The following is a 115,343-nucleotide window of genomic DNA, read 5'->3' as shown; positions in this document are numbered from 1 at the left end:
CGTTGGCAGTTTAGCCATTTCACAAACATTAATTGCGCTATTCCCTGACCCAAGCGGTAGCCATTTTCATTGGAACTTACTAGGTGTTGTTGTGTGTAGTGTGCTGGTGGGCTTTGTGCTTAATAAGTACCGTAATCATGATTACATGACTGAAATTGTCTACGTGTGGGAGCTTAAAAAAGCCCTTAATAAAATCACCCGTAAAATGCCAAAGTTAAAAGCAGCAGGGCGCGAGGGCAATGCAGATGCTTTATTAGCCATTCATTACAGCTATGCCGGTTCGCGTTTGTTATGGCAGCTTGATGACAACACTATTACCATGGATGAGTTGGCAATTAAGCAGGCTGAGCTTGATAGTGTGGCAGATAAATACAATCTCTCGCTTGATGCAGAACGTTATGATGAGACAATCTTAAAGCAATTTTAAGGACGAATAATGAAAAAGGTGTTGATTGTTTGTTTAGGCAATATTTGCCGCTCACCCACAGCTGAAGCGGTTCTTCGTAGCCGTGCCAAGGCGCTGGGGGTCAATGTCAAAGTTGACTCTGCGGGCACCATTGGTTATCACCAAGGTAATCCACCAGATCCGCGCTCAAAAGCAGCAGCCGAAAAGCGCGGCTATAGTTTTAAAGGCATCTATTCGCGACCAGTTACTCAAGCTGATTTTTATGAGTTTGATTTAATTCTTGCGGCCGACAAGCAAAACCTTGCTGATTTACAAGCTCAGTGCCCTGAGCACCTGCAATATAAGCTGTCGTTGTTTTTAAGTCATGGTGATGCAGGGGAGAGCGAGATCCCAGATCCCTATTACGGTGGCGATCAAGGTTTTGAAAAGGTACTCGATTTAATTGAAGACGCAGCAGATAACCTGCTTAATACGTTGTGATAGGGTCGCACTGCGACCCTTTTTATTTATTTGTTGATTTTAAAGTCTAATTGCACCTTAGAAATCGCTGCAACGGCTTGACCGTTTTCAAATTTAGGGGCATAACGCCATTGTTCTACAGCCCTTTTGGCTTCTGTCTCAAAAGCGCCCCCGCCTTTAGATTCAATAACCGTTATTTTATCAACAAAGCCTGATGGGGTTACTTCAAATTCCATGACAACACTGCCGCTTTGACCTCGTTGCGCTTTTATCAATGGGTATTTAGGGTTAACACGGTACAGGGGTTCTTGTTCTTGGCTGTCTTTCCATGGCACCATTTTGGCAATGGCAACACAATGCTTAGTGGCTTCCTCTCGTTTGCCCACTTTTTCGTAAAGATATACAAGTTTAGAGTGAGCATCCAGCTCTGCTTTATGATCAAAACTCAGTGCTTCATCAAAAACAGTGACGACATGGGTCAAACGCTCTATCGCTTGCTCGTAGTTCTTTTTATGTTCTGCAAACGCGGCAACTAAAAAGTCAGCTTCAATACGCTCAACAGAGTTTTCAGGGATATTATTTCTATAATATTCGTCGGCTTCCTCTAGGTAAGCTTTTGCTGTGAAGTAACGACCACCACTTGGTTTGTAAGCTAGGATACGCGCTGCTTTGAGTTTGCTATCAGCAACTAGTTTGTGATCTTTTTTTATCGTGGCGATTTCAATCGCGTCTTCAAGGTAGTCAAAAGCAAGTCTTGGCGATTTGGTTGAATGAGCTAAACCAAATAATGAGTCGTAAACCTCGTTGCTCAGCTTACCATGATTTTTTGCTAGAGTATCGTAAGCATATTTGAATAGCTCAAAGCGCTCTTGTTGCTTGTTTTCAGGTAGAGTATTGGCATAGTTGATTGCTAAATTCGCTGTATTCTCAGCATCTTCACCATATACCTTTTGACCAAGCGCATAGGCTTTTTTGGCAAGCTCGGTGGCGTCTTCATGTTTCTCTATAGCGGCTAGGTAAGCACGATAAGTGTTATTAAATTCTGAGTTTATATCTTGGCTCGCCAAACTGGGTTGGCTCAATAGCAGGGTGGCACATAATGCGAGAGACATTTTTTTCATAATAATCCTTATTATTATTTTCCTGTGTAGGTACGTGAATAAGATTGTTGGAAGTTGAGTAAATGAGAATTAATCTTATCCTCGGCGATGGTAGCAAACGGCGTGAGTGTTGTCACTTGTTTAGAAACTTTCCAACTAAAAGTTGCATGCCAGTATTTCAATTTTAGCCGCAATACACAGTGCAAAGCTCGTATCTTTAAGTGCTTTGAGTGTATAATACTTGAATTGCTGGTAACTGCCTCAATATTAGTTATCACTCGTCGTATGTTGCATTCTTACAACCTTCAAGCTGTTGTAATCACATTTGCAGTATCGCATTTATTTTTTAATTTGGATTTGTCGTGGCGCAAGTAAGAGCAAGAGTCCAGCTAAATGTTGGCAAAAACAGTGATATTCCTGCAGAAATCGTATCTTTTAGTGGCTTAAATGATGGCCAAGAGCATGTTGCTTTAGTGTTTAATCAAGCCGACACTGAGCAAGACGTACCTTTAATTCGTATGCATTCAGAGTGTTTAACTGGCGATGTATTTCATTCGTCACGTTGTGATTGTGGTGAGCAGTTAAATGAGTGCATTGAAATGATGCACGAGCAAGGTGGTATTTTACTGTATTTACGCCAAGAAGGGCGTGGCATTGGCTTATACAACAAGATTGATGCTTACGTATTGCAGTCGCAAGGTATGAATACTTACGAAGCGAATAACCACTTGGGGTTTGCTGATGATTTACGTGACTTTTCAGATGCAGTATTAATGCTCGAAGCTCTTAATCAAAAGCATGTTAAGTTAATGACAAATAACCCGAATAAGCTTAAAGCACTGCGTGATGCTGGCATTGAGGTTGATTCAGTGGTTGGTACCCATGCACACATTAAAGCCGGTGTAGTGGGTAACCGCGCTTACCTTGAAACGAAAATCAAACATGGCTCGCACATGCTTGATATTAAGAAAATTAAAAAGCCTGAATAAATTTCACAACAGGTGACTATAAACCCGTGGCGCACCCAGTTATACTCGGTGCGTTTTGCCGTTATTGAATGAGAAACTATGTCGATCGAAGTTCGTGTTTTTAAAGCCGATGCAGGCGTAAAATGGTTTAAAGCAGGGTGGGAAATCTTCAAGCTGCAACCGGTTACGTTTATTTTAATGCACCTGTTAATAGGTGTTGTTGGCTTTTTATCGTTAGTGCTACCGCTATTACAAGTCGTCGGTGCATTTGTTGCGCCATTTTTAATGGCTGGTTTTTATCAAGCAGTGTTGACAAAACAACAAGGCGGTACGGTTAGCCAAGTTGATATTTTTAAACCCTTTAGTAATAAAGGTAATCGTATTGGTTTAGTGCGTGTTGCTGTGTACCAGATGGCGGCGGGTATTTTATTAGCCCTGTTATCGAATTTTATTTTTGCCGATGCTTATGCGGTTATTTCAAGCCAAACGTTTGACCCACAAAATCAAACACATATTGCTGATTTACTGGCCACTATTTCCATGGGGCAAGTGGCGGTATTTCTACTGGCAATCTGTGTGTATATGACTGCGTTTGCTTATGCTATTCCATTGGTTTATTTTCAAAAGCAAAGCAATATGTTGCAGGTTCTAAAAACCTCATTCATGGTGTTTTACCATAATATGGCGCCACTGAGTGTTTATGGCCTCATTTGCGCCGTTTTAATAGTGATCTGTATTCCTTTATCGTTTATTCCTCTATTGGTTTTAATGCCAATTTGTTACATTAGCTTCTTCGTGTCTTTTCAGGCTATTTTTATGCCGGTTGTACCAAAGGGTGATGACCAACCAAAAGCACCACAGACGCAGTCACAATCAGGGCGCTTTGACGCGTAATGGATGATAAAGAACAAAAGTTAAAGAATTACGTACTTTGGTTACTGTCTCGACAAGATTATTCGCGTCGCGATCTAACACGAAAGTTACAGCAAAAAGAGGCGATGCCCGAGTTTACAGAGCGTTTGTTAGATTGGTGTGAGTCACACAACTTTATTAACGAACAGCGCTACTGCGAAGGGTTTGTACGCCGCCATTTAGCAAAGTATCATGGTGCTAAACGCATTCAGAGCGAAGCAATGGCAAAAGGGATAGACCGAGCATTATTAGACAAAACGCTCGAGGAGTTCGAAATCGATTGGTTTGAACTCGCACAGGACGCATATTTAAAGAAGTTTTCAAATTCAGGTAAAGAACTCGACCAGAAAGAAAGAGCGAAACGTGTACGCTACTTGATGTATCGAGGCTTTAATTACGAACAAATTGATTTTGCAATGCAAGCACAGCAATAAACGGGTGAGATTTTCACATGCAGCATATGACTACCGCACAGATCAGGCAACAGTTCTTAGACTTTTTTGCCTCTAAACAACACCAAATTGTTCCTTCAAGCTCGCTGATCCCGGGTAACGATGCCACGTTATTATTCAATAACGCCGGTATGGTGCAATTTAAAGATGTATTTTTAGGTGCGGAAAGCCGCCCTTATTCGCGTGCAACCAGCTCACAACGTTGTGTGCGTGCAGGTGGTAAACATAACGACCTTGAAAACGTAGGTTACACAGCGCGTCACCATACATTTTTCGAAATGTTAGGTAACTTCAGCTTTGGCGATTACTTTAAGCAAGACGCAATCAAGTTTGCGTGGCAGTTTTTAACTGAAGTAGTGAAACTACCGCAAGAAAAGCTACTTGTTACCATTTATCATGATGATGAAGAAGCGTTTAACATCTGGCATAAAGAAGTAGGCCTAAGTGAAGATCGCATTATTCGCATTGCAACCAGCGATAACTTCTGGTCAATGGGTGATACGGGTCCGTGTGGTCCATGTTCTGAAATCTTTTACGATCACGGTGAAGAAATTTGGGGTGGTCCTCCTGGTTCACCTGAAGAAGACGGTGACCGTTTCATCGAGATCTGGAACCTAGTATTCATGCAGTATAACCGCCATGCCGACGGTACAATGGAGCCGCTTCCTAAGCAGTCTGTTGACACAGGTATGGGTCTTGAGCGTATCTCTGCAATTTTACAAGGCGTTCACTCAAACTACGAAATCGATTTATTCCAAGCGCTTATTGCAGCGGCGGCTAAAGTAACCAACGCACAAGATTTAGGTGATAAATCGTTACGCGTTGTGGCTGACCATATTCGTTCGTGTGCGTTCTTAGTATCTGACGGTGTTATGCCATCAAACGAAGGCCGTGGTTATGTACTACGTCGTATTATTCGTCGTGCTGTTCGTCATGGTAACAAGTTAGGCGCTAAAGGTGCATTCTTCTACAAGCTAGTTGCTGCGCTCATTGAGCAAATGGGTCAAGCGTACCCTGAACTTGCTAAGCAACAAGAAATTATTGAAAAAGTACTGCGTATTGAAGAAGAGCAGTTTGGTAAAACACTTGAGCGTGGTCTGGCTATTTTAGAAGAAAGCCTAGCTGACATCGAAGGTGATGTGATCCCAGGTGACTTAGTATTCAAACTTTACGACACTTACGGTTTCCCAGCTGACTTAACGGCAGACGTGGCCCGTGAGCGTTTCATGACGATTGATGAGCACGGCTTCCAAGAATGTATGGCTGTTCAGCGCAAGCAAGCACAGCAAGCAGGTAAGTTTGGTGCTGATTACAACCAACAACTTAAGTCTGAAAAACACACAGACTTTAAAGGTTACGATGCGGAGCATTACACAGGTACTGTGGTCGAACTTTTCTGTGAAGGTCAATCGGTTTCTGTACTTGAAGATGGTCAAGAAGGTATCGCAATCTTAGACCGCACACCATTTTATGCTGAATCAGGTGGTCAGGTTGGTGACACCGGTGTGTTAAAAGTAGCGGGTGGTGAGTTTGTCGTTACTAACACTACGAAGCTTGGTAATGCATTTGCACACCATGGTCGTGTTCAAGGCCGTATTGGTACAAACGATAAAGCAGAGGCAACAATTGATGCAGCACGTCGCGATAGCATCAAGAAAAACCACACTGCAACGCATATTCTGCATGAAACGTTACGTCAAATTTTAGGTGAGCACGTAAATCAAAAAGGTTCACTTGTTGACCCTGAGCGTTTACGTTTTGACTTCTCTCACTTTGAAGCAGTAACAAAAGACGAATTACGTCAAATCGAGCGTGCAGTGAACGATGAAATCCGTCGTAACTTTGCACTTGAAACTGAGCTAATGGCTATCGAAGATGCTAAAGCAAAAGGTGCAATGGCATTATTCGGTGAAAAATACGACGACGAAGTTCGCGTAGTAACCATTGGTGATTATTCAATTGAGCTATGTGGTGGTACTCACGTTAAGCGTGCAGGTGATATTGGTTTATTTAAAATCGTATCAGAAAGCGGTATTGCTGCCGGTATCCGCCGTATTGAAGCGGTAACGGGTGCTGAAGCAGTTGCTTATGTAAGTGAGCAAGAGCAACAGTTAAATGATGTTGCAGCACTAGTAAAAGGTGATAGCAGCACAGTACTTGAAAAAGTAACCGCATTACTTGAGAAATCAAAAGGCCTTGAGAAGCAAATTGCACAGCTTAACGACAAGCTTGCAAGTGCAGCAGGTGCATCGTTACTTGATTCTGTTGTTGAAGTGAACGGGATTAAGCTACTGGTTGCTGATGTTGCAGGTACTGAGTCTAAAGCACTACGTGGCATGGTTGATGACCTGAAAACGAAGATTGGTTCAGGTGTTATCGCCCTTGGCGTAGCCAATGGCGACAAAGTAAGCCTGATTGCCGGTGTTACTAAAGACCTAACAGGTAAAGTGAAAGCTGGTGAGCTGGTAAATCACATGGCTGCACAAGTAGGCGGTAAGGGCGGTGGTCGTCCTGATATGGCACAAGCTGGTGGTACTCAGCCAGAGAACCTTGCTACTGCCTTAGAAAGTGTAACTGGTTGGTTATCTGAGCGTTCTTAACTACTAGTGGCACTTATCGTCCAAAAATTCGGTGGCACCTCAGTTGGCTCAATAGAGCGAATTGAGGCCGTCGCCGACCTTGTTGTAAAAACCAAGCAACAGGGCCATCAAGTTGTGGTGGTGCTCTCGGCTATGTCGGGAGAAACTAACCGTCTTATTGAACTCGCTAAACAAATAGATTCTCGACCAAGTGCTCGTGAGCTTGATGTATTGCTAACCACTGGTGAGCAAGTGTCAGTCTCTTTACTCGCAATGGCGATTATTAAACGGGGCCATTCTGCGGTAAGCTTACTTGCCGATCAGGTCAATATTCGTACCGACAATATGTTTGGCAAAGCGCGCATTGAAGAAATTGCGGCGACTCGTCTTAAGCATGAACTTGAGCATAATCGGATTGCTATTATTGCGGGCTTTCAGGGTCGTGATATTGAAGGTAATATCACAACCCTTGGTCGTGGCGGTACTGATACCTCTGCGGTTGAGATTGCGGGTGCTATCAATGCCGACGAATGCCAAATTTACACTGATGTTGATGGGGTATACACCACCGACCCGCGCATTGAACCAAATGCGCGACGTATGAGCCATGTTACCTTTGAAGAAATGCTCGAAATGGCAAGCTTGGGCGCAAAAGTTTTACACATACGTAGTGTTGAAGCAGCCGGTAAATACAATATACCGCTTAGAGTATTATCGAGTTTTAACCCGGATCAAGGGACCTTGATCAGTTTTGAGGAGCCGGATGTGCAAACCAATATTGTGTCGGGTATTGCTTTTAATCGAGATGAAAGCTTAATTTATGTCAATGGTGTGCAGCAAGGGGTAGAAAACCTTGCAAAAATTTTGCAACTTTTTGCAGAATTCGGTATCGAAATAGATATGATTAATCAAGTTAATCATAACTTTGAAAAAATAGACTATGCTTTTACTGTGCACACAAATGATTTTGAGCAAGCACTTGAAATTCTAACTTTAAACCAAAGTAATATAAAAGCGGAGTCTGTTAAAGGAGTAAGCAATGTTGCCAAGGTGTCAGCTGTAGGTGTAGGAATGAAATCGCACTCAGGTGTAGCAAGTTTATTTTTTAATGCCCTTGCAGAGGAAAACATCAAAGTAGTGCTTGTGTCGACATCAGAAATAAAGATTTCAGTTTTAATTGACGAAAAATATTTAGAGCTGGCTGTGCGTGCACTTCATAAGGTTTTTTTAACTGAAAATGAATAAGATTTAGAGTTTTTACTTACTTTTAAGTCAAGTTTTCATTAAAATGTTTTTGACGCGGAATCTTTTAATTTTTTGGAACATGGGAGCAAGAGAATGCTAATACTAACTCGAAGAGTAGGTGAGACCCTGATGATCGGTGACGAAGTAACTGTTACTGTTCTTGGTGTTAAAGGAAATCAAGTTCGCATTGGTGTAAACGCACCGAAAGATGTATCAGTACATCGTGAAGAAATCTATATGCGAATCCAAGCAGAGAAATCTAACCCAAATCCGGGCAATGTTTAATCAGCGAAAAATTCTTAAGAGCCACTCATTGAGTGGCTCTTTTATTTAACTCAACAACTATTTCATCGCTAAGTGCTTGTTTAGAGATGTATTGCATACCGCGCTGTGCTTTTAATATATAACCTCGTTCAGTCTCAATAATCTCGCTTACCTGCTGCCAGCTTAATTGGTAACTCTTATAAGGGTTTTCAGCCTTAATCCCTTCATCGTCAAACAAAATGGTCACCTCGCTACCTGATGCACGGCTCATCATTTGTCTTGCTACCCACCACGGACGTTTGTAATAAAACGAAAGGCACTCAACGACAGCAAGCATAATCATAAAGCTGCCTAAATAATGATTATCTAATTGATAAAAAGCTAATAAGCCCAGAGTTATTAATAATGCCAGTAGCGGGTATTTAGGCTTGGCTTGTGATGAGTAGGGCAGTGACTCATCAAAGCATTCGTAGTAATACGGTTTATCTAGTGTGTAAGTTGTACTTAATGTCATTCGGGGGCCTACTTAATTTACTGGCAGCAGTTTAGCACCGATAGAAAAAATCTGCCGCAGTTGGTTTTCATTTTGTTGTCATTATGAGAACTTACTATGATTGTATTTTTAGGTGTAAATAGCATGTTTATTAGTTCAGCCTCATTCGCTCTCGCAATGGCTAGTAATACCTTTTTGGTTATGGGTGATATGCCATACACACCAATAGATGAAATTAATCTCGCTCAGCCAAACGGCAAGCTCGCACGTGCAGTCGCATCCACGCCTCATAGCTTTTTGATGCATTTAGGTGATATGAAATCAGGGTCTTTACCTTGTACAAACAAGTTACTGCAGGCAAATAAGCAGCTTTTAACAGCTATTACCGATAAGCCTTTTATCTATACTTTGGGAGATAATGAATGGACTGATTGCGATCGTGACAGCCTAAACCCTCAGTTTGACGAGCTTGAGCGATTAGAATATGTAAAAGGGTTAATGTATGACGATGATTACTATAAAAAAGCAAACTTATTACAAGGTTTTACTCATCAGCTCGATATGAACGAGAATGCGCGTTGGCAATTTAATAATATTGAGTTTATGACTCTGCATATCGCGGGCACGCATAATGGGCGCGCGCAGATACTGAAAAGTGATAAAAATGATGCTTTGGATGCAGCAGATAAACGCGACAGGCTAAACTTAGAGTGGTTGCAGCGGGGCTTAAATAACCAAAGCGTTAAAGCGTATGTCATTGGCTTTCAAGCTGATATTTACAATGCAACGAATAAATCAGCATGCACTGCGACACTGCGCTCAAACTGTGATGCATTTAAAGTCTACCGCGATGCTTTTTCCCAATTTGCTAAATTTGCAAAAAAACCTGTGCTCATTATGCATGGAGATACAGGGCCATTTTGTTATCAACAGCTCACAGAAAATTTAACGCGATTAAACGTGCCTGGTGATTATGTAGTTAGTGATATCGCAAGTGTGAAACTAGAAGATGGGGAATGGCAAATAACCAGTGTTGCAACGGATAAAGCGTTAACAGCGACATGTAAATAAAATGAGCGGCCGTTAGGCCGCTCTTAGAAAGTTAAAATTTGAGTTTAATACCCATTTTAAATTGACGACCAAGTACGTCATAGTTACTTGGAAATGTGTTACCAGAGTTTGAACTAGTATCACCTGCTTCATTACCAACCACAGGTGGCTCTTTTTCAAACATGTTATCAATACCGAATGTAACATTCATGTAGTCAGTAACATGGTAGCTGGCGAATAAGTCAAAATAATCATAGCTTTCGATGCTTCTGAATTCTTCAAAAACATTTGGCGCTTCGATTGGCTCGATATCTACACCATCAATGTGACGCCATTGTAGTGACACGGTTAGATCTTCCCAAATCCAGCTAGTACGTTGTACCCAGCGTAATTCAGAGACAGGGTCGCAACTTGTGCTGTAAAAACCTTTACAGTCAATAATGCGTGCAGTATCAGAGCTTTGCGACTCTTGCGTTAGGTATTTATTAATATTACCTGAGAATTGCAACTCTCCCATGTCATCAAGCAAAATACCAAAGTTGAAACCAAGTTCGATACCTTCGGCACGTTGATTTTTTAAGTTGGTGGTAAATTGCTCAATACCCGCACCCGCGATAGTTAAGTCGCCACCGATACGGTTGATCTTCGCACACTCGTTAGCATCACCTAGTACGTAACAGGCATCAAGAATTTCTTGAGCTGAGAACTCACCAATGATGTCATCGATATCAATATCATAGTAATCCAGTGTAATTGTGAAGTTTTCAACAGCACTGAATTCAGGTGTCCAAACAATACCCGCAGTGAATGTTTCTGCTTCTTCAGCACCTGGTGGGTTAGCAGGATCACTACCACTAATGACTTGTACTTGGCCAGAGATTACATCTTGTACGTTACCAACTTGGGCGTCAGTCATACCTGTTGAGATACAAAGCTGTCTTAGCGAGGCATCAATGTTAGCGGCGTTAGCAACTGAACATGGATCTTGTAGCGCGTTGTCTAAGCCTGTTACAACAGGTGAAGCGATTTCACCAACGTTAGGTGCACGCGTTGCTTGTTGTTGCATAACACGGATAAGTACATCGCTAACTGGACGCCAGTTGAAGCCAAGTTTCCATGTTTCGTTGCTACCTACTGTATCGTAGTCAGCCCAGCGGAAACCAAACTCTACATCAAGAGTTTCAGCACCCGGTAGGCCGTCTAACACAGGTAAGTAACCTTCTAAGAAGAACTCATCAACTTTAAAGCCACCCGTGATAGGCAGTTGGTTACCACCTGCACCACCTTGACAACTAGCAGGGGCAAGTTTTAAACATTCATCAGGCTCAAATAAGCCTTTTTCGCGACGATTTTCATAACCAAAACTCATCGAAAGTGGCGCACCAGCACCTGGGATTTCGATAAACTCGATTGCACCATTAACGGTTGCGGTGAAAATTTCTTGGCTGTACTTTTGTTGTTGAAGGGCAATTGCTTGTGCATAGCCTGCCATTTCTTCAGTGATGGTACCAAAGCCACCAAATAGATTAATTGGCACACAGCTGGAATCACCATTTTTACAGGTTACACCATCCGTTGTGTCTAATGCGTTTTGAATATTGGTTAGGTTTGTATAACCACCACGTACAGTTGTTCGGTTAGATTCACCATACTGATAGCTAACATCATATTCCCAGTCATCTAGGAAGAAACCTGTTACACCAGTCACAATTTGGAACTGAGTACTGTCAAATCGTTCTGTACGAGCACCTAATTCTAATGTTCTACGACGTAATTGCACTTTTAGATAGTCTTCACTATCTACAATGCCGTTACCGTTAACATCTTGCCAGTTACTATCATTTAAGCTACCAGCAGCCAATGCTGCGGAAGCTCCATCGATCATAAATTGCCTCGCTTGATCGCCAATTAACGGGTTTGCTAAAGGTAAATTAAAGCTTGAGCCAAATGTACCTGATGGTGCTACTTGTGTATCAACACTGGTATTGGTGTAGTTAAAGCTTGAGTATACTTTATGATCATCAGTTAAGTTATATTTAGCGATTGCGGTTGCTGAATAACGCTCTGAAGGTGTTTGATAAAAGTTATATGGATTGAAGTTAAATACACTACATGTATCTGGTTGCAATGTACCATCATTTCTAAACTGACCTGAGCCTGTTGTACCTGCGCCAACGATTGCAAATCGTGTAGGAAATGCAGTTGTTGAGCCACCACTTTCAACCGAGTTAGGGCCACTACAATCTGCTGGAGCTGGAACCGGTGGTTCACCGTTTAAGAATTGTTCATAGTTAGCACCGGTAGCCGTTTCAATACCAAGTAAACCTAAAGGACGGTCACCAAGTAGTATTTGGTCACGTTGACTCCAGCCAAGGGAGAGTACAACGTTACCTTTATCATCTTCTAGGTTAGAACCTATTGTTAAGGCTATACTGTTTTTGTCACCATCATTGTCACCGGTTTGAGAGTGTTTAAGATCTAAATCAACACCTTGAAAGTCTTCTTTTAATACAACATTCACTGCACCTGCAATCGCATCAGAACCATATACAGCTGACGCACCACCAGTGATAATATCAATTCGTTCAATCAGTGCTGTTGGAATTGTCGAACTGTCAACTGAGCCATTGTAGTTGTATGGGATCATCCGACGTCCATTCATTAGAACAAGTGAACGTTGCGATCCTAAACCTCTTAAGTTAATGGTGGCTGCACCGCCAGAGCCATTATTTACGTTACTTCCATCACCAGGTATTGTTGAAGGTAAAGTTCTTAGTATTTGTTCTACTTCAGGCTCTTGTTGGTAACCTAATTCTTTTTCTCCGATTGAGACAATTGGACTTGCAGAAACAGCGCCCGGTTGTCTAATACGACTACCCGTAATTGAAATTACTTCGAGATCTTTTTTTGCGTCGCTTGTCTCTTCTGCTGCACTCATTGGTGCGTATATAAGAGCTGTAGAAACAACCCCTGTACTAATCGCCAGCTTTACAGCATTTGATAGTTTGTTTTTTAACATTGTTATCTCCCAATATTTAATTATAGTTGGCTAGAAAACAATGGATTACTACTCGATATCCATTCTTAGCATGTTTAGATTAGTACACAACCTAGGTAAATGTGTAGTTTTTGATAAGAAAATGTATAAATATTGAAATTTTATTGTTTTTGGTGAGAGAGTAGAATAAAAATCATAAAAAAAAGCGGCTCTTAGGCCGCTTTTCTGGTTGGTAATGTGTATAGAAGGATTAGCAGTTAGTTTCTTTTGCGTTTACGCCTTCTTTAACTTCTTCACAAGCATCTTCTACAGCATTCTGTGTATCAGTAATTGCTTCATCAATGCGCTCGCCTGCATCTTCAGCTGTGTTATCCTCACAACCCATGATGAAAAGACCTGAAAATAGGGCGATAGTAGCGGCTTTTAAAGTTGAACTTTTCATAATTAAATTCCTTATAATAGTGTAAATTAATCTATAAACGTTGTTCGGTTGTTATCTGGGGGTGTTGCCTCTAAGCGCACCTGATACCAGCGAAATAACAAGTAGAACAAGAAATATAAAAAAGATAATTTTAGCAATTCCTGCTGCGGCTCCTGCAATACCGCCAAAACCTAACACTGCAGCGATTAACGCGATTACTAAAAAAGTGATTGTCCAGCGTAACATAGTGATCTCCTTGGCTAATAATTTTTCGTTTCGGTTGGTATGATTAAAGCTAGTTCTATGCCACTATTAAATGTTAAGTAATTTCAACGGCTTACTGTTTTTTTTGATGTTGTAGAATTTTTTCTTTTGGTAACTTTTACGAATTAGCCTGTAACTTATTCATAGTGATTATTTTTCAACTTAAATGAGTAAAATAACACCCCTTATAAATCTTTCTTTGGTAAGACCAATTTATCTTGTCGGTGTTTTTATACACCCAAGAGCCTGTGTTAGCGTGGTTTTATTTAAAATCGACCATATCACCTTTATAACTTATGACTATATCGAGTATTTTTATCATCTATATTCGGCTGTTAATGTGCTCCCTTTATGGTTGTTAATTTTGTGTTTTACATGTTATTTTAAATTAAATTGGTTTTACCAATTTACAAGGTGCTATACAAATTGAATGTGTTTGTTATTATGTTGAATATTTATTTAACTATATTGATTTTTTATTTATAACAGTGCGAGGGGGCAGTATGGATATAGGTGGGTTACTCTCAACCGCGGCCAGCTTGATGATTACGGGCATGATCGGTGTATTTATATTTTTAACTATTTTGATTTCAGCCGTGACCTTAATGTCTAGGCTGATGAATCGTTTTGATGAACCTAACAGCAATGAGCCCGTGCGAGCTGCAAAAATACACTCACAGCAGGGGGTGCCGCAAGCACACATCGCAGCTATTAGCGCTGCAATCGCTCAATTCAGAAATAAACAAAAATAATGGGGCAGCTGAAAATGGCTAAATTAAAATTAACCGAACTAGTTTTACGTGATGCACATCAATCATTGTTAGCAACACGCATGCGCTTAGATGACATGTTACCTATGGCTGAGAAACTCGATAACGCGGGTTATTGGTCTATAGAGTCATGGGGGGGCGCAACGTTTGATTCTTGTATTCGCTATTTGGGCGAAGATCCTTGGCAGCGTATTCGTGAACTTAAAGCGGCGATGCCAAACACCAAGCAACAAATGCTGCTGCGTGGACAAAATTTATTAGGTTATCGCCACTACGCTGATGATGTAGTAGAAAAGTTTGTCGAGCGTGCACATAAAAATGGTGTTGATGTATTTCGTATTTTTGATGCAATGAATGATGTACGTAATCTTGAAACAGCCATAAAGGCTGCGGTTAGAGTGGGCGCACATGCGCAAGGAACGATCTCATATACGGTGAGCCCTGTGCATACTCTCGATATGTGGCTTAAGCTTGCTAAACAGCTTGAAGAGCTGGGTTGTCATTCTATTTGTATTAAAGATATGGCGGGATTATTAAAACCTTACGATTGTGAACAGCTGATCAAAGGTCTAAAAGAGACGGTGTCTATTCCTATCGCGATGCAATGTCATGCTACAACGGGTTTAAGTACAGCAACTTACCAAAAAGCGATTGATGCAGGCATTGATATGTTGGATACGGCTATCTCATCAATGAGTATGACCTATGGCCACAGTGCAACAGAAACAATAGTATCGATTGTTGAAGGAACCGAGCGAGATACTGGTCTTAACCTTAATCAGTTAGAAGAAATTGCCGCTTATTTTCGTGATGTGCGTAAAAAGTATGCCGCTTTCGAAGGCAGCCTAAAAGGGGTTGATGGCCGTATCTTATTAGCACAAGTACCAGGCGGCATGTTAACTAACATGGAAAACCAGCTGAAAGAACAAGGTGCTGCGGATAAACTCGATCAAGTGCTTTTAGAGATCCCGCGTGTACGTGAAGATTTAGGGTATATTCCACTGGTAACACCAACCTCACAAATAGTTGGTACGCAAGCCGTTCTAAATGTATTAACGGGTGAGCGTTATAAAACGATTACTAAAGAAACCGCAGGTGTACTTAAAGGTGAGTATGGTGCAACCCCAGCGCCGATGAATAAAGAACTTCAAGAGCGTGTTTTAGACGGAAGCGAAGCAATTACGTGTCGCCCTGCTGATAAACTTGAACCCGAACTCGAAAAACTTGAAGCTGAATTATTAAAAGAAGCTAAAGAGCAGGGTTTAGAGTTGGCTGATGACGTGATTGATGACGTGCTTACCTATGCTTTATTCCCACAAATAGGCTTGAAATTTCTTAAAAATCGTCATAATCCTGATGCCTTCGAACCTGTGCCGACTGGTGAAAAAGCTAAATCTGAACAATCAACAACACCTTCTTCAAATGGTGAGGTTCAAGCTGAGCAATACAGTGTGAAAGTAGATGGTAAAGTTTACGATGTTGTTGTTGCAAAAGGTGGCGAGCTTAAAGAAGTTGCACTTAAAGACAGTGAGTTAATACCACAATCTGCATCAGCGTCAGCTGGCGAAACACTCAATGCGCCACTGGCAGGTAATATTTTTAAAATCAAAGTAAAACCTGGGCAAACTGTAAATCAAGGTGATGTCGTTATCATTATGGAAGCAATGAAAATGGAAACCGAAGTACGTGCCGCTCATGACGGCACTGTGGCTGATATTTTAGTTGCGGAAGGTGACTCAGTTGCTACCGGCGACGCCATGATTGCACTTGCTTAGGAGGCTAGGGATGGATGGATTATTAAACCTCTGGCATGCAACGGGGATTGCAAACTTTACTTTCCCTGCACTGATCATGATTGCAGTTGGCTGCTTGCTACTGTATTTAGCGATTGCTCGTAGTTTTGAGCCATTGCTTTTACTGCCTATTGGCTTCGGCGCTATTTTAACAAACATTCCAGTGGCTGGTTTATCAGACCCCGGTGGCTTATTGTACTATGTGTATCACATAGGTATTGATTCTGGCGTGTTCCCATTGCTGATTTTTATGGGGGTGGGTGCACTAACGGATTTTAGCGCGCTTATTGCAAATCCACGTATGTTGTTACTGGGAGCAGCGGCACAATTTGGTATTTTTGCGACGTTATTTGGCGCCATTTTACTAAACTTTATTCCAGGCTTTGAATTTTCACTGCAAGATGCATCGGCGATTGCCATTATTGGTGGTGCTGATGGACCAACCGCTATTTTCTTAGCCTCGAAACTTGCGCCTGATTTACTGGGAGCAATCGCTGTTGCCGCGTATTCATATATGGCATTGGTGCCTATTATCCAACCGCCAATTATGCGCGCGTTAACAACAAAAGAAGAGCGTGAAATTCAAATGCCGCAGCTACGTGCAGTATCAAAAAAAGAAAAAATCATTTTTCCATTGATGGTACTCAGTCTGACGATTTTATTTTTACCTGCAGCGACGCCACTTGTTGGTATGTTTTGTTTAGGTAATTTAATGCGTGAATCAGGTGTAGTTGATCGTTTAAGTAATAGTGCACAAAACGAGATCATTAATATCACTACGATTTTCTTAGGTCTTGCTGTTGGTTCTAAACTTGCTGCAGATAAGTTCTTAACTGTAGAAACTATTGGTATCTTGGTATTAGGTGCTTTGGCCTTTGCTATTGGTACAGCATCAGGCGTGTTTATGGCAAAAGGTCTGAATAAGTTTTCTAAATCGCCGATTAACCCTCTGGTGGGGGCTGCGGGTGTATCCGCAGTGCCAATGGCTGCGCGGGTGGTAAATAAGGTAGGTCTTGAAAGCAATCCACATAACTTCTTGTTAATGCATGCAATGGGTCCGAATGTAGCGGGTGTATTAGGAAGTGCCGTAGCTGCAGGTATTTTGTTAGCGATTGTTGGCTAAGTCGTTTACTTCCAACCGACTGGCGCAGTATTTTACTGCGCTTTTTTTTGTCTATAGACTAGAGCCTGAACTGATCTATTGTGTAAGGAAGCCACAATGAATGTATTTGTTATTTTATTATGCCTGTTTATCGCACTGGCTATTCTTATACCACTACTTGAAAAGTATCATTCAAAAATGGGACTAGATGGTGCAACCAAATATGCTAAGTATATATGGCCGTTAGTGATGATCTCGATGGTGATCCAGTTGATTTACTTGTTACTGAGGTAACAATAAGGAGCTCGCCAAAATAAGTTGGCGAGCTTTTTGTTTTAGTGCGTTGCTAAAGGATAGTCGGTATAGCCTTTTGCACCGCCACCAAACAAGGTATCAGGATCGTGCTGTGCAAGTGCAATCCCTTTTTCAATACGCTCAGGCAGATCTGGGTTTGCAACAAACGGACGACCAAAGCCAATTAAATCAGCCCAGCCTTCATTTAATGCTTGTTCTGCTTTATGGCCAGTGTACTTGCCTGCATAAATCATTAACCCAGAAAAGTTTTCACGTAGCGCTTGTTTAAAATTTTGCTCCATTAATGGCGCATCGTCCCAGTCAGCTTCGGCAATATGCAGGTAAGCAACGTTTAGAGCATTAAGTACCTTCGCTGCACCAATATAGGTTTCAAACGGGTTATCATCAACCGTACCATTGAGTGTAGTGAGCGGAGCTAGGCGAACGCCTACACGGTTAGCGCCAATTTCATCACACACCGCTTTTGTCACTTGTTGTAAAAAACGTAAGCGGTTCTCTAAACTGCCGCCGTATTCATCAGTGCGTTGGTTTGACTCTGAATCAATAAATTGATTAATTAAGTAACCATTAGCAGCATGAATTTCAATACCATCAAACCCTGCATCAACTGCATTACGGGCAGCTTGACGGTATTCGTTTATAACGCGTTTGATGTCATCAAGGCTCATTGCGCGGGGCAGGGCAGTGGCAACAAAATCGGGTTTATCATCTTCATCAATAAATACTTTAACGCCCTTGGCTGCAATAGCTGAGGGCGCAATTGGTTGCTTGCCACCTGTGTTACTAGGGTGAGACACTCTGCCAACATGCCAAAGCTGAGCGAACATGATGCCGCCTGCTTGATGAACTTTGTCGGTTACTTTCTTCCAGCCAGCGATTTGCTCGGGAGTATAAATACCCGGTGTCCAAGCATAGCCCTTACCTAGGGCTGATATTTGTGTGCCTTCGCTAATAATTAAGCCGGCACTGGCACGTTGTGCATAGTAGTCGGCCATTAACTGATGGGCGATATCACCTGGTTGTGATGAGCGAGAGCGGGTCATCGGTGGCATGACAATGCGGTTTTTTAATGTGTGACCGGCAAGTTGTACGGTATCGAATAATTTGTTCATTACGGCTCCTTGAAAGCGACTATGCGTTCAGCATAACGAATATTATTTATGAAATTAATGCCAGTAATCACAAAATACTTTTGTTAAAAGTGCAAAAAACTACAGCGTTAACCTTGGTGCTATAAAGTCTAAAAATGCTAATACTCGTGATGACACTCCGCTGTTTTGATAATACACCGCATGCACTTTTTCACGGCGATTAGGACTTAGCACTTCGCCTTCAAGCACTTTCACTAAACGGCCTGCTTTTAAATCTTCGTTAATCATAAATTCCGACAACAAGGTAATGCCATGACCTTGAATACAAAGCTGGCGTACCGTTTCACCACTAGATGCACTGATTGAAAATTTAAGATCTAAAGGCGTGGTTAGCGGCCAGTGATTTAAATGCGGCGCATCGGTAAAACCAATAAGTTGTTGTGAGGCTAAGTCGGTTAGCTCATTTAATGGTGGGGCAGCTTGTAAATAATCAGGGCTTGCGACTAGCTGTAGTTTGCTGATGCCCAAAGTACGCGCATGTAAGTTTGAGTCAGCGAGTTCGCCAATCCGAATAGCAATATCGGTTTTATGTTCAAGCAAGTCGATAATGTTGTCGTGGCTGGTGATCTCAAGTTTTATATCAGGGTAAGCGTGGTTAAAGGCCTTTAAATGTGGCGCTAATTGGTGAAACACAAAGGGGCTTGCGGCATCGACTCTTAATTTTCCTGATGGGGCACAGTGTAGAAGTTTTAGGGCTTCTTCACCTTGTGCAAGCTGACTGAGTGCTTCTCTAGCATAGCCTAAAAATAACTGACCTTCTTCGGTCAGCTCAATGCGCCTTGTTGTGCGATTGAATAAGGTAACGTTTAAAGATTTTTCGAGCCGAGTTACCGCCCGTGATATTTTTGCTACTTGCTCATCTAAGGCATTGGCTGCACTTGAGAATCCGCCGGTATCAACCACGCTAATAAATGCTTCTAAATCTTGGCTGTTGGAGATCACGCTCATGGCTATACCTTTTCATTTTTGACAAAAGTATTTTGTCACTATCGCTATTTTTTGCAAATTTAATTTTAGTCACAATAGCCGCACTTTCAAAAATTAATAGAGGATATGTGATGCCAATTGCATTACTTGCATTAACTCTCAGTGCGTTTGCCATAGGCACCACTGAGTTCGTGATTGTCGGCTTAGTGCCAACTATCGCTGATGATTTGATGGTTTCGTTACCGAGTGCAGGGCTACTTGTTAGCTTGTATGCATTAGGGGTTGCGGTGGGGGCGCCAGTATTAACTGCGCTTACCGGACGCTGGAATAGAAAGCATGTATTACTGAGCTTAATGAGCCTGTTTGTTATCGGTAACTTACTGGCTTGGCAAGCACCTAGTTATGGTAGTTTGATCACCGCAAGGATTCTAACAGGCCTTGCTCATGGGGTGTTTTTCTCAATTGGTTCAACCATCGCAACAGGGCTTGTCAGTAAAGATAAAGAAGCCAGTGCTATCGCGATTATGTTTACGGGGTTGACGGTTGCATTAGTAACCGGTGTGCCATTAGGGACTTGGATTGGTCAACATTTTGGCTGGCGAGCGACCTTTTTAGTGGTGTCTTTATTGGGTTTAATCGCACTTATTGGCAGCGCATTTTTAATTCCAAGCAACTTAAAGCAAAGTAAACCCGCCACGTTGGGTGAGCAATTAAAGGTAATGGTGCAACCTAGGCTTTTACTGGTGTATTTGATGACCATACTTGGTTATGGCGGCACATTTACAGCCTTCACTTATTTAGCGCCCATTTTAGAGCAGCAAACGGGTTTTGCATCAGCCACTATTAGCTTAATCATGCTGGTTTACGGGGTGTCGGTTGCTGTTGGTAACATCTACGGCGGTAAGCTAGCCGATAAAAAAGGCCCCATTAATGCGCTTACTATTATCTTTAGTGCTTTGAGCATGGTGCTGTTGGTGTTGACCTTTACCATGCAATCTAAAGTCGCTGCGGTACTGACCGTACTTGTATGGGGGGCATTTGCATTTGGTAATGTGCCAGGGCTGCAAGTTTATGTGGTTAAACTTGCTGAAAAATTCACACCCAATGCCGTGGATGTGGCTTCAGGCTTAAACATTGCAGCGTTTAATATCGGTATTGCGCTAGGCTCAGTGTTAGGTGGCGTTGTCGTTGAAAACTGCTCATTGCAAGACACTGCATGGATAGGCGCTATCATCAGTTTAGCGGCGTTAATTGCAACAAGATACAGTGGTTATTTAGATAAGCGTGAAGCTGTTTTAGAACTGAAGCTAGAAAAATAACAACGCTGAAAGTTAGCTGTACCAACCTTTGCACACTTTTAGTCAAAGGTTGGTGAGCTGGGTAAAAATAAGTTGCAAATGGCTTAACTATTATTTTATCTCATCAACGAGCAAATTAATGATTAAGTTAATAACCTCTGTTTTTGGTAGCGGTAGTGCATTTGATGTAATGGAAAAACCTTCAATAAATGGAATAAGTAATGACACGACAACCTTACTTTTTTGTTCGCTAAAGCCTAACGAGATCAGCAGTAACTCAAGCTCCGTACCACATTTTTTATAGTAGTTTTCTAAACTGGAGAGTACTTTTTCTGAACGGCATGAAATAGCCCAAATTTCTCGAAAAACTTCACACCAATCTTGGATATCGTCAAGGGCAAGTAGGTTACTGATGTAGTTCTTAATGGCTTGAGGGTTATTTTTTAGTTCAATATCACTCATCGAACTACGGATATGATCAAGGCAAACTTCTAAATAAGAATCAATTACTTGAACAATTAATCCGTCTCTGTCTCCAAAATGATATTGCACATTGCTGAGAGTAACACCACTTTTCTCAGCAACTTTTCTGAGAGTGAGCCCTTGATTGCCATTTTCACTGAGCATTTTAGTTGCTGTTTGAATGATAATCTCTTTATTTGATTCCATTTTCACCACACAGTTGTTGAATTTTATATTCCGACCATTCTAGCAAAGAATATTATTTTTTTGTCATACCGCAACTATTTATGTTCATAACCTATCTCGTAGAGAGTTTAAGGAAGCAATAAATTATTCTCTCTAAAAACCTTAAATATTAAATTTTTGTTAACTTTAAAATGTTTCAATTATCATCCTATTGACAATATTGGTCAGTTGACCTAGTGTGTGCGTGCTTTTATTTTTGTTTCTTACATAGGGAAAATTACAGTGGAAATTACAAAAGATGTTGCTGTGGATGTTATTGCAGAGGTATTAGAGCTTGATAAAGATGAAGTCACTTTAGACAGCTCTATCGTAGATGATTTGGGAGCGGATTCTTTAGATTTAGTTGATATTTCTTTTTCTTTAGGAAAAAAGCTGAAAATTAAAATGCCAACTAAAACAACATTAATTATTGCCAGTGAGCTTTGTGCAGATGAAAAGGCCTTTATACAAGGTGGCAAGCTTACTTCTGCAGGCGTTGATTTATTGATAAATAGTCCAAGTCATTATTCACAAAGTGAAATTGATGTGGGCATGGCTGTCAGTGATTTACTTAGTTTGACAACCGTTATGCACTGGTTCTATTTAGCTAAAGATGTGTGTGAACATGCCAGCCAAAATGGTGATGTGTTACTGCAAGAGTATGTCGAACAATTCTGTGTATCTAGAGATATTGAGCTGATAAACGTACCAGCATAATTTGTTAGGGAAAACTCATGCACAAGGTTGTTATTACAGGGATTGGCGTAACTGTTAAAAATCACCAAGACCCTCATACGTTGTTTGCAACTTTAGAGTCTGGTCAGTCTCTCATTGCAGATGACCATATTTTAAAAGGAATGGGGATCGAGGGCGTCGCCAGTAGTCGTATTAGCGATGAAGAAGTTATTCAGCTGCAAAGTCGGTACCCATCACTTGATCAAACTAGGGTAGCACCCTCTGGATTTGCTGGATTTGATGCGTTAACTAAATCAGTAAAAGATGCTGATTTAAACCCAGACCAACTTCGTCAAGCTGGTCTTTATTTTGGTACTAACAAAATACTGCCAACAGTTGATCTTGTACATCAGCTTGCTCAACAAAAAGCGGCAAGCGAAAAATTACCCTATCAATCGCCAGAGAGTGTGGATTATTACAATCCGCAAACGGTTGTCGCGGATATGGTTGAATACTTCGAAATTGGTGGGCCGGTGACATCTTGTGCCGATGCTTGTGCAGCCGGTGCATCAAGTTTGATCTCTGGTTTTAGGCAAGTCTCACGTGGTGCTTTAGATATCGCATTATGTGGCGCAGCCGATTTTGGAACACAACCTGTCATGCAGTTGCTCTTCAAAAACATAGGCGCGCTCAATCAAGCGCAATTATTTAATTGTGCGAGTGAAGTATCAAGACCTTTTGATAGCAATCGTGCAGGTGTCGTGCTTGCTGACGGAGCAGCCTTTGTTGTACTCGAGAGTGAAGCGTCGGCAAAGCAAAGAGGCGCGTCTATTTATGCATATGTTTGCGGGGCTCATCGATGTACCGAATCTTACAAAATGACCTCAACTGAACCTAGCGGTAAGTTTTATGCAGAATGCATGCAAGCAGCCCTTGAAAAAAGTTGCGTCAGTGCTGAGGACATTGACCACATTAGCGCACACGGTACCTCAACCAAGAGTAATGACAGTGCTGAAAGTCGTGCTATTGAACAGGTCTTTGGCAGCCATACGCCTGTTACTTCAACAAAGTCAGCGTTAGGGCATTCATTGGCAGGGAGTGGTGCAATTGAAGTGGTTTTATCTGCATTGAGTATAAAAAACCAAGTCATGCTGCCGACCTTAAACTTTGAATCCCTTGGTGATGATGATGCAAAGGTGAGTGTTGTGAAAAGTGCGACACCTAAAGCAATCAATTATTTGCTTAGTAACTCGTTTGGTTTTGGAGGAGTAAATACAAGCATCGTTTTAGCGAGGGATAGCGCATGTTAAAACCTGTGTACTTATTTCAAGGTGAGACACTGCTGGCGCACAGTACATCATTAGAATCACTACTCACTCATAAAGGCAGGTTAATGAGTACGCCTTTTGAAAGTGCTGACTTAATTAATCACTCCATTTTTATTTCTACGCTAGCAGACGAAAATCTCAAGGATGTTGGCGCTGAGCGCATGGTACGTAAAACCAGTGAGCGTCAAGCTCGTTGGCTTATTGCAAGTGGGGTAAGAACGTGGCGAACTTATTTTAATGAGCCACAGAATAAAGCGGGATTATTTATCGGTTTAGGAACCGTTGACTGCGATGAAGAGGATAATCCTGAGCTCGTTCAAGAACCGACTGCTGAGTGCTTAGCTACCGCGATGTTAGAAGAGAGGCGGCCGCTTGTTTGTTTAGCGTTACTCAACTCTAGTGCTACCAGCCATATTGCACAATTGGCTGGTATTACTGGTGAAAATATGAGTTTTTCGCCATTACTGAGCGCGGGCTTAAATGCCCTATGTGAGGGCTACTTTGCGATTGCTGAAGGGCGTTTGAAACATGCTTTATGTGGTGGCGGGAGTCAAAAAATAACGCCCTGGTCCTTACTTGCCTATGAGTCAATCTGGGCTAATCAAGACAATTACTGGCTAAGTGAAGCGGCGAGTTTTTTTATCGCCAGCGATGAACCTCGTTTAAATGAGCAAGCTGCGATAGGTGTTATGCGTCAAGCATATCGAGCTCGCCTACAAAATAATGCACATGCACTCACTGCACAGGTTAATCGCATAACGGGTTCACCTTTAATAGAAAATCAGCACGTTGTAAAAGTTATCCTCGTTGGAGCAAACCTTGAGCAACAAGATATTACGCTACATGCATTAGGTGGTGAGCTTAAAAGCAGGGCGGTTGTATTGGATAGTTACGTTGGCAACACCATGGCTGCGGCTACAGCAATAGCGTGCAATAGTGCATTGAGCTATTTGCAAGACGCCGAACAGGGCTTCGTTATTGTGATTGCGTTTGGTGATCATGGTGAATTTGGAATGTTTTTGATAGAGGCTAACAATGACTAATCGAGTAGTGGTCACTGGGCTGGGAGTACTTAGCCCATTTGGTGTTGGCGCTGATTCATTTTGGTCTGCTGTAAAGGCAGGTAAAAATGCCGTTGATGCTTGGCATCCTCCTGGAGCAGAAGGCTTTCCTGTTCAGCACGGTGCAACAATTAAGCAAGATACACAAGCGCTGGTGGCTGAGGAGCTGGTTGATTTTAAGTTACCAAAACACATCGAAAGACGTGCAATTTATGCACTTATTGCTGCTAAAGAAGCAATTAACGATGCACGTCTTAAAACTGAGTTGGGTCAAGCAGGGATTGCTGTGTGCAGTGGGGTACCTGAGCTTGATGACGCATCATTACTGGCCCTCGCTGAGCAGCCAAAGGCAAATATTATGAATTATGCATTGACTGAGCGAGAGCAGGCAATAAAGCGTTTTTCAGGAATTAGATGCAGCAATGATGTATTGGCAACCACGTTGGCTGAACAGTTGAATACGTCAGGATTTATTTGCAATGTAAGTGGCGCCTGTGCAGGGGCAACTCAAGCTATCGGTCTTGCATATCGAGCAATCAAACGAGGTGAAGCATCGGTCATGTTATGCGGAGGTGCTGATTCTGTATTGAGCATTCGTACTCTATCTGCATTACATCTATTAGGTGCCACAGCAGAAACACAGCGTTTTGCGAATCAACTTTGTCGGCCGTTCGATCAAGACCGTGCAGGGTTAGTAGCGGGTGAAGGCGGTGCTATGTTGGTACTTGAGAGTGAGCAGCATGCAAAGGCCCGTGGTGCCCATATTTATGCTGAAATTACCGGTTACGGCAGCTCTTTAGATGCTTACAAAGTCACAGCTCCTCACCCTGAAGGATTAGGGGCGATAAGTGCTATGGAAGGGGCGTTACAAAGTGCCGGTATTGGTGCTCAAAATGTTCAGTATATAAATGCTCATGGTACATCCACTCCTTTAAATGATGTTATTGAAACAAAAGCAATTAAATCGGTTTTCGGTAAGCATGCAACGTCGTTAGGTGTATCGTCTACAAAATCAATGATAGGTCACTGGATTGCGGCCGCTGGTGCGCCAGAAGCAATTGCAACAGTTCTTGCCATTCGTGATCAGTTCATGCCAGCCACCATTAACCTAACACAACCCGATGAGGGACTCGATTTAGATTATGTGATGGGAAAAGGAAGAGAGGCCAGCATTAATCATGCGCTATCAAATTCATTTGGGTTTGGTGGAATTAACGCATCGTTAGCTATTGCGAGGTACTATGAATAGTCATCTAAGTTCTGTTGCACTGGTTGGGGTAGCGAGTAGTTTTGCTGACAGTGAATTTTCTTTACTGTTTGATAACCAACCAGAACACATTGCTGTACCTCGTAAGCTTAAGCGTTATATGGCACCTGCTGCAATTAATTCATTAACAGCCACTTCAGAGGCTTTGGCACATATCAGTTTGGCTGAGCGTGCTACAGAGGTTGGCATATACACGTCTCAAACGGGTTACGGTAGCCCATTTTATTCAGAGTTTAGTGCGGCATTACCTGAGAGCGCGGATTCAGCCGCCCAGACCTTTAAAGCATTATGGTCTAGTGAGCGAGTTAATCCATTTTTAATTACCAATGCCCTGAACAATAACTTGCTGGGTATTTCGGGGTTGAACTGGCAATTAAATGGAGATGCATGTGCGTTTATTCGAGATCAGCTTGGTGCATTTGGTGCATTACAAGAAGCGATAGTCGCCATTGACGCTGGTGAATGTCAGCTCGCTATTGTTGCAATTGCAGGAAATAGCAATGACCCATTGGCAAAGTGGCTGCAAGACTCTGAGTCTGAAATGGCAGAAAAGGTCACAAATGGCGCTACGACGTTAATTCTGGCAAGCGAAGAGTGGCTTTCAAAAACAGGTCACAAAGCCGTAGCAAGACTCAGCATTTTAGCAAGTGGCTATCATCTAAATACTGCGCAGTTAAATACGCTCATAGCTGAATACGTTAAACCAAGCCATTTTCTAAGTTATTACATTGAGTCGGCTAAAGGTAAAAATCGTATTTTAGCTGATGCATTAGCCTCTTGTAATGTCGCAAACCATCACCTTAATAGTTACAGCGGCTCGGATATATGCCCAGGGGTTGTTACCTCAGTAGCCTGCAATTTATCAACACTTCGCAAACAAAATCACTCTACAGGTGTGTGTGTGAATTGCGACCAAGCTGGTTTTTACTCATTTGTTAGGATTGAAAATGAATCGTTATAGTCAATATTGTAAGCCATCACTAAACCATGGCATTTATGCGATGGGGTTGGATAGAGTTTTTCATCGTGCAGAAAAAGGCACCTTATTCTATTTAGATGAGCAAGGAAATGAGCAAGCTATTATTGATTTTCTTGGTGGTTATGGTGCTGCGTTAATTGGCCATAATCATCCTCGTATGATAGATGCTGCGATGAAAAACTTTCAGCACCAAGTTGCATTCCACAACCAGTTTTCTGTTCGCGATGCTGCGAGCAAACTCGCAGAACGATTAAATGCACTTTTAAAAGAAGAAAATAATCAACAGGAAGATTTTTATTTCTCTTTTACAAGTACTGGGGCTGAATCGATAGAGGTTGCCATTAAGCATGCTGAAATGGCACGCCGTAGTGAAACGCAGCAATTAATAGAAGAAATGCAATTTGCTCTGTCACAAATAAAACGGTTGCCAACAGAAGGTAAGTTAGAACTCAGTGTGGCGCAGCGAGAGCTGTTAAATTTGAGCGAAGACGCAACACTAAGTGATTTTGTTACTGCTGTGGGTGAATTTAATGAGCAACAGTTAAATATTCAGCCTTATTTTATTGTTCTTAAAAATGCATTTCACGGTAAATTGATGACGTCGATACAACTGACTCATGGGGAGATGTATCGGGCACCATTTGCACACCTTGGCGTACAAGCTGAGTTTTTACCATTAAACGAACTTGATTGTGCAGAAGCTATGCTTAATGACAAGCATAATGCTACTTTATTACTGCCTAAAATCAAAGGTCATACAGTAAAAGTTAGCATTGAGCCATTACGACTGGCTACCGCACTGCTTGTTGAACCCGTGCAAGGTGAAGGGGGGATTCATTGCTTAACAGCCGAACATAGTCTGTGTTTAAAAAAACTTAGCCAAACACTTGGCTGCCCTATTATAAGTGATGAAATTCAGTCAGGTTCAGGTCGCTGTGGGGCATTAACCGCAGGTAGCCAGATTGATTTAAAAGCGGATTATATTGTGCTTTCAAAAGCGCTTGCGGGCGGGGTTGCTAAAATAGGTCTTGTTGCGATATGCAAAAGCAAATATCAAGCGGGTTTTGATATCATTCAAAGTTCAACATTTGGCGAAGATGACCACAGTGCCAACATCGCGCTTGCATTTTTAGATGAGCTTTATGATCCAAACTTAAATTTATTGGCAGCCATTAAGCAGCAAGGTGAGGCAATTAAAGCGCGCCTTGGTGAACTACAAAATATTTATCCTGATATTATTAAAGACATACGTGGTAGAGGTTTACTCATCGGTATTGAGTTTAATGCCGAAATGCCGCTTGATTCAATTTGGTTAAAATCAATCGTGTATCAGGGGTTCATGGGCTACATGATTACTGGGTATTTATTTAATAATTATAATATCCGTGTAGCGCCATCTTCTAGTGCGCCAAATGTTTTACGACTAGAACCAACAATTCATATAACAGAACAAGAACTGAGTCAGCTTATTGCTGGCCTGCATGATGTATGTAAGGTATTAAAAAACCAAGATAGCTATCACTTCTTAAAGCATCTAACGACCGCAGCAGAGGTGCGTTCTTCGCGTACAGAGCTTGCTGATTACCGAGCTTTTTATGCCAATTTAGCTCAAAACCACACACCCGCTGACGTTAAAGTGGCTTTTGTAAACCACCTAATCTCTGCCGATTGGATTTGGCAAGTTGACCCTGCAATGGAAGGGGTGCCCGATGTAGAGGCAAAGCTGCTTATTGAGCGTTTAGGTTTTGACTGGCGAGTCGTGCCGTTCCCACCTATGAGAATGACTTCGGTAACGGGTAAAACGGTGGATTTCATCTTGTATCCCTTATCAGTCACGTCAGAACAAATTAGTGTCATGTTAGAAAATAATGAGCTTGATGCTATTCGACGTGCAGTGAGTGAGCGTGCGCAAACAGCACAACAAGATGGCTGTAGTGTGGCAGGTTTTGGGATGTTTACGTCTGTTGTGACCAATAATTGTAAGTCTATCCGTGCAACAGATATTGCCTTAACGTCGGGTAATGCACTGACGGTGGGGATGACGAAACTCGCCGTACTGGAGCATATTGAAAACCATGATATGCAGATTGATAAAGTTGCGGTGATAGGCTCAGCAGGAAATATTGGCTCAGTTTACGCCACAATTATGACTGAACACTGCCAGCAGTTAGTGTTGATAGGAAGCGCTCGAATGGGGTCGAAAAAGCGCCTACTAAAAGCGGCATATAAAATTTACAGCGATATTTGGCAGATGGTGACATCACATGCTCCGCTTACAGGAATCGTTAAAGTGGTTGCTGAACACCCAAAATGCCAACAATGGTTGGCTGATGAAGCAGCGGCACCTGTAGATTTACCCGCTGCGTTATTTGAATTATTTAGTCAAAGTAAAGAAGGCCTTGTGGTCATTGCCGATGACATCAGTGAGGCCTATGACTGCTCACTTATCATGTGTGCCACTAATGCATCTGAAGCCATTTTAGATGTGCAAAAGCTCCCTAAAAATGCCCTTATCTGTGATGTCTCTATTCCACATAACTTAAGTGAGAATGATTTGGCGTTACGCCCAGATATAACCTGTATTCGCGGTGGAATTGTTGGTACGCCAAATGGAGAGTCTCTCGATGGCAGAGCACGTGCTTATCTTAGCCAAGGGCAAATATATGCATGTATGGCTGAGTCTGTGATTCTAGGTTTAGAAGGTGTTCAGCAACATTACTCTTATGGTGATTTATGTAAATCGCAAGTCGATGAAATTTTAGCAATGGCTTCACGCCACGGATTTACCCTAGCCGGAAGTAAAAATGAGGGGTCAATGTAATGACTCAGCACTTAGCTAATTTTAAAGCGCGCCCTGTAGCCTGTGTTACAGGAGCAACTCGTGGTATTGGTCGTGACATAGCCCTACATCTAGCAGCGCAAGGGTATGACATTGCATTTGGCTTTCGGGATGAAATTCACGCGAGTAATTTACAAGAAGAACTTGTTGCTTTGGGCGCTAAGGTCTTTTGCCAACCATTAAATTTGTTTGATGCTAAAAGCATAAACAGCTTTTTTGATAGCTTAAACACAGCACAGTTTGGTTTGGATTTACTTGTGAATAATGCCGGTATTACGAAAGATAACCTCCTTGCAATGATGAGCCAAGAAGAGCTTGAACAGGTCATTCACGTGAACCTTATTGCGCCTATTTTATGTGCGCAAGCGGCGCTCAAGATAATGCTGCCACAAAAGCAAGGTTGCATTATTAACATGTCATCGATTTCAGCAACGAAACCCAACCCAGGGCAAACAAATTACGCTGCAAGTAAAGCGGGTATTGAGGGTTTTACACGAGCCTTAGCGGTGGAAGTTGCCCGAAAAAATATACGGGTCAACTGTATTGCTCCTGGCATCATTGAAACAGATATGGTGTCTGATTTACTAAAAGGAAATGAGCAGCAAGCAAAGTCGAAACTGTTAAGTAAGCGACTTGGGAAGCCCCGAGATATCAGTGCGTTGGTTGCCTATTTGGCAAGCCAACAGGCTGAGTTTATTTCGGGGGAAGTATTTAATGTTAATGGCGGGATGTTGTTAAGGTAAGAAATGGAAAACGTAATTAATTCAGTACTTGTAACAGGAGCTGCTAACGGTATTGGCGCAGCGTGTGTGGATAAGTTTATAGAGCAGGGATGTCGCTATGTTATCGCACTTGATAAAGATGAAGTGAAGTTACATGAAATGCGACATAAATACCGTGATAAAGACATTATTTTTATTGCAATCATTGCCGATTTAACAAGCCAAGACTATTACTCGCAGCTAAATGATGCGTTGCAGCCTCTGGGTCAGTTAGAAGCCATTGTATTGAGCCATGGTATTGCCGATGAGAACGAAATTTCTGAACGGGATATTTTTGCCCGTGTAATGGATGTTAATGTCACTAGTTGCCAGTCAATTATTGCGCAATGTGAAAATAAGCTAGCAAAGGGAAGCGCGGTTTTATTTATCTCTTCAATCCTAGGAAAAATGGGCAACCTTCGAAATACAGCTTATTGTAGTTCAAAGCATGCGCAGTTAGGGATGATGAAAGGTTTGGCAATGGACTGGGCAAGGCATGGTATTCGTGTTAATGCTATTTTACCTTGCTATGTTGATACACCGCTTTTAAGAAGTGAGTTGCAAAAGCAGGCTGATATGGTTGGCTCGACCTTAGATCAGGTAATGCGAAAAGCGAAAAAACGTATTCCGATGCGTGCCTATGTGCAAAGTAGTGATATTGCCGACAGTGCTTACTTTTTATGTTCGCAGCAGGCGCGCATGATCACTGCGCAATCTCTGATTATTGATGGAGGCAGTTCATGCGGTGGTTAGCATTAATCGTAATGGGCAGTGCTAGCACCAGTAGTTATGCAAACTTATATATTCAGCCTAATTTAACCACCAGCTTTGGCTATAACGTCTCAGAACATTATGCGACTGAGCAAAGAGTCGAGTTAGCAACAAAGCTGGAATTTAGCACCGAAAATATAGATTTCACTTTTGACGGAAGAGTCGAGCATGACTTTGTGTATAACAACAATGATCGCTTCAGTATTGACGCTCAAGACCAATATGAATCGCGAGCAATTATCGAAGAAGCGTATATTTCCGGTGAAATAAGTAATCGTTTTTGGTCGTTTGGTTATCAGAAAGTTGTATGGGGTGAAGCGGATGACTTACGGGTTGTCGATGTTATTAATCCATTAGATTATAAAGACTTTATCTTTTTCGATATAGATGATTACCGTTTAGCTGTGCCAATGTTCAAGCTTGATTATGAGTATGAAAATGGTGACACGCTAAACATTATCACCACGCTTCAACAGCTGAGTAATGAGTACCCTGCACCTAGAGCCGAGTTCGGTAATAATTATTACCCCAATAGTGAGCAGACACAGTGGGGTAAATATGAATTAGGCTTGCGTTACAGTACATTCGCGTTAGCTACAGATGTTAGCCTTTATGCTTTTCACGGGTATCAAGATGATCCTGTCGTCACTTTGTCGCCAAGCGAGCGCACGCTTTATTCATATGAGAAGTTCTCTATGCTTGGTACGAGTTTAAGCAAACCCATAGATGCATTTGTGCTGCGGAGTGAGTTTGCTTATTTTGATAATTACACAGTGAATGACAGTGACTTGTCTTTTAAAAACGTTAACAAGCTAGAAGCCTTAATAGGGCTTGATTACCGTTATAAAGACTGGACGACAACGCTACAGTTTACTGACCGCATCCTCAATGGATGGCAACCCTCTTATCTTATTCCAAAATCTGCACCCATATACACGGCTTCCGCAGAGAGAGGTTTTTTTGCTAATCAGCTCTATATTCGCGCAGCAGTGAGTTACCTCGACAATCATGGGGGCGGAGCCCTATCTCAACTTAAGTTAACTTATAAACCTAATCAACAGTGGGTTTTAAAGCTAAATCTCGATCTTATTGAAGGTGATCAAGAAAACTACTTAGGTGCCCAGCAGCAGCGTGATCGTATTTGGTTAGCTGCAACTTATTATTTTTAAGGAGAGAAAATGAAACTAACATGCTTTTTAGCCTCAATAAGTATTGTATTTAGTGCAGCAACGTATGCTGAAGATGCAAATAAAATTTTACAACAAGTGCGTGATCGTAATGATGGCAAGGACTATTTATCAACAGTGACGCTTCGCACTCTAAGTGAAGATAGCGTACTTAATCAGCGTCAGTTTTACATGTTGCAAAAGGATATCGAAAAAGACGAAGTAATGGTGCTCGCCATAAAAGCCCCTGCGGATGTGAGAGATATTAGCTTTTTGATGCGTAGCTTCGAAGAAGGAACAGCTCAAGAAGACGAGCAGTGGATGTACTTGCCTGCATTTAGAAAAGTAAGGCGTATTTCTGCCACTGACAAACGCGGTGCATTTATGGGTAGTGAATATTCTTATTACGACCTCGATAAGCTACGCGTAACAGATTTTGACTCAAAAGTTATAAAAACTGACATGCTAGATGGCGTTGAAACCTATGTTATCGAGCGCGAGCCGAAGTCTCAGGATGTGATTAATAAGTCTGGTTATTACAAACTGGTTACCTGGGTTGATAAACAAAGAAAGTTAATTCTTAAACAGCAGTACTATGATGCAAAAGGTATTCTTTTTAAGCAGTTAGATATCGATAAGGTTGAGAAAGTACAAGACATATGGACCATCACCGCATCTACGATGAGCAACTTTGTAGAGAATAAAAAGAGCACTTTTCTATTTCATGAAACCCTTTATAACCAAGGTGTTGATGATGCAATTTTTAGAAAATCAAAGCTTAAAAGAGGCATAAAAGACAGCGATGTCGCAGAGTTAACTAAAATCTCTGAGTTATAATAGGACACTGAAATGTTAGAGAAATACCTAGATTTTGTTTTTAAATATCCAAAATCGATACTGGCGATATTGTCGCTTATTACCGTTTATTTTTTTATCGCTTCGGCTAATCTAAGTGAGGACAACAACCCTTACTTTTTACCTAAAGATCACCCTGCACGCAGTACTATTTTTGATTTGCGCGATGAGTTTACCGGAACATATGACTCTGTCATGATCGCTTTGCATAACGAAGATACGGTGTTTAATCAGGCATCAATTAACGCTATTTTTGACTTATCTCGTGCCGCAGAGCGAATGAACTATGTTGATGAGACAGATGCTCAAATGCTTCAAGATCTTAAAGCTGATCACCCTGAAAATAGCGAGTTAGTGGCAAGTATTGATGAAATTCTTGCAGATGGTATGACCCCAAGTGATGGCTTGATTGCGCGTGAATTGCTTAATCGCGCAGTTGAGTGGCAGTTAACAACTAAACAGCTGCGCAACTTAAGTGTGTTTGCCGAGCGAGTAGACCCTGTAAGAGAGATGGCAGGATTGTCGTCGACTGAAAATGTATTTTTAGACGAATACGGCACTATGTTCGCACAGGAAACGGTGAATAAGCGAAATCAAGATATTGAGTTTGTAAAAAATGCAGTCATAGATAATGAGTTAATTGAATATGGCCCAATCTCTCCAGATGGCAAAGTCGCGCTTATTGTTGTTGAGTTAAGTATTTTAGAGGACGATGCAACAGGGCAAGTGCGTGCCTACGAGGCATTCAAGCAACTGGTTGCAGATTATCAAATTGCTCACCCAGAGTTAAAAGACGATATTTACATTAGTGGTGTGCCAGTCTTTTTTGCAGCTCAAAAGCAGGTAATAGACCATGATTTTGCGACCTTGCTACCCATTGTTCTACTGTTGATCACCATTATTTTAGCTGTATTTTTCAAAACTATTTTAGGGGTTATTATCCCGTTAATTAATGTTGTGATGTGTACCATATGGACCATGGGAATGATGGCTGTGGTAAACGCACCATTAGATGTGATTACTGCTATCTTACCTGTTTTTCTGCTCACGATTTGTTTATCTGATGCCATTCATGTAATGGCTGAGTACTACCATCAGAAAAAAATTGTTAAATCACGCTTAGTTGCAATTCGCAGTGCAATGATACTCATGGCTTCTCCTGTTGTTTTAACTACTATCACAACATGTTTAACGTTTATTGTGTCAACTTCATCAAGTATCGAGAGCCTCAGAAACTTTGGGTTATTCATTTCATTTGGTATGTTTGTAGCCTTAATTATTTCACTTTTATTAATCCCTGCATTACTGGCTCTGTTTCCGAAAAAAGACATTTTTAAACAGCAACACGCGCAAAGTAGTAGTGACGTTAGTAAGAAGTACTTTATAAGTCGATTATTAGTCAGTGCACTCACCCCTGTAATGGCAAATAGAAAAATGTTTACAGTTATTTTCATTGGCTTATTTATAGGGTCTGGCTTTTTAGCGTCAAAGGTTCGCGTTGACGATATGGGTTCTGGTTATTTTCCAAAACAAAGTGATTTTCGTATCTCAGATGATTTTATAAATAATCATATAGCAGGTACGAGCCCAGGTTGGATCGAAGTAGATACCGGCAAAGATAATGGCGCATTAACGGTTGAAATCAGTCATTTCATTGACCGTTTAGAGCAGCATATCCATCAGCATGAAACAGTGAACTATAGTTATTCTCTGGCACGTTATGTGAGACGAATAAACTACACGCTTAATGATTTTAACCCTGAATATAACCGACTACCAGAGGATGTTGAACGCTTTATTGAGATTGATGAAGATACACAAGAGCCCTATGAGATCACCATTTCAGGAAGCGACATTATTAGGCAGTCTATTCTTATGTTTGAAAATAGTGGCGGTTCAGATGTAACGAATGTATTGAGTGAAGATTTTTCTAAAACAGTATTACTCTATACGCTAGGGACCACGGTGGCTAATGATTATCAAGCATTTTTAGATCATACCTTACCCTGGATCGAAGCAAATAAACCAGATGGTGTCACTATTACCCACGCGGGTTCCCCCATTATTTGGACCGCGGTGTTAGATGCCTTGGTTAAGAGTCAAACGGTCAGTGCATCGATTGCATTATTAACGGTTTTACTTGTGATGATGGCTTGGTTTAGATCGATACGTCTTGGTTTAGCTGGAACACTACCGCTATTATCAACGGTGATGATCTACTTTGCGCTTATGACGCTGTTAAATATTGAGCTAAATATTGGTACTGCCATTATTTCATTCCTAGTACTGGGGATTGTTGATTATTCAGTGCACTATATATTAAGAATTCAGCATGAAATTAAGAATGGTTTTACAATTAACCATGCGCTGGTAAATGCAATGAGAGTAAGTGGTCGCGCAATTATTGCAAATGTCTTAGTGTTTAGTATTGGTTTTATCGCGTTATTATTTTCACAGCATCAAGCCCTTATCGACCTAGGTGCCTTAGTTGGTTTATCGCTGCTCATTAGTGGCTTAGTCACGCTGTTTGTTATTACTTTATTTGCGCCGTGGTTCTTTAAAGACCAGTTAAACACATCGCAATCGAGCAAGACCATGGCCGTAATGAATGAGGCCAGAACATAATTATTTAATCTACCCACGTACTTTGTCGTTGCGCTTTCGTTAAATAACAGCGAAAGCGCATCGATGGAGTGCTTTTTTGAGTGTACTTTGCATATCCCTCGCACAGCTGCGACTCACAAAATCAGTTTTAGTTAGCAACATACAAAGTGCTATCTCATTTTGTCTGCGCAAAAGAATAAAAATCTCGTTATTAACATGATTTAGCCATAATTCATGCTTTTTAATCTTGATTTTGAAAAAACTTAAAACTTTTTTATATCTCGAATAATAAACCTAATAACAATCGCTTAGCTTAAGTGAGTGATGTCATTTTGTTGTTGTTTACAATTTGTCAACCTTGAATTGCCAAGATGATTACCTTAACCTTTATTTTAATTGAACGTTCAATCAATAAAAAATTATGCCGAAAGTTGGAATGGAACCTGTTCGTCGTCAGCAGTTAATTGACGCCACAATAGAGTCGGTTGCAGAGCTTGGTTTGCAAGGCACCACCATAAATAGCATTAGTAAAAAGGCAGGCTTATCGTCTGGCATTATCAGTCATTATTTTGGTGGTAAGCAGGGCTTAATTGAAGCCACTGTGCGGTATTTATTGACGAGTTTAAAGCAAGCTCTGATGAATCAAGTAACGCCGCAGACCAGCCCAGAGCAACGATTAATGTTTATCGTTGAAGCAAACTTTTCGCGTATTCAGCAGCAAAGCAACAACACCAAAACTTGGTTGAGCTTTTGGGCGCATTCAATGCACGACGCCCAGTTGCATCGCTTACAAAACGTAAATAGTAAACGTTTATTTAGTAACTTATTAAGCTCATTCAAACAGTTAATGAGCGATAGCGATGCCAACTTAGCTGCTGAGTTAAGTGCAGCCATGATCGATGGTTTATGGCTAAGAGCCGTATTAAGTAAGTCAGACCAAGATCAATTCGAACATTGTGAGCAATTAGCTAAAGACTACATTCGTTCACTGATAAAACAGTATGGAGCCTAAAATGACCACACCTGTTTACGAAAATTTTATTAATGGCCATTTTTTAAAGAATCAAACTGGCGATACCTTTGCAGTAACGAATCCTGCAACCGGTGAAGTGATTTATCACGTTGAAATCGCTGATGAGTTTATTCAAAACGCGGCAATCGAAAGCGCAAAACAAGGGTTTGCAGCATGGTCTGCAATGACGCCAATTGAGCGTAGCCGTATTTTATTAAAAGCCGTGGCAATCTTACGCGAACGTAACGATGAACTGGCAAAAGTAGAAGTACTTGATACGGGTAAGCCTTGGCAAGAAGCTGAGTGTGTCGATGTTGAAACAGGTGCTGATGTTATCGAATATTTTGCTGGTCTTGCTCCTGCTCAAGTGGGTCAGCAGCAAATAGTTGGCAATGATTTTTACTACACACGTAAAGAGCCTTTAGGTATTTGTGCCGGTATTGGTGCATGGAACTACCCACTACAAATTGCGTGTTGGAAATCAGGTCCTGCACTGGCTGCGGGTAATGCGGTTATTTTCAAACCTTCTGAAGAAACACCCCTTGGTGCAATTAAACTTGCAGAGATTTTCATCGAAGCGGGTGTACCTGCTGGCGTATTCAATGTTGTGCAAGGTGCTGCTGAAGTAGGGCAATGGTTAACAGCAAACCCAAATATTGAAAAAGTGTCGTTCACTGGTGAAGTGGGCACAGGCAAAAAAGTAATGGCAAGTGCTGCTGGTTCACTGAAAGATGTGACCATGGAGCTTGGCGGTAAGTCACCATTATTGGTGTTTGATGATGCCGATGTATCACAAGCTGTTAGTGCGGCAATGCTAGGTAATTTTTATACGCAAGGCGAAATCTGCACTAATTGTACGCGCATTTATGTGCACAAAAATGTTTATCAGCAGTTTATTGATGAGCTGAAAACACGCACTGAGCAAAATATTATTGCTGGCGACCCAATGGATCCTGAGGTGAATTTAGGGGCGCTTATCTCTAAAAAGCACCAAGAGCTTGTACTTGGTTATATTGATAAAGGCATTCAAGAAGGCGCAACCTTACTAACAGGTGGTAAAGCACTGTCACCTGCATCTGCACCAAATGGCTACTTTGTTGAGCCGACCGTTTTTGTCGACTGTAAAGATGACATGACCATAGTGAAAGAAGAGATCTTTGGCCCAGTGATGAGCGTGTTGGTGTTTGATGATGAAGATGACGTTATTCAGCGTGCAAACGATACGCATCTTGGTTTGGCCGCAGGCGTGTTTACGAAAGATATTCAGCGTGCACACCGCGTGATCCACCAATTACAAGCCGGTATTTGTTGGATAAATAGCTATGGTAATTCACCTGCAGAAATGCCAGTAGGTGGTTATAAGCAATCAGGTATCGGCCGTGAAAACGGTATCGAAACTTTAGATCACTATACCCAAACTAAATCGATTTATGTGGGTATGAGCAATATAGAGAGTCCATTTTAATGAGTACACAGAACTATGATTACATCATAGTCGGTGCTGGCTCAGCAGGCTGCGTGTTGGCAAACCGACTATCAGCAGACCCTTCCAATAAGGTGTTATTACTTGAAACGGGCGGTAGCGATAAAAGCATTTTTATAAAGATGCCTACTGCGCTATCAATCCCAATGAATACCGACAAATATGCATGGCAATTTCATACCGAGCCAGAGCCATATTTAGATAACCGTCAAATGCACTGCCCACGAGGCAAGGTATTAGGTGGCTCATCATCGATTAACGGCATGGTGTATGTACGTGGTCATGCCAAAGATTTTGATGAGTGGCAGCAACACGGTGCTAATGGTTGGGACTATCAAGCATGCTTACCGTATTTTAAACGTGCTGAATCATTCTATTTAGGTGGTAACAACTACCGTGGCGATAATGGCCCATTAGGGGTTAATAACGGTAATGAAATGGCTAACCCGCTTTATAAAGCCTTTATCAAAGCGGGCCAACAAGCAGGTTATGCGCAGACTGATGACTACAATGCAGCCCAGCAAGAAGGCTTTGGGCCAATGCATATGACTGTTAAAGATGGTGTAAGAAGCTCTGCCAGTCGTGAATATTTAGACCCAGTTAAGTCACGTAAAAACTTAACACTAGTCACCGGTGCCTTAGCTGAAAAAGTTCTGCTGGAAGGCAAAAAAGCCGTGGGTGTAGAGTATTCAGTATCTGGCTCTAAGCAGCAAGCACTTGCAGCAAAAGACGTTATTTTAAGTGCGGGTCCAATTGGGTCACCGCATATTCTGCAATTATCAGGTATTGGTGATAAAGACATTCTGAGTGAAGCGGGTGTTGAGGTTAAACATCACTTACCAGGTGTTGGCCAAAACTTACAAGATCACTTGGAATTTTATTTCCAATATAAATGTAAGCAACCCATTACTTTAAACGGCAAGTTAGGTCTTGTTTCAAAAGGACTCATTGGTGCGCGTTGGTTATTAAACCGCTCAGGTTTAGGGGCAACGAATCACTTTGAATCATGTGCATTTATTCGCTCAAAACCGGGCGTTGAATGGCCTGATATTCAGTATCACTTTTTACCAGCAGCAATTCGTTATGACGGTAAAAGTGCCTTTGATGGCCATGGTTTCCAAGTGCATGTTGGGCATAACAAACCGAAAAGCCGTGGTGCCGTGACAATTAAGTCGGCGGATCCACTGGTTGCGCCTAAGATCCAATTTAACTACTTACAGCATCAAGATGATATTGAAGGCTTTAGAGCTTGCGTTCGCTTAACTCGTGAGATTATTGAACAAAGTGCGTTTGATGAGTATCGCGATGGTGAAATTCAACCAGGTAAAGATGTTCAAAGCGATGAAGAAATCGATGCCTTTGTTCGTCAAGCGGTTGAGAGTGCTTACCATCCGTCTTGTTCGTGCAAGATGGGTGAAGACGAGATGGCCGTGGTTAACTCGCAAACTCAAGTACACGGTATTGAGGGGTTACGGGTGGTGGATTCATCTATCTTCCCAACCGTTCCAAACGGTAATTTAAATGCGCCAACTATTATGGTGGCAGAAAAAGCGGCTGACCACATTTTAGGTAAGCCTGTGTTATCGGCATCAACTGCAGATGTTGCTATGGAAAAACAATGGCAATCAACGCAGCGTAGTTCGGAGATCTAATAAGGCCACCCGCAGTATCGGCTGTGGGGCTTGCAGTGGCGCGCATCACGAGTTGTTTGTGATGCGTTAATGCGAGGAATAAAACTGGAGAAACAATGAAGTATTACTACTTATTTTGGGGGGGTAACTATGACCTTTTGGCTTAGTGCTGGCATCATTTTTACCCTGTTAGCAATTGCGGTTATTTTATTTAAATGGGGTAGGGTAAGGTGTGTTGGCGTCACACCGGTTAGAACGTTTACGTTCATTGCAATTTTATTTACATCGGGCCTAGACGTTGGCTTGATTATGTTTCCACTGACAGAGTTTGCAGGTTATGCAGACATAAAAGCAAGCCCAGAGTATGCGTTTGCCAATCCATTAGCCATTGAGTTTGGTTATTGGGGCTTCTTGATCTGGGGATTTTATTTCCTTACGTGCTTTTATTTCTGTGTAATAGAACCCAAAGTAAAGTTCTTTGAAATTGCTTGGGTAAAACTAATTAATAACATTGTTATTATTGGTACATGCGCATTTACTGCATTTTTACTGCTGTCGAATTTACCTTGGTATTTACCGTCACTTGGTGATGGTGAGTCAATTATTCCGACATTCTACTTAATGGTGTTTGCAGCGATTTGTTTTGCTGTGTATTCGAGCACAGACATTAAATATGTGCGCTTTTTAAGTATTTCTACTACGTGGTTGTTTATCGCCTTAATCGCCTTTATGTGGTTTGGTGCCTTTGTTGGCTCTGATGCACAAACATCAGCATTTGTTGATAACCTTGCGCTGATTGGTGGTTATTTTGGTAATATTGATGAATTTGTATTACCGCTGAATGATTACCATGCCTTTTATCTATTTTGGTGGTTTGCTTGGAGTATCATGATTGGTCAATTTACCTCGCGCTTTGTGGGGGGCTTAAAGACTTACCAAGTACTGGCAGCTATGTTGATTTTCCCATCTATTCCAATCGCAATTTGGTTTAGCGTTTTATATCAATATCATGAAGCGGGTATTGCTACAGCAGGTTTGAAAAACATCGCTATGGTGTTTGTCGGTGTGGTGTTTGTGATCAATTCACTTGATTCTTTGATCCGTTTATACACAGATAACCTAAACTTAACAGTGAGACGTTTTGGTAAGTTTAATTATATTGCCCTAAATGTGGTGGCGCTTTCACTATTGACTCTGTTGTTTAAGTTCGACTTTTTACAGATCCAATGGGTTGGTGCGCTAGTGATTGCGTTATTTTTCGGCTGCGCAGTATTTATTGGCTACAGCAAGTTAAAAACGGTGAAAAACATCGAGGGCTCACCAAAAGACAACAAATTAGATTACACAAAAATAGAAACAGTTAGCTAAGGGGAAACCAACATGACAACAAGACAAACACTACTCGCAACAGTGTTGCCACTGGCACTACTATCGACATCAGCGATGGCTGATTTATCGACTACAGTTACTCTGGCATCAGATTACACTTTTAATGGTGTGAGCCAAACGCAAAATGATCCTGCTATTCAAGGTAGTCTAGACTATGCGTTTGTAGATTCTGGTATGTATGTGGGTACGTGGGCCTCAAATGTAGATTTTGGTGAGGGGACAGATATTGAATGGGATGCGTATTTCGGTAACTATGTTGAACTAAATAGTGCTCTTAGTGTTGATTATGGTATTGCTTACTATTCATATCATGGTGAAGGTCATTCAAGCGATGGTAATTACCCTGAGGTTTATACTAAATTTGGTTATGCCAGTAGCTTAGGACAAACGGAGCTTAACTTTTGGTATAGCTGGGACTACTTTGGTTCTGGCGCAGGGCATGTTATTTCTATGTTAGCGCATACCTTTGAAATTGCACCAAACCACGCAATCCGTGCCAGCTTTGATATTTCAAATTCACTGGATGGTGATAAGTACACATGGGATGGCAGTGATAAGTCATATAACCACTATCGTATTGCTTATCAAACAAGCTTTGCAGGTTTTGACTTTGAGCTTGCCGGTGAAAATACCAGCCTTGATTGGGATACCGCAGACGAGCGCATTGTTGCGTCTATCTCGCGTAGCTTTGATTTATAAATACAGTTTTATAAGTAAAGCTTTAATAACGAAACGGCTAACCTTGGTTAGCCGTTTTTCTACTTAATAACTAGATTTCTTCGCCTTCATGCTGCATCGCTAAATCATCAAGCTCAGCAAGGGTGTAATCAAAGCTACTATTATCGACTGCATAGCGTATTTTTACGCCGAAACCACCTTGGCAAAGACTTGCGGTGACTTTAGCCACTGACCAATGTTTAAGCTTGTTTAAAAACCGATTAGCGGTTTGCTGTGAGTCAAAGCGGTAACTGATTTGCGATTCCATCTCTTTACTAGCCTACAAATTTTTCCGAGAGTGTATGAAATTGCCTCGATTAAATCAATTGCTCGTCAAAGAATGCAAGTGTACGTTGCCATGAAAGCTCAGCTTGTTTTTCATCATAACGCGATGTGGAATCATTATGAAAACCATGATTCGCCTTTTCATACATGTGCATAGTATAAGGCACTTGGTGGGCTTTTAAGTCACTTTCGTATTCTGGCCAAGTATCATTCACGCGTTTATCGAATTCAGCTAAGTGGACAAGTAATGGTGCTTTTATGTTTTCTCTAAGCTCTTTAACAGCAGGGGTGCCGTAATAGGGGACGCCAGCATTAATGAGTTTGCTCTCAACAGCTGCGAGGTAGTTAACCATATAACCGCCAAAGCAAAAGCCTACCGCACCTAGTTTGCCATTACTGTTTGGATGTTCTTTTAAGTACTTTGCGGCGGCCACGAAATCGTGTTGGATTTTTTCTCTGTCCATTGAGCGCTGCATAGCACGCCCTTCATCGTCATTACCTGGATAACCGCCAAGTGGGTGCAATGCATCTGGGGCAAAGGCAATAAAACCCGCTTTAGCAAGGCGGCGTGCAACATCTTTAATGTAAGGGTTTAAACCTCTATTCTCATGGATCACTAATACGATAGGATGCTTGTCAGATAAATTGGCGGGCTCAACTAAATAGCCTTTACCTTCACCGTGACCTTTGAATGAATTGAAGGTTTTATAACTGGCTTTGATATCAGGATCATTAAAGGAGACTTGTTCAGCTAATGCATAGTTTGGCAACAAGGCACTACTGAGAACAGCCATTGAATAACCTAGTGCAACTAGGCCGCCTAGTTTTTTCATAAAGGTACGACGGTCTATCAAGCCATGGGCATATTCATCGTACCAATCAAATGCTTCTTGAGGAATGTGACTACTATGTTGGTTACTCATTGTTAGCTCCTTTATAATTGTGAGTATCAACATAGCTTAAAAAACAATCAATTAATAGCGCGGTTTTTCGTTTCAATTAATACATCAATGAAATGGCGATGCCAAATAGCTTTAAACGCTTTATTGAATAAATACAAAAAGATGAGTGGCATTAGCAATAGCTTGAGAATGAGTAATGATAATAGGTTAAGAAAGTCGATAAAAAGATCTTCAACGGCCGCAACCATATTTCCTATCCCTGTGGTAACGGTGTCGATAATTTTACTCACTTTACTCGCATCATTTGTGTTGAGTTGCTCATTTATTTCCACGAGTTGCTGGTTTAGCGCATCTTTTTCTTGATTAAGTGTCCCTTGTTGAGCGGATAAAGCGTGTAGCTTAGTTGTTATTTGCTGTTTTTTGGCGAGCAGCGGTTTCGCTTGTTCAAGTTCAGTAAACGTTAAACGCTCAGAAAGGCTGCGTGTTGACTGAATAGTGTCAATCTGGGAATCCAGTTCTGCCAGTTGCTGTTTTAACTCAGTCGCTTGCTGGTGGTTTGTTATCTGTTGTTGATTCAAGCCATCGAGTTTATCGAACACGGCTTGCTTTTGACTATCAACTTTAGCTTTGAGTTGTGCTGATAATGCTGAAGTTTGTGTAGCATTAGCGCTGACAGTATCAACTTTTTCACTGACCAGTTGGCTTTGTGAGTTAATTTGTTCATCTAAAAAAACTTGGCTGATAAGTCCTGTGCTTAGAACGATAGCGGGAACGAGAAAGCGAATTAAAATAAGGCTTGCTAGAAGTTTGTGGCGAAGATTTGGATAGATATTGCGCCATTCACAAAAAAGGTAAGCAATGACTGAAATAGTAAATACGCTATTAAAAATCACACCAGATGAGATCGTGTATAAAATTCGCTGTAAAAATAGTGAACCTATTGCAAGGCGCATAGCATCCGACATGTATTCAGCCAGATCATTAACAGGGTCAAGTAGTTGTGCTGGCTGAATACTCGCAATGCCAATGCCCACTTCGGCAGATTGTAATAACGAAATAGCGGCGTTAACTGTACGAGACGAGGCATACACCACGGTTGACTGCACTAAAGCGCTATCGATAAAACTCATGATATAATGTTGGAACTGCTCTAACCAGCACAGTAACAAGAGTACAAAAAGACCTAAATACTTTATAATGTGCTGTTTACTAAGCATACTACCCCCGAAGTTTAAATACCTGACTCACGCTACACCAATTATGACTAAGATTGAATTATTTTAGGTATTAACTGTCAATGAATAGCTATTAATCTTTGTTGAGGAAATATGAAAGAATCTGCATCAATTGGACAGTGCCGCGCTGAAGATTTAGACCCTGTCCAAGACTTAGGGCGTTTAGTGTCTTATTTACGCTCTAACTTAGTTACGCATCTTGATAACGCTCTTGAGGATAAAGAGCTAACATCAGCTCAATATATTGTGGTGGTATTACTTGCACGAGGTAAAGTAAACACCTTAGCTGAGCTATGTGAGCACATGGTATATGACCGTGGGGCCATGAGTCGTTTAATCACTCGCCTAGAAGATAAAGGGTTAGTCGCTAAGAAACAGTCAGTTGAAGATAGGCGTTCAACTCTTTTATGTCTTACAGAGAAAGGCCAACAGCTTTACCCTGAAATTTTACCCGCAGTTAATGAGATCTATCGAAAAGCGCTCGTTGGCTTCTCTGAACTAGAGCAAAACCAACTCGCCAGCTTGTTGTTTAGAGCAATTCATAATTTAAAAGCATAAATTTCTCTAAGCGGTACATTGTCGCCGCTGACGCGTTTTGATAATATAGTTGCCTAGGCATTTAATTTTAACAAGTGACAGGTTGCTATGTTCGAATCATCTTTGCTCGCGCAGCTTCGAGCCCAATTCCCAGCTCATCAATTTAGCCATGAAAGCTTGTCTATTGTTCATACCGGTCGGTTCGCTAATGCCATTGTTTATCGTTACAAAGACACGCAATTTGATCTTATTATCAAAGACTTTCAGCATAGTCCTTGGTGGATAAGAAAAACCATTGCGCCGCTTTTTATTAATCAAGAGTACAAGGGACTTGCACGACTACAAGATGTCGATGGCGTGGTAGATAATTTTTGCCGATTATCGCCAATTGCTATTGCTTATGACTTCATTGAGGGCACACCACTTAGGCAGCTTGCTCAACAGCAAGAACATTTGCCAGCTAATTTTTTCAAAGACTTCGAACGTACGGTAGCGAAAATGCATCGTCGTGGTGTAGTACATCTTGATTTACGTAATCTGGGTAATGTGATTTGCTCAAAAGAGGGTAAGCCTTATATTATTGATTTTCAGTCGGCGATTCGTTTTTCACGCTTTCCGCGTTGGTTACAGCGTTTTATGCGTGGTGCTGATATGAGTGGGGTTTATAAAGCGTGGCAAAAATTGGCCGGTGACTCATTACCACAAGCGAAGGCTGATTATTTACATGAATTTAATCATGTGCGTAAACGTTGGATTTTTAAAGGCTACCCTTTGCATCGGGCGTATATGTGGTGCAGTGGCGTGATGACACAAATATTAAATTCTGAGTTTATTCGCAGTATTTTAGAGCGATTTTAAAAAGCGCGTTTTCACGCGCTTAGTGGTGAGAACTAGTATTTAGGCCAGCCATTAGCATCCCAATTTAGGGTGCTGATGAGCAATTTGGGTGTGCCATTATCACCTGCATCATAGGCATGACGAACAATCACATCGGTATTTAGAATATCTTGTCCACCAGGACCCACCCATTGGTTATTCCCAGCATCAAGAATGCTACCACCACCCGCTAACATGTTATTACCATTTTTATCAAGGTACGGACCGCGAATATCGGTTGAGCGACCATATGCAATGCGGTATGTACTATTCGTGCCATCACAGCATTTGCCTACTGAAACAAACAAATAGTAGTAGCCTTGGCGATACACTATGGTAGGCGCTTCGATACCACCTGAGCGACTTGCTAATGAGTAGATTTGACCAAATGGTTTCATTGTCATTGGGTTAATACGGGTCAATTTAATACCCGTATTCCACGAGCCAAATGCGAGCCAAGGCGCACCATCTTTTGCCACCACCAGATCTGGGTCGATGGCATTGTAATTATTGCTATTGGTGGTGTTGATCACTAAGCCATCGTCACGCCAATTGCCTGTGGCAACACTGCTTGCTGAGGTAAGACCAATAGCACTGACACGAGATCCGAAGGTTGAAATAGCATAATACAGCCAGCTGCGACCATTGTAGCTTTTTAATTCAGGCGCCCAGACATCAATTCCGTCATGATCAGGCACATAGTTACTCCACCAACTTAAACCATTTGAAAAAATTGGCAGCGCATCATTCCAATCAACGCCATTGCTTGAGTATTTACCGTAAATGCCTGGGCCTGTTTGAAATATCCACCAAGTGCCATTCTCATAGCCAATAGTTGGATCGTGGGTAACTAAATTGCCAGTGAGTGGCCAATGATCAGCAGCACCATTGGTGGTGGAGGGATCAAAGGGAGTGGATTCAACATTGGCAAGTTTGGTGAGTTGCCATTGCTGTGCATCGCTGCCGTTGTAGCTCCACTGACTAATGTTCGCGCCATCGTTACCATCGAACCCATATAAGTCGAGAGCCTTACCACTGTTTAAGTTAATAAAGCTGACATAACCGCTGCCTTCATCATTAATTTGCCAGTGTTGGCTAGCAATGTTTGCATATTCATACTGCACCACATTACCGCCATCGGCAGTTGAGAAATCAAACACCTCGAGTGCCTTACCACTGTTTAAGTTAATAACCGAATAGTTGCTGCCACCTATGTTGGTGATTAACCAGCGCTGGGTGTCGTGATTAGTGTCAGCCCACTGACTAACATTCGCACCATCATTGGTTTGCGCGCTAGCGACTTCTACAAACTTAGCGCTGTACTTTGATTTAATCGTGTATACACCATTATCAATCGCGTAGGCACTGGGAAGTACCAGTGTTGTTGCAAAGCTGAGCGCAGCAAGCGCTTTTTTTGAAAGTATCATTGTGTCTCCAAATCATTGTTATTGAGCTTTCCTTGTGTGTTTAGCTCCTTGGATGAGTTCTGATCAACATCAATTGAATGCATTGATGTTAATGAAAACTATTTGTAATACTTTATTATATTATTACTTTTGTAAAGATGTTGAGTGAAAATAATTAACAAAAATTTTACTTTTGATTGTTTTGGAGGAGATAAAGGTTTTTTCAGAGATACAAAAAAGCCACTGAGTGAGTGGCCTTTCAGATATTATTGAGTAATAAACTGGCTGGGGATATCCCATTTGAGGGTATGCAGTTGGCCTTGCCAAGTTTGTATGGTGATCCACAGTTTATCATCTGCTGAGATGGTTTTAGGAGCTATCGCGTGGGCATGCTGACCGTGATTGGTGCCATGCATTATGCCTTCTTCATCTTTTGCAAATTCTGTCAGCGGTAAAGGTGATTGACCAATATTTAAATATGCCTGACGAACATTGCTTATGTCACCTTGATTAAAAGCAATAAAGAAATCTTTAACATATTCATTGTGGTGTGAGTAAGGTGCATCTTCATTCAGTGGCATTGGCGCGATTTTAAATTCGCCTGCTTGTTGCTCTTGCCAAAGTGCAGGAAACTGAGGGTTCAATGATTGATAAATAAACCACACAGGCAAAGCCAGTATCACAGCATGCAAAATATACTTTTTACGTTGCCACCAAGTCGCTTGTAAACGAGCCATTAGTTTGCCTCCTGAACGTTATTTACTGGCGCAGCTTGGCGCGCTTTTACTGGTTTATTATTAACTAATTTAGCGGCATACATCATAAAGCCAGTGATCGACATACCACTTAAAATCAAACCAAAGATAAACCAAATAATCTTTGTCCACAGGCCGCCAATATTACCGTAGTGAAGTGGATCAGTAATATGCGACAGGGTTTGTAGTCCCGACATAGTCTCAGGGCTCTTACTTGCTGCAATTTCACCAGTCCAAGGATTGATTGACGTTGAGTAAGCGTAATTATCGTAGAAAATAGTATCGCCACTGCCCATGATGTTAAACATGCCACGGTTATGCTCTGGTAGCATCACATAGCTAGGTTTGAAATCAGGGTATTTCTCTTTGGTAATTGCCAGTGCCGCTTTTAAGTCAGTAGGCGGTGTTTGTTTATTCGCAGGTAAAGTTGACACCGCCACCAAAGGTGCATGCTCTTCTATGTCTATTTCGTTATGCCACATGATGGCTTGCACTAAATACCACAGGCCTGTGAGTGCCATTATTGCCATAAACCAAATTGACCAAACGCCACTAAGGGTATGTAAGTCTTTAAGGAAGGTTTTTTTACCTTGGTTAAAACGTAGTTTTGGCTGACTAAATGCGCGCCAAAAGTTTTTATAAATCACTAAGCCTGTAATCAATGCACCTAAAATGACAAACGCCATGGCGCTGACTAAGTAGTAACCTATGCTGTAGCCTTCTTGCCAAGGAAAGAATAGCCAGCCGTGTAGGGTACGCATAAATTCGATGAAAGAAATACTGTCATTAACCGCTTGCACTTCGCCTGTATATTGATTGACGTAAGCCACTGCGTAAGGTTTGTCTGTATCAGTGAAAATAACCGCATTAACCAAGTAAGGCTCATAGGTGAGCACACTCATTATATCGGCGGTCGGGTAAGCTTTTTCTACGCTATTAATAACTTGATCAACCCCCAGTACTGGTAAGTCATTTGGGTTGTTTGCGCGTGCTTCACTGTTAGAGAGCCAAGTAAGCTCATGGCTTATTACAGATACAGTGCCTGTGACACAGATAAAGCAAAATAGCACCCATACTGGGAGCGAAAACCAACCGTGTAGTTGGAACCAAAGACGTTTACTCATGGTAAAAATAGCCCGACCTTAATTGATGATAGTAATTGTTATCATTTAAATTGTACTACAATCTTTTGAACAAACACAATCTCTGTCGACGAGCGGTAAAAAGGCGCCTTAAGCGCCTTTATCATTAGTTTGATTGAGGGTAACAATCCGTTGTGGGAAGGGGATTTCGATATCCGCCCCTTGGATTGCCTTAAATACATTGCGGTTCACTGCTAATTTGGTCTCAATAATTTTGGTGGTTGGCACCCAAAAGCGATAGCTTAAGGTGACACCACTTTCGGCAAATCGCTCAATACCGACTTGTGAGTGTGGTGTATCGGCAACCAGTTCATGATCGTTTAAAACGGTCTCGATAAGCTCAATAGCCAAGTCAGCATTTGCATCATAAGCTATATCAATTTCGCCTTTTACGAGTGAATAGCTAAACGAGTTATGCAGAATTTCACCAACAATATGTTTGTTAGGAATGGTGATTTCGACTTTTTCTTCGTTGACCAAAATAGTGTAGCCGAGCTCAATCGTTTTAACTTGCCCGCTCACCCCTTTTACTTCAATTGTATCACCTACTACAAAAGGCCGCGTTGCAATAATCGCAAGCCCTGCACCATAATTTGAAAGCATTCCTTGTAGTGCTAAACCTGCACCTAATGAAGCGGCACCTATTGCAGCCACAAAGGGAGTCACACTGATGCCTATTTTACCCAGTGCAATAATAAGAAACATGATGATCAGCAAGACTTTGATAACATTGCTGATAAAGTTTGTGAGGGTGATATCTATATTGTGGCGTTGCATTAAGGCTGCCACCATATTTGATACTTTTTGTGAAATCCACAAGCCAAATACCAAAATTAAGATCGCACCCACTATTTGCATGCTGTAGGTCACTAAATATTCGGTGATCAGGTTATAGTATTTTTCCACTTGTTGTAATTCTGCGTCAATCATGGCTTTTCCTAACAAGGTTTACTGCTGGTCATTACTATATCAGATGTTGAATGGCGGGGTAGAGTAAGGGGACGATTAAAGCGCTTAATAGCGCACTCAATGCCATAGCTACAGATGCAAAAGCGCCTGCCTTCGGTTGCTCTGTTATCAGAGAAGCAGTGCCAATAGCATGACAAGCAGTGCCAATTGCGACACCTTTAGCTTGTGCATTTTGTATATTTATTAGCGAGAAAATTAAATTACCGAAAATCGCCCCAAGTACCCCAATAAAAATCACCATTGCCGCTGCTAAAGAAGGAATACCGCCAAGTGCATTGGTGACCAGTAAAGTGATAGGAGTGGTTACTGACAAGCTAGCCAAGGATGCACTAAGTTCTGCAGGCGCGGCAAACAAAGCGCAAATAATCGACGCAACCAGCGTGGCATTGATTACCCCTAAACTGCAACTTATCAGAATTAACAGTAGATTCTTTTTAACATGTATAAATTGCTGATAAAGCGGTAGCGCTAAAGCCACAATCGCGGGTTCAAGTAACCAACTTAGCACTTTAGTGTGCTCAGCGAATGGCGCGTAGGGGAGTTTGAATATCATTAAACATGCCGCAATTAGCACAATTGCCCAGCAGACAGGGTTGGTGAGTGCTTTTGCAATAGCATGGTGTGTTTTAGCGTTTAAAAAACGCAGCGCTAGGAAAAGAGCAATAACTAATGGAACGCTTAACCACCAAAAGCTAGCTGTCATTTTCACGCCCCTTAAAGTAGGCGATAACAGAGCCGATCAATATAACGCTTGTCAGTGGCACAACAATAAAGATAGTCAGTAATAAAGGCCAGTGCTCAGCGATTAAACCTAAGTGTTCAATAATCCCGACCCCCGCAGGGATAAAAAATAATGGCATATAATTGAGTACAGGGCTGGCTGTGGGCTTTAAATGGTGCTCTTTAACTATACCTGTTAAAAGTAATACGAGTAACAAGACCATACCGAGTAATGGAGCTGGAAAACTGCTATCAAACAAAGCCGTTAAATACTTAGCAACGGCTAAACAAGCAAGAATAATGGCGCTACTGATTAGGTATTTCATGAGTCAGGATAATTGCGAATAAAGTACAACTACATCATACCCTTGTCTGCTGTACTATGCGACTTTAGCTTACCATGATTTAGCATTATTAAATTGAATATCTTCAGCGCCTTTGGCTTTCGCAATCGCCTTTTTGGTATTCGGATTCATTAGTAAGCGAATTTGGCTCCAGGTTTCTTTAGCAAGAATTTTACGTTGCTGTGAGCGATAGCTTTGCTGAGTAATGCGTTTAATTGCTGCTAGGGTATCCGGCGAGCGCGCCATCAATGTTTCAAGTACAGCATCGGTTTGTTTATCAACATCGTCAGTGAGTTGCGTAACCAAGCCATATTCTTTAGCGTCTGCAGCCGAAACAGGCCCTGCATGGCTTGCCAGCCAAAGTGCCTGGTCACGTTTCATTAAGCCAGCAAGCACAACGTTAGCCCCCATATCAGGGCACAAACCCCAGCGAGCCTCCATAATTGCTAACTTTGCGTTTTTATCGACAATACGATAATCAGCCCCGAGCGCGATTTGCATACCGCCGCCAAAGCAATGCCCGGTAATTTTAGCTATCACTGGAATACTTAAGTCTTGCCAACCCAACACCACTTTTTGCGCGAGGTTTTGGTTTCCTGGTAACCATTTGAATAATAGTTTGATGATATTGCTCGGCTTTTTCATTACCGCAGCAACATCAAGTCCAGAGCAAAAGTGCTCGCCTTCGCCAGAGATCACCACAGCACGCAAACTGCGATCGTTTTTAATTTTTTTGATCACGTTTGAAAGCTCCACAAACATAGCAAAACTGAGTGCATTTTGTTTTTCGGGACGGGCAAGGCTAACCCAAGCGACCTGTTGTTTTATTTCTAGTTTTATCATGGTAACTCCTCTGACCTGTTTGCTAGAGCTTACGAACTAATCACATGTATGTAAAGAAATGCTGATGTGTGACAAAGAATTAGGTAATTTATTAAAAAAGAGTAACTTCGTCATATATTTGGTTACAAATTGATGTATATTTTTAAAACAAAGAGGCTGGTTTACAGCTAGTTCGGTTTTGCGATTAATAAGATACTGCTGCAAATTTTCGCAAAATCCCATGACACGACTAGACTTAGCTTTAAGTCGCGCTACAAGGAGTAAAAATATGCTGATGCGCAATACACAACGCATGCAAAAGCTATCAACTGAATCTATAACAACAACAGTATATGCATTGGCATTAAGTGTGGTACTTACAGGTTGTTCAGATGACAAGTCTCAGCAGCAAGCAACACCCCCCCCTGCTGTCTCTGTATACAATGTGAATACACAAGAGGTCGGTAACTACCGTGAATTTGTAGCACGAACCGAGGCATTTCAAGAGGTTAAAATTAGAGCGCGAGTTGAAGGCGAGCTTATTGAGCGTCACTTTGACGAAGGTTCGTCTGTTGAAAAAGATCAGTTATTACTTCGTATTGACCCTTCAGAGTATCGTTCAACGGTCACTGAAGTTGAAGCTGATTTAAAAAGCCGTATCGCAGCGGCCAGTGCAGCTGAGCGAGATTTAAAGCGCGGCAAAGATGTTGCGTCACAAGGGTTTATTTCACAATCTGACCTCGACAAATTAACGACCAATTTTGAGCAAGCAACTGCGGCGGTTAAAGCGGCAGAAGCAGAGCTTGAAAAAGCGAAGTTAAATTTAAGCTATACCGAAATTAAAGCGCCATTCAGTGGGCGCATTGGCAAAGTAAATTATGATGTTGGCAATATTGTGGGGCCATCATCAAATGAACTTGCAGAGCTGACTGATGTTAACCCTATCTATGTGAGTTTTCAGGTAGAAGAAGCAGACTACATTAGTTATCGTCAACAGCACCAGACACCGTCAGATCGCGACCCGCGAGATGTACCGATAGATTTAACACTACGCTTACCCAATAATTCGACCTTTCCTGCAAAGGGGGTATTAGATTTTGCTGATACTAAAATTAACCGTAATACTGGTACGGTTGAACTTAGAGCCTCATTTGATAACCCCGATGGTATTGTGATGCCAGGGTTATTTGTCACTTTAATCGTAGAGAGTACCAATAAAAAAGAACTTGCACTGATCCCACAAGTCGCCGTACAAGAAAATCAACAGGGTAAATTTGTACTGGTTGTTGGTGATGATAACAAAGTCGCTATGCGTATTGTTGAACTTGGCCGCCGCATTAATGCCATGTGGGTGGTTGAATCAGGTCTTGAAGCTGGGGAAAAGGTGATTATTGAAGGCCTGCAAAAAGTACGGCAAGGTGCAGAAGTTAAGGCTGTGGAAAAGAAAGTAGATGCCACAACAGGCACTATTTCTAATAAAGCAAACTCTTAGGAGTATGAGATGATTAGTAAAACATTTATATCTCGCCCTAAGTTTGCACTGGTTATATCTATTGTTATTACGATTGCGGGCTTAATATCGATGGCTTTATTGCCGGTTAATATGTACCCGCAAATTACCCCGCCACAAGTACAAATCACGGCCAGTTACCCTGGTGCAAGTGCGCAAATAGTCGAAGAGTCTGTTATTAGGCCCATAGAAGAGCAGGTTAATGGTGTTGAAGATATGATGTATATCGAGTCAACTTCATCTAATAACGGCACGGCCAACATAACTGTTTACTTCAAGGTTGGCACTGATACGGACATAGCACAGGTCAATGTGCAAAACCGCGTTGCACTGGCTGAGTCAGGCTTGCCTGAAGAGGTGAAACGTCAAGGGGTGTCAGTAAAGAAAAAATCAAGCTCAATGCTTTTAGGTATTAACCTGTATTCAAGCAAAGATAATATTGATGCTATTTTTCTAAGTAACTACGCGACAAATTATTTAACTGAGCCTTTAGGGCGTATCAATGGTGTGGCCTCAGCGGAGGTGATGGGGGAGCAGACGTACTCGATGCGATTATGGCTGCGTCCAGATAGAATGGCTTCTTTAGAGTTAACGGTGGCGGAAGTACAGGCTGCGCTACAAGAGCAAAACACCATAGTGGCTGCGGGTAAGTTGGGGGCGGCACCAACAGGGCCTAGCCAGCAATTTGAATACTCAATTCAGGCGAAGGGGCGTTTAAAGACACCAGAAGAGTTTGGTCAAACCATTATTCGCGCAAATAAAGATGGTAATTTTGTGCGTTTAAATGATATCGCGCGCATTGAAATGGGTGCTGCAAGTTACAGTACGACCGCCAAATTAAACCAGCAAGATACTGCGTTTATTGTTATTTATCAGCTAACTGAGGCGAATGCGACACAAGTTGCCACCGATGTTAAAGCGCGTATGGAGGAACTAGCAAAGCAGCTACCTGATGGTATTGAGTACTCAATTCCCTATGATACGACTGAATTTATTAATCGTTCTATTGAAGAAGTGGTAATAACACTTGTACAAGCCGTTGGTTTGGTTATTTTAGTGGTGTTTTTGTTTTTACAAAATTGGCGCGCAACACTGATTCCTACCGTTGCGATTCCGGTGTCTTTGGTGGGTACCTTCGCATTTATGATGATGATGGGTTATTCCATCAACCTAATTACGCTATTTGGTTTGGTGCTGGCAATCGGGATTGTGGTTGATGATGCGATTATCGTTATCGAAAATGTTGAGCGGATCTTAAAAGAAGAGAAACTACCAATAAAAGAAGCCGTTACCAAAGCAATGGAGCAGGTATCAGGCCCCATTGTTGCAACCACCCTTGTGTTATTAGCGGTATTTGTGCCTGTTGGATTTATGCCTGGGATCACCGGAGAGCTTTATAAGCAATTCTCCGTAACGATTTCATTCGCTGTACTTATTTCATCTGTTAATGCACTTACTTTAAGTCCTGCGCTGTGTGCTTTGCTATTAAATGAAAAAGCCATGCAGCCAATAAAATGGCTAGCTCCTTTTGAAAATGTGATCACACGCTCAACCAGCGGATATAGCAAAGTAATTAATTTTATCTTAAAGCGTTCTGCGCGAATGGCACTTTTCGCTGTGGTAATTTTTGCTGCCGCAGGGTGGCTTGTAAAAACGGTTCCCACAGGGTTTGTACCCGCAGAAGATCAGGGCTTTTTGTTTGTTGATGTGCAGTTGCCAGATGCAGCAGCAAGTAATCGTACTCAAGAAGTGATGCATAAATTAGGGGATATTGTAAAAAATGAGCCCGCAGCGACTGATTTTATTGCTGTCTCTGGGTTTTCGTTGCTAGGGGGGGCAGGTTCAAATAATGCATTAGGCATTGTGATTTTGAAGGACTGGGAAGAGCGAACCAGCTCTGAGCTCGGCTTACGAGCTGTGTTGACTCGTTTAATGGGGCAATTTTGGGCGATGCCAGATGCGCAGATAATGGCATTTAATCCGCCATCAATTCCAGGTCTAGGTACTAGTGCAGGTTTTGAGTTTAGGTTACAAGATAGTGAAGGGCGTGAGCCTGTTGAGCTTGCTCAGGTATTAAATGGACTTATTTATGAGGCAAATCAGCGTCCGGAGCTTTCTAATGTTTACAGCACATTCAGAGCAAATGTACCGCAATACTTTTTAGAGGTTGACCGTAATAAGGCCAAGGCTCAAGGCGTGGCCCTTAGCGATATTTTCTTAACTTTACAGGCACAATTAGGATCATTGTATATTAATGACTTTAATCAATTTAGCCGCACATACAGAGTGATCATGCAGGCGGAAAGTCGTTTTCGTCAAAATCCAGCAGACTTACAATACTACTATGTGCGTAATGATGAAGGTGCGATGGTGCCGCTTACTACACTTGCTAAGCTTGAGCCAATCCTTGGCCCAACCAGCTTAACGCACTTTAACTTGTATCGCAGTGCGAGTATTAGCGGACAACCTGCAGCAGGTTACTCAAGTGGTGATGCGATAAAAGTCATGCAAGAATTAGCTGAGCAGTTGCCAACGGGTTATGTTTATGAATGGGCAGGGCAATCTAAACAAGAAATAGAAGCCGGTAATGTTGCACCGATTCTATTTGGTTTAGCGGTTGTTTTTGTTTACTTATTCTTAGTCGCACAATACGAAAGTTGGACGATTCCATTTTCGGTCATTGCCGCCGTACCACTGGCGTTATTTGGTGCAATGCTTGCGTTGTATATAATTGGTATGGAAAATAATATTTATGCACAAGTAGGCCTTGTGTTGTTAATTGGCCTATCAACTAAAACTGCGATTCTGATCGTTGAGTTTGCTATGGAAGAACGCTCAGCGGGTAAAGGGATCCTCGAAGCAGCATTAAATGCGGCTAAAATGCGTTTTAGAGCGGTGTTAATGACAGCCCTCTCGTTTGTGCTTGGCGTATTACCTTTGGTATTTGCAAGCGGCGCAGGCGCTGGAAGTCGAATATCACTGGGTGTAACAGTGCTGTTTGGTATGTTAGCTGCTACGATATTTGGTACATTGTTGGTGCCACTATTTTATACCCTTGTGCAAGGGATGCGTGAAAAAATAAAAGGGCAGGCATCTTCATAGCCTAATCAGTGAAAATAAAAAAAGTCAGGGTAACCTGGCTTTTTTTTTGGTAAAACTCAAAAGAGGTTTGTTATCATAGCTTAATTCAAATATCAGAGGGTTTTGGTCATGGCTGGTCCACGCTTATACAGTGAAGAAGAAGTAACACATCAGGCGTATGATATATTTTTAGAATTGGCACCTGACAACTTAAGCGAGCAAGATATTGCTGACTTTAACGAGCACCGCGAAGAGCTCGGTTTTATTGAAGAAGGTGAACCGGATAGTCAATGGCACGATTTTGTTGCATTAGAAATTGAACCTGAGCTGTTTGTGCAAGTCTTAGTAGGACTTGAATTTGATAATCAAGATATTCTGTTTGCCAAAATTTTAATTAGCCGAGATAAAGATGCGCCTTTTTGTCATATTCTTTGGAAAGATAGCGAATAAATTTTCCGCCGATGTTTGATTTAACCCCGAGTTGCTTTTATACACTAAAACGTGCACTTTTAGTCGCTTTTATGCTGGCTAGCTGGCAGGTTGCTGCCGTTGATCCATTTGAAGATTTTCATGAGTATGGTCAGCTATCCGAAGAAGAAATCCATAAAATTCATAAGGGCGAGATGCTTTATGGAGATATGGAATTTGGTTTTATGATTAGTAGTGGTAATACAGATTCAACTAGCTTTAAATATAAAGGTAATCTGTATCAGGATTTTGAGAAATGGCGTAATCAATTCAAAATAGACACCCTATATAAACGAGACCGTAATGACGAAACTGGCGATGATGAAGTCTCGGCTGATCGAATCTTTATATCAGCACAAGGTAACTACAAGCTAAACGTTAAAAATGAATCGTTCTTTATTTATGCGGATTATGAAGAAGATGAATTTAGTGGCTTAGAGTTTAAAAGCACTGTGGCTACAGGCTATGGCAATCGAATATACCAAGGCAGTAAGAACAAGGTTGATATTGATGTTGGGCCTGGCCTTTACCGCTCCGTTGCCGATGAAGATATGGCAACTGAAGAGGATGAAACTAAAACCGGCTACTTATTACGCTTAGCTTTGCAGTGGGAGCGCACGGTATCTGCACGCACACGTTTTAATCAAGATGTGAGTTATGAGCAATCCATGTCAGGGTTAAATTCGCGACTAAAATCAGAAACCTCGCTGATCAGCAAAATCATGGGTGATGTATCGCTTAAATTTACCTATATGTACCGTTACAATTCAAAACCAGAGGAAGACAAGCTTAAGTATGATTCAGAGCTCAGTGCCACCTTTGTTTATAGCTTTTAATTAGAGAGTTCTTTATGTATCAACATAAGCAATACGCACTATTTATCTTTATTGTTTTAGGCTGGATAGGTGGTTTTCTTGCCTTGGCATGGAACTTAATAGGTGCAGATGTGCCATTAATGGGATTTAGTGCGATTTTAGTGTTAGTGGCTTTTTTATTTCATAGCTTAACCATCAAAGTAACGGATAAAACAGTGAGCTGGGCATTTGGGCCAGGTGTGTTTGGTAAAACAGTGAGCTTTGACGACATTGAGTCAGTTAGAGCTGTTAGCAATTCATTTCGTCATGGAATTGGCTTACGTATAACTCACGATGGCTGGGTGTACAGTGTATCTGGTTTTAGTGCGGTAGAACTGGCAATGAAAGATGGTACACATTACCGTTTAGGCACCAATGATCAAGCTGGTTTACTTGCTGCGCTTAATGCGCATATAACTCAACCTGAAGCTATGCCAGAAGCAAAGGAAGAAGTGAGCGCAGAACCTGAGTAAGTGATACCCTTTTGTAGGGCATGCTATAGCTATAAAAAAAAGCGCCATTGGCGCTTTTTTAGTGTTTCGTTTAGTGGCTGTGACCGCAACCACCTTCACCGTGCACATGACCATGTGCTAATTCTTCTTCTGTGGCATCGCGTACTTCAAGTACTTCAACATCAAAGTGAAGTGTAATACCTGAAAGAGGATGATTACCATCTACAATCACGTCTTCATCTTGGATTTCAATGATCATGACTGATTGATCGCCTGCATCAGTTGTTGCTCTAAATTGCATACCGACTTCAATTTCCATGCCTTCGAACATTGACTTCGGCACTGCTTGCATTAGGTCGTCGTGACGTTCACCATAGCCTTGTTCTGGCTCTACAGTCACACTGAATGTATCACCGGCTTCTTTACCGAGTAGCGCGTTTTCAAGACCTGGGATTAAAAATCCTGTGCCCACGATAAACACCAGTGGTTCACCATCGAAAGAATTGTCGATGGTATTTTTGTTATTATCCAATACTGAATAATGCATTTTTACCACTTTGTTTGCTGCTACGATCATAGTCATTCCTATTTATTCATCTTCGAGAGAGTAAGGCAGAGCTTGAATTGATAGCTCAACCTGAGGGAGGTGTTTTGCACGTAATACGTGGCCTGTTTCATTGTCATTTGGTAAGACCACAAGGCCCATAAGGGTGTGCGTTTGTTGATTATAACTTTGGCTGATAAGCTTACCTGCACGGCGCCAGTTTTCGCCCATTTGTGTTTCAAGCTCTAGTTCATCGAGTAAACCATCGGCTTTACCTGCGACGATATACATGGCACGTTTATTTTTTCCGAGATACTTCATGCGGGCGACGGTTTCTTGCCCCGTATAACAGCCTTTTCTGAAGCTAATGCCCCCTATGGCCTGTAAATTAACCATTTGCGGTACATATTCGCCAATAGCATCTTTATTTAAAGAGGGTTCAGCGGCAGCGATTGCTGCTTCTTGCCACATGCTGTCATTATCAAGTGCGGTAATATCGTCAGGTAAGCTAAAGTCATTATTTACCACCAATAATACGCGGTTATCTGCAAGCTTCAGTGCTTTGCCTCCTGCAAAATCAACAGCAGTCTGCGTATCATTAAAGTGGATATTCAATAACGTGAGGGTTGAGGTAAGATCTTCACCGATTAAGCCAATAAGCGACTTATCAGATTGCTCAATCTCAACTTGAGAGAATACAGCATACTTTTTTAATTCGCCCAAAGATTGTGCTACCTCAGGTTTAGAGCCAACTAGGTAGTAGTTATCTTGGTATGTAAATAACTTGAACACACCCCAAAGTTTACCTTTGGCATTACAGTGACCTGCCCATAAGAAGTTATCGTTACTTAGCTTATTGATATCTTGAGTAACTTGCCCGTGAAGGTATGACAGCTTATCTTTACCAGAAAGGCTAATAAGCGTATGAGATAATGGGCATGCGTAAACAGTCGACATAAAAACCTTCTTTACGATATAAGTGAGCCCTAATGATAACTTAGTTAGGGTGGCAATTTAAATAGCTGTTTATTCGATTGCAATTTGTTAAACTGCAGACAAATAAGTACGAGGTTTAAAATGACTGAAATTCACAGTAAAGAACGCATTCGTTGGGCGTGCCGCCGTGGTATGCTCGAACTTGATGTTTTATTCATGCCATTCGTTGAGCAAGCGTTTGACTCACTATCTAAAGAGCAGCAAGCTGTATTTCAACGCTTACTTGAGTGCGATGATCCTGATTTATTTGCATGGTTCATGGGACATGAAGAATGCAAAGATGCAGAGCTCAAGGGCATGGTGACGCTTATTTTAGATCGAGTTCGTGTATAGGTTTACCGTCAAAAATAACTTCTCAGACCACAAACCCTTTGTGGTCTTCTTTTGTTTTCTAGCCCTATTATTATACTTTTCTTATAGTCATATCTTATCAGAGCTTTTAGCCTGTTTTGCTTGCCTTGTTATTGGTATTGCTTGTTTCAAAAAAGTACAACAAGCACAACCTAGTGATGGAGTGATAATTTTGCAGCAATCACAGCTAGGCTTTTTTAATGAACAGTTACAACTGCAAGGTGAGATAAGTCCCAAGAGCTATGTATTTGCGAATCATGTAGTTATAAGATTAATTGGCTTTTATCAATCACACTGGCTGATTATTTCGTCAGCCAGTGTTGATGCGCTAAGTTTTTCTCGTTTGCGACGAGCGGTTATTGCAGTGCAGCAACCAGCTTAGGAGTTAAAATAGTGGGGGTTGGGTTTTCAGTTTGATTTGGGTAGTCGATTGTATAATGAAGCCCGCGGCTCTCTTTTCGCTCAAGGGCGCTACGAATAATAAGCTCTGCAACTTGTACCAAGTTACGAAGTTCTAGTAAGTTATTTGTAACCCTGAAGTTTGCATAGTAATCATGGATTTCTTGTTGCAGTAATTCAACGCGATGCAGTGCGCGTTCTAAGCGCTTGGTAGAGCGCACAATGCCCACGTAATCCCACATAAATAACCTTAGCTCATGCCAGTTGTGGGTTATAACGATTTCTTCATCTGAGTTAGTGACACGACTTTCATCCCATAAAGGTAATGCTTCTGGCGCAGGAGAGGTGTCAATTTTGCTTAAAATGTCTTTTGCCGCAGCATGGGCAAACACAATACACTCAAGTAATGAGTTACTCGCCATTCTGTTTGCACCGTGAAGACCTGTATAAGCCACTTCACCCACGGCATATAAATTATCGAGATCTGTACGACCATTAAAGTCAGTCATAACACCACCGCACGTATAATGCGCGGCAGGGACGACTGGGATCGCCTCTTTCGTTATATCAAGGCCAACACTTAAGCACTTTGCGTAGATAGTTGGGAAGTGCTCAATAATAAAATCTTTATCTTTGTGGCTGATATCTAAATAGACACAATTTGCACCAAGGCGTTTCATTTCAAAGTCGATAGCGCGAGCGACAATATCACGAGGCGCAAGCTCTTCGCGCTCGTCAAAATCTTTCATAAAGCGTGTGCCATCAGGGCGCTTTAAATAAGCGCCTTCACCACGCATCGCTTCAGTAATTAAAAAGTTTTGTAATTCAGGGTGGTACAAACTTGTAGGGTGGAATTGGTTAAATTCCATATTCGCCACTCGACAACCAGAGCGCCACGCCATCGCAATACCATCACCGCTCGATACATCAGGGTTTGAGGTATATAAGTACACCTTGCTTGCACCGCCAGTTGCAAGCGCGACAAACTTAGCAGCAATCGTTTCTACTTTTTTATCTTCACAATTCCAGACATATAAGCCATGGATATGCTTTCCTTTTCTGCCAAGGCTCTTATCACCAATTAAATCAATCGCATTGTAGTTTTCTAGTAATGTGATGTTAGGGTGTGCTTGTACTTGGCTGATAAGTGTTGTTTGTACAGCACGACCCGTTGCATCAGCAGCGTGCAGAATACGGCGATGACTATGGCCGCCTTCACGGGTTAGGTGAAAACGTTCTTTGCCCTTTGAGTCAAACTCCATGTCAAAAGGCACACCTTGCTCAATAAGCCACTTTAAACACTTTTTAGCGTTGCTTGCAGTGTAGTGAACCGCATCACGGTCACACAGGCCACCACCTGCATCCAGTGTGTCTTCAACATGAGATTCAATGCTGTCATTTTTCTTATCAAAAACCGCCGCAATACCGCCTTGTGCATACAAAGTAGAGCCTTCTGTAAGTGCCCCTTTACTTAATACGGTTACTTTACAGTGATTAGCGAGTGATAAGGCAAGGGAAAGGCCTGCGGCGCCGCTGCCAATGATAGCGACATCAGTAATGTGATGTTTATTTTGGTTCATGTCTGTGGTCTTAGCGGTTACAATGCTCAGCTGATAGTGCAAAAGTTTGAGCAAAAAAGTTTTGATATGATATATGTATATGTACCATATTTGCTGTAGCACTATTAGTTATTTTAAATGTTATACCAATCTTATTAGATTTTTTGTCATATAAACAGTGTACTATCAACTGTTTTGCACAAATGTAGAATAGCTTTGAATTAGAATAGCTGTTGATTTTAAAGCTATTTTTGAAGTTTTACGCAAATAAGAACGGTATAACTCAATATATTTGCATGCTATCTTATAAAAAAAACATTTTAAACTGAACTTTTATATTCATCGTGCAGTCAGAGTTTGTGTAAACAATGGCGAGTATATGAATAGCAAGCAAGAATCAAACAGAGGAGTACCGGCTCGAATGAGCGAGCAGGATTTGGATTTAGCGCTAGTTAAAAGGGTCCAGCAAGGAGATAAAAACGCCTTCAACCTATTAGTTAGAAAATATCAGAATAAAATCGCAGGCTTGATCTCACGTTATGTGTCGAATCAAGGTGATGTTGCTGATGTCGCTCAGGAAGCTTTTATTAAAGCTTACCGTGCGTTACCTAACTTTAGAGGAGACAGCGCCTTTTATACTTGGTTATACCGTATCGCCGTAAATTGTGCTAAAAATTACTTAGTTGCTCAGGGCCGAAAGCCCCCAGCGAACGATGTTGATGCAGAAGAAGCTGAGTTTTATGACAGTGCAGATGCAATGCGTTCTAACGCATCGCCAGAAAATCTGTTACTCAGTGACGAAGTACGTGCTGTAATTTTTAATACAATTGATAGTTTGCCTGAAGATCTGAAAACTGCGATTACCCTTCGAGAGATAGAAGGGATGAGCTATGAAGAAATAGCCGTGGTTATGGATTGCCCCGTGGGGACTGTACGTTCACGTATATTCCGTGCCCGCGAAGCGATTGATAATAAATTAAATCCATTAATAGGTGAGTCTTAGTATGACAAAAGCAGACGTTAACAAGTTGGATAACGAACAGCTATCCGCATTACTTGACGGCGAACAGCAACTAACCGATGAAGCGATAACAAAAGATGATGTCGCGACATTTGGTCGTTATGCGATGATCGGTGATGCAATGCGTGCTGAGGCAAACAACAGCGCTTTTAACTTTGATATTGCCGACGCCGTTGCAGATGCACTTGAACACGAACCTGTCTATGCCGATTTCGCGAATAAAACAAATGCACCAAAAAGCGAAGAAATTGTGGCAGCAACAGGTACTGACAATGTTGTCGCATTTAACTGGCGCCGCCCATTTGCACAAGTTGCTATCGCAGCAAGCGTTGCAATGTTCGCGATAGTGGGCGTACAAACATTGCCGCAAAACAGTGAGTCACCTGAAAGTGACATTCCATTGCTACAAACAACCCCATTGACTGGCGTGGCATCACCGGTGAGCTACTCATCTGAACAGCCAGCGCTTGAAAATGCACAGCAAGGTTTGCGTGAGTTACAGCAGCAGCGAATTGGTGCACTTGTTCTAGAGCACCATAGACAAGCACGTGTTGCTTATTCATTAGAAAAGTCGCAAACTGAGGCCAAAGCCGAAGAGGAAAATCACTAATTTAATGAAAGTTATTACTTTTATTTTATCGCTGGTAATAAGTGCATCCGCTTTTGCCAGCGACGAAAACCCCGCCAAAGCATTATTATTAGATATGGCTAAAGCCGTTCATACCCGTAATTTTGATGCATCCTTTGTGGTCGTTAAAGGTCAAGCAATGGAGCCTTATCGCTGGTTACACGCAAAACAAGGTGATATTGAGCTTGAGCATTTAAGTTTATTGAATGGTGCTGGTCTTGAGATGGCGCGTGTGAACGATCACGTTACTTATTTTGAGCCACACTCAGAGCCTTACTCTGTCAAAACTGACTCAATTGCAGGACCAATTCCAGAGGTTTTGTTTAAAGATATTGAGCGTTTAAGTGCTCATTATGATTTCGTTCTTGGCGGAAAAGGCCGTATAGCTGGGCGTTCAGCGCAATTGGTTCGTATAGAATCAAAAGACGAGTTTAAGTTTAATTACTGGATTTGGCTTGATACTGAGTCATCATTATTACTTAAATCTGCTTATGTTAACCACAAAGGCGAAATGCTGGAACAATTACAGCTTACTCATATCAGTGTGACGGAGCAGCCAGCTCCCTTATTGCTTGAGATGCAGAACCGTGACTTTCCAACTCCCTTACCAGTGAGTGAAATTGACAATGAAAGTACAGGTACGGCAGTTAATAACTGGAAGATTGGCTGGTTACCTGATGGATTTAAACTGTTAAAATCTGATCGCCATAAGCTTGATTTAAACAATGAGCTAACAGATTATTACTTGTATTCAGATGGCTTTGTTGAAGTCTCTGTATTTGTTCAAAGACCATTGCCAGGCAAACGCCCCAGTGGTGCGCTTTCATCGGGCGCTACCACAATCTATGTGCATAACAGTGGTAGCTTTGATGTGTCAGTTGTTGGTAATATTCCCGCTATGACAGCTAAAGCCATTGCAGAGTCGGTAGCACGACCTCTTTAAACCATGATTGAACAAACACTTACTGTCGTGTCAGTAAAAGGCACGACAGCAAATTTAGAAGCAGAGCAAAAACAAGCCTGTGCAGGGTGCAATGGCCGTTGTGGCTCACAAGTCTTTGCCAAGTTATTTGGTACCGCTAAAAAAACATTCCCATACACATTCGATAATGAGCTAAAAGTAGGGCAAAAAGTAACCTTAGCGTTGGATGATAGTCATTTAGTAAAACACGCGATGGCTGTGTATATGTTGCCTCTCTTACTTAGTTTGGGGTTCGCTTTAGCTGCTTTTGCAGTATTTTCGCTTGCTGAAGGGTGGCAAATTTTAGCAGCCTTGTTGGGAGGCTTAATTGGCTATGCGATAGCTAAATCAAGGGTTAAGAGCCTAAAACATGATATAAAAGTAATAAAAATTCACCCAATTACTATTCCTTTCACTCAAATAGATGGTGATTAAAGCCAATTAAATGTAAAATTGTCGCTTTATACACTTAGTCCATTTTATATAGAAGTTTAGAATCCAGTTTATGAAGCATATCCGTAATTTTTCGATCATCGCCCATATCGACCATGGTAAATCGACTCTCTCTGACCGTCTTATCCAAGTTTGTGGTGGTTTAACAGACCGTGAAATGCAGCAGCAGGTGTTAGACTCAATGGACATTGAGCGTGAGCGTGGTATTACCATTAAAGCGCAAAGTGTAACGCTAAATTATACAGCCAAAGATGGCGAGACCTATCAATTAAACTTCATCGATACCCCAGGGCACGTTGACTTCACTTACGAAGTATCACGTTCGCTTGCAGCCTGTGAAGGTGCGCTTTTAGTTGTTGATGCGGGTCAAGGTGTAGAAGCACAAACTTTGGCTAACTGCTATACAGCGATTGAAATGGACTTAGAAGTTATTCCTGTTCTAAACAAAATCGACTTACCGCAAGCCGATCCACTTCGCGTTGCTGAAGAAATCGAAGACATCATTGGTATCGACGCCTTAGAGGCTGTTCGTTGTAGTGCAAAAACAGGTATCGGTATTGAAGAAGTGTTAGAGGTTATCGTTAAAGATATTCCGCCACCAGAAGGTGACAAAGACAAGCCTCTACAAGCATTAATTATCGATTCATGGTTTGACCCATACCAAGGCGTTGTATCCTTAGTACGTATCAAGCACGGTGAGCTACGCGCGGGCGATAAAATTAAGATCATGTCGAATGACCAAGTTCACATTGCTGATAAAGTGGGTATTTTCACACCAAAGCAAACTAACACGGGCATCTTAAAAACCGGTGAAGTGGGCTTTGTAATTGCGGGTATTAAAGAAATCCATGGTGCACCAGTAGGTGATACCATTACTTTACAACGTAATTCTGCTCCAGAACGCTTACCAGGTTTCCAACGCATTAAACCACAGGTTTATGCGGGTATGTTCCCAATTTCATCAGATGATTATGAATCATTCCGTGATGCGCTTGATAAACTGAGCTTGAACGATGCATCGTTATTCTTCGAGCCAGAAAATTCAACAGCACTAGGTTTTGGTTTCCGTTGTGGCTTCTTAGGTATGCTACACATGGAAATCATCCAAGAGCGTCTTGAACGTGAATACGATATTGATCTTATCACCACGGCTCCTACGGTAATCTATGAAGTTGAAACTAAAGACGGCGTTAAGCAGATTGATAATCCATCTGATCTTCCACCGGTCAATAATATTCTTGAGATCCGTGAGCCAATTGTTGAAGCTAACATATTAGTTCCACAAGAATTTTTAGGTAACGTAATTACGCTTTGTGTTGAAAAGCGCGGCGTACAAACTAAAATGAACTACCACGGTAAGCAAGTGGCGGTAACATACGAATTACCAATGGCTGAGGTCGTTATGGACTTCTTCGATAAGTTAAAATCAACAAGCCGTGGTTTTGCGTCACTTGATTATAACTTTAAGCACTTCCAAGCGTCAGATATGGTACGCGTGGACGTACTAATCAATGGTGAACGTGTCGATGCATTAGCCATCATTGTACACCGTGATATCGCGCAATCACGTGGTCGTCTATTAGCTGAGGCACTGAAAGATCTGATTCCACGTCAACAGTTTGATATTGCAATTCAAGCGGCAATTGGTCAGCATGTTATTGCGCGTACAACTGTCAAACAGTTACGTAAAAACGTAATTGCAAAGTGTTACGGTGGTGACGTAAGCCGTAAGAAAAAGCTTCTACAGAAGCAAAAAGAAGGTAAAAAGCGAATGAAGCAACTAGGTAACGTTGAAGTGCCGCAAGATGCGTTCTTAGCTATCCTTAAAGTTGGTAAATAATAGAAGTTAATAAAGGAATTAATGCATGGCGGGTTATTTTTCGATTTTTTTAGTGTTGTTAACGCTTGGCTCAGGGCTAATCTGGTTAATTGACCATTTTATGTTTGCACCAAAGCGTCAACAACGCATCGCCCTTGCTCAAAATGCGTCGGGCGGTGAGCTAGACGAAGAAACTGCCGCATTAATTGCGCCAGAACCAAGTATTACTGAAACGGCAAAATCAATCTTCCCGATGATCGCCGCAATTACAATTTTTCGTTCATTTATTTTTGAGCCGTTTCAGATACCATCAGGTTCGATGATGCCAACGCTATTGGTTGGTGACTTTATATTGGTTCAGAAGTACTCATATGGTATTAAAGATCCAGTATGGCGTACTCAACTTGTTGATGTTGATGAGCCAGAGCGTGGTGATATAGTTGTATTTAAATACCCTTTGGATGAGCGCGTGGATTACATTAAACGTGCTGTCGGTTTACCAGGGGATAAAATAGTTTATCGCAATAAGCATCTTTATATCCAACCTAAGTGTGAGGATGGAGCAACGCAGCAAGGTGAGTTGTTGTGTAATGAATACAATAAAATTGATATGGAAATTCTCAATAGTGACGAATTCAAGCAAGGGTCTATGAATTTAGTACGCTTAGATGAAAATCTAGGCACAGTGAATCATAACATCTTGATTAACCCTGAAGCGCTTGAAATGAAGGGCCGTTATTATCAACAACCAGGTACACGCTCAGATGAGTGGGTTGTTCCTGCTGATCATTATTTTATGATGGGTGATAATCGTGATAACAGCCAAGACAGTCGCTTTTGGGGCTTTGTGCCAAAAGAAAACCTGGTAGGTAAAGCCGTCTTTATATGGATGAGTTTTGAATTTGAAAATGGCCCAGATGACTTCTTACCAAGCTGGGTTCCAACTGGTGTTCGTTTTGAACGCCTAGGTAATATTCAGTAACGATGAAAAAAAACGTAACAGAGTTATACAAAAAAATAGGTTATACATTCACTGATCAAGCTTTGCTTGAACAGGCAATGACGCACCGCAGCCATAAAGGTCAACATAACGAGCGCTTAGAGTTTTTAGGTGATTCTATATTGAGCTTTGTGATTGCGAATGCGCTTTACAGCAAATTTCCTAAAGCGCGAGAAGGTGACTTAAGTCGCATGCGCTCAACCTTAGTGCGTGGTCAAACACTGGCTGAATTTGGTCTTGAGTTTGGCTTAGGCGATTACTTACGCTTGGGTCCTGGTGAGCTTAAAAGCGGCGGTTTTCGTCGTGAATCGACCTTAGCCGACGCAGTTGAAGCCATTATTGGTGCCGTATTCCTTGATTCAAACATTGAACAATGTGGTGAGTTAATTTTAAGCTGGTATGAATCGCGACTTGATGCAATTTCACCGGGTTTAAATCAGAAAGATCCAAAGACATTACTTCAAGAATACTTACAAGCGCGCAAGTTATCGTTACCAGGCTACACTGTTATTGATACAAAAGGTCAAGCGCACAATCAAACATTCACGGTTGAATGTATTGTTGAAGGGATGGATAGTATTATCTCAGTCGGTAGCTCGCGTCGTAAAGCGGAGCAAAAAGCTGCTGAAAAAGCCTTAAAGATACTTAAAAATGAATCTTGATGATTTAATTAGCAAAGAGCCAGCAGAGCTTGATACGCACTGCGGGATGATTGCCATTGTTGGCCGTCCAAATGTGGGTAAATCAACTTTACTTAACTACATTGTTGAGCAAAAGGTGAGTATTACCTCCCGTAAACCACAAACCACACGTCATCGTATTATGGGTATTCATACAGAAGGCAAATACCAAGCCGTGTACGTAGATACGCCAGGCTTACACGTTGACGAAAAACGTGCCATTAACCGCTTAATGAATCGTGCAGCATCAAGCTCAATTGGTGATGTGGAGCTGATCATTTTTGTGGTTGAAGGTACGCATTGGAATGACGACGATGAGATGGTACTTAATAAAGTACGTCAAAGCGGTCGCCCAGTGCTATTGGTTATGAATAAAATTGACCAAGTTAAAGACCGTGACTTAGTACTGCCGCACATGCAGTTTTTGGGCGGTAAATTTGATTTCGTTGGTATCATGCCTGTTTCGGCAAAGCAGGGAAAAAATATTGAACTCATTAAAGATGAAGTGAAAAAGCGCTTACCGCTTTGTGAATTTTATTTCCCTGAAGACTATGTGACAGACCGTTCAATGCGCTTTATGGCGGCAGAGGTTATCCGTGAAAAGCTAATGCGCTTTATGGGTGATGAATTACCGTATTCTGTTACCGTTGAAATCGAGCAATTTAAATGGCTTGATAACGGTGTATGGCAAATTAATGGTCTGATCCTCGTTGAGCGTGAAACGCAAAAGCGCATGGTCATTGGCAATAAAGGCGAAAAGCTGAAAGTGATTGGTCGTGAAGCTCGTAAGGACCTTGAAGACATGCTTGATAATAAAGTGTTCTTAGAGCTTTGGGTAAAAGTGAAATCAGGCTGGGCTGACGATGAGCGTGCACTACGTAGCCTTGGCTATGGTGAAGACTAAGTAAAGCCTACACGCCATGGATAGCGAATTCTACACAGCATACTTGCTGCATCGACGTCCCTTTAGTGACTCGCAAGTCATGCTAGATATGCTGGTAGAAGGCGTTGGTCAGCTCAGAATGCTGGCTCGTATTAGTGGCCGTCAGGCCACTAAACATAAAGCACAACTGCAACCCTTCCAATCACTGCTGGTCAAGTACAGCGGCAAATCAGATTTAAAATACATTAATCACTTTGAACCCCATGATGGCCAAACTATGCTTACTGGCACCGAGCTCTATTGCGGTTTCTATTTGAACGAATTAACTAATCGTATCGTACCAATCAATGAGCCGATGGAAAGTGTTTATCATCTTTATAAGCAGCATTTAGACGAGTTATCAACCACTAAAAACCTACAAGCTGTGCTGCGCTCGTACGAGTTTCAGTTACTTGAAATGCTTGGTTATGGCGTTGATTTTAGTGTGGATGCGCAAGGGGATGAAATTAACGATGCAGCAAATTACCAGTACTTTGCTGAGTACGGCTTTTTGTTGCATGACGACCCCCTCAGTGGCTTTTCTGGAAAGCAGTTAAATGCTATTGCTGCTCATGACTTTAGCGCACCAGATGTGTTATATATGGCAAAGCAATTAAGCCGATATCTACTTAAGCCTTTACTTGGCAAAAAGCCATTAAAAAGTCGTGAGTTATTTATTAAGTAGGCTGAAACTCAGCCATTAATCGTTGTTTTAAACAGGTAAAAAAATGAAAGATATTCTTCTTGGTGTAAACGTTGATCATATTGCCACTTTACGCCAAGCGCGTGGCACAAGTTACCCAGATCCAGCCCATGCGGCCGCGGTTGCTGAACATGCTGGTGCAGATGGTATTACTATTCATTTGCGTGAAGATCGGCGTCATATTCAAGACCGTGACGTGTATGTAATGGCAAAAACAATTCAAACACGTATGAATCTTGAAATTGCCGTAACTGATGAAATGATTGATATTGCCCTTGAAGTGAAACCGGCTTATGTGTGTTTGGTGCCGGAAAAGCGTGAGGAGCTAACTACCGAAGGCGGCCTTGACGTAGTGGGTAACTTTGAAAAAGTAAAAACAGCGACAGAAAAACTAACAGCAGCAGGTATTAAGGTGTCGTTATTCATCGATGCCGACAACGCGCAACTCGACGCTGCAAAAGCCTGTAATGCCCCATACGTTGAAATTCATACCGGCGCCTATGCTGATGCAGAAAATGACCAAGCGCTTCACACAGAGCTTGAGCGCATTCGCAGTGGCGTACAATATGCCGATAGCCTTGGCTTAATCGTCAATGCGGGTCATGGCCTTCATTACCACAACGTAAAACCGATTGCAGCAATGCCAGAAATCTACGAGTTGAACATTGGTCATGCGATTATTGCCCGTGCAGCAATTGATGGTTTAGAAAAAGCAGTGAGCGATATGAAGCGTTTAATGATCGAGGCGCGTTTATAATTGAGCTTTAGTCACTGAGTTTTAAAACTGCTCCGCGTTTTTATTTGCTCAAATAAATGATCAACTGTGCAAGCTCTGATGATAACAAGGGAGAAAGACATAGCAGGGCGATTAAATACTGGTGCTTTTTCTTATAGTTCTGCAATACTTCGTCACCCAGTGTCGATAGCTCTCCCTTTTTAATTGAATGAAAAATAACGGAGTTTGGTTTCTCCTTCATTAGCTTTGCTTTCTTGTTATAGTCTTGCCATTGCTGTGTGTAGTTAGTCTTTACGTAATTATTAGCGACTTTGCTTAGCTTAGTATAAAGATGAAAAAACCAAGCGAGCGAAATCGCACTAAAGACGATCAGTAAAACAAAATACACAACAGTTTCCTTATAAAATTCACATTTAGAGCATACAGTCGCATGCTGTTAGCCTTGCTGCTCAGTCATTCCCGCATCATTTAACAAGTTATTTAGCTCATCAATCAACTCAAATAACTCAGGCTCAATGTAATTTAGGTCACAATCACTTTTCAGTGAGGTTTCTAGCGTTTCAGCAAGTGATTTTAGCTTAGGTACACCGGTGTAGCAGCATGCACCATGGAACTTATGAACAATGCTAAGTACATGTTCACAGTCTTCTTTTTCAATTGCTTCATTAAGAAGGCGCAGAGTTTCCGGCACACTTAGTAGCAGCATATTAAGCATTTCAAGTGCGAGCTCTTCTTTGCCTCCAGCACGTTGTAGCGCGAGCTGCCAATCTAGGCGTATACTTTCAAAAGGAGGCTCCGATTGAGTTGTAACTGCTTTGCTCCGTTCTCTATTAATAGGCGACTGCGGACTGTGATCGCTGATTATTTGTTTTAACATGTCTTCATCAATTGGCTTAGTTAAATAACCTTTAAAGCCATCTTTGAGAAGTTGCTCTTTTTCACCGCTCAAAGCATGCGCTGTGACAGCAATGATTGGGGTATCTTCATTGAGTGAAGATTCACGAATAAGTTTGCATGCTGTAATGCCATCCATAATAGGCATTTGAATGTCCATAAATATTAAGTCGTACTTATGGCTTTTACTCAAGCTATAAGCTTGCGAACCGTTATGTGCTGTATCTATAAGTTCTATTTGCTCTTCAAGTAGGGTGCAAATAAGTTTTAAGTTAGCGTCGTTATCGTCAACAACCAGTACTTTTAGCGGCAATAACTTTTCATCGCCTTGCTCGATATTATGCACAGGGTGATCAAGCCGGTAAGGTGCAGCAAGCACTTCACATAGCTTACGGTGATTTAGCGGCTTACTTAAACAGGCGTCAGCACCGCTACCAACAAAAGCCTCACGCATATTGTGAGATACAGTGTTGAGCATAATGTATAAGTAGTCGGTTACAGGGCGTACAGCCTTTACATAACTCTTAAGTTGCTGCATATCGTCAATTGTTGCTGTGTGGCCGATGATACAAATGTCGTAGCTAAAGTCCTTGTTGATTTCATTGAGAAAGCTTTCTTCATCGGTACAAGGTGTGACCTGTGTTTGCCATTCATTTAACAATGATAATGTTGCTTGGTGAGTATGCTCATGAGGTTCTAAATAAAGAATACGCTTATTGATTAACGACTGTGTCGGTAAATCACTGGTAATTGAATTGCTCGGTGTTCTAAATACAGCATTAAAGGTAAAACAGGTACCATTTCCGGGTGCTGAGTTTAAGGTTATTCGACCATTCATGGCTTCAACAATGTGTTTAGTAATAATTAAACCAAGGCCTGTGCCGCCAAACTTACGCGTAATACTTGAATCAGCTTGGCCAAATGGGGTGAATAGGGCGTCTTGTTTATCCATTGGAATGCCCACCCCTGTATCGGTGACTGATACCAAGATAGATGCGCGTTCTTCATCTAATAAACGATGACCAACATCCACTTTTATAGACCCTTTTTCGGTGAATTTTATGGCGTTGCTTAAAAGATTAATCAAAACTTGTTTAAAGCGTGTTGGGTCGCCGGTGAGGTTATCAGGCACATGCGGATGGATAAATATTGATAACTCTAGCTGCTTTTCATGTGCACTAGGCGCAAGTAAGGTCAGCACCTCATTAATTGTATCGCGAAGTTGAAACTGCATTGACTCCAACTCCATCGCACCCGCTTCTAACTTAGAGAAATCTAAAATATCACTGATAATCGTCATTAAGCTATTTGCAGAAAGCTCTATGGTATCTAAGTAATCTTTTTGATGCTTATTAAGCGGTGTTTTATATAACTGGCGAGTAAAGCCAATTACCCCATTTAGAGGCGTTCTGAGTTCATGACTCATTTTTGCTAAGAAGTCAGACTTAACACGGTTAGCATCTTGTGCGTCTTTTTTAGCAATACTTAACTGAATATTTTGTGTTTCATATTGTTCAAGGGTTTCGCGGTAATCAGAGGTTGCTTGGTCAATATGCTTTTGCATTTCGTCTCGTTGCATCACCATGGTGTGCGAAATTGTATTGAGCCCTTCTCGAAGTAGTTCAAATTCGCCAAACATTTTCTTGTCGAGGCCGGTATCAACTTTACCTTCAATTAACTTATCGGTAGCGAGTACTAACTTATTAAGAGGCTGAACAAACATGCGAGTTAGCCTAAATGCTAAAATTGTGGCAAGTACCAAGGCTAAAATAATAACAATTCCACTTACAAGTAGTGCGCGTTGCTGGCCGATAATTGCTTGCTGCTTGTTAAGCATAATGACGACAGTGCCAAGTGATGCTTGGTAACTATGATGATTCCAAATCATGTCTTGGCGACTATGATTAATAATAGCCGTTGAAAAGGTTAAATAATGTTTAGAGTTTTTGACATTGATACCCTCAAGTGCTGCCGAGTTATTAGTAACGATATCTTTAAATTCACTTTGATACTTACTAAAAATGACCAGCTCGTTATTTTCATCGAATATGGCGATCGACTGTATAGCAGGGGCGTGTTTATTATGGGTATGGCTTACCAAACGTGTTAGTAAAGTTTTATTCCGCTTTAGCAGAGGTTGCTCTACAGCAATGGCAAGTGGCTCGATAATTGTTACGCCTTGTTGATATAAAATTTCATCGAGCTCAATGTAACGATTTATTGTAAAATAACCGCCCAGCAACAAGCCTATGATTACAGTCGGTATCAAAGTTAGGGTTAAGACTGAATCACGTAAGCCAAATTTCGTCATAAGATAGGTTGTTGTCATTATTATCGTTGTTTAAGAGTATATACTTACTCCCGCTTTATCAATAATTAAGGTGTTGTCCGATGGCACAGATTTTCAAAGCCAAGAAGAAATCCGTTTCACAAAAAATGATCACGTTATCGGTTACAGCAATGGATCATCAAGGGCGTGGGGTTGCAAAACATAATAATAAAGTGTGTTTTGTAAATGGTGCGCTGCCAGGTGAAGAAGTTAAAGCGCAACTTGTTGAAGACAAAGCTCGTTTTGCTAGCGCCGATTGTAAAAAAGTGCTTCATGGATCTGAATATCGAGTTAAGCCATTTTGTGAACATTATCAGGTGTGTGGAGGATGTCAGTTACAGCACCTAGATGCTTCTCAACAATTAGTTGAGAAGCAAGCTGCAGTGAGTCAGCTGTTTGCGAAGTTTGCTAAGGTCACTAGCTTAAACTGGGAAGAACCACTGACCAGTGGTATGCAGCATTACAGGCGTTCGGCTCGCATTGCTGTAATGCATGATAAAGCAGCTAAAAAAATGCGTGTTGGTTACCGTGCGCAAGGCTCGAAGCAACTGGTGAGTATTAATCAATGTGATGTGTTAACTAGCACATTCAGTGAACTTTTTACTCTTTTTGATTTACTTATTAATACACATAAAGGCTTACATAGTATAACCCATTTACAATTGTGTGAGGCTGATAATGCTGCGTTTGTGGTTATCCGACATACGAAACCAATAAGTGAAGAGCTTAAGTCATTCGTTGCTCAAGCTTGCCAAGAACAACAATGGTTAATTGTTTGGCAATCAGAAAGTGGGCAGATTGATCAGTCACACTATCCGATGCCGTACTACACTATACCTAAATATGATTTAACCTTTGAATTTGGCCTTGAAAATTTTATTCAAGTTAATCCGCAAGTGAATCAAGCTATGCTCAATCAAGCAAAAGAGTGGTTAGATTTACAAGGTCATGAACAAGTGTTGGATTTGTTTTGTGGAATTGGTAATTTTTCATTGCTGCTTGCAAAGTATGCAAAACACGTAATTGGTGTCGAAGGAGTGGATTCTGCGGTTGCATTAGCGAAACAAAATGCGCACACTAACTCATTATCGAATACTGATTTTTACTGCTTTGATTTAACTCAATCGATGCAATCCGCTGCGTGGTTTAGTGCTGAACTTGATGTGCTAGTACTTGACCCATCACGCACAGGTGCGATGGCTATTTTAGAGCAATTACCGCTTACCCAGTTTAAAACGATTTTATATGTCTCTTGTGATCCTGTTACTTTAGCCCGTGACAGTGCAATTATTTTACAAGCAGGCTTTAGCATTAAAAAAATTGGGCTTATGAATATGTTTCCACATACGGGGCATATCGAAACAATGGCGTTATTTCACAGGAGGTAAAGCGCACTATGGTAGCTACTAGACAATCACATCAGCTTACAAAGCAGAGTGATTTTGCCAGCCGTATCGAGCTGTTAGCGCTAACAGAAGACAAAACTACCTTATTAGAGCAGGCGCATGAGCTGTGCCTACATTGTGACGATACGAAACGTCAGAATACCGCCATTGAAATGGTGGAGATTTTAGCTGAACTGAATTTAGATGCGGACTCACTGGCTACGGCATTTTTAACGCCTTATTTCTTAGCTGAAAAAATTTCGCTTGAGACAGTCACAGAAAAGTTAGGTAATCACGTTGCGTTATTACTTACAGGCGTAAGCCAAATGGCGACGATCAGTACCTTGGCTCACCAAGGTAAGGGCACAGTGCAAATAGACAATATCCGCCGTATGTTGTTAGCCATGGTTGAAGATGTGCGTGCCGTGGTGATTAAATTAGCGGAACAAGTATGCCACTTACGTGATGTGAAAGACGCCAGTGAAGAAGAGCGTGTCATTGCCGCTAAGGAAACACGCGATATCTTTGCGCCCCTTGCTAACCGTTTAGGAATTGGTCAGCTTAAATGGGAGCTTGAAGATCTTTCGTTCCGTTACCTGCACCCAGACACCTATAAGAACATCGCAAAACAGCTTGATGATAAGCGCCTTGCTCGCGAAGCTTACATGGAAAACATGGTTGCTTTAGTAAAATCACGCTTGGCTGAAGCGGGTATTGAAGGTGAAGTATATGGCCGACCTAAACATATCTACAGTATTTACAAAAAAATGGCGCAAAAGAACTACGAGTTTGATCAGCTGTTTGATATTCGCGCTATGCGCATTGTGGTAGAGCGCCTGCAAGATTGTTACGCAGCATTAGGTATCGTGCATACTAATTGGCGCCATTTAAATAAAGAATTTGACGATTATATTGCAACGCCAAAACAAAATGGCTATCAGTCAATCCATACCGTGGTATTTGGCCCTGAAGGTAAAACCGTTGAAATTCAAATTCGCACAAGCGAAATGCACCAAGATGCCGAGTTGGGTGTGGCTGCACACTGGATGTATAAAGAAGGGGCATTGCCAGGGCGTGGTTCGGGCTATGAGCAAAAAATTAGTTGGTTACGTAAATTACTACAATGGCAAGAAGAGGTTGTTGATGGTAGTGATTTAGCTGAAGAGCTTAAAAACCAAGTAGTTGAAGACCGTGTTTATGTGTTCACGCCAAAAGGCGATATTTTCGATTTACCACTGGGTGCAACACCGCTTGATTTTGCTTATTACATTCATTCAAATGTCGGACATCGCTGCATAGGTGCGAAAATTTTCGGCAAAATAGTGCCGTTTACCCATCAACTTAGCACCGGCGATCAAGTTGAAATCTTAACGCAAAAACAAGCTAATCCAAGTCGAGACTGGTTAAATCCATCCCTAGGTTATATCAAGTCGTCACGCGCTCGCTCAAAAATACATCATTGGTTTAAACAACTTGATCGCGATAAAAACTTAAGTGCAGGTAAAGAGATTCTTGAAACTGAGCTGCAAAAACTAGAGCTGACAACAAAAGATTTAACCCCTGCAATTGAGCGTTTTAACTTACGTGGGTTAGAGGACTTAATGGTGGCTGTTGGCGCTGGGGATGTGCGTCTTAATCAACTTCTCAACTTTATCAGTGATCGTGATGACGATGAGCCACAAATAAAACTCAAAAAGCCAAAAAATGTCAATGGCGATAAAAACGGCATTGTAGTGGATGGCGTCGGTAGTTTAATGAGTCACGTTGCTAAGTGCTGCCGACCAGTGCCTGGCGATGAAATCATCGGTTACATTACCCAAGGCCGTGGTATTGCCGTGCACCGTGAAGACTGTGATTCATTTAATAAACTAAAAGAGAAACACCCAGAGCGAGTGATTTCTGTGAGTTGGTCTGATGATGTTAACGGCTCCTATGCGTTGACGATTAAAGTTGAAGCAACCGATAGATCAGGACTTATTAGAGACATTAGTTCCGTGCTTGCGAATGAAAAAGTGAATGTGCTCAATATGAATGTCAACACCGTTGAAGATAAGCAATTAGCGTTATTCTCAATGCAAGTTGAAGTGCACGACTTATCGAGCACAAACCGCTTATTGTCTAAATTACATCAAATAGAAGGTGTGCATGATGCAAAGCGTGGGCACGCATAATGTCAGATAAGCAGGTTATTGAACAGTCATTAGCGATTATGGCAAAACTACGGGACCCAGAATCTGGGTGCCCGTGGGATTTAAAACAAGACTTTAAATCAATTGTGCCGCACACCCTTGAAGAGGCTTACGAAGTAGCAGACTGCATTGAAAAAGGTGAACTTAGCGAGCTTAAAAGTGAGCTTGGTGATTTACTGTTTCAAGTCATTTTTTATGCGCAGCTTGCTAAAGAGCAGGGCTTATTTGATTTTGCCGATGTGGCAAATACGCTTAATGAGAAATTAGTTCGTCGTCATCCACATGTCTTTACAGAGCAAAGTGAGCTGACCGACGCTGAACTTTCGGCGCAGTGGCAGGCTATTAAAGCTCAGGAGCGAGCAGAAAAAACAGCTTCACCGCAAATGAGTCTTTGGCAAGATATTCCAGATGCCATACCTGGACTTTCTAAAGCAAAAAAAATTCAACAACGCGTGGCGAGCTTAGGATTTGATTGGCCAAGTTATCATGGTGCGTTAGATAAAGTGGCTGAAGAAATTGATGAGGTCAAAGAAGCCCTTCAACAGGATCCATATTCTGAGCACAGCGCAGAAGAGTTAGGTGATTTATTATTTGCAACGGTCAATGTTGCCCGTCATCTAAAACGCGATCCTGAGCAACTGCTTCGAAATGCCAATAGAAAGTTTACATCACGTTTTGAAAAAGTTGAGGCTTATTTAAGTACGCGAGGGCAAAGCCTAGAAACAGCAACACTAGAGCAAATGGATGAGGCGTGGGAAGCAATTAAACTGCCTACGAAGTAACATGCTTCGAAGCGGTTTTTCCCGCGCTCGTTTTTTGTGCACTAATTTGCTAATTTTATCTGGATTGATAGCAGTCCCTTTGCTATAATATCGCCCCGTCTTGATTCTATATTATTCCTTTTAATTCCTGATATTCTAGGGTTCGCATGAGTACAAAATTTATCTTCGTTACTGGCGGGGTTGTTTCTTCGTTGGGTAAAGGTATTGCAGCAGCGTCATTAGCCGCTATTTTAGAAGCACGTGGTCTAAACGTGACAATTTTAAAGCTGGATCCTTATATCAACGTTGACCCAGGCACTATGAGCCCAATTCAGCACGGTGAAGTATATGTTACTGAAGACGGTGCAGAAACTGACCTTGATTTAGGTCACTATGAGCGTTTCATCCGTACCAAGATGACTAGCCGCAACAACTTCACACAAGGTCGTGTTTATGAAGATGTGCTACGACGTGAGCGTCGTGGTGAGTACCTTGGTGCAACTATTCAGGTTATCCCACACATCACAAACGATATTAAGCAACGTGTATACGACGGTGCAGAAGGTAGCGATGTCGCTATCGTTGAAATCGGTGGTACAGTGGGTGACATTGAGTCACAACCGTTCTTAGAAGCAATTCGTCAGCTTGGCACTGAAATCGGCCGTGAGCGCGCATTGTTTATCCACCTGACGCTTGTGCCATTCTTAGGCCCTGCAGGTGAAGTGAAAACGAAACCAACGCAACATTCAGTTAAAGAGTTGCGTTCGATTGGTATTCAACCAGATATCTTAATCTGTCGTTCTGATCGTAAATTACCGAATAACGAGCGTGCAAAAATCGCACTTTTCACTAACGTTGAAGAGAAAGCGGTTATTTCATTACCTGACGTAGAAAGCATCTATAAGATCCCTGCGTTACTTAAGTCACAAGAACTTGATAACTTCGTATGTCGTCGTTTCTACCTTGAGTGCCCTGAAGCAGACTTATCTGAGTGGGAGCAAGTGTTATATCAAGAGTCTAACCCAACAGGTGAAGTGACAATTGGTATGGTAGGTAAATACATCGAACTACCAGATGCGTATAAATCAGTAAACGAAGCATTAAAGCATGCGGGTCTTAAAAATCGCCTAACGGTGAACATTGAGTACGTTGATTCACAAGACTTAGAAAGCAAAGGGACTGAGTTACTGTCTCACCTTGACGCTATCTTAGTACCAGGTGGCTTCGGCGGCCGTGGTGTTGAAGGTAAGATTTTAGCGGCTAAATATGCACGTGAAAACAAAGTTCCTTATTTAGGCATTTGTTTAGGTATGCAAGTGGCGCTTATTGAATATGCGCGTAACGTTGCTGGCCTTGAAGGTGCAAACTCAACCGAGTTCAATGCTAAATCAGCACACCCTGTGGTTGGTTTAATCACTGAGTGGCAAGATGCTGACGGTAACGTTGAAATTCGTGATGAGCAATCTGACTTAGGTGGCACTATGCGTTTAGGTGCACAGAAGTGTCATTTAATCGCTGGTTCTAAAGTAAGCGAAGTATATGGTAGTGACGAAATTGTAGAACGTCACCGTCACCGTTACGAAGTAAACAACCACTATGTAGAGCAGCTTGAGAAAGCTGGCTTGAGTTTCACTGGTTTATCTGAAGATAAGAAACTAGTCGAAATCATCGAGAATAAAGATCACCCTTGGTTTATTGCCGCGCAATTCCACCCGGAATTCACGTCAACACCACGTGATGGTCACCCGCTATTTGAAGGGTTTGTTGCAGCTGCACACACTCACCAAAAAGCGTCATCGTAATTTAAATAGGCCGTGCTATATGCACGGCTTATTTGTTTTAAAAAGCCAGCAAGAATAAGCTGGCACAAACTCACCATTTTCGGGAAAAGAGGAATCAAGATGTCAGAAATCGTAAAAGTGATTGGTCGCGAAATCATGGACTCGCGTGGTAACCCAACTGTTGAAGCTGATGTACATTTAGCTGATGGTTCATGGGGCCGTGCTGCAGCACCCTCTGGTGCATCAACAGGTACTCGCGAAGCGCTTGAATTACGTGATGGTGATAAAGCACGTTACCTAGGTAAAGGTGTTTTAAAAGCGGTAGGCTATATCAATAACGAAATCGCTGAAGCGCTTAAAGGTCAAAACGCAGTTGATCAACAAGCTGTTGACCAAGTAATGTTAGATTTAGATGGCACTGAAAACAAAGAAAAATTAGGTGCGAATGCTATCTTAGCAGTATCTTTAGCAACGGCTAAAGCAGCTGCAAACTCTAAAGGCGTAGAGCTTTATGAGCACATTGCAGACCTTAACGGCACACCAGGTGTTTACTCTATGCCATTACCTATGATGAACATCATCAACGGTGGTGAGCACGCAGATAACTCTGTTGATATTCAAGAGTTTATGATTCAGCCAGTGGGCGCGACAAACTTCCGCGAAGCGTTACGCATGGGCGCTGAAGTATTCCACAGCTTAGCTAAAGTGCTAAAAGCTGAAGGTCATTCTACATCAGTAGGTGATGAAGGTGGTTTTGCACCAAACCTTGAATCAAACGAAGCGGCACTTGCTGCAATCAAGGTGGCTGTTGCAAATGCAGGTTATGAGCTTGGTAAAGATATCACACTAGCGCTAGACTGCGCGGCATCTGAGTTCTACGACAAAGAAGCAAATATCTACGACCTTAAAGGCGAAGGTAAAAAATTCACGTCTGAAGAATTTAACCACTTCCTTAAAGGCCTTACTGAGCAATACCCAATTGTATCAATTGAAGACGGCTTAGATGAGTCTGATTGGGATGGTTTCGCACACCAAACACAACTAATTGGCGACAAAGTACAATTAGTAGGTGACGACCTTTTCGTAACTAACACGAAGATCTTAAAGCGTGGTATTGATAACGGTATTGCTAACTCAATCCTAATCAAGTTCAACCAAATCGGTTCATTAACTGAAACGCTTGCTGCTATCAAAATGGCTAAAGACGCAGGCTTTACAGCTGTTATCTCACACCGTTCAGGTGAAACAGAAGATGCAACAATTGCTGATTTAGCAGTAGGTACTGCGGCAGGTCAAATCAAAACGGGTTCATTAAGCCGTTCTGACCGTATTGCTAAGTACAACCAATTACTTCGCATTGAAGAAGTATTAGGTGAAAAAGCACCTTACAACGGTCTTAAAGAGGTTAAAGGTCAGTAATCTGGCTTAGCTTATCAAGACTTTAAAAACCTCCTTCGGAGGTTTTTTTATAGCTGAAATTGTTGTTTTAGGATCTCGCCGGTGAAGCTGGTTTTTAAGTAAAAACCACGGGGTAAGGTTTGTACTATCTGGCCATTTGGGCCAATTGCATCGGTCAGTGCTTTGCTATTAGCAGCTTTTGGTCTTATTTGCATAACATCGCCCAAATGACCCGAAATTTCTTCCACGCGACCCAAGGCGATTAGCTCCATTTGTTCTTCCCAATCACGTTGTAAAAGGGCATCTTGCTCTGCGCTTGGCTGCCATAAAAAGCCACTGCCAATAGTACGGTGAAAAGGCAGTATTTCGCGCTCGCCTAAAATCGGTAGCCACAAAACATGATTGAGCTTTTTACGTACCGTACTTTGCTGCCAAGTCATGCCTGTTACATTCAGTAGCGGTGTTACAGAAACAAAGGTTGTTTCGAGTGGCTTTCCTTTAAATGAGATTGGCAGAGTTTTAAGCTCAATGCCGAGATCTTCAAAATCAGGTGTTGGTTTAGAGCCCGCTGTTGCGCCAAGTACATATTCGATTAGTTGGCCGGTCCAGCCTTTTTCACGTAGTAAATCGTCAGGGGTTTTGAACTGGTACTGCTCAGCTAATTGCCCTAGTGTGAGGCCAGCTATGACATCAACTCGTTGCATTAATTCGTTTATAGAGGCAGGTTTTATTGGTCGCATAAGGCGTTTATTTGGTTGTTTAATTAACCATATCATGATAGCAAATGCGCGCCTTAGTGGATATCTTTGTGTTTGGGTGTTTTTTGCTCATGGTTGAAGTGAGCTAAAAACCAACACTAAGAAAAATACTTCTTAACTTTTAACCCATTGAAATTTATATGCTTTAGTTTGTTGAAGTCTCATGTGGGATTAAGAAATGAATAAGTTGTTTGTATAAATACAGATATATAAACACGTTTATCCACAGTTTCTGTGGAGAAACTGCATTTTAGAATGCCCTATTGTGGATTTGTTTGCAAAATAGCCATGTTTTATAAAAGTTATGCACAAGCTGTGGGTAAGGTGGTTGAAATGCTGTTGTAAATAGCTATTTTGTGTAAAAGACCTATTTTTATAAGAATAGAATTGTAAGGTATTGATTATGTGGATTTGTTAAAAACATTATTTTATATCTTGCAGGATGTTAGATGTAATAGTGTTTGCTGTATCGCAGGTTATGTGGAACAATCAATAAAAATCGACTTACAAATGAGGCACTAAGGTGATTGATGCCGAAGGTTTTCGTGCCAATGTCGGAATTGTGATTTGCAATAATCAGGGACAAGTATTTTGGGCTCGTCGCTACGGTCAGCACTCTTGGCAATTTCCCCAAGGTGGTGTGGACGATGGTGAAACGGCTGAGCAAACCATGTACAGAGAATTACACGAAGAAGTAGGCTTGCTTCCTGAAGATGTTGAAATCGTTGCAAGTTCAAAACATTGGTTACGTTATAAATTACCCAAACGTTTAATTCGCAGAGACTCAAGTCCTGTGTGTATTGGACAAAAGCAAAAATGGTTTTTACTCAAACTACGCTGTAAAGACGAAGATGTAGACTTACTTAAAACCCATCACCCCGAGTTTGATGATTGGCGTTGGGTGAGTTATTGGTATCCTGTGCGACAAGTTGTATCATTTAAGCGCGATGTTTATCGCCGTGTAATGAAAGAGTTTGCACCATTAGCTATGCCATTTAACAAACGAGAACAACATAAAGAGAATTGGCGACAGAGACGATAAAGGTCACTTTATTTAAATACAAGGAGCAGCATCATGTTAGCCACGCTCAGATCCATTGCTGAGGCTGTGTCGCAACAAGCGGACTTAGACAGTGCGCTGGCGTGTTTTGTGAAAATGGTAAAAGAAGCCATGCAAACACAGTGCTGCTCAATTTATTTTGCCGATTATAGCCAAGACAACTTTGTATTAATGGCCACGCAAGGTCTCAACCCTGATGCAGTCGGTAAGTTTCGTATCGGTTTTACAGAAGGGCTCGTTGGCCTTGTTGCTCAGCGTGAAGAGCCTATAAATATTGCTTTTGCAAAGTCTCACCCGCGTTTTAAACTCTCTCCAGAGGTCAATGAAGAAGGTTACAATGCTTTCTTGTCAGTGCCTGTTGTACATCAAAAAAAGGTCTTGGGTGTCATTGTTGTACAGCAAAAGCTTGCCCGTGTATTTAGTCCAGATGAAGAGTCCTTTTTAATTACTTTGTCTGCACAACTTGCCTCACAACTTGCTCATGCTGAAATTAAAGAAGTGCTTAGGCTCGATGAGTTTTCACATCAAACCTCGGTATTAAAAGGCGTTTCGAGCGCCCCAGGGATTGCTATAGGCCAAGCATTTGTTGTACTACCTAAGCTTGATTTTAGCTCAATAGAGTTACAAAAAGATGAGGATGTAAGCACACAACGTAAACTTTTCACGCAAGCTGTTGCAGCAACCCGCAATGAATTTAATACGCTGTCTATGACGTTAAGCGATTCAATTCCTAAAGAAGCGTTAGCAGTCTTTGATGTTTACCAACAATTACTTGATGCCAAAAGCTTAGGGCAGAATGTTGAAGCTCAGTTACAACAGGGCTGGAGCGCAAAAAGCGCGTTGAAAATTGTGATTGAAAAATTAGTTGCACAGTTTAATGCCATGCAAGACCCTTACATCAAAGAACGGGCCGTTGACGTAAAAGACATAGGTTTACGCGTGTTGCATCATCTAGTCAACACTGAATATGCAGCTAAACCATACCCCCAAGATACGATTTTAATTGCCAGTACGTTAACACCCGCTATGCTTGCCGAAGTACCCAAAGGGCATTTAGCAGGGGTTGTGAGTGTTAATGGGGCTGCAAATAGTCATGCCTCTATTTTGACTCGTGCAATGGGGATCCCTGCTATTTGGGGCATTGAAGATCTACCATTATTGCAGTTCGATGGAAAACCGATGATTTTAGATGCTTACGCAGGGCGTTTGTATATTTCTCCATCACAATCACTGCACGATAAATACAGTCAGCTTAAATACCAAGAAGCCCTTTTAAATGATCGCTTTTTAGCTGAGCAAGATCTTGAGGCCATTACCTTAGACGGTGAACATATCAGCTTGCTTTTAAACGCCGGCCTTGAGATGAATACCGAGCATGATAATAAACGCTTGTGTGACGGTGTTGGTTTATATCGAACTGAAGCTTGGTTTATGCAAAAAGGCCAATTCCCGTCTCAATCAGATCAAGAACATTGGTATCGAGAGGTGCTAACATGTTATCACCCCAATCCTGTGGTGATGCGCACGTTAGATATTGGTGGCGATAAAGTTTTAGACTACTTCAATATCAGTGAAGAAAACCCATTTTTAGGTTGGCGTGGTATTCGCGTGACGCTTGATCATCCTGAGCTCTTTTTAGATCAACTCAAAGCTATGCTTAAAGCGAATATAGGCTTGGGTAATTTAAAAATAATGTTGCCTATGATTAGCGGAACAGAAGAGGTTGAAGAGTCACTTAAGCTTTTAGAGCAGGCTTATTTTGAGCTTGAAGAGCAATTTCCAGAGCAAGCAATTGAGCGCCCAGAAATAGGCGTGATGTTAGAAGTACCCTCTAGCGTCTTTATGCTTGAAGAATGGTCGCAAAAAGTCGATTTTTGCTCTGTGGGCAGCAACGACTTAACGCAATATATGCTCGCAGTTGATCGTTCAAATGCACGTGTTGCAGAGTTATTTAACCCGTATCATCCAAGTGTGCTCAGAGTATTGCTTAAAGTAGCGCAAGAGTGTCAAAACCATGAATTGCCATTTAGTTTGTGTGGTGAGCTTGGGGGAGACCCCGAAGGCGCCTTATTACTTATAGCAATGGGCTATCGTCGTTTAAGTATGAACTATGCATCGATTAGTAAAATTAAGTTTGTATTACGGCGTCTTAAAGTCAGTGATATGGAACACTTACTTCAGCAGTGTCTTATTCAACCTACCGCCAAGCACGTATTACGCTTGACCCGAAATTTTATGATTGAACATCAACTCGGTGAGTTATTTTACACACCTAGCCAAGAGCATACATGATCGGAAATTGTGCTGTGAAGCACCTATACCCAAGCCACCTCAAGATGTAGAATTCAGCGTTTCACAGGTGCTTAATATCAAGGCGTTACTTTGCAACAATGGCAGTCCCTTTTAAGAAGTAACAACGATGAGAGTAGGTGCCTGTGAAATGCCCAAAGGGTTGGTTTAAAAGCGATTTATACTGCGTTATTGATTTTAACAATAGAACCACTATTACTTGCAATCAATGCCTTGCCTAAATCGCTTTTAATTCCAACTGAAACTCGCATCTTGAGGTGGTTTGGGTATATATATTAGTTTAATATATGTATATAACAAAGTGAATATATGAGTGTTTTATGCATGATGTAATACTTTTGATGGCTTACTGCGCAATTTTAGGCAGTGTCGTTGGCTTCTTAGCAGGACTGCTTGGTATCGGCGGTGGTTTAATTATTGTGCCTGCGCTGAGCGCATTACTAGTGGCTTTTAATGTGGCTGATTCTGAGCATGTATTAGTGATTGCCATTGCTACATCGCTTGCTTCTATTATTTTTACATCAACTTCTTCAGCGTTTGCTCATCATCGCAATGCTAACGTCCCTTGGGAAATAGCGCCTTGGGTTATGACTGGGGTGGGCATTGGTGCCCTTATCAGTGGGTTTGCAGCGAGTTTAATTCCCGAACAATTATTACGTTTTGTGTTTGCAGGAAGTGTTGTGTTTATTGCACTGCGTATGGTGTTATCAACACGAAAAAAAGCGGCAAGTGAAAAACCTTTACCACAGGGTCCTATTCTTGGTTTTTTATGTGCCATAATGGGCGCGCTATCGGGTTTAATCGGTATTGGTGGTGGCGCACTCATTGTGCCGTTACTGCATTATTTCTCTGTAGATATAAAAAAGGCCATCGGTTGTGCTGCGGCTTGTGGTATTGTCATTGCTTTATTTGGCTCAGTTGGTTATGTATCAGCAGGTTGGCAGGTGACTTCTTTGAGTGATGGTTTTGCGGGATTTGTATATCTGCCCGCGTTACTAGGCATCGTGGTTACTTCGTCGCTAATAGCGCCTATAGGTGCTAAAGCCACTCATTACCTGCCGGTGACAACAATAAAAAAAGTATTCGCGTTATTACTTGTAATAATTGCACTTAAAATGGTGTTTAGTTAAAGGTTTTTATTTTTATGGCTCTTCAATTTCCAGATATTGATCCGGTTATTTTTTCAGTAGGACCCCTCAGCGTGCGTTGGTACGGCTTAATGTACTTAATTGGTTTTGCGTTAGCGATGTGGCTTGCTAACCGTCAAGCTGCAAAACCAAACTCAGGGTGGACTAAAGAACAGGTTAGCGACTTACTTTTTTACGGGATGTTAGGGGTTATTCTTGGTGGCCGAATAGGCTATGTATTGTTTTATCAGTTTAGCTACTTCATTGAAAATCCTCTTTATTTATTCAGAATCGACCAAGGAGGCATGTCTTTTCACGGTGGAACCCTTGGTGTTATCACTGCAATAGCAATATTTGCATGGACGCGTAAAAAGTCACTTTTCGAGGTAGGTGATTTTGTCGTACCACTGGTACCGTTAGGCTTATTAGCAGGGCGCATTGGTAACTTTATAAATGGTGAGCTTTGGGGCCGAGTGACTGACGTACCTTGGGCATTTGTATTCCCAACGGGTGGGCCAGAGCCGCGTCATCCGTCACAACTTTACGAAGCATTTTTAGAAGGCTTGGTGTTATTTTTAATCCTGCAGTGGTTTATTAAAAAGCCACGTCCAGCGGGTAGTGTTGCTGGTGTTTTCTTATTGGGTTACGGCACGTTTAGGTTCATTGTTGAATATTTCCGTGAGCCAGACGCTCACTTAGGTTTATTTGCCGGTGTGATTTCGATGGGTCAAATACTCTCGCTACCAATGGTAATTGGTGGTCTAGGTTTGATAATATGGGCCTATAAAAAGCCGCAGCAACGCGTCCCTAGCAAAGCATAACAAGAGCATAGCAATGAAACAGTATTTAGATTTATGTCAACGCATTGTTGATGAAGGTGTGTGGGTAGAAAATAAGCGCACAGGCACTAAGTGTTTAACCGTAATTAATGCCGACCTTGAATATGATGTGGCAAATAATAAGTTTCCGCTCATCACAACGCGTAAAAGTTTTTATAAAGCGGCTATTGCTGAGCTTTTAGGTTATTTACGCGGTTATGACAGTGCTAAGCAGTTTCGTGACATTGGCTGCATGACATGGAACGCGAATGCGAACGAAAACAAAGCGTGGCTTGATAACCCACATCGTCGTGGCGAAGACGACATGGGGCGTGTTTACGGTGTTCAAGGCCGCAGTTGGCAACGCCCTGATGGTAGCCACCTTGATCAGCTTAAAAAGGTCATCGATAACTTATCAAAAGGCATTGACGACCGTGGTGAAATTATCACTTTTTATAACCCAGGTGAGTTTGAACTTGGTTGCTTACGTCCTTGCATGCATACCCACACCTTTTCTTTGTTAGGTGATACCCTATACTTAACCTCATACCAACGCAGCTGTGATGTGCCGCTTGGATTGAATTTTAATCAAATTCAATGCTTTGTATTGTTAGCTTTGGTTGCGCAAATTACCGGTCATAAAGCTGGTAAGGCGTATCATAAAATTGCCAATGCGCACATCTATGAGAACCAGTTAGAGTTGATGCGTGATGTACAGCTTAAGCGTGAGCCATTTGCATCGCCAGAACTGAAGATTAACCCAAAGATAAAATCGCTGGACGATATAGAAACATGGGTTACTAAAGATGATTTTGAAGTCGTTGGCTATCAATGCCATGATGCGATTAAATATCCGTTTTCAGTTTAAGAATAATAAATTTAAGGAGAAATCATGAAAGCAGTGATCCCAGTTGCTGGACTTGGTACGCGCATGTTACCGGCAACAAAAGCCATACCGAAAGAAATGTTGCCTATTGTTGATCGTCCTTTGATTCAATACGTTGTAAATGAAGCGATTTCAGCAGGGATTACAGAAATTGTTCTTGTTACGCATTCGAGTAAAAACTCGATCGAGAACCATTTTGACACTAGCTTTGAATTAGAGGCAACCCTTGAAAAACGTGTAAAACGTCAGCTACTTGCTGAGGTACAGTCTATTTGCCCAAAAGGCGTTACGATTATCCAAGTACGTCAAGGGGAAGCAAAGGGGTTGGGACACGCAATTAACTGTGCTGCACCGATTATTGGTGACGAGCCATTTGTTGTTATATTACCTGATGTCATTATTGACGATGTGGCGAGCGACCTTAAAAAAGACAACTTAGCTGAAATGATCGCCCGCTTTGAAAATACCGGTGAAAGCCAAATAATGGTTGAGCCAGTACCGCATAATGAAGTTGATAAATTTGGTGTTGTTGACTTAGGTGATACCAAAATTAAGCAAGGTGAAAGTGCTGCAATTTTAAATATGGTTGAAAAGCCGCCTGTCGATCAAGCACCATCAAATTTAGCTGTGGTTGGTCGTTATGTGTTAAGCAAGAATATTTGGCCATTGCTTGCTAAAACGCCAGCAGGGGCAGGCGATGAAATCCAGCTAACGGATGCCATTGCTATGCTTATGGAAAAAGAAACCGTGGATGCGTATTCAATGAAAGGCAAAAGCCATGATTGCGGCAGCAAAATTGGTTATTTGAAAGCGATTGTTGAATTTGCCTTACGCCGTGATGAATTTAAAGGCGAGTTGACAGAGTTTATAAAGTCGCTAGCTAAATAACTGTTTAGTATAAGTAATCAAAGTTAATAAAAAGTGCCTATATGGCACTTTTTTATTATTTACATAACAGATGTAATTGTTGATTATTACTCAATTGAGGACTTTTCTGATATATCTTTATCTTAACGTGTTGTTAATATGAAAGTTAAGTAAAGCACTTACCAAGCAGCCAAGGGTAGCTAAATTAAGCTATACTTTGTAAAAATACCTTTAACGAAATTAATTTTTATTGCTTTAGGTCATCTAATATGAAAACTTAAGCAATAAGTTTTTGTTATGGCTAATAAAGTACGGTACTAAAATATAACAAAAATAGTACGCGAGATTCTTTAAATTAAGTTTAACTTTTAGTGCACTTAAAGGTGAAAAACACATGCGCGCAGTCAGCCCTGTGAACAAGCAAATTGACAATGGTATATTTTAGAATCATGTTTATTAAACATTGCATAAAGCCTTTGCAACATAGTGTGTGTTTGTTGGTATTACTATTTGTGTCTGGTTGCAGCAGTGATTCTCTAGTATCTCTTCAAAATAATAAATCAGCCGCTTTGAGTGCCTCTATCAAGGTGGTTACTTTTGTGGGTGAGCAATTTGATTCGCCTTTTTTTCTAAACGCAAATATGCACACCAGCGGTTCAGCTCCGAGTGATCCCCCAACACATTTATCAGCAGTCAAGACGAGGGATGTTCAGAGCTCAGGGTCAATGAGCGCCCAGCATAACTACTTATTTGCTCTTCAACTTGCGTCAGTTAATAGTGAAAAAAGCTTAGCGATTGCACTTAGAAAAATGCAAAGACTTGCCCCCCATATTTTTCAGGGCTCCCCAATTTTGAATATGGAAGTTGCAGATATAGATCAGCATACCTACTATCGTTTGAAATTTGGCGGTTATAAATATTTGAAGAACGCGAAAGCTGACTGTGAGGCTATTAAGCGCCAAGGGATTGATTGCTGGGTAAGTAGCTATACAGATAACCGAGTGAACTTTTAGTTTTTATTCAAAGAATGGTTTTCTATCTGAAATTCGATAGGTACAAGTGCTATAATGGCACTTTTTTTGCTTTGAAGTAGAGTCGTTTTTTAGGGTGAGCTTTTTAATGAGTCGGTTTATTGTCTTTACACTTTTTATTTTACTACAGGCGTGTAGTTTCTCAGATTCAAACTCTTATGAAGAGTCAGATATTAATCGTGAGGAGCTTCAACAACTTTTAGTTGAGTGGGATACTAAAAAAGAACAAATAGATCATTTAAATACCATTGAAGCTGATTTGTTGATGCTGATACAAGCACTTGCGGTACAAGTTGACGTTGATAAATTACCTAAAAAGCTGCAAAGCGATCCTAAAGTTGTTAGCTATGGTAGCACTGAGCAGGTATCAACAACGGTAAATCAAAATTTGAATGAAGTCACAAACACAGCATCACCTACTCATGGTGTGAAAATTGGCAGTTACTTAGTTGAGCGGGGAGTGAGAGCCCAATTAGGCCAACTTAAGAATCGTTATCCTAATCTTTATAATATGCTTAGTTATAAAATGAGTACGCAATCATCAGCTTCTAAAACTCTTTATAGCCTTGTCGCTGGACCGCTACAAACAGAGCAAGAGGCGAACAAACTCTGCCAAGTTTTTGAACTTATTTATAGCCATTGTGAGACCACAGAATTTAAAGGCGTTGATTTGTAATTTATCGTTTTACTCTTTTTGATTTAAAACAATAAAAAAAGTACATTTTTTCCTAATAAAATAATGCATTTTGCCGATACTTAATTTAACCTGAATAAAAGGTTGAAACTTTTATCATATCTTAGGAATGCATATGAAAAACTCAATAAAGATAGCAGTACTCATGACCTCATCAGCACTTTTAACGTTTAACGTTGCTGCTGAGCAAACTACTTTTCAAGCCGGTGTAACGGTACAAAACGCATTTACACTGCAAAAAGACAGCGACCTAGATTTTGGTACAATTCGCGCCAAAGCAGATACAGCGTCGACAGAAACAGCAACGTTAGTGTTATCAGCTAACCCAGCAACATCTGCGACGACAGCAAGCACAAATGCTGCCTTAGCTGAAATTGCTATCCTAGTACCTGGTACACCAGCGTCATTCAGTGTTTCAGGTGTATCACCTTTTGCAACCTTAAACATCACAAACCCAACTGAGACGGCCATCGCACCTGATTCAGCACCAGCTGGCACTGCAGGCTTTGTGTTAGCTTCGCCTACCTATTATGTATTAACGGGTGCAAACCCTAACTCTGCAGCCACAACCACAATTCAAGTAGATGCCAATGGTGAGGCAACATTCAATGTGGGTGGAACATTAACAACAGATGCCACAACTCCGGCTCTCGATTATATTGATGGTACTTATAGCGGTACATTTACACTGCAATTAGATTACTAACATAGAGTGCCTGCTAAGTGTTAGCAGGCATAACTTATGCGTACGCATTTTTGTCTATTAAGTGCTCTTTTATTGAGCGCAGGCTCTGTTGCACAACAAACAATAACTGAGCTTGAACCACTTAGCTTTGGTCTACTGGCTATTACAGACAACTCAAGTGTTAGCTCTGTCACTGTTTTGCCAAGCAATACTAGCGCGAGCAGCAACAGTATTTATGTTGTTAAACAAGGGCGCGCTGCCGAGTTATTGTTTGAAGGCTATGGAGCAAGAATACAAGTTACCATTAGTGATAATGTGAATAACCAACCACTTAGTAATTTACACAATAACCAACGCTTTTATCTCAATCGATTGATTTATAACCCTACCTTGGTCACTGACTCATACGGCAGTGCTGTATTAACGGTGGGTGGGCAGATAAGCACAAGTGGTGATGGTAGCAGCTATAATGATGGTTATTATGATGCAACCGTCTCATTAACCGTAGACTTTTAATGGAATTTTATGAAGTACAGATACTTTCTATACTGCTTTATTGTTTTACTAACCTTTCATAGTGTTGCTGTATATGCAAACTTATTGATCTCGCCAACACGTATTGCATTTGATGACAGGCAACGAGTCGCTAAAGTTATTGTGGTAAATAACTCTAATGAGAGCAAAACTTACCGCCTTGAATGGCAAGAGAAAGTAGCGAAGCCGCAAGGTGGCTATATAACGCTGACCGACGATCAGGTTAACCCTAATTCACTGGCCAGTATGATGCGTTTGAGTCCTTCTCAGGTGAGATTAGCACCGGGAGAGAGGCAGGTTGTGAAAATAGCCCTTCGTAAAGCTAAAGGCTTGGCAGATAAAGAATATCGTTCTCACTTGGTCTTTAAGGCGTTACCCAATGAACATAAAAGTAATAGTAAAAGCTTTGGTATTCGTTTAGACATGGTTTTAAGTTATTCAATTCCTGTGATCTTAAGACAGGGAACTGCGCTACCTGAGGTTGATATTGCTTCAGTAAAATACTTAACAAATGATGCAAAACCATCACTTGGCATTAGCCTTAATCATTCTGGCGATTATAGTTCATTCGGAAAAGTGGAAGTTTTTCAAACTCTATCAGGAAGTAAAGAAGAGCAAAAAATTGCCATGGTAAATGACTTCAGCATTTATCCTGAGCTTGATAACGTTTCTTTAACTTTGCCCTTATTTGATAATATGAAGCTACAAGAAAATAGCCAAATACGCATCACTTACTCGGGGTTGAAAGAGTATCAAGGGCAAGTTTTTTCGACTAAAACGACGACCTTCACGTCTCAGCATTTTAATTCTTTGCAGTAAATGAAACGTCTCTTATTTTGTCTTTTAATGTTTGCCACTGGCGCCCCCGTCGCAGCTGAAAAAAATTATCAGGCTGTATTTGCTTCATTAAAAAAAATGCAGCAGCAGTTACAACAGTTAAAAGCTTCTGAAAGAGAAAGTGCTGATTCTCAGGCAACAGCAACAGATTTCAATAAAAAAATGAATGGGGAAGGGATCCCTGTAGGGGAGTTGTTGTTTTTTTCAGCTTACTTAAAGCATAACTACTTAGGAGAAGTATTAGCTGTTAAAAGTCAGCAAGGAGTATGGGTCGACTTGCTGAGCTTCTCTGAAACCGTAGAGTTCGTAATTGATGTAAATGGTCATACCGGTATTGCTAAGGGCTGGTTTATTAATCCAGAAAATACCTTTGTGCTTGATACAACAAAAATGACCATAACCGTTAAAGGTCGGACATTTTCAATAGCTCAAGAACAGTTACACGTTGATCAGCAAGATATTTTTGTTGCTTCAACATTACTTGAGCAAGTGTTTGATTTAACAATGGCTGTAGACTACTCAACACTTGAACTTTACATAAACTCTGACGCACGATTACCCATAGAAGCACGCTTAGCTCGGCAGAAAAGAGAGCTAAGCCAAACAGCACGTTACTCTGAGCCGACACTACCGTGGAAAGAAAGCCCATATCAAGCTGTGTCCTCTCCTATGGCAGATATCCAAATTAGCATGACAGCAGATGATCAACAAAGCTCTGCGGGATACTCTATTCTTGGTGCTAATGATCTTGCTTACTTAAATGCTGAATACTACTTTGCGGGTCGTGATGGTGACTTACTTACTGATTCAAGACTCACATTTAGCCGTGAAGACTTAAATTCAGAGCTACTTGGCCCTTTAGCTGCAAATAGAATTGAGTTTGGTGATGTACTGGCAACGCAAATAGGGAACCGTTTTAATAGCAATTATGCTCGCGGTGCAAAAGTAACTAACAAACCGCTATTTAAGCCCGTTAATACTAATCAGGTTAACATCATTGGCAATATCCAACCCGGCTGGGATGTCGAGTTGTATCAAAATGGTGTTTTAATTAATCAGCTACTTAGTCTTAATGACGGTAGGTATATATTTGAAAATGTAGACTTACTGTATGGCGCCAATAACTTTGAGCTTATTTTTTATGGACCGCAAGGTCAAGTGGAGCGAAAGACTGAACAATACTTGATTGATGGCACTAGCTTGTCTGCGGGAGAGTCGTTTTATGAATTCTCAATCACAGAGCAAGGGCACCAGCTATTTAACCAATCGAATTATTATGTTGAAAACCCAGGCTGGCTGTTTTCTGGTCGTTACGATACAGCATTAACAGATAATATCTCAGTGTATGGCGGTATAGCGGGTTTAAAAAGTGAGTATAAAGATGACACTCAAAACCTAGCGATCGGTAGTAATGTGAGCCTTTTTGACCGCCTGTTAATTAACCTAGATTACGAGCAAAACAATGAAGATGAAAGCGAGCTTGAGTTTACCGCAAGAGGGCAAATTGCCGAGCAAGCGTTAAGGTTTCGTGCATCAGAACGAGAGCGTTTAATTAATCGTCAAAGCAGCCAGCAAAGAATGAGTTCATCAAGCAATTATGAATTTAATATCTCTGGAGAGGTCTTTCAAAATCAATACGGTCGACTCAATTACCAAAACAACGCTTATTACACTGATATTGATAGCCGATATGACAGCCTAAAGCTCGAGAATATCATGAACTATGCTTACTCAGGCTTTTCCTTTAATCACCGCTTGAGTTGGCAAAAAGACAGCAGGCTCGATGACTCTATCTTGTTGGGTAACGTTCGACTCCAAGGGCGATTTGGCCAAGTTTTTAGCCGCTTTAGTCTGGATTACAGTATGAGTCCTCAGCACTCTATTCAGTCATATGAGGCCCAATTTAATCGTAGCTTAACATCACAGTTGCAAGGTGAATTGACACTTCGCAACTCGCTTATCGATGATGTAAAGTCAGCGGAGATTGGACTTAATTGGCAATCTGATAGATTTAGCCTAAATAGTAATCTTAACTACGACAGTGAAGATCGTTGGCGAGTAGGGTTATTTAGCCGCTTTAGCCTAGGTTATGCTAGCCAAGGCACTGGTATCTTTTCTAGCAAACGAAGTTTAGCACGCTCAGGTACTCTGATGGCTCACGTTTACTTAGATGCCAATAACAATGGTATCAAGGATGAAAGTGAGCATGGTATTGCAGGTGTTAAAGTCAAAGGTGTGCAAAATTATCGTCAAGCAGTCACTGATGAAAACGGCATCGCATTGCTAACCAGTATGCCTGCGAATAGAACGACCGATATTGTTATTGATCCCGATAGTTTTCCAGACCCATTTTTGGTCGCTGCTAATGATGGTTTTTCTGTTACTCCCAGAGCCGGATTTATAGAATATATTGATATAGCGCTCAACAACAGCAGTGAAGTTGAAGGGGTTGTGTATGTTGCGCAAGATGAAAATATGAAAGTGCAACCGTTTGCGAACATCTCACTCATTGATAAAACAGGGAAAAAGGTGTCGCAAACCCAAGCCGCGTATGATGGCTATTACTTGTTTACAGACCTTCGCCCAGGCGAATATAAAGCAGTGATAGATGATGAATATAAAGACAAAAAATCATTAAAAGATAACCAACATGTGACCCTTAACTTATCAGCTGGTGGCGAAGTTGTTGTTGGCGCTGATCTAGTATTAAAGCCTAAACAAGTAAAAGATGGTTACATTGCTAAGTTAGGGCAGTTTTCATCACTCGCTATCTTAAAAACATATCTTTATCTTGTGAAAAAACCATTATCAGAACTCGCTATTTTAGATCCTTTTTATATCAAAAAAAGTGATAAAGAGTTTGTTCTCTCAGCCGCGTTTTCTGAAACTCAAAGCGATGAACTTACACAAGTTTGCAGCGTATTAAAGAGCTATAAGCTTAACTGTGATGTTGAGCCATATACGGTTAGTTATTAATTTAGGGAAAATTATAATGTTAAAGCGTCATTTTAGTGTTGTTTTACTTTGTTTACTGGCATCTGCGTGTCAATCAACAAATAGCAAACACTCTTCCACACCGCAAAATAGTGTGCAAATTACTCAACAAGAACTCGATAGCTTAAAAGAAAGTGCAGCGCAGTGGCAACAAGCTAAACCTAGCATTGATCGCCTTATCGCAATTGAAAATGATCTAAATCTACTAATTACCCAACTAAATGATCTTGCCAAGTCGCAAACAGAAAACCAAGCTAAAAGCTCACCAGTTAGTGAACAAGTTGTTGAACCTGTTGATGTTAAGAGTAATGCTTATACCGAGCAGCCATTATTTGCCTTACAAGTTGCCTCTGTCACAGAAACAGCGCGATTAACGCGAAGTTTAGAAGAGTTAAAAAGTAAAGCCCCAAGTATGTTTACAGGTCAATTTGCGGTTAACGTTGAGGCTGTTGAAGTTAACAATGTGGTTTATCACCGATTGAAAATAGGCGCTTATAAAGAGAAGCAAATGGCTGAAAAGGATTGCCAGTTATTAAAGCAAAAAGAAGTCAATTGCCTTGTCACCCAATACACCAATAAACCCTTTTCAGGCATGTAAATATTATTAGGCATAATCCTTGCTTGTACATTGCTATGTTCATAGAGGGTGGCAATTATGCGACTTTTACATTGTTTTATATTTTTTATACTGACTGGTTGTAGTCTCACAGAAGAGACAAAACCAGTTGTATCAACCGATGCGCCTACAGCTCGCATGGCAGCATACACTGTTAATCAATATGTTGCAGATTTAAGCAGTCAATTAAGCCGCATTCAAGGCTCTTACAAAGGCAATGCTCGTATTGCTGTAACCAGTTTTTATATGGCTGATGGCTTAGGTACTCGCTTGGCAAGCAATCAAGGCAATGGTTTGAGCCAACAAATCCAAGAGAGTTTAATGACTCAGTTCACACAACTGGGTTTTCATACCATTGAATACCGTTTAGAAAACACTTTAAATTTACAGCCTACGGCCGATAGTATATTAAGTCGTGATGTGAGTAAGTTACGTCAACGTCAGAATATTGACTTTGTCATCACAGGCACATTAACACGGCAACAACATGCCTACATAGTTAATGCGCGCCTAGTTAATACAAAAGATCAGCGAATAGTGTCGGCTGCCAGTACTGAAATTCCTATTAATGTTATGTGGGGAAATGAGAAAGTGCAGCAGCGTGATGGTCAGCTATACCGTAGTGAATATTAAGAGGAATTATCAATGAAACGTTTATTTTTAAGTTTATGCCTTCCTTTAGGCTTTGGTTGTTCTTCGATGCTGACAGCGGATAACGAAAAAACATACAGTGATGAGCCTCAGCTTGTTAGCGCACAGCGTGAAGTTGCTGCGCCGCAAACAAGCACAAGCGTATTTCAAAGCAACCAAGTGGTAATGAACGACAGTACATTTACTGCTGCGCCAACACGAAAGAACATTAATCACTATGTTCGAGGCATCATGCAGGATATGGTTGAAAACCTGCAATACGTTAACGATAAAACACCACTTGCGGTGTCTAGCTTTATATACCTAGACGCTGATTACAATGCAGGTTCATTACTTGGTAATCAAATTGCCGAAAGCTTTATGCACGAATTACATACCTTTGGCGTGCCAGTTATCGACTTTAAAACAACAGATTATATGCGTGTTACCCCCACAGGTGACTTCGTGTTTAGTCGAGACTATTTAGAATTAAGCCAGCAGCAAAACTTTAATTATGTACTGGCAGGCACTTTAGTTAATCACCAAGGTGGTGTGCTTGTGAATGCGCGTATTGTTGGCATTACCAGTAAAGCGGTCGTTGGCTCTGCTCAAGGGTTTATTCCACAGTCGGTTGTTGATGCACTCGACAGTACTAACCGTAGTGACGGTATTATGCTAAAGCAGGCAAGTGAGTAAATTATGAAACGTTTTCTTTCAATCGCTTTATGCTTAGCACTAACAGGTTGTGAAATGCTTGCACAGCAGCCACAGCCAGAGCCAAAAGCGAATACTTCAACAACGCAAATAGATTATGCTGCTTTATTGCAAGAGCAACAAAATCAAGCGCAGCAAGTCAATACGAACGATAGACTATTCGTGCCGTATCAACATCATAAAACACTGGTTAACTATGTTGAGCAAATGGCGTTAGAGTTAGTTGATACAATGCAACAAGAGGCCGAGCTTGGTATCGCAATTACCACATTCGTTGAATTAGATGCCAGCCTTGATACAAGCTCTCAGCTTGGTAACCAGATTGCAGAATCAATGATGTATCAGTTACAAAAGTTCGGCTTTGGTGTGGTTGATTTCAAAGCGATGGATGTGATTAAAGTGACTCCTCGTGGCGATTTTGTCATGACACGTAAAGTGGAAGAGCTAGCAGAGCGTCAAATTGCCAGCCATGTACTTTCGGGCACCTTGATCTACCGTAACACCGGCGTAGAAGTGAATGCCAGAGTGATAAACTTAAATTCAAAACAAGTCACTGCAAGCGCACAAAAGGTCATCCCTTATTTTGTGCTACAAAATGAATCAATTCAAACCGCCAGTATCAAATAAAATTAGCCAAAACTAAAGGCTTGATTATAAAAGGGTTAGCCCGTTATAATTTTCTTAGCTAAGTGGCCTCTTAGTTAAATGGATATAACGGCCCCCTCCTAAGGGGCAGTTACAGGTTCGATTCCTGTAGGGGCTACCAATAAAATCAATGACTACATTCCAGCAGCCTTTCTTTGCAGGCTATTAGAGTAAAATTAAAGCTTAGAAAAAATGGCAATAAATAAGCCTAACACATACCTTCGAATAGTTTTTTATCAATACTTTTAAGCTTGATTGCTTCATATATAGTTAAAAGTATATCTTCATTAATTCGCTCTTCTTTTACACCAACAATAAAGTTTTGGTTCAATATCTTACACCCGTAAACAGGGCCAGAGTAACCTAAACCTGCAAAGTGCACAGCTCTTTTGTTGTCAGGGGTACTTTCTGATACTTCACTAATTGGTTTTCTATCGCCATTGGTACTCACAGAAAAAAACTGAATTTTATCACTTTCTATCCAACCTTCATTCGCATCCATCTGTGTCACAAGTACACCAGATGGGGGAATATCGTATACCCGAGAATCACCTTCATATTTAGGAGGTTCACCATTTGGTGCGTTGAATACAATATATAAAGATCCTATGTATCCTTCTGGTATAAGGTAAATTGTGGGCTCACTTTTTTGTACTTCTGTACAGGAAGATAAAAACGTGATCATGAACCCGATTATTAGGGTTTTAAAAAAGAGAGCACAAAAGGGGACTTTATTGATTTCATACTCTGCTAATTGAAGAGTCATGCGATAATTCCATTTATCAATAAGTTAAAATCCGTTTCGATTAGAGTAACACTGAGCTTGGTTAAAAACAAACCAAAAAAAACCGTGTAGCATCTCGGTAAAGAATGATCAAACTGAATGTAGGCAACTCGCTTAGTTTGTCGTTATATTTACTGAGAAACCTGATGGTGGTATGGCTTTAAACTATTCAAGCAGTATCAACAGCTTGAATAGCTTTAAAGTAACCGGCTTAGTTTGTTACTCTTTCTAATGCACCAGTACGCCTTGGTTCAATGATGATTTTGATATGATCATTGGGTTTGAACAAGGTATCAAACGCCCCTTGTACGCCGTCGGTCCCCGCTTTTCCTGCGCGCATTTTTTTAACGACAAAAACATGACAAATTACGACATGGTAATCTATAGGCGGATAAACCTGTAAGCGCGGCTGTGATTCGTTTTTAAGACAAGCCCTAGGCATATAGCCTAGGGCTTGGTTAACTTAGTTAAAGTAAGACGTGTTTAAATATAAATGGGTGAAAACCCCAGCAAAGTAGCCAAGTAATATTACCGGAGACCATTTTAAATGACTGTTAAAGGTGTAAATACCTCTTGCTTGGCCCATTAATGCAACGCCTGCAGCAGAGCCAATAGACAATAAACTACCGCCAATGCCTGCTGTGAGGGTAATTAAAAGCCATTGCCCATGAGACATGTCTGGCATCATTTGCAACACAGCAAACATAACAGGAATATTATCAACAACAGCAGACATTAACCCTAAGATGATATTTGCTCCTGTTGCTGACCAGTTTGTGTAAAGTAGGTCAGACAAGAGCGCTAAATAACCTATAAAGCCTAAACCACCTACACAGATAACGATGCCATAGAAGAATAATAAGGTATCCCACTCGGCACGAGATACGCGACTAAATACATCAAAAGGAACAACATTACCTAAGCGACTGAGGCGTTCTTTGTCGCCTTCTCGTTCAGCCATGGCACGCTTTCTGGCAAGGGAGCCTGGTAGAGTAACACGAAGAAAATAACCAAAAAATTGTAAGTAACCAAGGCCCATCATCATACCTACAACAGGCGGCAAACCAAAGGCTGTTTTTAGGACGACAGCAGTTAAAATAGTTAGTAAAAATAAGCATAAAATGCGGATAGCACCGCGCTTAAGTTCAACCTCATCATCCACTGTTTTAGGGTGTTTATTATTAATGAAGAAAGACATGACAAACGCGGGAATAATATAGCTAACTAATGCCGGTAAAAATAATACAAAAAATCCGGTGAATTCTATGACATCTGCCTGCCAAACCATCAAGGTGGTAATATCGCCAAAGGGACTAAACGCACCGCCAGCATTAGCAGCAATCACGATATTAATACACGACATAGCAATAAAGCGATTATCATCGGCGGCTACCTTCATAACCACGGCACATAAAAGCAAAGCGGTTGTTAAGTTATCTGCCACAGGAGAGATACAAAAGGCCATTACGCCACTTATCCAAAATAGTTGTTTATAGCTAAAACCTCGTACTACCAGCCAACTACGTAGGCTATCGAATAATCTTCGCTCTTCAAGTGCATTGATATAAGTCATCGCGACTAATAAAAATAGCATTAACTCAGAGAATTCGAGTAAAGCATGACGAAATGCATCGGTACTTAACTCAGACATATTTTGCGCGCTGTACTGCCACGCAATCAGTGTCCAAATAATCCCTGCCGCGACAAGCACGGGTTTTGATTTACGTAAATGGATTTTTTCTTCAAGAATAACTAATACATAGGCAAAGATAAAAATAACGACACAGATGATGCCGACAGGGTGGGTAAGTAGGTCAATGGCACCAACTGATTCAGCTTGTGCATAGCCGCTAAACCCCACTAAGGAAAGTAGAAATCCTAGCATTAGTTTATTCATTTATATGTTCCATTTAGTTCATTTTTAATTTCATCACAAAGACTGTGAATGTAGCTGGCGGCTATTTTAGATTTATTCTGGAATTAATGTAATAAACAAGTAATAAAAATGTAGGTATATTGAATATAAATGGGAGTAATGTTGAATATGCTTGGTGCTAAAGACGTTTTAAGGTTGTTTGTGGAGTACTAAGAGAGCCATATACTAGCCCTCTTAGTGTTAGTTTGTTTATGCGAAGTGTTTCTCTAAATCATCAGAGCCACCAATGTGCTCTCCACCAATAAATACTTGTGGTACCGTTTCGCGGCCAGACATTGCTTTTAAGCTGGTGAGCGATGCGTCTCTTCCTAAAATAATTTCTTCATACACATAACCTTTACTTTCTAACAATGCTTTTGCCTTTGTGCAATATGGGCAGTTAGGCTTGGTAAACAGGCTAACAGGTTTTGGTTTTACTTGCGCTGGGTTAATGTACTCAAGCATGGTATCAGCATCAGAGACTTCAAATGGGTCACCTGGCTTTTGTGGCTCAATAAACATTTTTTCGATAACGCCGTCTTTTACTAACATAGAATAACGCCAGCTACGTTTGCCAAAGCCTAAGTCATTTTTATCGACTAGCATGCCCATACCATCGGTGAATTCGCCGTTACCATCGGGTAGTAGCGTGATATTTTGCGCTTCTTGATTTTGTGCCCATGCGTTCATAACAAAAGTATCGTTAACCGAAATACAAACGATGTCATCGACACCATTTTGCTTAAATACCGGCGCAAGTTCGTTATAGCGTGGTAGGTGTGTTGATGAACAAGTTGGTGTAAATGCGCCAGGTAATGCAAACAGTACAACAGTTTTACCTTTGAAAATATCATCACTGGTTAGTGATTGCCATTGCTCATCAATGCGTGTTGCGAATGTAACGTTAGGGACTTTTTGACCTTCAATATTGTTTAACATAGTTTAATTCCTCTTGATTAGTTGAGTGTTATTATGGGGTTATATAGATAATAGTTCCAATCGTTTGTTTTTATTACTATGATAGTTAAAAGCTATTGATTGTTGGTAAGTACTATGAACTTAAAAGACTTGGAATATGTTAAAGCGGTGGCTCAGTTTAAGCACTTTCGAAAGGCTGCTGATGCCTGTTATGTGAGCCAACCAACCTTGAGTGGTCAAGTTAAAAAGCTTGAACAAGAGCTTGGGGTAACTATTTTTGATCGCTCCACTAAACAAGTGACAGTGACTGTACAAGGTCAACGGTTACTTGAACAAATTAACGTAATCCTTGAGCAAACCCAAGTATTAAAGGAAATTGCCGCAAGCTCGCATGATCCCCTTAAAGGTAAAATAAACGTAGGTATTATTCCCACTATTGCACCTTACTTATTGCCAACCTTGCTCACATCAATGAAGCAAGCCTTTAACGAAACTCATTTTTCATTTATTGAAATGCAAACCGCGCAAACACTTATCGCCCTTGATAACGGAGAAATCGATATTGCAATTGTCGCTGATGTGCCAGACCTCGCTAATTACCATGTATCAGCATTATACAAAGAAGACTTTTTAGTGGCTGTATCTGAGCAGCATGCATTAGCTAATAAAGAGAAAGTTGCACTTACTCAGCTAAGTGATTGTGACTTACTTATGTTAAACGAAGGGCATTGCTTTAAAGAACAAGCCGAGCAATTTTGCTTTTCGGCAGGGGTTGAAGTCTCAAACCAATACAAGGGCAATAGTATCGAAACCCTACTTGCTTTGGTCGCGATGGATGATGGTATTACATTTGTTCCCAAACTTGCTTGCACAACACGAGAGGGAATTAATTATGTGGCCATAACACCTAATCAACAACGGCAAGTTGTTATTGCAACCCGTAAGCATTACCCACATATTGCGGGAGTAGAGCAATTAGCCGCTTGGCTAAATGCTCATAAAGGGTTACAGCAACATTTACTCGCCAGCAGCTAATTCAACAATATCGTTTATTTGAATGTTAGGTAATGGCTGCTCATCAATACTCATGGCAACAGCCGACTGCTGATAGAGTTGGGTAATTTTCACTTGATTAAGGGTGGTGATCTTATGTGGCAGTTTATTACCTTGCGCATCTGTCATGTAGTTGTGATGAGCAATATTTAATAACTCCCCTTGCTGTAAACCATGCGCTTTACCTAGGTTGATTATTAATTTGCCATTTTCAATATGCAAAATTTTGCCTTGTGTAGGTAAACAAGCCATAGCCGCTTGCAAGTCATAGGTGAGGGTTTGGTTTACCTCACTGATGGCTTGACCATAATCGGTCTCCCAAAAGCGGTCGCTATACACATCAATGATGTCGGTTTTTTTGTATGGCCAAATTCCCTCAGTTTGGTAACTTTTCTGCCATAGCTTTTCGTAAGTGGTGCCATCAAATAAAACATAATCGGCTTTGTAAGCACGCTTAAAGCTATCATCTTGCCAAAATGCATAATCGTTATTGAGTTTACGGTTTACCGATAAATCGCGGATACGACTGAGTAATACATATTGTGAGTTACTACGACTGGTTATCTCTTCGAGTAATGCATCGCTGTAGTCATACTGTTGGGTGAAAAAATGATCCACGCGCAACGGCACATTGTAATAGGCTGTCGGTTTTGCGGCCATTTGCGTATTACTCAAGCGAGTATAAAGCTGTTCACTAATGGCTTTATTGACGTCAAAAATTTGGCCCATTCTCGCTTGCTCTCTGTTGGCCAACTGACTTTGTGTTATTGCGATGAATTTAGCATACTTATTTGCAGGGCATTCTTCAGCTTCTGGAAAAATATCTAAGCGAAGTGTAATTGCATAGGTATCGTTATGACGATCTTCGCTAATAAGCTCTATTTTTTGGATCTCACCATGGCTACTAATTTTAAGCTGATCTTGCGTCAAAACTCCGTCTACCAGGGTTTGTACAGAGCTAACACGCGCCCCAGAAAACACTAATGCTTGGGTTATCGCATCTTTCATTGCGGCAGATTTGGCCTGACTTGTATCACCATCTTTAATCGCTGCATGGCCTGTAGATTCAAACCATTGAGCTAAACTATTGTTAGAAAAAACAAGAGTAAAGGCCAGCCCCATGCTGTATAAACTCGTTTTTAATAGACACTTCATGCAAATACCTAGCGACACTGTTCATTGATACCAAGTACTCAGCAAGTAATGTACCAGATTGGCACTAAACGTGCATATTTGTAGAAAATGAGTTTTTAACGGAAACAAGTTATGCGAGCAATGTTAGTTTGTGGCCTAGCAGCCTGTATTGCACTAAGTGGTTGCAGTAGTATTTTTGATAAACACGTCGAGTACACTTATATCGAGCCTGATGACTACCCGATTTTAAAAGCTGTTGGTTATGCACCCATTAGTGCTCAACCAAGTGATAACAAATCACAACGAACTTTACTTGCGATTAAAGCCTCAAAACTTGAAGCATATCGTGAGTTAGCTGAACAGGTTTATGGGCAAAAGATTTCCGCAGGGACGACGGTACAAAACAGCATTGCACATAACGATCAGCTACAAAGCAAAGTGCAGGGTGTTATCAAAGGTGCTCAGGTCATTAAAACGTATGCGGTGGGCGACACTTACGCCACGGAGTTACAACTGGACATGAAACGAGTACATGACTTATATATTGGTGAAATTAAACCGCGTGAAGTAAAAAAAGTGACTTATTATTAAGTACTAAATTCTCATAGTTGCAGCTTGGGTGCTATGCTTTTAAGACTGTTAGTTTTAACAAAAGCATAATGGCATTAACATATCATTTTAACCAAGCTTTTCTCCTTTTAGGTATTGTCTATGCTGTTTAGAGCATATGCGATTGCCTTAAATCAAACTTGGCGAACTCATGCCTGCTGGTTAACCGTTGTCATTATTCTATGTTTAAGTCATTCTGCAATAGCTGATCGCTTAGTTATTGAATTTACCACTTTTATTCAACAGATGCAGCAGCGTTTCGGTGCCAATAGGGTCACTGTTGCAAGGCAGTGGCAAGGGATGTTGCAGCAGGCTTCTAATTTACCCGAACAACAACAGGTACTTGTTGTTAACGAGTTTTTTGCCCGTAGTCTGCGTTATCAAACTGATATTCAATTATGGAAGCAAGAAGACTATTGGGCGACCCCTCTTGAAACGCTTGGAAAAGGGCTAGGTGATTGTGAAGATTACGCAATTGCCAAGTATATAAGCCTAAGAGCACTTGGAGTGAGTGACGATAAATTACGGCTTATCTATGTAAAAGCTCAACTAGCTGGTACGCGAAAAACACAAGCGCACATGGTGCTTGGCTACTTTACACACCCGAATGCACAACCACTTATTTTAGACAGTTTAATTGTTAAGGTACTGCCTGCTGCTAAGCGGACCGATCTTAGCCCTGTTTTTAGCTTTAACAGCAAAGGCTTGTGGGCCAATAATTCAACAAAGAGTGTGGCCGATCCGACTGCTAGGCTATCACGGTGGCGTTATATATTAGAGCAATCACGCAAAGAAGGAGTGCGATGGTGAAGGTATTTAATTTATTCAGACTCAAACGAAATAAAACCATTACCTTAAAGCAAGAGCTATGGATTGCTATTTTGCTATTAATCATTATTGGTTTTGTGAGTAGTTTATTGATCAGTACTAATTCTGCAAAAGAGTACTTTACGACTGAGTTGCGAATGAAAAATATAGATAATGCTAACTCACTCGCCTTGATGTTGAGTCAAATGAGTAAAGACCCTGTTGAAATAGAGCTTTTAGTCTCTGCCTCATTTGATACTGGTTATTACCATCGAATTGAGCTACGAGACCCACATGGTAAAACAATAATTAAACGCCTTTATACGGGTGAGCTTACTTTAAACGCACCGAGTTGGTTTAGGCATTTTTATAAGTTAGAGGTTGCGCCGGGCGTTGCTCAAGTGAGTGATGGCTGGCAACAATTTGGTACTTTGTATGTTGAAAGCCATAGCCAGTATACGCAAGATGCACTGTGGCAAAGTGCTGTCCATTTATTCTTTAGCTTTTTAGTTGTTGCAGTGGCGGCTTGTATTGCAGGGGCTTATTTTCTATCTAAAATTCTGAGTCCACTCAATGATGTAATGAAACAAGCGGTGGCATTAAGTGAAAAACGCTTTATAAAGTCAAAAGTACCGCGCACCTACGAGTTTGCTAAGCTTGTGTCATCTATGAATTTGTTGTCGACACGTTTTAATCGCATTACCAAAGAAGATAATCGTCGCTTAGAAGAAATTCGTTTTAAAAGTCAACACGATGACTTAACAGGCCTTGCTAATCGAGAGTACTTTAATGCAACTCTTGATACCTTTTTAGAAAACTCACAAGGGCATGGGGGGCTCTTTTTATTCAGAGTGATAAATTTGGATGCATTAACAGAAGAAGTTGGCCGCGTTGAAATGGTGGACTTTTTACGTCGTTTTTCAGAATCATTAGTCTCTTTTTTAGAATCGAATGAAGATAGCTTTAGGCAAAGCCAAATTGCACGTATGTCCCATGTCGATTTTTTAGTGTTATTTAGCGATGTGAGTAATCTCGCAGCCTTGAGCGAGCAGATTTTAAAGTCTCATGAGCAACTTGTTGCAGAGCATAAATCAGTAGCGCTTGCGGTATCACACAGTTGTACACACATTGAAGTTGATGACACCCGTGCCACGCTTTTAAAACGAGTCGATCAGTGCTTGAAGGTTGCCGTAGCAAAACCGGGTTGCAGTGTTTATGTAGATGAAAAACAACAAACGCAAGACAATCATAATGATATTGATACTTGGCGAGAAAGATTAGAATTTGCGCTGAAAGAAAATCAATTAGAAATCGCGTTATTCCCCGTAACAACCTTTGATGAGCGCTTAATACAGCAGCAAATTTCTTTAAGTGTATTAATTGAAGGCGAAAAATATCGCTTTGGCTTTTACTTCCAATGGGCGCAGCGTTTGCATTTATTAGCTCGCCTTGATTGGAGTTTAATGAAACTAATGATTAACGAGTATGGCCAGATTCAAGGGGATACGCTTTTAGGAATGGAAGTTTCAGCTGAAACTTTACAAGATGATATGGCGGTGGCGTCCATTTTAACAGGGTTATCTGCGTATCCTGCACTTGCTAAGCGTATATGCTTTGAGGTGCGAGCAAATTTCGCAATTAAAGAGTTTGCCTTGTTTCGAAGCTTTTGTTCACAAGTTCATAGTATAGGCGCTAAAGTTGCGCTTAAGCGTGTGGGGGCTGAGTTTACTAAATTAAATAAAATCCAAGAGCTTGGCTTAGAGTTAATAAAAATAGACAGTGTTTATTGCCATAACATAAGCTTTAATGAAGATAACCAAAGTTTTCTTCGCGGTGTGTGTTCACTTGCGCACTCTTTAGGCATTAAAGTGGTGGCAGAAGGGGTTAAAAGCCCAAGTGATCAAACGATACTGAAGGGGTTAGGTTTTGATGGGCTTGTGGCGGTTGAAGGTAAAAAAGATTAGTGACCTTTAACCGCTAACATTAACTGCATGCGGTCCCGCACATGCAGTTTATTGAAAATAGAACTCATATGTTCTTTTACGGTGCGTTCTGTGATATTTAACTTTTGTGCGACCTGCTTATTTGTTGCACCCGTGACAACTTCATCAACGACTTGTTTTTCTCGATTTGTTAGGCATGTTAAATCGCAATTGTGTTGGTAGTGAATTTGCTGATTAGACAGCACCCCAACTAAGTTTGATAACAGTTGCCCAGGTAGCCAAATACCTCCTTTACTCACTGTTTCAGCAACTTGCTCAATAATTGCTTTACTGGCATAGGCTTCGATATAGCCACGAGCACCGCACTCTAAGGCTTTACACAGCTGAGAAATGTTAAGCTCTGTTGTCATCACAATCACAGGAATTCTTTGCTCAGTGAGTTTCGATAGAATATTGAGCCAATCAGGTGTCTCTGCAAGTAGCCAAATTAGGCTATCAGCCATTAACCGTTTAGGCACTGATGTTTGTACGCTACAGTCAGCAAATGCAGATTGCCAATGTGGAGATACAAGTTCATCTTGTGTGATAAAAACACTTCTGCGCATAGTTACTCCATTACACTGGCGTGAAGGGCATTCATAGTTTACCTCTCGGTCATGGCTAATGAGGTTGCTCTTAAAATGGGTTTAAACAAATACTCAAGCACGGTTTTTTTTCCGGTAATAATATCGACCTGAGTTGTCATGCCTGGGATAATCGTTAGGTTGTCGGCAAAGTGGTTTCGGTTCGTTTTCAATTGCACTAAATAAAAAGTGTTATCTCTTTCATCGGTAATAGTATCAGCACTGATGTGGGTTACCTGAGCTTCAAGGCCGCCATAAATTGCAAAGTCATAAGCACTGAACTTGATCATAGCCTCTTGTCCTGGCTGCAAAAACGCAATATCTTTTGGTAAGATTTTCGCTTCAACAACGAGCTGGTCATCTAAGGGAATAATTTCCACAGCATCACTACCAGGTTGTAAAATGCCGCCAACTGTATTTACTAATAAGCGTTGAACGGTCCCATTGACGGGGGAGCGGATCTCCGTTTGCGTAACCTTATCTGCCAGCCCTGACTCTGTTTCTTTAATGGCATCAAGGCGAAGAAGTGCTTCTGAAAGCTCATTACTCCAACGGTTGATCATCGCAAGCTCTACTTCAGTCACTTTATTTTTTGCTTCGTTGATGGCAGATAGGCTTCGGTTTATTGCTGCTTTTGTTCGGTTTATCTCACCTGTGTGCTCTACAACTTGGCGCTCCAAACGAATTATATCGATATCAGATACGGCACCTGAACGGAGTAATGGCCGTGTCACAGAAAGTTCTCTGTTCGCTAAACTGAGAGAGTTAGTGTGTTGTTGCAGTGCGGCTCTCGCTTCGGCATAGTCTTGGCGACGCTGCTCTAGTTGGCGCTTATGGATTGTAACTTGTTGTGTCAGCTCTTGATTACTGCTCTCAAACATAGCCTGTTCGTGTGCAACGGCATCCGGCGCTTTTTCGATTAAGTCGGGAGTAAACTCAAGTGGCTTTTTTTTAGTGAGCGCTTTAAGTCGCTCAACTTTCGCTGTTAGAGATAAAATTTTTGCTTGGTTTTCTCTAAATGAAGAGATAAAGCGAGTTGGATCTATCTTCACCAATACATCACCCGCATTGACGATTTGTCCTTCTCGAACAAAAATTTGCTCTATCATGCCACCGTCGTATGATTGTACAACTTGTAATTTATGAGAGGGGATCACTCTGCCTTCACCCCGTGCAACTTCATCTAAATGGGCAAATGCTGACCAAACAAGTAAGGCGACGATAGTTAAGCAAATTAAATACAATAATACTCTGGCACTGGCTGGCTGTTGTTGCATTTTCTCCCATTGCGCGTCAACAACCCAATCTTGAGTATTCGGCGGTGATAACCAACGAGAAAACAAATATGAAAATATAGATGGACGCTTTGCTTTTTGCTTATCCATCGCTTTATTCAAACGTTCGAATGAGCGTTGTTCAATTGGTAAGTCTTTTTTACTCATGATACTTTTCCAACCGTATGAGTCGACAAAGCAGATAAAACGTGGGATTTAGGTCCATCGGCTACAACTTTACCGTTATCTAATACGATGACCCGATCAACAAGCTCTAGTAGTGATGTTCTATGTGTAACAACAATGAGAGTCTTTTCTTGGCAGCTACGTTTTATGTTATTAATGATCTTAGATTCACTATTATGATCCAGTGCTGAGGTAGGCTCATCCATTAATAAAATGGGTGGATTATTTAGCAAGGCTCTTGCGATCCCCACCGCTTGGCGTTGACCACCAGAGAGTAGGCGACCCTGTTCACCTACTTGCATATCAAATCCGTCAGGGTGTGAATTAATTAACTCAAATAACTGGCTTTGCTGGCACGCAGATAAAATTTGCTCGTCTTTTGCATGCCATGCACTTAGCGTTATATTGTCTTTTAAGGTACCAAAGAATAGTGAAATTGTTTGGGGAACATACCCAATATTATGACGAAGCTCTGCAGGGTCAATTTGGTGAATGTCATTGTTATCAATTAAAATTGATCCAGAATTGGGTTCGTAAAGACCTAAAATAAGTTTTTCTACAGTGCTTTTTCCTGAGCCATTACGCCCTAAAATAGCGACTTTTTCACCTGCCTTTATTTTGAAACTTACACCGCATAACGCTTCATTGCTTTCATCTGAGTATTTGAATCGCACATCGTTAAACTCAATATCTCCGAGTAACACAGGGTGGCTTAGCCAGTGTTTACCAGGGGGGCGTTCGACTTCTTTTTCCATTATTTCATTTAATGAATGCATAGCAATTGCTGCATGATGGAACTGGGCAAGTACCGCCGCAGATTGGCTAATGGGTGCCATAGTTCGAGACGACAATAAATAGGCTGCAATTAGCCCGCCTTGAGTTAAGTCGCCTTCTATAATGAGATGCACACCGATCATCATGATCACCACACCGACACATTGCTGTACCCACGCGCCTGCATTGCTGATTGAAGATGAAATGAGGCGACTTTGAGCATTAACTCGAGCAATGTAAATTGTTGATTTTTCCCAATTAGATTGAGTTTTACATTCACTGTGAAAGCTTTTTACATCTTCAATGTTTGTTAAACTTTCTACTAAGACGGCATTTCGCATTGAACTGGCTTTCATTGTTTGCTCAGATAAGCTCTCAAGCTTTCTGTGTGCTGCTAATGCATAGCTCAGCAAAAGTACTGCGCCGATGATAATTGGCAGGCTAAGCTCTACCCCAATAATGGCAATAACAACAAGAAATAAAAGCACGAAGGGAAGATCAACGAGCGCAATTAAAGTGATCGAGCTAAAAAAGCTGCGAACGGCCTCGAAAGACTGAATATTACTCGCAAAGGAACCGGCTGATGCAGGGCGATTCTTTAGTTTCATACCCAAAACTCGCTCCATGATTACCGCCGACACTTTTACATCAATTCTACTTGCAGCAAGCTCGACAAAATAACTGCGCACTAATCTTAGTATGAAATCTGCGGTCAGAGCCAGCAGCACACCGATTGCTAACACCCACAGTGTTTCTGTCGCATGGTTTGGTACAACACGGTCGTAGACGTTCATCACAAACAGTGGCATAGCAATAGAAAGTACACCAAGTGCAATCGCGGAAACAATGACATCTTTATAAAGGGTTCGGCATTCTTTTATTACACCCCAAAACCAGCCATCTTTTGATAGCTTTTGCAGTACCGGTGAGCGTGCATCGAAGGCAAATTCAGGTTGTGCATAAATGACCATACCCGAACTTGTTTCATTCAATTCATCAAGGCTTATCGTGACGGCAGAATCACTTAATTCTGGGTAGATGACTTGTGCGGTATTATCTGTCAGGTTCAGCTTAGTGATAACACATGCTTGATTGTTCTGTAAGATTAATACAGCGGGTAATAAAGCCACATTGAGATCGCAAAGTGCTTTATGAACAACTTTGGTTTTAAAGCCTATCCGTTTCGCTGCCCGTGAAAACCCTGAGGGGTTTAGCAAACCATTTTCAAGAGGAAGGCCGCTCAATAGCGTTTCTCTCGAAAATTCGCGATCATGATAACGACATAAAATCTCTAGGCAATCAACAAGACTACCACCATGGTTGAGTGCGTCATTTTCTTGCATACACTATCCATACGTTAATTTACAACCTAGCTTAAGACCAGCCATTTTGTGCTGTAGCTGAGCGATTGCTAGAGTCGGTTATTACAGCTTCTATGCGACGGTTTGCAGCATTTGCGCGAACGGAAATTTCGTTAATTCTTGGCTGATCTGTTCCATAGCCTAAAGATGTGACGCGGTTAGGTGCAATACCGTATTGCTGGATAAGTAGCTCTGCGACTGAAAAGGCGCGCTTTTCTGATAGCTTGCGATTGTAAAGGGCAGGGCCTTCTAATGAGGCATGCCCTTGAATCTCCACCTGCTTAGTAGGATGCTCTTTTAAAAATTCAGCTAACCTAGCGATTTCTTGCATATATTCAGGGCGCACTACACTGGAGTCAGCTAGAAAAGGAATACCAATTTCGACATTACTGGTATTACTGCGGTATTTAGTGCACCCTCTGTCATCGACTTCTGTAAATGCGGGGGTCGATGGGCAGTCATCTTGCTCATTTGCAATACCATCATTGTCATCATCAGCAAAGGTTGTTATGGGGGCTTGTGGTGCTGGTGTGGCAGGAATGTTCAAATAACTAGGCATCGCAGTCACACTCATATACGCGTTATCTTGCTTCTTTTTTTCTTGCAAAAACGCTTGTCGTCCCAATGTTGCTGCAACATCGTATTTAGGGCAAACATACTCCGCATTATGAGCAATTGGATCATCGGTAAGTTCACTTATTGATGGGAACTTGTCAGATTTTACATTTAGTGTTTCTAGTAACTTACCCATCTCTGCAAGCATGGTTAAGATCGCAGTTTGACGGTCGTAAAGTGCCGCTGTATAGGCTCTATTTGACTGAAATGATTCGTTCTCTGCGTCAAGTACATCAAGTAAGGTGCGCTGACCAATATCAAACTGATCTTTATACGCAAATTTTACCTTATTAGAAGAATTTTTATGGTTTTCCAAAGAAGGAATTTTACTTTGCAGCACGAGTACATTGTTGTAAGCCACTTGAAGATTTTGTCGTATTTCGATACAGGTTTGGTCACGTTGGTATTTCGCAACATTGACCTCTTGGTACGCTTGATCTAAGTTAGCACTATCACGACCCCCACTGTAGAGGTTATAGCTAATATCAATGCCCACACGTGCTTCAGATTGCGTTTCATCTAACCCTAGCTCGTTTCGGTCTTGCATACCGTAACGTGCTGATAAATCGACATTTGGATGAAAAGCGGCGCGTTGTGAGTCGGCGTTAGCTTGTTGTGCTTCAATATTGTATAAAGAAGCATAAAAGTTAGGGCTGTTTTTATATGCCAAGTCCAGTGCTTGATTGATAGAAATAGGAATAGCATCGTCACTGAGTTTTGCTTTAACAACTCCTTTGGTCGGCAATTCGCCAACAATCCGTAAATAGCGAGCACTTACATCATGTAAGTTTGCATATTCGGTCATGACATTTGATTGAGCGAGTGATAAACGACCACTAATTTGTTCTAAGTCAGCGGCACGTGCCACACCGGCTCCAACGCTTTGTTCAATTTGTTGATAAACCGATTGATGTTCTTGTAGGTTATTTTCTGCAAGTTGTACCAGCTCGGTAAATTTTTGTACATCTAAGTATGCGACACTGGCTTCAAGTGCTGTTTGCTCAGCTTGAGTGAGGAGCTCAAAATAACGGATTAGCTGGATACGTTCAAAACGTCTTACTGTGTTTGAAGTTCGAAATCCATCATAAAGCATCTGTCCTAACGTTAATTCTGCTGTATTACGATTAAACTCTTCATCAATACCATAATTTCGCTTTTCATATCCTGCACTTGCAGATATATCTACCGTTGGTAAATAACCTGAACGCGCTGCATCAATGCCATGCATCGATGCTTTAAATGCATGCCACGCCTGCTGGACTTCAGGGTTATTTGCAATGGCTTTATCGGCGACATAATTAAGTGGCATAGATGAGGTTTGCTCTGCTTGAGCATTTAAAATACTCCCATTTGCAGCAAAAATTAGAGCGATAACACTGATGAATTTGTTTTTAGTGAACGGGTTTATTATAGCCATAATATCCTCTTTTTTGACTAAATTTTATTCACGCTAAGTTAAGGTTTAGCTAACATTTTAAAATACTGCAACTACTACAATTGTTTAAATGTGAACTTTTTCTTCTGGATTCATGTCCCTGTTTTAATAGTTAAATAGTATTAAATAAGTGGCTGACCTGTACCATAGTCCAGTAACTTAGTGTTGTTTCTTAACTAGGCTTTACTTATATAAAAGTATTACTGGTACGTTGAGGAGCGGCAAATGGATGCAAACCAATTATTAGTTATCGATGTTCAAGGTTCTGCTGGCATTATCCAAGCAGATGGCTCTATTAAGGCACTTGAGGTGGGTGATGTGATCACCGTGGGTGACACTGTTGTAACGGCTGAAAAGTCGACTTTAACAATAGATGTACAGGGCGAATCATTATCAATACCAGCCAGTAAAAGAATCACAATTACTCCCGATTTAGTTGCCAAAGGCAGTCAAGACAGTTCTGAAAATACGGTGTTTGATGAGTCTATAGATGATGCGATTGCAAGTTTAAATCAAGCAAACTCAACGCCACCTCAGCAACAAGCAACTGGCGATATCAGCGACTTTCTACAAGCTTTAGAAGGTGATGGAGACATTCTTGAGAATTTAGAAGCAACCGCAGCGGGCGGCACTGGTGGTGCTACATC

Annotated in this window: 108 protein-coding genes and 1 tRNA gene (2 of these 109 cut by a window edge); 76 read left to right on the top strand and 33 right to left on the bottom strand. The window is 41.3% G+C overall.

The window, feature by feature from the left end:
- Positions 1-427 carry the 3' portion of a DUF3087 domain-containing protein gene (locus L3V41_RS02910; protein ID WP_237127134.1) on the top strand. Its footprint begins 80 nt before the window's first position, so the window shows 427 of its 507 coding nt (coding positions 81-507); its start codon lies beyond the left edge, outside the window; the stop codon is at positions 425-427.
- Positions 428-436: 9 nt separating this feature from the next.
- Positions 437-886, top strand: coding sequence for a low molecular weight protein-tyrosine-phosphatase (locus L3V41_RS02905; RefSeq protein WP_062569601.1), 450 nt, complete (start codon positions 437-439; stop codon positions 884-886).
- Positions 887-912: 26 nt separating this feature from the next.
- Here L3V41_RS02905 and L3V41_RS02900 read toward each other — a convergent pair whose 3' ends face one another.
- Positions 913-1,986 carry an energy transducer TonB gene (locus L3V41_RS02900; protein WP_237127133.1) on the bottom strand — a complete coding sequence of 358 codons (1,074 nt, stop codon included), beginning with the start codon at positions 1,984-1,986 and terminating at the stop codon, positions 913-915.
- A 341-nt stretch (positions 1,987-2,327) separates the two neighbouring features.
- On the opposite strand from L3V41_RS02900, the gene ribA reads away from it, so the two are divergent.
- The 6 genes from ribA (at position 2,328) to csrA (ending at position 8,406) form a co-directional block, all read left to right on the top strand.
- The gene (gene ribA, locus L3V41_RS02895) at positions 2,328-2,954 is read left to right on the top strand and encodes a GTP cyclohydrolase II (RefSeq protein WP_062569603.1); all 627 of its coding nucleotides are present in this window, start codon (positions 2,328-2,330) and stop codon (positions 2,952-2,954) included.
- Between the two features lie 78 nt (positions 2,955-3,032).
- The gene (locus L3V41_RS02890; protein ID WP_193987694.1) at positions 3,033-3,827 is read left to right on the top strand and encodes a BPSS1780 family membrane protein; all 795 of its coding nucleotides are present in this window, start codon (positions 3,033-3,035) and stop codon (positions 3,825-3,827) included.
- Complete coding sequence (locus L3V41_RS02885) at positions 3,827-4,279, top strand: regulatory protein RecX (protein WP_237127132.1); 453 nt, start codon at positions 3,827-3,829, stop codon at positions 4,277-4,279. The genes L3V41_RS02890 and L3V41_RS02885 overlap by 1 nt, the downstream gene beginning before the upstream one ends.
- 17 nt (positions 4,280-4,296) lie before the next feature.
- Positions 4,297-6,897 carry an alanine--tRNA ligase gene (gene alaS, locus L3V41_RS02880; protein WP_062569606.1) on the top strand — a complete coding sequence of 867 codons (2,601 nt, stop codon included), beginning with the start codon at positions 4,297-4,299 and terminating at the stop codon, positions 6,895-6,897.
- A gap of 6 nt (positions 6,898-6,903) precedes the next feature.
- Positions 6,904-8,121 (top strand): aspartate kinase, encoded by a 1,218-nt coding sequence (locus tag L3V41_RS02875; protein WP_062569607.1) that lies wholly within the window; start codon positions 6,904-6,906, stop codon positions 8,119-8,121.
- A 93-nt stretch (positions 8,122-8,214) separates the two neighbouring features.
- Positions 8,215-8,406, top strand: coding sequence for a carbon storage regulator CsrA (csrA, locus tag L3V41_RS02870; protein WP_036970495.1), 192 nt, complete (start codon positions 8,215-8,217; stop codon positions 8,404-8,406).
- A 25-nt stretch (positions 8,407-8,431) separates the two neighbouring features.
- On the opposite strand, the gene L3V41_RS02865 is transcribed toward csrA, so the two are convergent.
- On the bottom strand, positions 8,432-8,899 hold the full coding sequence (locus L3V41_RS02865; protein ID WP_062569608.1) for a YcxB family protein: 468 nt from the start codon (positions 8,897-8,899) through the stop codon (positions 8,432-8,434).
- Between the two features lie 123 nt (positions 8,900-9,022).
- Between L3V41_RS02865 and L3V41_RS02860 the strand changes: the two genes are divergently transcribed.
- Positions 9,023-9,949, top strand: a complete 927-nt coding sequence (locus tag L3V41_RS02860; protein ID WP_062569609.1) for a hypothetical protein — start codon at positions 9,023-9,025, stop codon at positions 9,947-9,949.
- Between the two features lie 31 nt (positions 9,950-9,980).
- Here L3V41_RS02860 and L3V41_RS02855 read toward each other — a convergent pair whose 3' ends face one another.
- From L3V41_RS02855 to L3V41_RS02845, 3 genes are all read right to left on the bottom strand, one after another.
- Positions 9,981-12,947, bottom strand: coding sequence for a TonB-dependent receptor (locus L3V41_RS02855; RefSeq protein WP_062569610.1), 2,967 nt, complete (start codon positions 12,945-12,947; stop codon positions 9,981-9,983).
- A 229-nt stretch (positions 12,948-13,176) separates the two neighbouring features.
- On the bottom strand, positions 13,177-13,368 hold the full coding sequence (locus L3V41_RS02850; protein ID WP_062569611.1) for a hypothetical protein: 192 nt from the start codon (positions 13,366-13,368) through the stop codon (positions 13,177-13,179).
- A 51-nt stretch (positions 13,369-13,419) separates the two neighbouring features.
- A complete protein-coding gene (locus L3V41_RS02845; protein ID WP_083515324.1) occupies positions 13,420-13,593 on the bottom strand; it encodes a DUF1328 family protein in 174 nt (57 codons plus the stop codon).
- A gap of 521 nt (positions 13,594-14,114) precedes the next feature.
- On the opposite strand from L3V41_RS02845, the gene L3V41_RS02840 reads away from it, so the two are divergent.
- The 4 genes from L3V41_RS02840 (at position 14,115) to L3V41_RS02825 (ending at position 17,570) form a co-directional block, all read left to right on the top strand.
- Entirely contained in the window at positions 14,115-14,363 is a 249-nt protein-coding gene (locus tag L3V41_RS02840; protein ID WP_062569612.1) for an OadG family transporter subunit, read from the top strand.
- Positions 14,364-14,377: 14 nt separating this feature from the next.
- A complete protein-coding gene (gene oadA, locus L3V41_RS02835) occupies positions 14,378-16,156 on the top strand; it encodes a sodium-extruding oxaloacetate decarboxylase subunit alpha (RefSeq protein WP_062570028.1) in 1,779 nt (592 codons plus the stop codon).
- A 10-nt stretch (positions 16,157-16,166) separates the two neighbouring features.
- On the top strand, positions 16,167-17,297 hold the full coding sequence (locus L3V41_RS02830; RefSeq protein WP_062569613.1) for a sodium ion-translocating decarboxylase subunit beta: 1,131 nt from the start codon (positions 16,167-16,169) through the stop codon (positions 17,295-17,297).
- A 96-nt stretch (positions 17,298-17,393) separates the two neighbouring features.
- Positions 17,394-17,570, top strand: coding sequence for a hypothetical protein (locus L3V41_RS02825; protein WP_167346344.1), 177 nt, complete (start codon positions 17,394-17,396; stop codon positions 17,568-17,570).
- A gap of 41 nt (positions 17,571-17,611) precedes the next feature.
- On the opposite strand, the gene L3V41_RS02820 is transcribed toward L3V41_RS02825, so the two are convergent.
- Positions 17,612-18,703, bottom strand: a complete 1,092-nt coding sequence (locus tag L3V41_RS02820; RefSeq protein WP_237127131.1) for an alkene reductase — start codon at positions 18,701-18,703, stop codon at positions 17,612-17,614.
- Between the two features lie 99 nt (positions 18,704-18,802).
- A complete protein-coding gene (locus L3V41_RS02815; protein ID WP_237114342.1) occupies positions 18,803-19,690 on the bottom strand; it encodes a LysR substrate-binding domain-containing protein in 888 nt (295 codons plus the stop codon).
- Between the two features lie 110 nt (positions 19,691-19,800).
- Between L3V41_RS02815 and L3V41_RS02810 the strand changes: the two genes are divergently transcribed.
- Positions 19,801-20,988, top strand: a complete 1,188-nt coding sequence (locus L3V41_RS02810) for an MFS transporter (RefSeq protein ID WP_062569616.1) — start codon at positions 19,801-19,803, stop codon at positions 20,986-20,988.
- A gap of 90 nt (positions 20,989-21,078) precedes the next feature.
- Here L3V41_RS02810 and L3V41_RS02805 read toward each other — a convergent pair whose 3' ends face one another.
- Positions 21,079-21,636 carry a TetR/AcrR family transcriptional regulator gene (locus L3V41_RS02805; RefSeq protein WP_062569617.1) on the bottom strand — a complete coding sequence of 186 codons (558 nt, stop codon included), beginning with the start codon at positions 21,634-21,636 and terminating at the stop codon, positions 21,079-21,081.
- A 261-nt stretch (positions 21,637-21,897) separates the two neighbouring features.
- Between L3V41_RS02805 and L3V41_RS02800 the strand changes: the two genes are divergently transcribed.
- The 16 genes from L3V41_RS02800 to L3V41_RS02725 all read left to right on the top strand — a co-directional run bounded on the left by L3V41_RS02800 (position 21,898) and on the right by L3V41_RS02725 (position 42,174).
- Complete coding sequence (locus tag L3V41_RS02800; protein WP_237127130.1) at positions 21,898-22,371, top strand: phosphopantetheine-binding protein; 474 nt, start codon at positions 21,898-21,900, stop codon at positions 22,369-22,371.
- Positions 22,372-22,388: 17 nt separating this feature from the next.
- Positions 22,389-23,639 (top strand): beta-ketoacyl-[acyl-carrier-protein] synthase family protein, encoded by a 1,251-nt coding sequence (locus L3V41_RS02795; RefSeq protein ID WP_193987685.1) that lies wholly within the window; start codon positions 22,389-22,391, stop codon positions 23,637-23,639.
- Entirely contained in the window at positions 23,633-24,700 is a 1,068-nt protein-coding gene (locus L3V41_RS02790; RefSeq protein ID WP_237127129.1) for a beta-ketoacyl synthase N-terminal-like domain-containing protein, read from the top strand. The genes L3V41_RS02795 and L3V41_RS02790 overlap by 7 nt, the downstream gene beginning before the upstream one ends.
- Positions 24,693-25,967, top strand: coding sequence for a beta-ketoacyl-[acyl-carrier-protein] synthase family protein (locus L3V41_RS02785; RefSeq protein WP_237127128.1), 1,275 nt, complete (start codon positions 24,693-24,695; stop codon positions 25,965-25,967). Before L3V41_RS02790 ends, L3V41_RS02785 begins: the two co-directional genes overlap by 8 nt.
- Positions 25,960-26,946: a hypothetical protein gene (locus L3V41_RS02780; protein WP_237114338.1), complete on the top strand. Its 987-nt coding sequence runs from the start codon at positions 25,960-25,962 to the stop codon at positions 26,944-26,946. The genes L3V41_RS02785 and L3V41_RS02780 overlap by 8 nt, the downstream gene beginning before the upstream one ends.
- Complete coding sequence (locus tag L3V41_RS02775; protein ID WP_237127127.1) at positions 26,933-29,785, top strand: aminotransferase class III-fold pyridoxal phosphate-dependent enzyme; 2,853 nt, start codon at positions 26,933-26,935, stop codon at positions 29,783-29,785. The genes L3V41_RS02780 and L3V41_RS02775 overlap by 14 nt, the downstream gene beginning before the upstream one ends.
- A complete protein-coding gene (gene fabG / locus L3V41_RS02770) occupies positions 29,785-30,546 on the top strand; it encodes a 3-oxoacyl-ACP reductase FabG (protein ID WP_237127126.1) in 762 nt (253 codons plus the stop codon). The genes L3V41_RS02775 and fabG overlap by 1 nt, the downstream gene beginning before the upstream one ends.
- Before the next feature lie 3 nt (positions 30,547-30,549).
- Entirely contained in the window at positions 30,550-31,317 is a 768-nt protein-coding gene (locus L3V41_RS02765) for an SDR family oxidoreductase (RefSeq protein WP_237127125.1), read from the top strand.
- On the top strand, positions 31,305-32,504 hold the full coding sequence (locus L3V41_RS02760; protein ID WP_193987678.1) for a DUF1302 family protein: 1,200 nt from the start codon (positions 31,305-31,307) through the stop codon (positions 32,502-32,504). The genes L3V41_RS02765 and L3V41_RS02760 overlap by 13 nt, the downstream gene beginning before the upstream one ends.
- A 9-nt stretch (positions 32,505-32,513) precedes the next feature.
- Positions 32,514-33,338 (top strand): outer membrane lipoprotein-sorting protein, encoded by an 825-nt coding sequence (locus L3V41_RS02755; RefSeq protein WP_193987677.1) that lies wholly within the window; start codon positions 32,514-32,516, stop codon positions 33,336-33,338.
- Between the two features lie 12 nt (positions 33,339-33,350).
- Positions 33,351-35,981: an MMPL family transporter gene (locus L3V41_RS02750; protein ID WP_237127124.1), complete on the top strand. Its 2,631-nt coding sequence runs from the start codon at positions 33,351-33,353 to the stop codon at positions 35,979-35,981.
- A gap of 400 nt (positions 35,982-36,381) precedes the next feature.
- On the top strand, positions 36,382-36,972 hold the full coding sequence (gene betI / locus L3V41_RS02745) for a transcriptional regulator BetI (protein WP_054554307.1): 591 nt from the start codon (positions 36,382-36,384) through the stop codon (positions 36,970-36,972).
- A gap of 1 nt (position 36,973) precedes the next feature.
- Positions 36,974-38,437 (top strand): betaine-aldehyde dehydrogenase, encoded by a 1,464-nt coding sequence (gene betB / locus L3V41_RS02740; protein WP_237127123.1) that lies wholly within the window; start codon positions 36,974-36,976, stop codon positions 38,435-38,437.
- Positions 38,437-40,107, top strand: a complete 1,671-nt coding sequence (gene betA / locus L3V41_RS02735; protein WP_193987674.1) for a choline dehydrogenase — start codon at positions 38,437-38,439, stop codon at positions 40,105-40,107. Before betB ends, betA begins: the two co-directional genes overlap by 1 nt.
- Positions 40,108-40,236: 129 nt before the next feature.
- A complete protein-coding gene (locus tag L3V41_RS02730) occupies positions 40,237-41,454 on the top strand; it encodes a BCCT family transporter (RefSeq protein ID WP_237114330.1) in 1,218 nt (405 codons plus the stop codon).
- Between the two features lie 12 nt (positions 41,455-41,466).
- On the top strand, positions 41,467-42,174 hold the full coding sequence (locus L3V41_RS02725; RefSeq protein ID WP_237127122.1) for a TorF family putative porin: 708 nt from the start codon (positions 41,467-41,469) through the stop codon (positions 42,172-42,174).
- A gap of 70 nt (positions 42,175-42,244) precedes the next feature.
- Here the strand turns inward: L3V41_RS02725 and L3V41_RS02720 are convergent, their stop codons facing one another.
- Genes L3V41_RS02720 through L3V41_RS02710 form a run of 3 tightly spaced genes read right to left on the bottom strand, consistent with a single transcriptional unit; the run spans position 42,245 to position 44,596 of the window.
- Positions 42,245-42,460: a hypothetical protein gene (locus L3V41_RS02720; RefSeq protein WP_193987673.1), complete on the bottom strand. Its 216-nt coding sequence runs from the start codon at positions 42,458-42,460 to the stop codon at positions 42,245-42,247.
- A 49-nt stretch (positions 42,461-42,509) separates the two neighbouring features.
- Positions 42,510-43,400 carry a dienelactone hydrolase family protein gene (locus L3V41_RS02715; protein WP_237127121.1) on the bottom strand — a complete coding sequence of 297 codons (891 nt, stop codon included), beginning with the start codon at positions 43,398-43,400 and terminating at the stop codon, positions 42,510-42,512.
- A 47-nt stretch (positions 43,401-43,447) separates the two neighbouring features.
- Positions 43,448-44,596, bottom strand: coding sequence for a hypothetical protein (locus tag L3V41_RS02710; RefSeq protein WP_062569636.1), 1,149 nt, complete (start codon positions 44,594-44,596; stop codon positions 43,448-43,450).
- A gap of 111 nt (positions 44,597-44,707) precedes the next feature.
- Here L3V41_RS02710 and L3V41_RS02705 point away from each other — a divergent pair, with 111 nt between their 5' ends.
- Both L3V41_RS02705 and L3V41_RS02700 read left to right on the top strand, forming a co-directional pair.
- Positions 44,708-45,172 carry a MarR family transcriptional regulator gene (locus tag L3V41_RS02705; protein ID WP_193987671.1) on the top strand — a complete coding sequence of 155 codons (465 nt, stop codon included), beginning with the start codon at positions 44,708-44,710 and terminating at the stop codon, positions 45,170-45,172.
- Positions 45,173-45,259: 87 nt separating this feature from the next.
- A complete protein-coding gene (locus L3V41_RS02700; RefSeq protein ID WP_237127120.1) occupies positions 45,260-46,009 on the top strand; it encodes an RIO1 family regulatory kinase/ATPase in 750 nt (249 codons plus the stop codon).
- Between the two features lie 32 nt (positions 46,010-46,041).
- On the opposite strand, the gene L3V41_RS02695 is transcribed toward L3V41_RS02700, so the two are convergent.
- From L3V41_RS02695 to L3V41_RS02665, 7 genes are all read right to left on the bottom strand, one after another.
- A complete protein-coding gene (locus L3V41_RS02695) occupies positions 46,042-47,454 on the bottom strand; it encodes a family 43 glycosylhydrolase (RefSeq protein WP_062569639.1) in 1,413 nt (470 codons plus the stop codon).
- Positions 47,455-47,699: 245 nt separating this feature from the next.
- Positions 47,700-48,170, bottom strand: coding sequence for a hypothetical protein (locus L3V41_RS02690; RefSeq protein ID WP_193987669.1), 471 nt, complete (start codon positions 48,168-48,170; stop codon positions 47,700-47,702).
- The gene (locus L3V41_RS02685) at positions 48,170-49,321 is read right to left on the bottom strand and encodes a PepSY-associated TM helix domain-containing protein (RefSeq protein WP_237127271.1); all 1,152 of its coding nucleotides are present in this window, start codon (positions 49,319-49,321) and stop codon (positions 48,170-48,172) included. The genes L3V41_RS02690 and L3V41_RS02685 overlap by 1 nt, the downstream gene beginning before the upstream one ends.
- A 99-nt stretch (positions 49,322-49,420) precedes the next feature.
- Positions 49,421-50,260, bottom strand: a complete 840-nt coding sequence (locus L3V41_RS02680) for a mechanosensitive ion channel domain-containing protein (protein WP_062569642.1) — start codon at positions 50,258-50,260, stop codon at positions 49,421-49,423.
- Positions 50,261-50,294: 34 nt separating this feature from the next.
- Positions 50,295-51,002 (bottom strand): LrgB family protein, encoded by a 708-nt coding sequence (locus L3V41_RS02675; protein WP_237114327.1) that lies wholly within the window; start codon positions 51,000-51,002, stop codon positions 50,295-50,297.
- Positions 50,992-51,345 (bottom strand): CidA/LrgA family protein, encoded by a 354-nt coding sequence (locus L3V41_RS02670; RefSeq protein WP_193987666.1) that lies wholly within the window; start codon positions 51,343-51,345, stop codon positions 50,992-50,994. The genes L3V41_RS02675 and L3V41_RS02670 overlap by 11 nt, the downstream gene beginning before the upstream one ends.
- Positions 51,346-51,414: 69 nt before the next feature.
- Positions 51,415-52,206: a crotonase/enoyl-CoA hydratase family protein gene (locus tag L3V41_RS02665; RefSeq protein ID WP_237114326.1), complete on the bottom strand. Its 792-nt coding sequence runs from the start codon at positions 52,204-52,206 to the stop codon at positions 51,415-51,417.
- A gap of 268 nt (positions 52,207-52,474) precedes the next feature.
- Between L3V41_RS02665 and L3V41_RS02660 the strand changes: the two genes are divergently transcribed.
- The 5 genes from L3V41_RS02660 to L3V41_RS02640 all read left to right on the top strand — a co-directional run bounded on the left by L3V41_RS02660 (position 52,475) and on the right by L3V41_RS02640 (position 58,571).
- On the top strand, positions 52,475-53,677 hold the full coding sequence (locus L3V41_RS02660) for an efflux RND transporter periplasmic adaptor subunit (protein ID WP_237127119.1): 1,203 nt from the start codon (positions 52,475-52,477) through the stop codon (positions 53,675-53,677).
- Positions 53,678-53,686: 9 nt separating this feature from the next.
- The gene (locus tag L3V41_RS02655; protein WP_237127118.1) at positions 53,687-56,797 is read left to right on the top strand and encodes a multidrug efflux RND transporter permease subunit; all 3,111 of its coding nucleotides are present in this window, start codon (positions 53,687-53,689) and stop codon (positions 56,795-56,797) included.
- 108 nt (positions 56,798-56,905) lie between these two features.
- The gene (locus L3V41_RS02650) at positions 56,906-57,226 is read left to right on the top strand and encodes an HI1450 family dsDNA-mimic protein (RefSeq protein WP_062569648.1); all 321 of its coding nucleotides are present in this window, start codon (positions 56,906-56,908) and stop codon (positions 57,224-57,226) included.
- Between the two features lie 71 nt (positions 57,227-57,297).
- Complete coding sequence (locus L3V41_RS02645) at positions 57,298-58,080, top strand: DUF481 domain-containing protein (protein ID WP_228074502.1); 783 nt, start codon at positions 57,298-57,300, stop codon at positions 58,078-58,080.
- A 14-nt stretch (positions 58,081-58,094) separates the two neighbouring features.
- On the top strand, positions 58,095-58,571 hold the full coding sequence (locus L3V41_RS02640) for a hypothetical protein (protein ID WP_062569650.1): 477 nt from the start codon (positions 58,095-58,097) through the stop codon (positions 58,569-58,571).
- Between the two features lie 70 nt (positions 58,572-58,641).
- Here the strand turns inward: L3V41_RS02640 and L3V41_RS02635 are convergent, their stop codons facing one another.
- Both L3V41_RS02635 and ygfZ read right to left on the bottom strand, forming a co-directional pair.
- Positions 58,642-59,127 carry a peptidylprolyl isomerase gene (locus L3V41_RS02635; RefSeq protein WP_054554327.1) on the bottom strand — a complete coding sequence of 162 codons (486 nt, stop codon included), beginning with the start codon at positions 59,125-59,127 and terminating at the stop codon, positions 58,642-58,644.
- A 12-nt stretch (positions 59,128-59,139) separates the two neighbouring features.
- On the bottom strand, positions 59,140-60,051 hold the full coding sequence (gene ygfZ / locus L3V41_RS02630) for a tRNA-modifying protein YgfZ (protein WP_237127117.1): 912 nt from the start codon (positions 60,049-60,051) through the stop codon (positions 59,140-59,142).
- Between the two features lie 120 nt (positions 60,052-60,171).
- Here ygfZ and L3V41_RS02625 point away from each other — a divergent pair, with 120 nt between their 5' ends.
- Positions 60,172-60,423, top strand: a complete 252-nt coding sequence (locus tag L3V41_RS02625) for a succinate dehydrogenase assembly factor 2 (RefSeq protein ID WP_062569652.1) — start codon at positions 60,172-60,174, stop codon at positions 60,421-60,423.
- A gap of 190 nt (positions 60,424-60,613) precedes the next feature.
- Entirely contained in the window at positions 60,614-60,823 is a 210-nt protein-coding gene (locus L3V41_RS02620) for a hypothetical protein (RefSeq protein ID WP_157066210.1), read from the top strand.
- Here L3V41_RS02620 and nadB read toward each other — a convergent pair.
- A complete protein-coding gene (gene nadB / locus L3V41_RS02615; protein WP_062569654.1) occupies positions 60,798-62,420 on the bottom strand; it encodes an L-aspartate oxidase in 1,623 nt (540 codons plus the stop codon). The two genes, L3V41_RS02620 and nadB, sit on opposite strands and share 26 nt — an antisense overlap.
- A 400-nt stretch (positions 62,421-62,820) precedes the next feature.
- Here nadB and rpoE point away from each other — a divergent pair, with 400 nt between their 5' ends.
- The 10 genes from rpoE to pdxJ all read left to right on the top strand — a co-directional run bounded on the left by rpoE (position 62,821) and on the right by pdxJ (position 71,343).
- Positions 62,821-63,402 (top strand): RNA polymerase sigma factor RpoE, encoded by a 582-nt coding sequence (rpoE, locus tag L3V41_RS02610; RefSeq protein WP_036969086.1) that lies wholly within the window; start codon positions 62,821-62,823, stop codon positions 63,400-63,402.
- A gap of 1 nt (position 63,403) precedes the next feature.
- Positions 63,404-64,030, top strand: coding sequence for an RseA family anti-sigma factor (locus tag L3V41_RS02605; protein ID WP_062569655.1), 627 nt, complete (start codon positions 63,404-63,406; stop codon positions 64,028-64,030).
- Positions 64,031-64,034: 4 nt separating this feature from the next.
- The gene (locus tag L3V41_RS02600; protein WP_193987663.1) at positions 64,035-64,991 is read left to right on the top strand and encodes a MucB/RseB C-terminal domain-containing protein; all 957 of its coding nucleotides are present in this window, start codon (positions 64,035-64,037) and stop codon (positions 64,989-64,991) included.
- Between the two features lie 3 nt (positions 64,992-64,994).
- A complete protein-coding gene (locus L3V41_RS02595) occupies positions 64,995-65,444 on the top strand; it encodes a SoxR reducing system RseC family protein (RefSeq protein WP_130150422.1) in 450 nt (149 codons plus the stop codon).
- A gap of 70 nt (positions 65,445-65,514) precedes the next feature.
- Complete coding sequence (gene lepA, locus L3V41_RS02590) at positions 65,515-67,302, top strand: translation elongation factor 4 (RefSeq protein ID WP_062569658.1); 1,788 nt, start codon at positions 65,515-65,517, stop codon at positions 67,300-67,302.
- A 25-nt stretch (positions 67,303-67,327) separates the two neighbouring features.
- Entirely contained in the window at positions 67,328-68,263 is a 936-nt protein-coding gene (gene lepB, locus L3V41_RS02585; protein WP_062569659.1) for a signal peptidase I, read from the top strand.
- Between the two features lie 2 nt (positions 68,264-68,265).
- Entirely contained in the window at positions 68,266-68,943 is a 678-nt protein-coding gene (gene rnc, locus L3V41_RS02580; protein ID WP_062569660.1) for a ribonuclease III, read from the top strand.
- Positions 68,933-69,865, top strand: a complete 933-nt coding sequence (era, locus tag L3V41_RS02575) for a GTPase Era (protein ID WP_062569661.1) — start codon at positions 68,933-68,935, stop codon at positions 69,863-69,865. Before rnc ends, era begins: the two co-directional genes overlap by 11 nt.
- 16 nt (positions 69,866-69,881) lie before the next feature.
- Positions 69,882-70,568, top strand: a complete 687-nt coding sequence (gene recO / locus L3V41_RS02570) for a DNA repair protein RecO (RefSeq protein ID WP_062569662.1) — start codon at positions 69,882-69,884, stop codon at positions 70,566-70,568.
- A 43-nt stretch (positions 70,569-70,611) separates the two neighbouring features.
- Positions 70,612-71,343 (top strand): pyridoxine 5'-phosphate synthase, encoded by a 732-nt coding sequence (pdxJ, locus tag L3V41_RS02565; RefSeq protein ID WP_062569663.1) that lies wholly within the window; start codon positions 70,612-70,614, stop codon positions 71,341-71,343.
- Between the two features lie 40 nt (positions 71,344-71,383).
- Here pdxJ and L3V41_RS02560 read toward each other — a convergent pair whose 3' ends face one another.
- Together L3V41_RS02560 and barA are read right to left on the bottom strand one after the other, a co-directional pair.
- Positions 71,384-71,710: a hypothetical protein gene (locus tag L3V41_RS02560; RefSeq protein WP_237127116.1), complete on the bottom strand. Its 327-nt coding sequence runs from the start codon at positions 71,708-71,710 to the stop codon at positions 71,384-71,386.
- A gap of 48 nt (positions 71,711-71,758) precedes the next feature.
- Positions 71,759-74,527, bottom strand: coding sequence for a two-component sensor histidine kinase BarA (gene barA, locus L3V41_RS02555; protein ID WP_237127270.1), 2,769 nt, complete (start codon positions 74,525-74,527; stop codon positions 71,759-71,761).
- A gap of 80 nt (positions 74,528-74,607) precedes the next feature.
- Here barA and rlmD point away from each other — a divergent pair, with 80 nt between their 5' ends.
- The 5 genes from rlmD (at position 74,608) to eno (ending at position 82,080) form a co-directional block, all read left to right on the top strand.
- Positions 74,608-75,933, top strand: coding sequence for a 23S rRNA (uracil(1939)-C(5))-methyltransferase RlmD (gene rlmD / locus L3V41_RS02550; protein WP_237127115.1), 1,326 nt, complete (start codon positions 74,608-74,610; stop codon positions 75,931-75,933).
- A gap of 8 nt (positions 75,934-75,941) precedes the next feature.
- Positions 75,942-78,101: a GTP diphosphokinase gene (gene relA / locus L3V41_RS02545; protein WP_062569666.1), complete on the top strand. Its 2,160-nt coding sequence runs from the start codon at positions 75,942-75,944 to the stop codon at positions 78,099-78,101.
- On the top strand, positions 78,101-78,901 hold the full coding sequence (gene mazG, locus L3V41_RS02540) for a nucleoside triphosphate pyrophosphohydrolase (protein WP_062569667.1): 801 nt from the start codon (positions 78,101-78,103) through the stop codon (positions 78,899-78,901). The genes relA and mazG overlap by 1 nt, the downstream gene beginning before the upstream one ends.
- 146 nt (positions 78,902-79,047) lie before the next feature.
- Positions 79,048-80,682 (top strand): CTP synthase, encoded by a 1,635-nt coding sequence (locus L3V41_RS02535; protein ID WP_062569668.1) that lies wholly within the window; start codon positions 79,048-79,050, stop codon positions 80,680-80,682.
- Between the two features lie 99 nt (positions 80,683-80,781).
- The gene (gene eno / locus L3V41_RS02530) at positions 80,782-82,080 is read left to right on the top strand and encodes a phosphopyruvate hydratase (protein ID WP_062569669.1); all 1,299 of its coding nucleotides are present in this window, start codon (positions 80,782-80,784) and stop codon (positions 82,078-82,080) included.
- Between the two features lie 47 nt (positions 82,081-82,127).
- Here the strand turns inward: eno and mutH are convergent, their stop codons facing one another.
- Complete coding sequence (gene mutH, locus L3V41_RS02525) at positions 82,128-82,799, bottom strand: DNA mismatch repair endonuclease MutH (protein WP_062570030.1); 672 nt, start codon at positions 82,797-82,799, stop codon at positions 82,128-82,130.
- Positions 82,800-83,340: 541 nt separating this feature from the next.
- Between mutH and rppH the strand changes: the two genes are divergently transcribed.
- From rppH to L3V41_RS02440, 17 genes are all read left to right on the top strand, one after another.
- Entirely contained in the window at positions 83,341-83,859 is a 519-nt protein-coding gene (gene rppH / locus L3V41_RS02520; protein WP_062569670.1) for an RNA pyrophosphohydrolase, read from the top strand.
- 33 nt (positions 83,860-83,892) lie between these two features.
- Complete coding sequence (ptsP, locus tag L3V41_RS02515; protein WP_062569671.1) at positions 83,893-86,169, top strand: phosphoenolpyruvate--protein phosphotransferase; 2,277 nt, start codon at positions 83,893-83,895, stop codon at positions 86,167-86,169.
- Between the two features lie 338 nt (positions 86,170-86,507).
- A complete protein-coding gene (locus L3V41_RS02510) occupies positions 86,508-87,317 on the top strand; it encodes a sulfite exporter TauE/SafE family protein (protein WP_193987656.1) in 810 nt (269 codons plus the stop codon).
- Positions 87,318-87,331: 14 nt separating this feature from the next.
- Entirely contained in the window at positions 87,332-88,135 is an 804-nt protein-coding gene (gene lgt, locus L3V41_RS02505) for a prolipoprotein diacylglyceryl transferase (RefSeq protein ID WP_062569673.1), read from the top strand.
- Between the two features lie 13 nt (positions 88,136-88,148).
- A complete protein-coding gene (locus L3V41_RS02500) occupies positions 88,149-89,000 on the top strand; it encodes a thymidylate synthase (RefSeq protein ID WP_062569674.1) in 852 nt (283 codons plus the stop codon).
- A gap of 24 nt (positions 89,001-89,024) precedes the next feature.
- Positions 89,025-89,906 (top strand): UTP--glucose-1-phosphate uridylyltransferase GalU, encoded by an 882-nt coding sequence (galU, locus tag L3V41_RS02495; RefSeq protein WP_193987655.1) that lies wholly within the window; start codon positions 89,025-89,027, stop codon positions 89,904-89,906.
- Between the two features lie 428 nt (positions 89,907-90,334).
- On the top strand, positions 90,335-90,898 hold the full coding sequence (locus L3V41_RS02490) for an SPOR domain-containing protein (RefSeq protein ID WP_237127114.1): 564 nt from the start codon (positions 90,335-90,337) through the stop codon (positions 90,896-90,898).
- 106 nt (positions 90,899-91,004) lie between these two features.
- Positions 91,005-91,592, top strand: coding sequence for an SPOR domain-containing protein (locus tag L3V41_RS02485; RefSeq protein ID WP_237127113.1), 588 nt, complete (start codon positions 91,005-91,007; stop codon positions 91,590-91,592).
- A 133-nt stretch (positions 91,593-91,725) separates the two neighbouring features.
- Positions 91,726-92,316, top strand: coding sequence for a DUF4402 domain-containing protein (locus tag L3V41_RS02480; protein ID WP_237127112.1), 591 nt, complete (start codon positions 91,726-91,728; stop codon positions 92,314-92,316).
- A gap of 36 nt (positions 92,317-92,352) precedes the next feature.
- A complete protein-coding gene (locus L3V41_RS02475) occupies positions 92,353-92,811 on the top strand; it encodes a DUF4402 domain-containing protein (RefSeq protein ID WP_237114320.1) in 459 nt (152 codons plus the stop codon).
- 9 nt (positions 92,812-92,820) lie between these two features.
- Positions 92,821-93,648 (top strand): fimbria/pilus periplasmic chaperone, encoded by an 828-nt coding sequence (locus L3V41_RS02470; protein WP_062569680.1) that lies wholly within the window; start codon positions 92,821-92,823, stop codon positions 93,646-93,648.
- On the top strand, positions 93,649-96,642 hold the full coding sequence (locus L3V41_RS02465; protein ID WP_237127111.1) for a hypothetical protein: 2,994 nt from the start codon (positions 93,649-93,651) through the stop codon (positions 96,640-96,642).
- Positions 96,643-96,658: 16 nt separating this feature from the next.
- Positions 96,659-97,258: an SPOR domain-containing protein gene (locus L3V41_RS02460; protein ID WP_062569682.1), complete on the top strand. Its 600-nt coding sequence runs from the start codon at positions 96,659-96,661 to the stop codon at positions 97,256-97,258.
- A 57-nt stretch (positions 97,259-97,315) separates the two neighbouring features.
- Positions 97,316-97,909 (top strand): FlgO family outer membrane protein, encoded by a 594-nt coding sequence (locus L3V41_RS02455; RefSeq protein ID WP_062569683.1) that lies wholly within the window; start codon positions 97,316-97,318, stop codon positions 97,907-97,909.
- Positions 97,910-97,921: 12 nt separating this feature from the next.
- Positions 97,922-98,602 carry a FlgO family outer membrane protein gene (locus tag L3V41_RS02450; protein ID WP_062569684.1) on the top strand — a complete coding sequence of 227 codons (681 nt, stop codon included), beginning with the start codon at positions 97,922-97,924 and terminating at the stop codon, positions 98,600-98,602.
- 3 nt (positions 98,603-98,605) lie between these two features.
- Positions 98,606-99,247: a FlgO family outer membrane protein gene (locus tag L3V41_RS02445; RefSeq protein WP_062569685.1), complete on the top strand. Its 642-nt coding sequence runs from the start codon at positions 98,606-98,608 to the stop codon at positions 99,245-99,247.
- A 64-nt stretch (positions 99,248-99,311) separates the two neighbouring features.
- Positions 99,312-99,386 (top strand) — tRNA-Arg (locus L3V41_RS02440).
- A gap of 87 nt (positions 99,387-99,473) precedes the next feature.
- Here L3V41_RS02440 and L3V41_RS02435 read toward each other — a convergent pair.
- From L3V41_RS02435 to L3V41_RS02420, 4 genes are all read right to left on the bottom strand, one after another.
- Positions 99,474-100,031 carry a hypothetical protein gene (locus L3V41_RS02435; RefSeq protein WP_237127110.1) on the bottom strand — a complete coding sequence of 186 codons (558 nt, stop codon included), beginning with the start codon at positions 100,029-100,031 and terminating at the stop codon, positions 99,474-99,476.
- Positions 100,032-100,260: 229 nt separating this feature from the next.
- Complete coding sequence (locus L3V41_RS02430) at positions 100,261-100,491, bottom strand: hypothetical protein (protein ID WP_237127109.1); 231 nt, start codon at positions 100,489-100,491, stop codon at positions 100,261-100,263.
- Between the two features lie 21 nt (positions 100,492-100,512).
- Positions 100,513-101,934 carry a sodium:proton antiporter NhaD gene (gene nhaD, locus L3V41_RS02425; protein WP_062570031.1) on the bottom strand — a complete coding sequence of 474 codons (1,422 nt, stop codon included), beginning with the start codon at positions 101,932-101,934 and terminating at the stop codon, positions 100,513-100,515.
- A gap of 240 nt (positions 101,935-102,174) precedes the next feature.
- A complete protein-coding gene (locus L3V41_RS02420; RefSeq protein ID WP_062569689.1) occupies positions 102,175-102,903 on the bottom strand; it encodes a glutathione peroxidase in 729 nt (242 codons plus the stop codon).
- Positions 102,904-103,017: 114 nt separating this feature from the next.
- On the opposite strand from L3V41_RS02420, the gene L3V41_RS02415 reads away from it, so the two are divergent.
- A complete protein-coding gene (locus L3V41_RS02415; RefSeq protein WP_237114315.1) occupies positions 103,018-103,917 on the top strand; it encodes a LysR substrate-binding domain-containing protein in 900 nt (299 codons plus the stop codon).
- On the opposite strand, the gene L3V41_RS02410 is transcribed toward L3V41_RS02415, so the two are convergent.
- On the bottom strand, positions 103,900-105,057 hold the full coding sequence (locus tag L3V41_RS02410) for a flagellar assembly protein FlgT (protein ID WP_228074489.1): 1,158 nt from the start codon (positions 105,055-105,057) through the stop codon (positions 103,900-103,902). The two genes, L3V41_RS02415 and L3V41_RS02410, sit on opposite strands and share 18 nt — an antisense overlap.
- Before the next feature lie 144 nt (positions 105,058-105,201).
- Here L3V41_RS02410 and L3V41_RS02405 point away from each other — a divergent pair, with 144 nt between their 5' ends.
- The 3 genes from L3V41_RS02405 (at position 105,202) to L3V41_RS02395 (ending at position 108,449) form a co-directional block, all read left to right on the top strand.
- On the top strand, positions 105,202-105,660 hold the full coding sequence (locus L3V41_RS02405; protein WP_062569692.1) for an LPP20 family lipoprotein: 459 nt from the start codon (positions 105,202-105,204) through the stop codon (positions 105,658-105,660).
- 120 nt (positions 105,661-105,780) lie between these two features.
- Positions 105,781-106,488, top strand: a complete 708-nt coding sequence (locus L3V41_RS02400; protein ID WP_237127108.1) for a transglutaminase-like cysteine peptidase — start codon at positions 105,781-105,783, stop codon at positions 106,486-106,488.
- A complete protein-coding gene (locus L3V41_RS02395) occupies positions 106,482-108,449 on the top strand; it encodes a LapD/MoxY N-terminal periplasmic domain-containing protein (protein WP_237127107.1) in 1,968 nt (655 codons plus the stop codon). Before L3V41_RS02400 ends, L3V41_RS02395 begins: the two co-directional genes overlap by 7 nt.
- On the opposite strand, the gene L3V41_RS02390 is transcribed toward L3V41_RS02395, so the two are convergent.
- Genes L3V41_RS02390 through L3V41_RS02375 form a run of 4 tightly spaced genes read right to left on the bottom strand, consistent with a single transcriptional unit; the run spans position 108,446 to position 114,678 of the window.
- Entirely contained in the window at positions 108,446-109,033 is a 588-nt protein-coding gene (locus L3V41_RS02390; RefSeq protein WP_062569694.1) for a response regulator transcription factor, read from the bottom strand. The genes L3V41_RS02395 and L3V41_RS02390 overlap by 4 nt on opposite strands.
- Positions 109,034-109,071: 38 nt before the next feature.
- Complete coding sequence (locus L3V41_RS02385) at positions 109,072-110,493, bottom strand: HlyD family type I secretion periplasmic adaptor subunit (protein WP_062569695.1); 1,422 nt, start codon at positions 110,491-110,493, stop codon at positions 109,072-109,074.
- Positions 110,490-112,628 carry a type I secretion system permease/ATPase gene (locus L3V41_RS02380; RefSeq protein WP_237114312.1) on the bottom strand — a complete coding sequence of 713 codons (2,139 nt, stop codon included), beginning with the start codon at positions 112,626-112,628 and terminating at the stop codon, positions 110,490-110,492. Before L3V41_RS02380 ends, L3V41_RS02385 begins: the two co-directional genes overlap by 4 nt.
- Positions 112,629-112,659: 31 nt before the next feature.
- Complete coding sequence (locus L3V41_RS02375; RefSeq protein ID WP_237114311.1) at positions 112,660-114,678, bottom strand: TolC family outer membrane protein; 2,019 nt, start codon at positions 114,676-114,678, stop codon at positions 112,660-112,662.
- Between the two features lie 243 nt (positions 114,679-114,921).
- On the opposite strand from L3V41_RS02375, the gene L3V41_RS02370 reads away from it, so the two are divergent.
- On the top strand, positions 114,922-115,343 hold the 5' portion of the coding sequence (locus L3V41_RS02370) for an Ig-like domain-containing protein (RefSeq protein ID WP_237127106.1). It continues 10,300 nt past the right edge of the window; only the first 422 of its 10,722 coding nucleotides appear in the window; its start codon is at positions 114,922-114,924; its stop codon lies beyond the right edge, outside the window.

It is taken from the genome of Pseudoalteromonas sp. L21, assembly GCF_021728035.1.
Taxonomy (GTDB): Bacteria; Pseudomonadota; Gammaproteobacteria; order Enterobacterales; family Alteromonadaceae; genus Pseudoalteromonas; species Pseudoalteromonas arabiensis.
This window is presented reverse-complemented; position numbering and strand designations above follow the sequence as displayed.

Coding starts and splice junctions, on each gene's coding strand:
- L3V41_RS02905 (WP_062569601.1), top strand. CDS start 437: ATGAAAAAGGTGTTGATTGTTTGTTTAGGCAATATTTGCCGCTCACCC.
- L3V41_RS02900 (WP_237127133.1), bottom strand. CDS start 1,986: ATGAAAAAAATGTCTCTCGCATTATGTGCCACCCTGCTATTGAGCCAA.
- L3V41_RS02890 (WP_193987694.1), top strand. CDS start 3,033: ATGTCGATCGAAGTTCGTGTTTTTAAAGCCGATGCAGGCGTAAAATGG.
- L3V41_RS02885 (WP_237127132.1), top strand. CDS start 3,827: ATGGATGATAAAGAACAAAAGTTAAAGAATTACGTACTTTGGTTACTG.
- alaS (WP_062569606.1), top strand. CDS start 4,297: ATGCAGCATATGACTACCGCACAGATCAGGCAACAGTTCTTAGACTTT.
- csrA (WP_036970495.1), top strand. CDS start 8,215: ATGCTAATACTAACTCGAAGAGTAGGTGAGACCCTGATGATCGGTGAC.
- L3V41_RS02865 (WP_062569608.1), bottom strand. CDS start 8,899: ATGACATTAAGTACAACTTACACACTAGATAAACCGTATTACTACGAA.
- L3V41_RS02860 (WP_062569609.1), top strand. CDS start 9,023: ATGTTTATTAGTTCAGCCTCATTCGCTCTCGCAATGGCTAGTAATACC.
- L3V41_RS02855 (WP_062569610.1), bottom strand. CDS start 12,947: ATGTTAAAAAACAAACTATCAAATGCTGTAAAGCTGGCGATTAGTACA.
- L3V41_RS02850 (WP_062569611.1), bottom strand. CDS start 13,368: ATGAAAAGTTCAACTTTAAAAGCCGCTACTATCGCCCTATTTTCAGGT.
- L3V41_RS02845 (WP_083515324.1), bottom strand. CDS start 13,593: ATGTTACGCTGGACAATCACTTTTTTAGTAATCGCGTTAATCGCTGCA.
- L3V41_RS02840 (WP_062569612.1), top strand. CDS start 14,115: ATGGATATAGGTGGGTTACTCTCAACCGCGGCCAGCTTGATGATTACG.
- oadA (WP_062570028.1), top strand. CDS start 14,378: ATGGCTAAATTAAAATTAACCGAACTAGTTTTACGTGATGCACATCAA.
- L3V41_RS02830 (WP_062569613.1), top strand. CDS start 16,167: ATGGATGGATTATTAAACCTCTGGCATGCAACGGGGATTGCAAACTTT.
- L3V41_RS02825 (WP_167346344.1), top strand. CDS start 17,394: ATGAATGTATTTGTTATTTTATTATGCCTGTTTATCGCACTGGCTATT.
- L3V41_RS02820 (WP_237127131.1), bottom strand. CDS start 18,703: ATGAACAAATTATTCGATACCGTACAACTTGCCGGTCACACATTAAAA.
- L3V41_RS02815 (WP_237114342.1), bottom strand. CDS start 19,690: ATGAGCGTGATCTCCAACAGCCAAGATTTAGAAGCATTTATTAGCGTG.
- L3V41_RS02810 (WP_062569616.1), top strand. CDS start 19,801: ATGCCAATTGCATTACTTGCATTAACTCTCAGTGCGTTTGCCATAGGC.
- L3V41_RS02805 (WP_062569617.1), bottom strand. CDS start 21,636: ATGGAATCAAATAAAGAGATTATCATTCAAACAGCAACTAAAATGCTC.
- L3V41_RS02795 (WP_193987685.1), top strand. CDS start 22,389: ATGCACAAGGTTGTTATTACAGGGATTGGCGTAACTGTTAAAAATCAC.
- L3V41_RS02790 (WP_237127129.1), top strand. CDS start 23,633: ATGTTAAAACCTGTGTACTTATTTCAAGGTGAGACACTGCTGGCGCAC.
- L3V41_RS02785 (WP_237127128.1), top strand. CDS start 24,693: ATGACTAATCGAGTAGTGGTCACTGGGCTGGGAGTACTTAGCCCATTT.
- L3V41_RS02780 (WP_237114338.1), top strand. CDS start 25,960: ATGAATAGTCATCTAAGTTCTGTTGCACTGGTTGGGGTAGCGAGTAGT.
- L3V41_RS02775 (WP_237127127.1), top strand. CDS start 26,933: ATGAATCGTTATAGTCAATATTGTAAGCCATCACTAAACCATGGCATT.
- fabG (WP_237127126.1), top strand. CDS start 29,785: ATGACTCAGCACTTAGCTAATTTTAAAGCGCGCCCTGTAGCCTGTGTT.
- L3V41_RS02765 (WP_237127125.1), top strand. CDS start 30,550: ATGGAAAACGTAATTAATTCAGTACTTGTAACAGGAGCTGCTAACGGT.
- L3V41_RS02760 (WP_193987678.1), top strand. CDS start 31,305: ATGCGGTGGTTAGCATTAATCGTAATGGGCAGTGCTAGCACCAGTAGT.
- L3V41_RS02755 (WP_193987677.1), top strand. CDS start 32,514: ATGAAACTAACATGCTTTTTAGCCTCAATAAGTATTGTATTTAGTGCA.
- L3V41_RS02750 (WP_237127124.1), top strand. CDS start 33,351: ATGTTAGAGAAATACCTAGATTTTGTTTTTAAATATCCAAAATCGATA.
- betI (WP_054554307.1), top strand. CDS start 36,382: ATGCCGAAAGTTGGAATGGAACCTGTTCGTCGTCAGCAGTTAATTGAC.
- betB (WP_237127123.1), top strand. CDS start 36,974: ATGACCACACCTGTTTACGAAAATTTTATTAATGGCCATTTTTTAAAG.
- betA (WP_193987674.1), top strand. CDS start 38,437: ATGAGTACACAGAACTATGATTACATCATAGTCGGTGCTGGCTCAGCA.
- L3V41_RS02730 (WP_237114330.1), top strand. CDS start 40,237: ATGACCTTTTGGCTTAGTGCTGGCATCATTTTTACCCTGTTAGCAATT.
- L3V41_RS02725 (WP_237127122.1), top strand. CDS start 41,467: ATGACAACAAGACAAACACTACTCGCAACAGTGTTGCCACTGGCACTA.
- L3V41_RS02720 (WP_193987673.1), bottom strand. CDS start 42,460: ATGGAATCGCAAATCAGTTACCGCTTTGACTCACAGCAAACCGCTAAT.
- L3V41_RS02715 (WP_237127121.1), bottom strand. CDS start 43,400: ATGAGTAACCAACATAGTAGTCACATTCCTCAAGAAGCATTTGATTGG.
- L3V41_RS02710 (WP_062569636.1), bottom strand. CDS start 44,596: ATGCTTAGTAAACAGCACATTATAAAGTATTTAGGTCTTTTTGTACTC.
- L3V41_RS02705 (WP_193987671.1), top strand. CDS start 44,708: ATGAAAGAATCTGCATCAATTGGACAGTGCCGCGCTGAAGATTTAGAC.
- L3V41_RS02700 (WP_237127120.1), top strand. CDS start 45,260: ATGTTCGAATCATCTTTGCTCGCGCAGCTTCGAGCCCAATTCCCAGCT.
- L3V41_RS02695 (WP_062569639.1), bottom strand. CDS start 47,454: ATGATACTTTCAAAAAAAGCGCTTGCTGCGCTCAGCTTTGCAACAACA.
- L3V41_RS02690 (WP_193987669.1), bottom strand. CDS start 48,170: ATGGCTCGTTTACAAGCGACTTGGTGGCAACGTAAAAAGTATATTTTG.
- L3V41_RS02680 (WP_062569642.1), bottom strand. CDS start 50,260: ATGATTGACGCAGAATTACAACAAGTGGAAAAATACTATAACCTGATC.
- L3V41_RS02675 (WP_237114327.1), bottom strand. CDS start 51,002: ATGACAGCTAGCTTTTGGTGGTTAAGCGTTCCATTAGTTATTGCTCTT.
- L3V41_RS02670 (WP_193987666.1), bottom strand. CDS start 51,345: ATGAAATACCTAATCAGTAGCGCCATTATTCTTGCTTGTTTAGCCGTT.
- L3V41_RS02665 (WP_237114326.1), bottom strand. CDS start 52,206: ATGATAAAACTAGAAATAAAACAACAGGTCGCTTGGGTTAGCCTTGCC.
- L3V41_RS02660 (WP_237127119.1), top strand. CDS start 52,475: ATGCTGATGCGCAATACACAACGCATGCAAAAGCTATCAACTGAATCT.
- L3V41_RS02655 (WP_237127118.1), top strand. CDS start 53,687: ATGATTAGTAAAACATTTATATCTCGCCCTAAGTTTGCACTGGTTATA.
- L3V41_RS02650 (WP_062569648.1), top strand. CDS start 56,906: ATGGCTGGTCCACGCTTATACAGTGAAGAAGAAGTAACACATCAGGCG.
- L3V41_RS02645 (WP_228074502.1), top strand. CDS start 57,298: ATGCTGGCTAGCTGGCAGGTTGCTGCCGTTGATCCATTTGAAGATTTT.
- L3V41_RS02640 (WP_062569650.1), top strand. CDS start 58,095: ATGTATCAACATAAGCAATACGCACTATTTATCTTTATTGTTTTAGGC.
- L3V41_RS02635 (WP_054554327.1), bottom strand. CDS start 59,127: ATGATCGTAGCAGCAAACAAAGTGGTAAAAATGCATTATTCAGTATTG.
- ygfZ (WP_237127117.1), bottom strand. CDS start 60,051: ATGTCGACTGTTTACGCATGCCCATTATCTCATACGCTTATTAGCCTT.
- L3V41_RS02625 (WP_062569652.1), top strand. CDS start 60,172: ATGACTGAAATTCACAGTAAAGAACGCATTCGTTGGGCGTGCCGCCGT.
- nadB (WP_062569654.1), bottom strand. CDS start 62,420: ATGAACCAAAATAAACATCACATTACTGATGTCGCTATCATTGGCAGC.
- rpoE (WP_036969086.1), top strand. CDS start 62,821: ATGAGCGAGCAGGATTTGGATTTAGCGCTAGTTAAAAGGGTCCAGCAA.
- L3V41_RS02605 (WP_062569655.1), top strand. CDS start 63,404: ATGACAAAAGCAGACGTTAACAAGTTGGATAACGAACAGCTATCCGCA.
- L3V41_RS02600 (WP_193987663.1), top strand. CDS start 64,035: ATGAAAGTTATTACTTTTATTTTATCGCTGGTAATAAGTGCATCCGCT.
- L3V41_RS02595 (WP_130150422.1), top strand. CDS start 64,995: ATGATTGAACAAACACTTACTGTCGTGTCAGTAAAAGGCACGACAGCA.
- lepA (WP_062569658.1), top strand. CDS start 65,515: ATGAAGCATATCCGTAATTTTTCGATCATCGCCCATATCGACCATGGT.
- lepB (WP_062569659.1), top strand. CDS start 67,328: ATGGCGGGTTATTTTTCGATTTTTTTAGTGTTGTTAACGCTTGGCTCA.
- rnc (WP_062569660.1), top strand. CDS start 68,266: ATGAAAAAAAACGTAACAGAGTTATACAAAAAAATAGGTTATACATTC.
- era (WP_062569661.1), top strand. CDS start 68,933: ATGAATCTTGATGATTTAATTAGCAAAGAGCCAGCAGAGCTTGATACG.
- recO (WP_062569662.1), top strand. CDS start 69,882: ATGGATAGCGAATTCTACACAGCATACTTGCTGCATCGACGTCCCTTT.
- pdxJ (WP_062569663.1), top strand. CDS start 70,612: ATGAAAGATATTCTTCTTGGTGTAAACGTTGATCATATTGCCACTTTA.
- barA (WP_237127270.1), bottom strand. CDS start 74,527: ATGACGAAATTTGGCTTACGTGATTCAGTCTTAACCCTAACTTTGATA.
- rlmD (WP_237127115.1), top strand. CDS start 74,608: ATGGCACAGATTTTCAAAGCCAAGAAGAAATCCGTTTCACAAAAAATG.
- relA (WP_062569666.1), top strand. CDS start 75,942: ATGGTAGCTACTAGACAATCACATCAGCTTACAAAGCAGAGTGATTTT.
- mazG (WP_062569667.1), top strand. CDS start 78,101: ATGTCAGATAAGCAGGTTATTGAACAGTCATTAGCGATTATGGCAAAA.
- L3V41_RS02535 (WP_062569668.1), top strand. CDS start 79,048: ATGAGTACAAAATTTATCTTCGTTACTGGCGGGGTTGTTTCTTCGTTG.
- eno (WP_062569669.1), top strand. CDS start 80,782: ATGTCAGAAATCGTAAAAGTGATTGGTCGCGAAATCATGGACTCGCGT.
- mutH (WP_062570030.1), bottom strand. CDS start 82,799: ATGCGACCAATAAAACCTGCCTCTATAAACGAATTAATGCAACGAGTT.
- ptsP (WP_062569671.1), top strand. CDS start 83,893: ATGTTAGCCACGCTCAGATCCATTGCTGAGGCTGTGTCGCAACAAGCG.
- L3V41_RS02510 (WP_193987656.1), top strand. CDS start 86,508: ATGCATGATGTAATACTTTTGATGGCTTACTGCGCAATTTTAGGCAGT.
- lgt (WP_062569673.1), top strand. CDS start 87,332: ATGGCTCTTCAATTTCCAGATATTGATCCGGTTATTTTTTCAGTAGGA.
- L3V41_RS02500 (WP_062569674.1), top strand. CDS start 88,149: ATGAAACAGTATTTAGATTTATGTCAACGCATTGTTGATGAAGGTGTG.
- galU (WP_193987655.1), top strand. CDS start 89,025: ATGAAAGCAGTGATCCCAGTTGCTGGACTTGGTACGCGCATGTTACCG.
- L3V41_RS02490 (WP_237127114.1), top strand. CDS start 90,335: ATGTTTATTAAACATTGCATAAAGCCTTTGCAACATAGTGTGTGTTTG.
- L3V41_RS02485 (WP_237127113.1), top strand. CDS start 91,005: ATGAGTCGGTTTATTGTCTTTACACTTTTTATTTTACTACAGGCGTGT.
- L3V41_RS02480 (WP_237127112.1), top strand. CDS start 91,726: ATGAAAAACTCAATAAAGATAGCAGTACTCATGACCTCATCAGCACTT.
- L3V41_RS02475 (WP_237114320.1), top strand. CDS start 92,353: ATGCGTACGCATTTTTGTCTATTAAGTGCTCTTTTATTGAGCGCAGGC.
- L3V41_RS02470 (WP_062569680.1), top strand. CDS start 92,821: ATGAAGTACAGATACTTTCTATACTGCTTTATTGTTTTACTAACCTTT.
- L3V41_RS02465 (WP_237127111.1), top strand. CDS start 93,649: ATGAAACGTCTCTTATTTTGTCTTTTAATGTTTGCCACTGGCGCCCCC.
- L3V41_RS02460 (WP_062569682.1), top strand. CDS start 96,659: ATGTTAAAGCGTCATTTTAGTGTTGTTTTACTTTGTTTACTGGCATCT.
- L3V41_RS02455 (WP_062569683.1), top strand. CDS start 97,316: ATGCGACTTTTACATTGTTTTATATTTTTTATACTGACTGGTTGTAGT.
- L3V41_RS02450 (WP_062569684.1), top strand. CDS start 97,922: ATGAAACGTTTATTTTTAAGTTTATGCCTTCCTTTAGGCTTTGGTTGT.
- L3V41_RS02445 (WP_062569685.1), top strand. CDS start 98,606: ATGAAACGTTTTCTTTCAATCGCTTTATGCTTAGCACTAACAGGTTGT.
- L3V41_RS02435 (WP_237127110.1), bottom strand. CDS start 100,031: ATGACTCTTCAATTAGCAGAGTATGAAATCAATAAAGTCCCCTTTTGT.
- L3V41_RS02430 (WP_237127109.1), bottom strand. CDS start 100,491: ATGCCTAGGGCTTGTCTTAAAAACGAATCACAGCCGCGCTTACAGGTT.
- nhaD (WP_062570031.1), bottom strand. CDS start 101,934: ATGCTAGGATTTCTACTTTCCTTAGTGGGGTTTAGCGGCTATGCACAA.
- L3V41_RS02420 (WP_062569689.1), bottom strand. CDS start 102,903: ATGTTAAACAATATTGAAGGTCAAAAAGTCCCTAACGTTACATTCGCA.
- L3V41_RS02415 (WP_237114315.1), top strand. CDS start 103,018: ATGAACTTAAAAGACTTGGAATATGTTAAAGCGGTGGCTCAGTTTAAG.
- L3V41_RS02410 (WP_228074489.1), bottom strand. CDS start 105,057: ATGGGGCTGGCCTTTACTCTTGTTTTTTCTAACAATAGTTTAGCTCAA.
- L3V41_RS02405 (WP_062569692.1), top strand. CDS start 105,202: ATGCGAGCAATGTTAGTTTGTGGCCTAGCAGCCTGTATTGCACTAAGT.
- L3V41_RS02400 (WP_237127108.1), top strand. CDS start 105,781: ATGCTGTTTAGAGCATATGCGATTGCCTTAAATCAAACTTGGCGAACT.
- L3V41_RS02395 (WP_237127107.1), top strand. CDS start 106,482: ATGGTGAAGGTATTTAATTTATTCAGACTCAAACGAAATAAAACCATT.
- L3V41_RS02390 (WP_062569694.1), bottom strand. CDS start 109,033: ATGCGCAGAAGTGTTTTTATCACACAAGATGAACTTGTATCTCCACAT.
- L3V41_RS02385 (WP_062569695.1), bottom strand. CDS start 110,493: ATGAGTAAAAAAGACTTACCAATTGAACAACGCTCATTCGAACGTTTG.
- L3V41_RS02380 (WP_237114312.1), bottom strand. CDS start 112,628: ATGCAAGAAAATGACGCACTCAACCATGGTGGTAGTCTTGTTGATTGC.
- L3V41_RS02375 (WP_237114311.1), bottom strand. CDS start 114,678: ATGGCTATAATAAACCCGTTCACTAAAAACAAATTCATCAGTGTTATC.